This window comes from Staphylococcus simulans, assembly GCF_002902285.1.
Classification (GTDB): domain Bacteria; phylum Bacillota; class Bacilli; order Staphylococcales; family Staphylococcaceae; genus Staphylococcus; species Staphylococcus simulans.
Genome location: NZ_PPRU01000035.1, coordinates 1 through 84,647, shown reverse-complemented (window position 1 = coordinate 84,647; position 84,647 = coordinate 1). Strand labels below are relative to the sequence as shown.

Sequence of the window (84,647 nt, the reverse complement as noted above, 5' to 3'; positions counted from 1 at the left end):
CATATTTACCGTTCGCATCTGTAACTGTCGTTACTGTTGATCCGTCTGGTTTTGTCAATGTTACTGTTACGCCTTCGATACCCACTTCGTTCGAGTTTTGGATGCCGTCTTTGTTTGAATCTTCCCATACATAGTCACCTAAGTTGTATGTCGCTGGAACTGGTTCTGGTTCAACAACTGGTTTGAAGAAACCGCTGTCGATTGTGTAATCATCAGCATTATTGATGACAACTGTAGTTGTTGTACCGTTTGAATCAAGCGCTGTTAAATCGCCTTGATTTACAAGTGTTGCTTCATAACCTGCTGGCGTTGAGAAGTTAACTGTGTACTCACCGTTTTCTAGGCCAGTGAATTCATATTTACCGTCAGCGCCTGTTACTGTTGTTTCAGTCGTGCCGTCTGGTTTTGTTAACGTTACAGTTACGCCTTCGATTCCTACTTCGTTAGAGTTTTGGATGCCGTCTTTGTTGCTGTCTTCCCATACATAGTCACCTAAGTTGTATGTCGCAGCTACAGGTTTATAGAAACCAGAGTCGATTGTTAAGTTATCCGCACCATTAATTGTTACAGGTACAACTAAACCATTTGAGTCTACAGTGCTATCTGTTCCAGCATTTTGTGTAGTCGGAACATAGCCTTCTGGTGTACTAAATTCTACTGTATAATCTCCGTTATTTAAATCTGAGAATAAGTAGTTCCCATATCGGTCTGTTACTGCTGTATTGATAATGTTACCGTTAGCATCTTTAAGAGTAACTAACACGTTTGAAATTGGTGTTTCTCCACTATCTTGAATACCATTTTGGTTAGTATCTTCCCATACATAGTCACCTAGTCTATAAGTTTCAAGTGTTCCGTCTCCAGTACCTGAACTATTTTCAATTACAAAGCTGTTATCAAAGAAATAGCTTGCTGTGTAACCAGATTGATCTGTTGCATAGAGAGTCGCTCTAGTTGTTAAATTTGAACTATAAGTCGGATCGAATTGTGAATCCATAACTACTACATACGGATTATCAATCACACCGAAATTAATAATCATATCACCATTTGCATTTGTATAAATACTTCCGTTATTTTGGAAACTTTGTGCTAAGTCTTGGTAACCTGCAGCTTCAAAATCATAGCTATCAGGTAATTAACTTGGGTCTGGAACTTCATAAATATGGAAAGTTGTATAGTCAAAGCCAATTAGCGCATTACTGTTACCGTCTTTTGGAGCCATAACTAGAGCTGCACTGCTTAAGTTTAAATCAGTTGGGTTGACATAAACCACTTCAGTAAAATCGTTAGTTGTATTTGTCGCATCAACATTTGTAATCATTGAATCAACGTATGCCGGATAAACCCCATGTTCGTGTGAATCATATGCATATGTGATTTGTGTATTAAATGTTTCACCAGCTAAGTTATAAGTTAATGGGTATGTTCCATAATCTTTCGCTGTATTACGATCCGCAAACTGCGCTAAACTAAAGCTCCCTGATACATCTTCTTTATCATTAACCCAGTCAGTAAAGGTATAAGTTAAAGTTTTAGTAGTTGTGTCGTAAACACCGTTTGCAACTACATATCCTGATGGTGATAATAACTCAGTTGTGAATTGATTGTTAGTATTTGTATAATCTAGTTCCCCATCCATATTTGCATATGTTGGCATTTGTACAGTGAAATAGTCTCCACCTTGCACTGTTCCATTAACAGTATAATCTGCATTCAATCGGAAATTACCACTTTGGTTAGGGTCAATCTGTTCTGTTGAGATTGTAGGATTTGAAATAGTAACTAAATCATTTACATTCGTGCCTGTTGCTGCTGCTAATGTTGTGAATGTTGTTGGTGATGCTGACATTAAACTGAATGAACGTGACATTGGTGTTGTTTCAGCTGTCGTTTGAATTGTGTTTGCATCTTTATTATCAGAAGATTGTTGCAATAATTTGTATGTTGCTAGTTCAGGTGAATCAGCACTTGTAACACCAGCTTGTGCAGCTAAATCACTTGATTGTAAAGATGTATCTTGAGTAGTACCTGCATCTGTAGTTGTATTTGAATCAGCAGCTGCAATGACTTGTTGAGTCGGTTCAGTAGATGAGACAGTATTTTGTTCAGCACTTGGTTCAACTGTTGACTTATCAACCGTTTGGTCAGTAGAACCTTGAGTAGTTACAGGTTCTTCAGCTGTTTGAGCAGAAGTCGTATTTGAAGTGCTTGATGTATCTGCTGATTTTTCTTGTGTTGTACTGCTTGGTTCTTGTGCAGAAGTTGTAGGTGCATCTACTTTATCTGAAGTTGATGATTGTGATGATGTATCAGAAGTTGATTTTTCTTGTGTTGTAGAAGTTGTTGTATCAGCCGACTCTGGTGCTGATTGTGATGATGTATCTTTTGTTGTCGATGATGTATCTGTTGAAGATGCAGTTTGGGAAGAAGTGTCTTGTTGTGGAGCATCTGACGTAGTTGTTGTATTTGTATCATTATTAGTTGTTGTATTTTGTTCTGGTGTTACAGTTTCACCAGTTGTAGGTGCATCTGTAGTTTTTGTATCAGTTTGTGGTGCTGTTGGTTCAGCAGTTTTATCAACCAGTTGGTCAGTTGATTGATTAACTGTAGTTGATTGTGTTTCTTGAGTCTGTGCAGCATCTTGTGTTGGTGCAGCATCTTCTGTTGGTTGTGATGCTGGATCACTAGTCGAACTACCTGACGTTTGGTTGCCAGTAGAATCAGTTGTTCCTTCTGCAGCTCTTGCTTCGTTTCCAATTCCGAACAATAAAGTTGCTCCAACGATGATAGAAGCTGTTCCTACAGTGAAACGACGAATCGAATATTTATTTTGACGTCTTGCGTCAAAGCCTCGCGAATGTGAATTATTTCTCATTAAAGATATAACCCCTTTCCAATATTAAAAAATTTCCCATGTCCAATTGTTACATATATTGTTTACCACTTGCCTAAGTTTTCAAAAAACTAGTGTATGTAAATATTAGCATAGTTTCAAAAAACTTTGTATAACTATTTATTTATATTTCGTAAATTTTGTAGAACCACACATTTCAACAACAAAAACTTAACTGCATGAAATTTTTTGGTTGAATGTATAATTATGTTAATGAAAAATCATCTGTAAGTCGGTCAAATCTACACGATGCAATTGAACTCAATTTATTTCGTTTATATATATTACTACAATGATTTGAGTTACTTTACTCTATAGTTTTCTAATTAAACCTAAATATAAATCATTTGCGTCCTTAATAAAGCGTTTACATTTGTCACAATTTAGACACATTTAGATGATTTCTTTTGTATTTTTTGATTTAAATGTCCTAACTTTGACAATTTAAATATTGTAAAACATCCCTTTCACATAAAAATCTTCACTTGCATATCCTTCTGCACAAATGCAAACTTAAAATATTAATAAGTTTACATATTGAATTTCACTATAAAGGAGATCTCGATTATGCAAATTGCACAAGATATTTTAAACGGTAAATCACTCACTAAAGAAGAAGCCTATAATTTATATACAGATAAATCTATTGATACGATGACATTATTAGATGAGGCTTATGCTATTCGAAAACATTATTACGGAAAGAAAGTAAAACTGAATATGATTTTAAATGCGAAGAGTGGTATCTGTCCTGAAGATTGTGGGTACTGTGGTCAATCAAGGGATATGAAAAGAAAAGACCGTTATGCTTTGATTCCTGAAAATGACATTGTGGCTGGCGCAAATGCTGCTGCTGAACATCAAATAGGTACATACTGTATTGTGATGAGCGGTCGTGGTCCTAGTGATAAAGAAGTTGACCATATCACTTCATCAGTGAAACAAATCAAACAAACGCATCCTGAATTAAAAGTTTGTGCATGTTTAGGCATCGCAAATGATGATCAAGCACAACGTTTAAAAGATGCAGGTGTTGATCGTTACAACCATAACTTAAATACAAGTGAAAATTATCATGATACTGTAGTCACAACCCACTCCTATGAACAACGTGTGAATACTGTAGAAATTATGAAAGCACATCATATATCACCTTGCTCTGGCGTTATCTGCGGCATGGGTGAAACAGATCAAGATAGAATTGATATGGCCTTTGCCTTAAAAGAAATTGATGCAGACAGTATTCCTATTAATTTCTTACATCCTATTCAAGGCACAAAGTTCGGAGAGATGGACGAACTTACACCTATGAAATGTTTACGAATCATTGCTTTATTCCGTTTGGTTAATCCAACTAAAGAAATTAGAATTGCAGGCGGACGTGAAATCAACTTACAATCACTCCAACCTTTAGCATTACTAGCAGCTAACTCAATTTTTGTAGGTGATTACTTAATTACAGGTGGTCAGCCGAATGAAATGGATTATCGCATGATTCAAGACTTAGGTTTTGAAATTGATCACAGTAATTTACCTGAAGATACTGCCGAACAAATCACACAGAAATTAGAAGCATAATAGTAGAAACATAAAAAAATAGACCTGAGACTGTTATCGTTGTCTCAGGTCTTTCTTATTATGCAACTCTTTCAGCAGTATAAATACTACGTGTTTCCCACTCGCCAGTTTGTGGATTATAATCATCACATGTAATTAATGTTAATTGATCTTTTTTCTTTTTCTGTTCAGCTAACACACTAATTTCAGTAGGTTTTACGTCTTTAATCTTTGTGATTTTATATTTACGTGTTTCTTTGCCGACCTTAAAAGTGACTTTTGCACCTTTTTTTACTTTGTGTAAATTTGTAAATTGATAGTTGCCTGATGTATTTGTATGACCGGCAATCGCTATGTTTTGTTGATCTAATGATTCATCCTCTTCGGCTAAGCTGACACCTCTGTTTAATTGTTCAGGTGTTGCTTCACCAGGATAAACCGCTTCTTTAATATTCACACTTGGTATATCAATATACCCTACCAATTGTGATTTATCTTTAGGAACTTGCGGCACTTCTTTTTTCTCTTGTTTTTTTGAGGCTTGTTGTTTATCGTATTGTTCTATTTTCGCTTCATTTTCTTTACCAGCTATAAAGTGGTTGATTTGTGGTTTAAACACCATAAAGATGCCCGCTAAAATAAGTAAGACACCCACTAATGTAAATAACCGTGATTTCCATTTACCCATTGTAAACCTCCTAATTCAGTTCGACTCATGCTGTGAATTTCATTCATTATAACATGGTTTTCAATATTCATATAGAGCAATGCGCTCACTAGCAATCACAATAAAAATGTTATACAATTAATTAGATAACAAACTATTTTCAAGGAGAAAGACGATGTGGAATTTATTTAAAGGAATCGTTTTTATATTAGCACTTATCGGAACTTACAAAGTATGGCAAGAAGGCAATTATTTATCTAACTTCCTACATTTCTATGGTCAAATTTTTAATGGTACTTTCTTAAGTCAAATTCAACAATGGTCAGATAATCAACCTTTACTTCAAAACCTTGAATATTATACTGAACAACTTCCTTCACTAGATGAAATCAAAAATTTTCTACATTTAACATAAAATCATCATTTATAAAGCCTGTCACTTACTTTATAAATGATGATTTTATTTTATTGTTGCTTATGGTGTTTCAACTTCATAGATTCTTTATATGCTGCATCAGCACTTTGAAAATGCGGACTGCGAGGAATGACTTTATTTTCGACAGCTGTCTCATATGCGCCTAACTTTTGTGCTTCTGTTTTCTTCGGATCATTAAAGAATGCTTTTAATTGTTTTTCTGTTGTTATACCTTTGACTTTATATTTTTGTGTTGCTGCTGCCTTCGCATCATTCTGCATTTCAGCTTTAATCGTATACAAACCTGAACCCACTACTAACAAAAATAATAATGTACCGATGATTAAATTCTTCATCACTTCACCTCTAGGTATGAATTTCAAAAATATTATAAACCTAACCCTAGAACACACTCCACTTTAAACTTACTTGTTCACTAAATCTACTTATTTCATTTCTTTAAGATGCACCAAAAGTGAAAACTTTACCCTTTACATATAGTAATTGTACCTAGTATAATAAATATATCTTACATTACATGAAAAAGGATGATTATTAATGTCACAAGTTTTATATATCACTGCACACCCATTAGATGAAATGGTTTCTAACTCAATGGCAGTTGGAAAAGCTTTTATTGATACTTACAAAGCAGAACACCCTGAAGATGAAGTCGTTCACATCGACTTATTTAAAGATGAAGTACCTGAAATCGATGCTGAAGTATTTTCAGGTTGGGGTAAATTACAATCTGGCGAAACATTAACAGATTCAGAACAACAAAAAGTTAACCGTTTAACTGAACTTGTAGATCAATTCGTAGCGGCAGATAAATATGTTTTCGTTACACCAATGTGGAACTTATCATTCCCTCCTGCAGTTAAACGTTATTTCGACGCAGTCGCAGTTGCTGGTAAAACATTCAAATACACTGCTGAAGGTCCACAAGGCTTATTAACAGATAAAGCAGCATTGCATATCCAATCACGTGGCGGCTACTACAGCGAAGGTCCAGCAGCTGACTTTGAATTAGGCGACCGTTATATCCGTACTATCCTAGCATTCATGGGTGTACCTGATATTAGTTTAATCGCAATTGAAGGTCACAATGCAGAACCAGAAAATGCAGAAGAAATTAAACTAAATGCGATTCAACAAGCAGAACAATTCGCAAAACAATTTTAATCATATAAAAACGGGCAACCTTAATGGCTGCCCGTTTTTTATTATTTATCTTCGTTTTTCTTTTCTAATTTTTCTTTTTGCTTTTTCGCTTGCTCTTTAGTTTCGTCTACTACGCGTCCTTGGATTGAACCTTTTTTCTCTTCAGCCATAATATAGCCTCCTTTAGTTATGTTTTGTCTTATATCAACTAAACAAACGGTTGAATTTTATAACCGTACTTATTATATTACCCAAAAGAGAATTGAATCACACATATTTATGCTTTTTCATCTTCAAATTGCTCAAAATAATTTTCATCTAAGTGATTCAAATCTAGATGTTCAATCTGTAACGTTGTATGATGTAAGCCATACTTTGTTTTTAATAATTGCTCTAACTGGTTGATGATGCGATATGCATCCTGGCTATCTTTACTATCTAATACCACATGTGCAGATAATGAATACTGATCAGAAGTTACACTCCATAAATGGAATTCATGCACATCTAAAACATGTTCTGCTTTTTTCATATCATCCATGATTTGATCGACATCTAAACCTTCTGGCACAGATTCCATTAAAATCATCCACGCATTTTTCAAAATTTTATAACCACCATTTAATAAAACTGCTGAAATGACAATACTTAAAATCGGGTCAATCATTTGAATACCAGTCAATTTAATTAAAATCACTGCTAAGATGACACCCACTGAATTTAATAAGTCACCAAAGAAATGCCATAATGCACTTTGAATATTGATATTTTCTTCAGATTTTAAAGAATGATACAGTAACCACGTTAATACAATATTAACGATTAAACCAATTACCGCAATCACTAACATTAGTCCACTTTCAATTTCTCTCGGGAAAATCATACGCATAATAGCTTCATAAAAAATCCACAGTGAAATCACTACAAGTGCCAGTCCGTTCAAGAAAGCAGCGATAACTTCGAACCTTAAAAACCCATAAGTAAAACGGTCAGTCGGCTGCCTGCTTGATAAATAAATTGCGACCATTGATAACCCCAGTGCTAAAACGTCACTGAGCATGTGGAAGGAGTCTGATAAAAGTGCCAGTGAGTTCGACACAATACCTCCTATAAATTCAACAAATGTAAAGAATAACGTAATAATTAAAGATAACCACAGTGTTTTCTTAGAACTTTGTTGAATTTTGCGATGTTCCACATGATGAAAATAATAGGTTCTAGAATAATTTCTCGCCATTATTTTCTTCTCCCCCTTCTTGCCATTGTTTCTTTTCTATCCATTGACAATATATCCCGTAATTAACTTTATACTTCACACTAGTATATCAGTCTTTAATCGTGGTGTACGCCCCACAAAGCAGTTTCACATGTTTTAATAATACGTTTTAATACCGCAATACGCGCTGTTTTCTTATGATCAGCTGGCACAACATACCATGGTGCATTATGAGTATCGGTTTTTTGAATCATATCCGCACTGGCTTCTAAATATAAATCCCACTTTTCACGGTTGCGCCAATCCTCATCCGTAATCTTCCATTGTTTATCCGGATTTTCTTCTCTAGCTTTAAAACGTTCTAACTGAACATCTTTATCTAAGCTTAAGAAGAATTTTAACAGAATTGCTCCTTCATCTGTCCACATTTTTTCAAAGTCATTAATTTCATGATAAGCACGTTGCCATTCATCCGTTGTCGCAAAACCTTCTACACGTTCTACCAGTACACGGCCATACCAACTGCGGTCAAAAAGTTCAATATGTCCTGTTCGTGGCATATCTCGCGCAAAACGCCATAAGTATTGGTGTGCAAGTTCAACATCTGTAGGTGCACTAATCGCATTGACTTCATAACCCGTCGGATCAAGTTTCTCACGAATGCGTTTAATATTACCGCCTTTACCTGCCGCATCCATACCTTCAAACACTAAAATTAATGGAATTTTTCGTTCATATAACGCAAATTGAATTTCTAACATACGTGCTTGAAGTTTTTCTATTTGTGTTTTGTACTCTGATTTACTGACTTTTTCTAATGGATTATCGAAAACATCTGTTGTATACCCTTCAGTAAATAAACCATCACGTGTTTGAACACGTTCGTGATAAGCTTTAATCGCTTTTTTAAGGCGTTTGATAATGTGTTCATACATTAAAATAGTAGCCGCTTCTCCATCCGTATAATCAATAATCTTCCAATCTTTTTGAGTTGGATCTTGAAGAATTTCACGCATTTCTTCAAGATAAATATCATCCGGAATAACATTTTCATATTCTTGTGCTTTCCATCTTGTAAGAGGATTTTCTTTCGTTTGTCTAATATGTTCTTGGCGTTTTTGTTCATCAATTTCAATATAAAATTTAATGATTTCGTATTGGTCGTTTTCAAGCATCGTTTCAAAAGCATCAATTTGATCACGCAATACATGATAATCTTTGTACTGTAAATGCTTAATCCCATTTACTTTGTAATCAATATAGTGCGCATACCAGCTACGGAAATAAATATTAATATCTCCTTTGCCTGGTAATGTGTTCCAATACTTTTGTAAGAATTGGTAACGTAAATTTTCTGGTGTCGGTGATGCGGTCGCAATAAAGCTCGAGTATTTCGCATCCAAAGTTAATAATAATTCATTAGATAAACGTGTTTTCCCTGCCGCAGGTACACCCTCGAAAAGAATCATCACTGGAATTCCTAATTGATGTGTTGTTCTTGTTAACTCAGATGCTTCTAACTCTAGGTCTTTAATCTTAGTTGACATTATTCTCACCCCATTTTTAAACTTACTTATAAATTAACATTTTTTACGCTTGAAATGGACAAAGGAGTAAAATTCCACCAGAACAAAAGCTATGTAAAAAGCGACCTACTTTACCAGTAAGTCGCTATGATTCCAATTAGAAGTTGGCATCACTTAAAATTTTATCCATTGAAGCATCTACACTGCCTTCATACATTGGACCGAATTTCACTAAGTGTACTAATAATAAATAGAATTTATAGAATTCAATACGTTGATACGCACCTTCATCTAAAGGATAAGCTTTATCATAAGCTTCATAGAATTCTTCTGAGAAACCACCGAATGTCGTTGTCGCTCCTAAATCGAATTCACGATCGCCATACATTGGAGCTGGATCAAAGAGTGCAGGTTCACCATTTTCTAAGAACATATAGTTGCCGCCCCATAAATCACCATGTAATAGCGATGGTTTACTTTTGTGATTGTCTAATGCATTCACAATCACTTGACGTACATTATCAAATTTATTCAATTGATCGACGTTCCACAATCCTTTTTCAACGACCACTTCTCTTAAATGATCCAATCTGCGGTTCACAAAGATTTCTTTCCAAGAATCTGTCCATTCATTATTGAAAGAAATATCTCTGCCTTCATAAGGGTGGTCGTAACCAAAACGTTTGTCTGGATTATGGAAATCATGCAATTTTGCGACCAATTTACCCAGTTCTGCTTGGCTGCCTCGTGGTCCCTCTTCTAGCCAACTTAATACTAAATAAGCATCTCCATCAATTTCACCATTCGCAATCACACGCGGTGCAGTAACTTCCGCATACTCAAAATCTTTCAACCCTTCTGCTTCTGCCGCATAGAAGTCATAAGAAGTATTCGGTTGTACTAATAAGAAGAAAGTTTCATCATTTTCAGTATCAATACGATATGCATCATTCACGTCACCGCCTGCGACAGGTACAATATCTTTAATACCTGAAATCGGTAAATTTTGTTGCCATAACTTATCCATTATTTCTTCCCCCGTTCTAAAATGTCTCATACATAATATATACCACTTATCTTATAATTATAACTTGCTTTTATTAACCCTCTTCTTAGGAACATGACTTTTGTTTATTTCTTTTTACAATAGCGTGTTATTCAAAATAACAATCTTTTTTGCAGTTGCTTTTATGCTATACTAATGACAAATAATTGGAGGGTGAAATCCTAAATGAAAAAACTTCTACATCGTTGGTTTATTCAAGGTCTAAGTTATATGACCTTAGGCCTATTCGGTTCACTTATTATCGGTTTAATCTTACAAACTATCGGTAAACAAACTTTGTTTCCTGTTTTAAATTTACATTTTTTATCTGAAATCGGCACGGTAGCAATGGGCTTAACAGGTGCCGCAATCGGTGGTGCCATTGCCTATGGTTTAGGTGCACAACCTTTAGTTGTCTTTTCTTGTATCATTGTCGGTTCACTCGGCTATGACAAGTTTGGAGGCGGTGCAGTAGGTGCCTTCGTTGCCACTTTAATCGCCACTGAATTAAGTCGTTTTTATGCAGCTAAAACGAAAATTGACATTATTATCTCACCATTACTTACTTTAATTATTGGTGGTGCAGTGGCTAAATTTATTGGACCATTCTTAAATGACTTTATGGTGTCACTTGGTAAAATGATTATGCTTGCGACTGATCAACGTCCGCTTGTGATGGGCATCTTAGTCGCAGTGATTTTCGGTCTAGCTTTAACAGCACCGATTTCAAGTGCTGCTTTAGCTTTAATGCTAGATTTATCTGGTTTAGCCGCAGGTGCCGCAACAATCGGTTGTTGTGCACAAATGGTCGGTTTTGCGGTAACGAGCTATAAAGATAATGGCGTCGGCGGTATCATTTCAGTCGGTATCGGTACAAGTATGTTGCAAGTACCGAATATCTTAATGAACCCCGCAATACTTATTCCACCGACACTCGCAAGCGCAATTGTCGCTCCAATCATGACGACACTCTTCCCAATGACTAATAATGCGGCAGGTGCAGGGATGGGAACGAGCGGTTTTATTGGACAGATTATGACGATAAATACCATGGGTGCTTCACTTCACACTTGGATTTTAATCGGTGTTTTCCAAATTGCTTTACCTGCCATCGTCAGCTACTTGCTTTATAAAGTGTGTCGTAATGCAGGATGGATTAAAGATGGTGATCAGAAAATCCATATTGGTGACAAACGCACTTCAAATTCATAAACACAATTAAATATACATCATAAAAATAACGTTCTATCCTGATTACTTGGATAGAACGTTATTTTGTATTTACACTAACTTACTTATGAAATTCAGTTATTCTGTTTCAACACCTAATTCAGATAAATAGCTGCGTCCGAATTCAGGCATTGGTACATTAAAGTTATCTGCGATTGTCGCACCGATAGAACTGAACGTTGTATCACCGCTAAGTTCATGTGCTTTATCTTTTAATTTAGGACTATAGAACAATACTGGAATATATTCACGCGTATGGTCTGTACCAGGCGCAATCGGATCATTACCATGATCTGCAGTAATAATGACTAAATCATCTTCTTGCAGATTTTCAAAAAGTTCTGGTAGACGTTCATCAAATTCTTTGATTGCTTGCGCGTAACCATCTTTATCACGACGATGGCCATATAACGCATCGAAATCTACTAAGTTTAAGAAACTGAGTCCAGTAAAGTCATGTTTAACAACTTCAACAAGTTGATCCATACCATCCATATTATTTTTTGTACGTACCGCTTTCGTTACACCTTCACCATCATATATATCATTGATTTTACCAATTGCGATGACATCGTAACCATTATCCTTTAATTCATTCATGACAGTACGACCAAATGGTTTCAATGCATAATCATGGCGATTTGACGTACGTGTGAAATTACCTGGTTCGCCCACATAAGGACGTGCAATAATACGTCCAATTAAATATTTAGGATCTTTCGTTAATTCACGGACCTTCTCGCAGATATCATAAAGTTCTTCTAAAGGAATGATATCTTCGTGTGCCGCAATTTGAAGTACAGGGTCAGCTGAAGTATAGACAATCAAATCACCTGTCTTCATTTGATGTTCGCCCCACTCATCAATAATCTGCGTACCAGAAGCTGGTCGGTTCGCGACTATTTTACGTCCTGTCATATCTTCAATTTCTTTAACTAGTTCATCTGGGAAACCTTCAGGATAAACTTTAAATGGCTGCATGATGTTTAAGCCCATAATTTCCCAATGACCTGTCATTGTATCTTTACCAACAGAAGCTTCGCTGAGTTTTGTATAAAAGGCTTCAGGATGTTCGACTTCATTAACAACTGGTAATTGATCAATATTACCTAATCCTAAACGTTCTAAATTCGGTAATTTTTGTTTAAATCCTTCTAATGTATGTTTTAAAGTGTGGCTGCCTTCATCGTTGAATGCGGCCGCATCTGGCCCTTCTCCGATACCTACAGAGTCCATCACAATTAAATGTACACGTTTAAATGGAGTTGTCATACTCATTCGCTCCTATCTTTCTTTATTTCAAATTTATTCAGTAATCACCGTATGAATCAATGTCGGTGCTTCACCTGTTTGCGCAATCGTAATATTATCATAGATTTTAGCTTTGACATCATCAATGGATTCCGTATTACTGTAAACTGTCATCAGGCTTTCGCCCTCTTCAACTTTGTCTCCGACTTTTTTATGCAGAACTAAGCCGACAGCTAAATCTATTTCATCTTCTTTTGTTTGGCGTCCTGCACCTAGCATCATAGACGCAATACCCATTTCGTTCGCCACAATCTCAGTGACAACACCGCTTGATTTGGCTGGAATGTCAATTTGGTATTTGGCTTGAGGTAATAATTCAGGATGGTCTACTACTTCTGTATTACCCCCTTGATTGCCTATGAATGTGCGGAATTTATCTAAAGCTGCACCGCTATCAATAGCTTCTTGAAGTAACGTACGTGCTTCATCTAATGTTTCAGCTTTACCGCCGAGCAAGACCATTTGAGAACCAAGCGTCATTACAAGTTCAGTTAGATCTTCTGGTCCTTCACCACGTAATGTATCGATTGCTTCTTTTAATTCAAGCGCATTACCAATCGCATTGCCGAGTGGTTGACTCATATCAGAAATAATCGCCATAGTTTGTCTGCCGACATCATTACCGATTTTAACCATCGCATGTGCCAATGCTTTCGCATCATCTAACGTCTTCATGAATGCGCCGTTACCTGTCTTAACATCTAAAACAATCGCATCGGCACCCGCCGCAATCTTCTTACTCATAATAGAAGATGCGATTAATGGGATAGAATTTACTGTACCTGTCACATCACGCAATGCATAAATCTTCTTATCGGCCGGTGTTAAGTTACCTGATTGTCCAATTACTGCTAATTTATCTTCATTTACAAGACGAATGAACTCATCTTCTGAGATTTCTACATGGAAGCCATCAACCGCTTCTAATTTATCGATAGTACCGCCTGTGTGTCCTAATCCACGTCCGCTCATCTTAGCAACTGGTACACCCACTGCCGCAACGAGTGGCGCAAGTACTAATGTCGTCGTATCTCCTACGCCGCCTGTAGAGTGTTTATCAACTTTAATCCCTTCAATTTTGGATAAATCAATCATATCTCCTGAATGTACCATTGCCATGGTTAAAGCAGCACGCTCTTCATCATTCATATCTTGGAAATAAATTGCCATCGCAAGACTCGACATTTGATAATCTGGGATGTCACCATTCGTATAGTGTTCGACCATCCAATTAATTTCTTCAGTCGTTAATGCCTTGCCGTCCCTTTTCTTATCGATTAAATCCACCATTCTCATAATACTGTCACTCCTTCAAGTATTCTCTTTCATCTGTGCTTTGTGACACTTGCTTACTTATATTTTACCATGAGAATACATCAAAACGAGAATGAAATGAATAGAGAATGAGTCAAAATCAAAAACAATTATTTGCGCCAAGAATATAAATAACACAATTTCACAAGCTTGTGAAACATAGATTAAACTGCGTATTTCTAGGGAAAGTAGGTGTATAATAAAGTAAATTAGAAATTGGAAGTGTTTAGGGTATGGCAAAAGTGAAAATGCGAGCAATCATCAATAAAAAATATGGCAAACATGCCAAAGCAGAATTAAAAGAAATCAAACGACCTAAAATCAAAGACAATCAAGTGCTTATTAAAATACATGCGGCAAGTGTCAATCCGGTCGATTTTAAAATTGCGCAAGGCGGTAAAATGCGCCTCTTCTTTAATTATAAAACACCTTATATTATGGGACATGATTTTGCGGGGGAAATCGTGGAAGTCGGCAAGCATATTTCTGCATTCCAAGTCGGTGACAATGTCTATGGCTTAAAAGCAGGTGCTTTCGCAGAATATATTACGGCTACGCAAAACCAAATTGCGGCAATGCCAAATCACTTAAGTTATGAAGAAGCTGCTTCTATTCCTATGGCAGGTTTAACTTCTTACCAAGCTTTAAATGACGTCATGCATTTAACCAAAGATCAAAAAGTTTTAATCCAAGCAGGCTCTGGGGGCGTTGGTTCTTTTGCGATTCAATTTGCGAAAGTATTAGGCGCTTACGTTGCGACAACAACCAGCAGTAAAAATCGTGAGCTTGTCAAAGATCTCGGTGCTGATAACATCATCGACTACCGTCGTCAAAACTTTACTGATAGTTTAACCAACTATGATGGTGTTTTTGATACGTTAGGCGGCGAAAACTTATTTTCAGCATTTAAGATTTTAAAACCTTTAGGTAAAGTGGTTTCTATCAGCGGCATTCCTGATGCGCAAACCGCGAAAGATTTGAAACTCTCTTTATGGAAACGTTTCTTATTAAAATTTGCGGCCCGTAAAGTTCATCGTGCAGCACGCCAACATCACGCTTCATATCACTTTATCTTTACACGTGACAGTCGTTCACAACTCAACAAAATCAGACAATTGATTGAATCAGGTAAAATCAAACCTGTGTTAGACTTAACTTTTGATTTTGAAGAAACAGATAAAGCTTTAGAATACATTCAACAAGGCCACGCAACTGGCAAAGTGGTCATTCGTATTTCAAGATGATTTGAAATACAAAAGCAAACATAAAAACACCACATCACTTTTATCACAAACCTCAACCTTTGCGATAGAAATGATGTGGTGTTTCTTTATATACTTCAAATAATTATAGTTTATTGAATTGAAATTTCAGCGTCTTCTTCTGCGTCAGCACCATTATCAATATAAACATAAGTTCTGAGCGTCAACGCATCTGTATCTTTTTGGAATTCATAATTCTCTAGTGGAAATTCAAATGGTTTCTCCACTGTTTGTGCTGCTTCAACGACTTGTTCACTATGAATTTCATAGACTTGTAAAACATTTTCCATTTCATCAAAGTCACTGTGTTCTGTTTCATTTTCTTTGTGTTCGATTAAAGATAATTTAATTTTAGAGATTTGTTGATCCGCATCTCCGCCTTTTAATACGACTTTACCTTTAATCAATTCATTAGCATCAAACACATCTTTTTCTAAACGTGTTTCTACTGTTAATGCACCTACACCTAATGATGTTAAGATTTTTTCAAACATAGTATGCCCTCCTTGAAATGTTGTGAAGTTTTATCCTCTCGACTTATTTATCTCTTCCCTAACTTTAAGTCGTTTAATTCAAAAACTGATTCATTAGATTTGAACAACAACTTTATCTTAAAAAAGAATTTCATCTCATGTCAATCTAAGCATATTGAAAAACAGACACATAGAAAAATTCATTCTAAGCGTCTGTTTTTTTAGTTCTAATATTTATACACTAACTGGAGTGATACCTTTAAAGTTTACTAAATCGTATGCACGTACAACTTCTTCTGTTGTCGGTTCGATTACACCTTCAAGTGGATATTCAAGTTCTAATGCTTCGTACTTATGCACACCAAGTTGATGATAAGGTAAGATTTCAAAGCGTTCTACATTCTCAAGTGAGTTAATAAATTCACCGAGTTTAATTAAATCTTCTTCATCATCAGTATAACCTGGTACAAGGACATGGCGAATCCAAACAGGTTGTTTTCGTTCTGACAACATCTTCGCAAATTTAATAATATGTTCATTAGGTTTACCTGTTAATGCGATATGTTTTTCATTATCAATATGTTTTAAATCGAGCAAAATCAAGTCAGTATACTCAAGCAAATTATCTAAATGGGAAAGAAATGCTTTTGTTTCATTCACACAGCCTGCCGAAGTATCAATGCATGTGTGAATATCTGCTTTTTTAAGCTCTTTAAATAATGCTTCTACAAATGGCATTTGAAGCAAAGGTTCGCCACCGCTGATTGTGACACCTCCGCCAGAGACAGTAAAGTAAGGACGATATGGAAGAATCTCATCCACTAATTCGTCAACTGTCGCTTTACGGGATGCGTCAGTCAAACCCCAAGTGTCAGGGTTATGACAGTACAGGCATCTTAACAAACATCCTTGCGTAAATATAATATAGCGAAGGCCTGGGCCGTCAACTGTCCCTAAACTTTCTACTGAGTGAATTCTTCCTTCCATAATAATCGTCCTTTCTTTTTGTTTCATGATCCATATTACTCTTATTTTTTATACGGCATACTTTTTATTCATAATAGGCATCAAGCCGCAATAAATGCGGCTTTTACCTTAATTACATTCTTTCGTGGAATGTTCTTGAGATAACATCTAGTTGTTGTTCTCTTGTTAATTTAATGAAGTTAACTGCGTATCCAGATACACGGATTGTTAATTGTGGATACTCTTCAGGATGTTCCATTGCGTCTAATAATGTGTCTCTGTTAAATACGTTGATATTTAAGTGGTGACCATGTTGCATTGCATAACCATCTAATACAGAAACTAAGTTATGGTTTTGTTCCATATCTGTTTTACCTAATGATTTAGGCACGATACTGAATGTATTAGAGATACCATCTTTACAATATTCGTAAGGGATTTTCGCAACTGATGATAATGATGCTAATGCACCGTGTTCGTCACGTCCGTGCATTGGGTTAGCACCTGGTGCGAATGGTTCGCCTTCTTTACGTCCATCTGGTGTATTACCAGTTTTCTTACCATAAACAACGTTTGAAGTGATTGTTAAGACACTCATAGTATGTTCTGAATCACGGTAAGTTTTGTGTTTACGTAATTTTTTCATGAATGATTTTACTAATTCTACAGCGATATCGTCTACACGTTTATCGTTGTTACCATATTTAGGGAAGTCGCCAGTTGTTTCGAAATCTACTGCTAAGCCATCTTCGTTACGGATAGCGCGAACTTCACCGTATTTGATTGCTGATAATGAGTCTGCAGCTACTGATAAACCTGCGATACCTGTTGCCATTGTGCGCATAACATCTGTATCATGTAACGCCATTTCAATACGTTCGTAGCTGTATTTATCATGCATGTAATGGATGATGTTTAGAGAGTTGATATAAACGCCTGCTAACCATTCCATCATTTGATCGAATTTCGCATACACTTCATCGTAGTCTAAGATTTCTGAAGTTACTGGTACGAATTCTGGACCTACTTGTTTACCTGATTTTTCATCTTTACCGCCGTTGATAGCGTAAAGTAAAGTTTTCGCTAAGTTAGCACGTGCACCGAAGAATTGCATTTGTTTACCGATACGCATTGCAGATACACAACATGCGATACCATAGTCATCGCCATAGCTTTCACGCATTAAGTCATCGTTTTCGTATTGGATCGCACTTGATTTGATACTCATTTCAGCACAGAAAGTTTTGAAGTTTTCTGGTAAACGTTGTGACCATAAAACTGTTAAGTTTGGTTCTGGAGCTGGTCCTAAGTTATCTAATGTGTGTAAGAAACGGAATGAGTTTTTAGTAACCATGTGACGTCCGTCAATACCTACACCACCGATTGATTCAGTTACCCAAGTTGGGTCTCCTGAGAATAATTCGTTGTAGTCAGGTGTTCTTGCAAATTTTACAAGACGTAATTTCATAATGAAGTGATCCACAATTTCTTGTACTTCACGTTCAGTGATGTCACCATTTTGTAAGTCACGTTCTGCATAGATGTCTAAGAATGTAGAAGTACGTCCTAAACTCATTGCAGCACCGTTTTGTTCTTTGATTGCTGCTAAGTATGCAAAGTATAACCATTGAACTGCTTCTTTGAAGTTTGTAGCTGGTTTGCTGATGTCATAACCATACATTTCAGCCATTGCTTTTAATTCATGTAATGCACGGTGTTGTTCAGATAATTCTTCACGTAAACGGATTGTTGCTTCGTCCATTTCAGTAGACATGTTATTGAAGTCTTTTACTTTTTCTTCAATTAAGTAGTCCACACCATATAATGCTACACGACGATAGTCACCGATAATACGTCCACGTCCGTATGCATCTGGTAAGCCTGTGATGATACCTGCTTTACGACAAGCTAACATTTCTTTAGAGTAAGCATCGAATACACCTTGGTTATGTGTTTTACGAATGTCAGTAAAGATTTTTTCAGTTTCTTTATCTAATTCATAACCGTATGCTTCACAAGCTGCTTTCGCCATACGAATACCACCGAATGGTTGCATTGAACGTTTGAATGGTTTTTCAGTTTGAACACCTACAATTTGTTCAGTGTCTTTGTTTAAGTAGCCTGCATCATGTGAAACGATTGTTGATGCAACTTTAGTGTCCATATCCCACATGCCGCCACGATCGCGTTCTTCTTTAGATAATTCCATAACTTGTTTCCATAAATCACTTGTTGCACGTGTTGGTGATTCTAAGAATGATGAATCGCCATTGTACATTGTGTAGTTCAATTGAATAAAGTTTCTAACATCCACTTCTGAAGTCCATTTGCCAGTCTCAAATCCTGCCCATGCTGATTGTTTTCTTGATTTTGGTTCAATCATTGATATCCCTCCATGGATAATGTGTATTTTAGGTTTATTGTTTGTTCACCTTTTCACATAATATTATACCTTTACTTGTGAAATAAATCACTAAAATATGAAAACGTTTTAATAAACATGTGTCAAGGTTGTGACTCTGTTAGATTAAGTGTTACATTCAAAAATCACTGTATTATAACAGTAAATTTTTAATTGCAAATAAAAAACAATCCAGTAAAGCGTTATATGCATTACTGGATTGCTTCAATATTTATTCAATGATTACTGGTTAATTTAACGTTACTTGTATCCTTGATCTTTCAAATAAGATTGTAAGACAACAGCTTGATTATGTTTTTCATCTTTAGCGCCAAATAGAATAATCACATCTTTACGTGCATCTTTAACCATGCCTTCTAATGTTTTGAGTTCTTCATTTTGTTCATCATTGTTTTCAAGTTCTTTGATATATTTCTTTTTAAAGTCTTCGAACTTATCTGCATCATGGTTGAACCACTCTCTTAATTCTTTTGTCGGTCCGATATTTTTTAACCATTCATCCAAATTCGCATTTTCTTTTGAAATACCACGTGGCCAAACTCGATCCACTAATACACGTACACCATCGTCTTCTGCTTTGTCATCATAAATGCGTTTTACTTTGATTGCCATACAAGTATCCTTCCTTTCAAACAATAATCAGCACTTTATATTTATTATACCCTTGTCCTATATACACAAACGACGCTCATTTCTTATTTTAATAGGAAGAAACACAATATTCCATATTGTATACAATCATTCTGTGGTGGTACAGCGCTTACATAGTACAACAGTAAACTGTACAGTTTCACAATAACGTCACAACTCTAAAAAGTTATGCACCATTTATAGTGATTTTAATCACAACTCATGTTATTGTAGTATGTGAAATAGATAACAAAGTTGTTTCAAGCGATAATGTTGTTCAAGAGACCCCTGAGACACGAACAACAGATAGATGAGCGCTTTAAACAACGCTATCTATTTAATATTTTAATTTGGCGGCATTATTTTACGATAATGCGACGCTTTACAGTGAACGAGTACATCTCAGAACAACAACCTAGAAATGTCATTGGCAGGAACACCGTGGTAGGATTTCTGTCATGTTGCTGCATATTTCTTTAAAGATGTTCCCCGCATCCTAAAGAAACATGTATCAATTTTAGTATATTTCAGGAGGTGAGTTGCTCATATAAGCGAAAACGAAGACAGGATTACCCCATCCTAATTTCGATGCTGACATATTCGAATCATATTAAACTTTGATGTGTTTCCCCTGATACATCAAATTAACAACAAAATTTCAAAACAGCTGCATTTTAAAGTAAGTGGCTCCCCAACCATTTACTTAGTATACTCCCAACTTTCGTAAGCGGCTGTAAGGAATGATGTGCCCCGATAATATGAATCGAATGCACGAGCTTATCTCTAAAAATGAGTCGTAGGTATATTCAAAAGTTGAGCATTCATGAAACAGATAGATTGGATGACAGAGGATTCAACGTCTGCATGTCATACATGCTCAATCCACTCCTTAAAAATTGTAGGCAAAGTAAGTAATAAGAATGATAACCAATCATATTGATGAACTCTGATAGAAATATACTAAATGGTTAGTCTCAATACACTTTCCCCTGAGTGTATTGAACAATGAGTAAACTCCTTAAAAATTGATATTGTTATTACAAGTACTAGAAATGATTCCCCTTCATTTCTAAAATCACTGTAATGGAGAGAAGGTTTCCCCAGACCTTCTCTCTTTTTTTGTTTTTTAACCACTTGTCGTCCCCTTGATACCACATGTATCAAAACTATTCTCATAATCATCAAGCTCTGCTTTAATAGAATTAAAGAGAGGAGCGAGTGCTCATGAAAATCAATTCCTATTTTGATCCGACTTATCCTGAAGAATATGTTGATATTTACGCACACGAACATTCCAAAACAGTCGATGCGATTATACAAGCTGCACAACAAACATCAACCATTCAAACTTTAACAGGCAAAGAAAATGATAAAACATACCGCTTCCCCATAGAAGATTTCCTCTACATCCGTTCAGAACAGCGCAAACTCTTCGCCTATACAACCTCGCATCGTCTGCACATTCAACAGCGCTTTTATCAGCTAGAACAATCCTTGCCAAAGGATTTCATCAGAATCTCACAATCAGAAATCATTAACATGCATAATATTAAGCACTTAAGCTTAAGTAAAAACGGTATGATTCATATCGAAATGAAACATGGTGAAGCAACTTATTCCTCACGACGTTATTTAAAACAATTGAAAGCGAGGTTATTCCAATGAAACATATGATTAAACAATTATGTATCGGTTTTATGGTTGGCATAACGATAGGTATCACAATGTCTCTTATCTTCTCGTTTATTTTTGCGCAAGGTCAATACGAACCCTTATCACCCGTTTCAACAATGGGAATGTACTATCATACACATCTTTCTGAAGTGATGACCATGTTCGTATGTGTCATCATATGGGGATTAATTGGTGTACTCTTCACACTCGCTGAAATGATTTATTATAAAACAGATTGGAGCTTGCTTAAAACAACACTCGTCCATTTAGTACTCTGTTATGTTGGATTCTTACCGCTTGCGATGTTAGCTGGATGGTTCCCGCTCGATTTATTAAATATCTTGGTATTTACACTCATCTTCCTCTTCATCTACAGTATGATTTGGATCATCAACTATATTAAGAATAAACGCTTAGTCAATGAGATTAATCACAAACTCAAATAAAAAAAAAAGCTCCCGATAAAGGATTCACTGTATCAGTGCCTGCCTCATCGGGAGCTTAATTGATTTATGATTGTGTAGTTTCATTGTGCTCAAGCTCATCAAAGAAAGCTTGGGCTGCTTTATTCACTTCTTTAAAGTCAATCCCTTGTGCTTGTGCCGCAAAAACACAGCCACAATAACATTGACGATAAATATTATAGTCTCGACACATTTCTAAAGAACGTTCATAGCCTTTATTTTTTTTGAAATCACTCGGTAAATAATTAACATCATATAATTTTTGAACTTCTGATCCTATTTCATTAATCAACTGCGCATTTTTCTTTGGCGATAATGTTAATGCGCTGCCGAAATAATCATAACCATATTTGACAGCCGCTTCTGCCACCATATCCAAACGCATTTCAAAACATGCCGTACAACGTAAGCCGCCTTCTGGTTCATCTGTCACACCACGTTCTTTCGCCATCTTCATAAATTCATGCGGCTTGTAAGGGGCTTCGATATAGCGGACATTTGTCCCATTACGTTCATTGAAATCTTTAATAAATGCTTCTTGTACATACGCACGACGTTCATATTCTTTCTTTGGATGAATATTCGGGTTCGCAAAATAAATCGCCACATCCGCATACTGTGTCAAAAACTCTAACACATACGTACTACAAGGCGCACAACAACTGTGCAATAAGATTTTAGGACGTTCCTCTGAGCGCTCCCATTGCTGTATCATTTTCTTTAAGACTCTATCGTAATTGATTTTTTGATTTTTCATCTTGGCTACAATGCCGTCCATTTCAATCATGGATGTCTTCGCTCCTTCTTAGTTGAGAATTTATATGTACGTTTATTATAACGGAATTATCATAGATGTGCTATTACTCATGGTCTGATACGTTATTCTTCGGCATATTCAATGGAATCGTATAATGTGACGTGTCTTCCCAACCTTGGTGCTCAGTAAAGATTTCAAAGCCGCGTTTAAATGTTTCATCTATCGTATCTAATTCATCTAAATCACCGCGTTGTAACTCATAAACAAATTCTGTTAATTGTTTACTGAAATAAGCGCCTTCTGGTAATGTACCTTCATACGTAAAGTCAGCATCTACGAATGGATAAGGTAAGACGAAGAAAGTAGGTCCTTCAAAGTTATCATCACCGAACCAGAAACCAAATTCTACAAAACGTTCATCGAAACAACCATATTCAATCACTTGGCGTGGTTTGAATGTTTCATGCATTTCGTTATACACCACTAATGTTGATACATCGAATGTTCCCCAGAATAAACCAGGACCTTCTACACGTGCACGTAAAGGGTGCACAAAGCGTTCTAATGCACGATTCGCATACTGAAAGAGTTGGATAGCTTTCACTGCTTTATCATGGTCATAATGGTGATGTTTCGTATCTTCATCAAATGGTGTTTTATCTGCCAATTCTTGAGGTTCTGGATTAATGTCAACTTCAATATCAAACTCTTTAACTGTTCCTGTGATTTGTTTGTAGTAGTCTTGAACTGTTTTACCATCTTGTAGTGGGAAGGTTGTCATATCTTCATTCACACGCACTTCGATTTGATCGTCTAATACGTTCACGCTGATTGAGAAATATTTTTCACCAAAATACAACATCCCTGTCGTAAAGCCTTCAGGTGTAATATTTAAGACTACATGTTCCCATTGAGGTGCTTGATAAGCACACGCTAATTTATATTTACCTAGTATTTGCGCAATTAAATGTAATGTTTGATGCTCTTCTTTCCAATCTTGATACTTTAAGATTTCCATGGAAATACCTCCTCTTTTTCTTACCTCTACCCCTTTTTATCAGAGAAATGTAAAAGAAACCGCCGAAGCGGTTTCTAACTGTCATATCTATTCAACGACCATGTTATAGATTTACTTAACGATTAATACTGGCGTATTAGAACGTTTTGCGACTTTATGAGTCACATGGCCTAGTACGTGTTTAATTTCAATGCGAGAACGTTTGTTACTCATCACAACGATATCATAATGATTTTTCTCTAACTCATCTAAAATTTCAATTGTCGGACTACCTGTTGTAAAGACAATTTCACAGTTCATGCCTTTATCTTCAAGGATTTGTATAAATGGTTTCATGTCGACTTCTTTTTCTTTTGTCACTTCTTCAAAGTGTTTGTTTTGATAACGTACATAGTTTGCTAATTCAGTTTCAGAAATCACATGATACACAGTGATTTTGGCTTGATCATTTCCTCTTGTTAAAGCTTCTAATTGGTCTGGTACATTGTTGAACGCATTACCGAAATCATACGGTACTAAAATATTATTATACATACAACTTCACTTCTTTCTTGATAAAGTTTAGTATTAACCTATTCATTATTAATATACCCTAAGTTATTAATCTATAACGGAAACTTCCTATTTTGTGCATGAAAAAAACAGAAGATGCGAATAAACATCCTCTGTTATAAATTATGGCTTATAAATCTAAAGATTGGATATATGATTTGATTTCTTCTTTCATTTCATCATCTTTTAATGCATAAGCAATCGTCGTTTTAACGAAACCGATTTTCTCTCCAACATCAAAACGATGTCCTTCAAAATCATACGCAAACACTTCATCGTCATGATTCAAGCGTTCAATCGCATCTGTTAATTGAATTTCGCCGCCGCTGCCTTTATCTTGCGTAGATAAATAATCGAATATTTCAGGTGTTAAGACATAACGCCCCATAATCGCAAGGTTTGATGGTGCTGTCCCTGGCGCTGGTTTTTCGACGAATTTTTCCACTTCATACAAACGCCCATTTTGCTTCTCAGGTTTCACAATACCATAACGGTGTGTTTCCTTTTCTGGCACTGTTTGTACACCGATGACAGATTTGCCTGTTTCATCATAAACATCCATTAATTGTTTAATCGCTGGTGTATCAGATTCCACAATATCATCACCAAGTAAAACAGCGAATGGTTCATTACCGATGAATTGTCTTGCTGTCCAAATCGCATGGCCTAAACCTTTTTGTTCACGCTGACGGACATAAAATACGTTGGCTAAGTGTGTAGAGCGTTGCACTTTCTCTAATAAATCTGTTTTGCCTTTTTCTCTTAAGTTGTTTTCAAGTTCAACTTGATTATCAAAGTGATCTTCAATGGCACGTTTGTGTTTACCTGTCACAATAATAATGTCTTCAATTCCTGCGCGATAGGCTTCTTCAACGATATATTGAATCGTCGGCTTATCTAAAATCGGCAACATTTCTTTCGGCATCGCTTTTGTTGCTGGTAGGAAACGTGTTCCTAGGCCTGCTGCGGGAATTACTGCTTTTTTAATCTTAGTCATACAATATCTCCTTTTTCATCAGGTGGTCTGAAATTATCAAGATTATACCTTGACTTGTCTTTTAAACAGCCACATTTAAAACGTTCATCTCTTTATCTTCAAACTGTGATTTCATCACAAATTGTAACGTTTACATCACTGATAATATTAGGGTTTTATCGTGTAATAGTCAACTTTTAACAAAAGCACCTGATTTTCATCAGATGCTTAGTTGAGGTGTTATTTGATTAGACGAAAGGGAGGGATGTCAGTGTTCCCTTCATCATCTTTTTGTGGTTTATTGTTAATGTCATAGCGATGATTCGCAAGATCAATTAATTTTTGTTTATAGTCCTTACTATGAATAATCTCATCTAAAATACGTAGGACATCTTCATTTTTCATTTCTTCTACTTTACCGCGGTAGATTTTTCATAAACTTGTTCTGGATGGATTTCGTCTTCATCAAGCAACTCTTCATATAACTTTTCACCAGGTCTGAGACCTGTGAATTTGATTTCAATGTCTCCATCTCTATAACCGCTTAAGCGAATTAGGTTTTTCGCAAGATCTACGATTTTAACAGGTTCTCCCATATCTAATACGAAGACTTCACCGCCATCCGCAATCGCACCTGCTTGTAATACCAGACGTGCTGCTTCAGGGATTGTCATAAAGTAACGTGTGATTTCAGGGTGTGTCACTGTAATTGGACCGCCCGCTTCAATTTGTTTCTTGAATAATGGGATAACAGAACCACGTGAACCTAATACATTACCGAATCTTACTGCCACAAAGTTCGTATGACTGTTTTCTTCATTCATACTTTGTACAATCATTTCAGCGGCACGTTTAGACGCACCCATCACATTCGGCGGATTCACTGCTTTATCTGTAGAAATCATAACGAACTTAGATACTCTCGCTTCTCGCGCTGCTTCAGCCACATTTTTCGTTCCGATTACGTTATTTTTAATCGCTTCACTTGGGTTATATTCCATCATCGGCACATGTTTATGTGCAGCTGCATGGTAAACCACATATGGTTGGTAATGACTGACGATTTTAAATAAGCGTGAACGGTCTTGAATATCAGCGATAACCGGTACGATATCAATTTGATCGCCGTATTGTTTTTGAAGTTCTTGGTGAATTAAGTAAATACTGTTTTCACCATGTCCTAACAAAATAATACGTGCGGGTGCAAAACGACACACTTGTCGACAAATTTCAGAACCGATTGAACCGCCGGCACCTGTAACCATAATCGTTTGATGTGTTAATTCTTTTGAAATCATTTCCATGTCCAACTCTACAGGATCACGTCCAAGTAAATCTTCAACTTCCACTTTCTTTAATTGGCTGACTTCTAATTTACCTGACATAACTTCTTCAATGTTCGGCATTTTCAAAACAGTCGCTTGTGTGTTTTCACAAATACTATTAATTTCTCTTAAGCGCTGTTGTGTTAACGTTGGTATCGCAATAATGATATTTTTAATACGATATTTATTAACTAAATCTGGGATATCTTCAATAGTACCTTGAACTTTAACTCCTTCTGTAATCGTCAACTTTTGTTTCTTTGGATCATCATCCACGACTACAACAGGTTCCATGCCCATAGTCGGACGTTTCAACATTTGGTTAATCAACATTGAACCGCCTTCACCAGCGCCGATAACTAATGTATTCTTACGTTTAACGCCTTTACGTACCAGTGTTCTTCTAAATAAACGCCATGATAAACGAGAGCCCCCGATTAATAACACATGCATCATCCATGTGATGAAGTATAATCTCAAAAACGGACCTTCATGTGTAAAGAACGGTACGATTAAAACGGTCATGGCCATCGAACATGTGACCGCTTTAACTATGACAATCATTTCATTGACACTCGCATATTCCCAAGCCCGGTGGTATAAGTTGAATACACTGGCAAAGATGTGATGAGAAAACAGCAATACCAGTGATGATAAAATTAACAATGATAAAGAATAACCGCGGAAATACGGTTCAAGAATTAAATAACTCAAAAAGACAGAAAAAGCAACAATGATTGAATCAATAAACAATAGTAATATCAGTCGCTGCTGTCTTGCGGAAATTTTTGACACTTTATTTCACCTCAATTAATTGATCTCTGTTTACTCTCGGTGTAATGTTTATGTTATTTCTAAATGAAATGAAAAAAGTTGGGAAGCTTACCTGTCCCAACCCGCTGTTCCTCTCAGATTCTTGCTGCAAGACTTGCGCTTATCTTAGCGTTCAAAGTCATCTTGTGTTAAATCTTCTCGTTTTGTACGTCTACGTTGTTGTGTATATTGTGTCTGATGTGTATTTGATTTTGAAGAACTTTTTGATTGATTTAAGAACTCTCGGATTAAGATTAAAATAACTGCGATAATAAAGCCTGCGACCAACCCTATAAATGCATTTTTAGCAATGCTTGATGAAATTTCTTTCACATCATCTTTGGATTTAGAAAGAATTTCAATACCGCCATCTGGTGATATTGCATTGACCTCTTCTTTAAGTACTTCAGCAGCAGTATCTGCGATTTCCACCGCATCTTTCTCACTATTAGCCGTTGCGGTAAAGTTCAATACTTGAGAATTCGGTTGGTTGTTCACTTCTACCTTCTCAGTGATGGATTTCGCATCTTCATCTTTTCCAATCTCTTCTGCCACTTTGCCTAAGACACGTGGGCTTTTCGCAATATCTGTATATGTAGCCACAATTTGAGAATCAGCTTGGTATTTCTCAGCCATCGTCAAATCGCCTTTATCACTTTTTTCAATCAATACTTGTGAAGTTGCTTCATATTTCGGTTGCGCTATAAGTGCTGTTAACAGCACGCTTAAAATCAGACCTGCAATAGGAAAAATAATCAACCACTTTAAGTAACGCTTGATTATCCTCCATACATTTGAAAAATCAAAACTATTATTTTCTTCCATATTGCTTCGTTACCTCCGTAATGCGGAAATTGAATGATACATGTCAGAAACGTTAAAGTTATTTTAACTTACACAACAAATTCCGACCGTTTGATAACCATTATAAAGGAAAACAAAATAAATTAATTCACATTAATTGAATTGTTGCATAAGTTTTACATGTAATTAACATTCTTAAATCGCAATTAACGACAGAAACAACAAAGTATACAATAAACCTAAAGAAACGCAAAAATAGCTTCATACTTGCTTAACATTAAATGCATTAAACATTGAAGTCACAAAAACAACTAAGATATGCATAAGCGTGCATGATCAAGTGTTAAATTAATTTTAGGTTAATGGAATAAAAAAATGCATCATTTGAAAATAACGCATGTCTACATGCGTGGTCATGAAGTTTAAGCAACTGTCTATTCTTACATAAACAGCCTAGCTTTTTCGTTGCGAGTTGGAGATGTTCTAAGATGAGGAATAAATAATCGCACTAAAATTTGTGCCTAAAACAAAAAAATCATTTCTATCATTATTATGATGACAAAATGTTTGTTAACAAGATTGATTATAATATACAACAAACTTAAAAGGCAATAGGCTTGACAATCCATTTTCAAAATTTTGTAAAGGTTCATACACATACTCAGTTTGTTTGAAACAAACAAAAAATGTAACACTGTTCAAATAATGTTCGAAATAACTTTTAAACTTTATATTGTAGTCATCTTCTTTTTAGTGTAAAATATCAATGATAATAGTTATCAATTAGTAATAAACGAGAGAGGTGTCCCGTATGGTAGACGCAGCAAACGCCAAAAAAGGTTTAACTTATAAAATCATCAACATGAACTTCGATAATACAATGCTAGCACATCGCTTAAGCGCACTTGGTTTTACAGTCGGAAGCAAAATTAAAGTACGTCAGAAATTCTTTATGAAAGGTCCATGCACATTAGAAATGGACGGACAATGTATCGGCATCAGACATTGTGATGCATGTAAAATCACATTGGAGCAAGCGCATGTCTAATACCTATTGTATTGTCGGCAATCCGAATGTCGGCAAAACCACACTGTTCAATGCTCTGACAGGTTCATATGAATATGTCGGCAACTGGAGCGGTGTGACCGTTGAAAAGAAAGTCGGTATTTTATCAGATAAGCAAGGAGATCTGGTCGATTTACCTGGTATTTATGACTTATTACCGATTTCGAAAGATGAAACAGTCGTGACAGATTATTTACTGCACGATGAGTTTTCAAAAATCATCAACATTGTCGACGCAGTACAATTAAAACGTAATTTATTATTAACGACACAATTGATGGAATTCGGGGCGCCTTTATTACTTTGTTTAAATATGGGCGATGTCGCAGAGAAACGCGGCATCCAAATCAATCGTAATTTATTGATGCGTCGTTTGAAGTTGCCGATCTTGCCGATTGTGGCGAGAAGCGGCCAAGGTATCGATAGCATCTTAGAACTCTTGAAAGAAGAAACTTTATCTACATCACAACCATTGAAAATTCCATACGAGCATAAAGTTGAACACGCCTTATCTGAAATACAACATTATTTAAAACATCATTTAGAATTGCCTGAGAAACGCCATCGTTTTATCGCTGTTCAATATTTACTGGGCAATCCAGCCATTGAACACTATATCAGTGCACATCATCATGAAGATTTACGTCAAATCCGTAATCATCTTGCTGAACAATTAGATATTTCAATCGTGGATAGTATGCGTCGTTCACGTACTGAGTTTATCGACACACTTATTGAAGATGTCATTACGCATCAAGATAAGAAAAAACAATATTTGACTGACCGTATCGACAAAATTTTAACAAATAAGATTTTAGGTATCCCTATCTTTTTAGGTATCATGTGGCTGATTTTCCAAGCGACCTTCTCATGGATCGGTACCCCGCTGTCAGATAAATTAGATGAATTTATCGGCGGTACCTTTACAGATTGGGTCAACCAAGGAATGGATGCGATTGGACTCTTCCCATTCATGAAAGATTTGATTACAGATGGGATTATCGCAGGTGTCGGTGCTGTCTTAGTTTTCGTACCGCAAATCTTAATTCTATTCTTCTTTATTTCAGTATTAGAGGATTCAGGTTATATGGCACGTATTGCCTTGATTATGGATAAAGTCATGGAAGGCTTAGGTCTTAATGGTAAATCATTTATCCCAATGATTATCGGTTTTGGTTGTAATGTACCAGGTGTCATGGCAACGCGTTCTATTGAACAAGAGAAAGAGCGTTTAACGACGATTTTAATTACACCATTCATGTCATGTTCAGCGCGTTTACCTGTATACGCATTATTTGTAGGTGTTTTCTTCCAAACACACCAAGCACTCATCGTGTTAAGTTTATACGTGATTGGTATTGTCGTCGCATTAATTGTCAGCTTTGTGATGACAAAAACAATTTTGAAAAAGGAAAACTCAGTTTTTGTGATTGAATTACCACCTTATCGTTTACCATCAGCAAAAACACTTTGGCGTAGTACATGGGAAAAAGCAAAAGGCTTTGTGAAAAAAGCAGGTACATTTATCTTCGGTGGATCAGTCGTTATTTGGTTATTAAACTATGCAGGTCCAACTGGCTTTGGCGTTGATGTTGACCATAGTTTCTTACACTTAATCGGTGCAGCGATTGCGCCATTATTGATTCCATTAGGATTCAGTTCATGGCAAGTCGGTGCTACATTAATCCCTGGCTTCTTAGCTAAAGAAGTCGTTGTCAGCGCAATGGCGATTATTTACGCCGTAGACAGCCAAGGTTTAACAAATATGATTGCGAGTCATTTCACACCCGCATCAGCGTATGCGTTTATGTTATTTATCTTATTGTACATTCCATGTTTGTCCACTGTCGCAGCCATCAGAAAAGAAACAGTGTCTTGGAAATGGACGATTATCGCAACGCTTTATCCGATTGCGATTGCCTATCTCCTAGCATTTGTGTTCTACCAATCTAGCCAACTCTTTTTCTAGGAGGAATTATTTATGACACTACTCATTAATCTTGTCATCTTTTTATTGATATTTGGATATGCGGCCTTTACAATCGTCCGCTTCTTCAAAAAATCAAAACAAGGCAAATGCGCAGCTTGCGACATCAACAAAGGTTGTGGTCATTCAATGCCTAAAGAAATGAAAAAACATCAACAACATCACTCATCATAAATTTACTAACAGTAGACATACATCCTTTCATAGGGGTGTATGTCTTTTTTAGTCAACTACCTTTTATTATAAGATAGTTGACTAAGACTATAATCTATACTATCTTACATTATAAGTTAGTTAGTTTTTGCTGATGTAACGAGGTGACATATATGACAATTTCTAATCAAATTATGAAAGGTTTACTAGATGGTGCTATTTTAGCTTTAATCGCTCAAGGAGAAACTTATGGTTACGAAATCCTAGAAAAACTTAATGCACAACAATTTCCAGAAATCAGTGACGGCAGTATTTATCCTGTATTACTGCGTCTCAGTAAAAAAGGTTACATCCAAAGCGAAACGCGTAAATCAGATTCCGGTGGTCCTAAACGTAAATACTATACCATTACGCATGAAGGACAATCAGAGCTGAAACAATTCAAACAAAAGTGGCATGCGTTAAATCAAGGCATGAACAACCTATTAGGGAGTGACAAAGAATGTTAAATCAATCAGAAGAAACATTTTTACTGAAATTACGTATGACGTTGCTAGAGAGAGGTAAAGATGAAAACGTGGTAGAAGCAATTGAAGAAGAATTGCGCGATCATTTCCATGAAGCACACGCACATGGACATTCGACCAAAAGTATTACTGATCATTCTGTGGAGTCTTATATCAATCATATCTCACAAGAAGTCCCTCATGATCGTAAATGGGTACGTTTTTTAACTAAAACAATCACTATGGTGTTGTTACTTACTATTCTGCCCAGTTTCTTTTATGGTCAATTTAATTTGACTTTAGGCCTTATCATTCATTTAGCTATAGTGCTCTTAGTCGGCTTTTTAATTTGGAAGGTTATTAAAACAATAGTGATTAAATGGGGTTATGAAATCTTATCCAGAGACAAGACTCCTATTAAGCTTTATGTCGCTTGTTTCTTTTTAGGAATCATTGTCATGGGCCTTTTTGTCGCAAGTATATATTTCACATCACACTATCCTATTTATACGTTCATTACACTTTCAAGTCGTACAAGTTTAATTGTAGGTTGTGTGCTGATTGGCATCATTTTATGTATTACAGCACTGAAGAAAGAGTGGATGTTGATGATGGTCGCTTTAGTTATTACGTTGCCTAACCTCATCACATTTATGATATTTGGTAATAACGAAAGCCAACAAGCTGTCACGACTGAAGTGGTTATCTTATTAATTTTGCTGGTTGTCTTTAATGTGGTGAATTTTATGATGTTCAGAAAAACGGATAAAGAAGCTGATGAAAGATAGTAATCAAAATAAACCTAAAGGCCGACAACCTTTAGGTTTATTTTTTATGCATAGCTATATTCATAAATTTTCTTGAGTCGACCGACTTCTACCGCACAGACGTGTTGATGTGTTAAATCTACGAGTGATAAACGTTTACCGTGTCCTGCGCCTGTATCGATATCAATCGTATGGTCTGCGACGTGAATGCGATGTTGTTTAACCCCTAATCGTTTCGTCGGTACATGACCATGTACGACACATTTTCCTTTAATTTTTCGCGATAATTTTGCGGGCGGTTCAAACCCAGATACTTCTTTTAATTTTTGTTTGGATAAACACTTCTTAGGGTTAACTCCTGCATGAACAAATAAGTAATCCCCAATATGTGCCATACTGTCGAATTGTTTTAAGACAGCTTTCCATTTGCGTTTCTCTTTTTCTTTTGACTTCATCCAGCGTACATCATGATTGCCTAATAAAACAATCGCACCTTCACGATGTAACTGTTGTACCATTTTAAGGGTCCCATCAGAATCAGGTCCATGATTGACATAATCCCCTAACAAAACCAGCTGATCACGTTTAGGATTATAATCTACATAAGCAAGTAAGGTTGCGAGTGCTTCTTTATGTCCATGAATATCTGATGAGACGAGTAATCTGCCTTTCATGATGATGCATGCCTCCTTTATCGTGTTCTCTCTATTTTGTTTGCTTGTTTTTAGTATAGCGAAAAACTGCCGAATTGTTTTTTAAATTTTTGTAAAGTTAGAAAGAGGTTGGGTGAAGCGGTGGTGTATCATTCAAGTTGATATAATAAACCAGACGATCTGTCCATTCCCCGTTCTCAAAAATAAATTGTGTTCTGGTACATTCATACTCAAAACCGCACTTCTTCAATAAGGCGATGGAGGCATGATTACCTGGATGTACATGGGCTTCTAGTCGATGATATTTTAAACGCTTAGCGATTTTAAATATGGCAGTAAAAGCTTCATACGCATAACCTTGACGCCAAAATTGATTATGAATCGCATAACCGCATTCTGCCCATTGAAAATGTTGACGTGCTAACGTTACTAAATTGAAGTTGCCGAGATGTACACCATCAGCTTTGCGAAATACACCAAAGACATAAGTATCATCTGATTGAATAAGCGCTTGTTGTTGTGCAATCAAACGCTGAAACCACGCTTTAGAGTAATGAGATATCTCTAAACAACCTTCATCAAAAGGACTTTGAGGCATGGCTCGACCTGCATAGCCTTTTACCCATTGCTCATAATCTTCTGTATTCATTGGTTTGACTTCTAACCGTTCTGTTGTTTCTGTTAAGTATTCAAACTGCATCTCTTCCCTCCTCTCTTCTAATCTGGATTATTCACATTCTTACGCTTTTTCATTCAAAAATGTTATATTTAAATTGAAATTAACTAAATAATAATTCTAAAAGGAGGTCATCCTATGTCATTCAAGGAATATGTAGAAGATGTTGTAGAAACAATCAAACATATGCGCTTTGGTTCTAAAAACGGTATTATCATGATTGTTTCTGCCATTGTGTTAAGTGCGATCACAACACCAATTATCGGTCTTCCATTAGGCGCTTGGATTGGTTACTATTTAGAGAAAAACGGTAAATAATTTTGATAGACGCTATGTAAAGAAATCCCTCGAGGCACTTTATTAAAGTACTCAAGGGATTTTTATTTATTTTTGAAATGCTAACAAGTCACTTGTGAGATGACGTGTAGCTTGATAGGCTTGTTGGTAAATTTCAAAGTATGCTTCATACGTCTGATGACGTTTTAAATCAGGTTGGAACACTTTTGAATAATGAATAAAGGCTTCTGCACAATCTTTCAATGAATCATACCAGCCTAAGCTGTATGCTGCTAACATTGCTGCACCCATACTTGGTCCTTCTTCATGTTTCAACTTATAGATTTCAGTGTTGAAGACATCTGCTTGAAGTTGGAGCCAGAAATCACTCTTAGCACCGCCACCTGTTGAGACAATCTTAGTCACATTGCGTCCAATACTACGCAAGTATACTAATGAATCATATAAAGAATACGTAATACCCTCTACCACTGCACGTCCAAAATCACCACGTGTATGATTACCTGTAATACCAATAAAGCTGCCTCGAATTGACGCATCACCATGCGGTGTACGCTCTCCAACTAGATAAGGTGTAAAGATTAAACCGTGTGCACCAATTTGAGACGCTTCAGCATCTTTCATTAAAGTGGTGAAATCATCTTCAGGATAAAATTCACGTTTAAACCAACTCAAACTATAGCCTGCACTTAACGTCACACCCATTAAATAGTTAACATCCGGTACCGCATGATTCATCAAATGAATTTTATGACCATAGCCTTCTGATTCTCCGACAGGTTCGCAAATTAATAACACACCTGATGTACCGATACTACAAATCGCATCATCAGGATGAATCACGCCTGAGCCTAGCGCTGCACATGCATTGTCTGCCCCACCCGCAAAAACAGGTACAGGTTTATTAAGAGACAATTGTTGTTGTAACTCAGCTTTTAATACACCGACTTGTGCGTGTGATTCAACTAAGTCTGGATAAATATGGTCTGGAATATCAAACGAAGCACCTAACGCTTTATCCCATGCCTTAGTTTGTGGATTTAATAACATCGTTGCAGCCGCATCTGAATACTCTGTGTGCAATCCACCTGTTAACGCAAAGCGTAAAAAGTCTTTCGGCAACATAAACGTATCAATTTGTTTAAATAAATCCGGTTCATGTTGTTGTACCCATAAGAGTTTAGTCAGTGTAAATCCTTCGACCACAGGATTACCAAGAACTTGATCACCATACTTCGCTTTGATTTGTTCACATTGAGGAGTCGTACGTGTATCGTTCCATAAAATTGCACGTCTTAATGGTTGACCTGCCTGATCTACAATAACTAGTCCATGCATTTGACCTGAAAATGAAAGACCTTCAATCAAAACATCTGATAATACTGGTTGTGCTAATAAATGATGGAGCCCATTTACTGCAGCTGCCACCCATTCTTCTGGTGCTTGTTCTGAATAACCTGGATAGTCGTGATAAAGTTTGAGCGGTTCACTTTGTGTGCCGAGTACATTGCCTAAGCGATCGACCGCAATCAGTTTAATTGCGCTCGTTCCTAAATCGATGCCGATTACCGCTTCTGTTGTCATGTAAATCATCCTTTCCAAACGATTAAATACGAGTATTTTGATGAATCAAGTATTACTTTTTTATCTCATTAGTTATAGTATAGCGTTTTCATTTATATAAATATATATCCTTTATACTAAATTTATCTTTATTATGTATACATCGGTATGCTAGAAACCTCACATACCTTATTACTCAAAAAAGCACACGAGCAACGTTTGCTCGTGTGTCTTTGATTGATGTTATTAAGAATTCCATAAATCCGCTAAACCTTGGAATGATAAGAATCCTGTTACGATTGTTACGAGTACAGCAAGTACACCGAACATTAACATCCATGTTGGATGCTTGTAATCGCCGACAATTGACTTTTTCTTACTTGCGATTAAAATAACACCTAATGTAATCGGTAAGATTAAACCGTTCAACGCACCTGCGATGATTAATAATTTAACTGGTTTACCGATTAATAAGAATGTAATCGTTGAAACAACGATGAACACAATCACAATGATATTACTGCGTTTCATCAATGATTTGCTTAACGTTTTCAAGAATGTTGCACTTGTGTACGCTGAGCCGATTACTGATGATAAGGCAGCTGCGAATAATACGATACCGAAGATATTCTTACCAATTGGTCCAAGTGCGTGTTCGAATACTGATGCTGGCGGGTTTTCAGGGTTTAATGTCACACCTGTAACAACCACACCTAATACAGCTAAGAATAATAAACCACGCATGACACCTGTTGTTAAGATACCAGCAATCGCTGAATGGTTAACAAACGGAAGATAGTCTTTCCCTTTGATTCCTGAATCCAAGATTCTGTGTGCACCTGCGAATGTGATATAACCACCTACAGTACCACCAATTAATGTGATAATCGGTAATACTAAAGCACCTGGATGTTCAGGCATAACCATTTTCTCTGCAGCTTCTAAGTATGGTGGATTTGATTTCACCATTACATACGCTGTAATACCAATCATCATTACCCCTAAGATCATCGTTACGAAGTCCATCACTTTTTGACCGCTCTTACTAATGAATACGCCAATTGCTAAAATGGCTGTAATTGCGGCACCCCATTTTACATCAATACCGAAAATCGCATTTAAACCTAAACCGGCTCCTGCGACGTTACCGATATTGAAGGCCAGACCACCGATCGCAACTAAAATGGAAATGAAGGTCCCTAACCCTTTAACCATTTTGTTCGCGATTTCTTGTCCACGTAAGCCTGTCACAACCAAGATACGCCAAATATTGATTTGCGCTCCGATATCAATAATGATAGATAATAAGATCGCAAACGCGAAACTTGCGGCGAATTGTTGTGTGAAAACCGCTGTTTGTGTTAAGAACGCTGGACCGATGGCTGATGTCGCCATTAAGAAGACTGACCCTAATAACAGTCTCTTATGTTCCTTAGTGAACTGGAACTCCGGTTTGTTTTGTTTGTTTTCTCCCATAGATTAACCCCCTAATTTCGTAATCGAAATACCTTCTTTCGTTAGTCTTTCTCGTATTTTCGATACGAATTCCAATGCATGCGCGCCATCGCCATGCACACAAATTGTATCTGCTTTAAGCTCAATTTCTTTTCCTGTTTTCGCAATGACTTTGTTTTCTTTAACCATCTTCACAACCTGTTCAATCGCTTCATCCGTATCCGTTAACACAGCGTCAGCTTCTTTACGGCTTACTAGTTGACCGTTTTCTTCATAACGTCTGTCTGCGAATACTTCATTTGCGGCTTTCAAACCGACTGCTTCGGCTTCTGATACTAATAATGTATTAGATAAGCCCACTAAAATTAGTGATGGGTCCACGTCATATACTGCTTGTGCAATTGCGTGTGCAATATCTTTGTCACGCGCACCCATGTTATATAAGGCACCATGAGGTTTAACATGATTGATTTTGACATCGTGAATACGGCAAAACGCTGATAAAGCACCAATTTGGTATGCAACCAAGGTATAAATCTCATCAGGTGATAAATCCATATTACGGCGTCCGAAACCTTGAATATCATGGAAGCCTGGGTGTGCACCGATGCCCACACCGTTTTCTTTCGCAAGTTTCACAGTTTCATACATTACATTTTCATCACCTGCGTGGAATCCGCAGGCAATGTTTGCGGAGGTAATCAAAGGAATAATTTGATGATCTCCACCGAATGAATAATTACCGAATGCTTCGCCTAAATCACAATTCAAATCTATTTTCATGTTAAAGCAGCCCCCTTAGTAATTTGATGACGGTCTAAGAATTTAATATCGACATCTTTAGCATCACCATCAGCGTATGCTGGATATGATAATACCGCATACAAGAAATCAGCCGTTGTTGAGAAACCGTCAATGACCATTTCATCAAGTGTTGCTTTTAATTTCTCAATCGCATGCGTACGGTTTGCACCTTTGACAATCACTTTTGCGACAAGTGAATCATAGTAAGGTGACACAACATAACCTGGATACAATAATGAATCGACACGTACATTGAAACCTTGTGGTAAATGTAATGCTTTGACTTTACCTGGTGAAGGTTGGAATTTACGTTCTGGATTTTCTGCGTTGATACGTGCTTCAATCACGTGGCCAGTGAAGTGAATATCATCTTGGCTGAATGGCAGTTCTCCATGTTTCATTAAGTAAAGTTGTGCTTGTAATAAGTCTCTGTCAGCACGCATTTCTGTGACAGTATGTTCTACTTGGATACGTGCGTTCATTTCGATGAAGTAATATGCATCATCAGTTACTAAGAACTCGATTGTACCCGCACTACGGTAATTAGATGCTTGCGCAACTTTAACAGCGTCTTCACAAATCTTTTGACGCTTTTCTTCTGATAGTGCTGCACATGGTGATTCTTCGATTAATTTTTGGTTTTTACGTTGTACTGAACAGTCACGTTCACCTAAGTGTACATAATTTTCTTTACCGTCACCGATAACTTGTACTTCTACGTGTTTCGCAACTGGAATAAATGCTTCAACGTAAATACGATCATCATCGAAGTATTTTTTACCTTCACTTTGTGCTTCTTTAAAAGCTTTCTCTAAATGTTCTGGTTCTTTAACGATACGGATACCTTTACCGCCACCGCCGCTTGCGGCTTTTAATACGACTGGATAACCGATATCTTTAGCAATTTCTTTAATTTCATCAACAGAATGTACCGCACCGATAGAACCTGGGATAATCGGCACATCTGCAGATTCAACTGTTTGACGTGCAGTGATTTTATCACCCATCATTTCCATCGTACGTTTTGTCGGTCCAATAAAGTAGATATCATTTTCTTCTACTTTTTGCGCAAAGTTAGGGCTTTCTGATAAGAAACCATAACCTGGATGGATTGCATTGGCACCTGTAATTTCTGCTGCTGCAATAATACGATTAATATTTAAATAGCTATCAAGCGGATTCGCTTCGCCAATACAAATGGCTTGGTCTGCTAAACTGACATGCAGACTCTTTTCGTCTCCTTTCGCATATACGGCTACTGTTTCAACGCCCACTTCACGGCAGGCACGAATAATACGTACAGCGATTTCTCCTCTATTCGCAATTAAACAACGATACATGATAATTTCTCACCCCTTTACTTAACTTCAATCAGTGCTTGGTCATATTCTACATTTGTGCCATGATCAACTAAGATATCTGTAACTTCGCCTTCTACTTCACTAGTTACTTCATTCATGACTTTCATTGCTTCGATATAACCGATAACATCGCCTTTTTTAATTTTGTCTCCGACTTTCACAATCGGTTCAGTTAATTCTTTTGTATCTTGCAAGAAGAATGTGCCGACCATTGGCGCATTCACTGTTTCACCAGATGCTTGGTTATCAGCTTGTGGTTCTTGAGCCGCTTCTGGTGCTGGATTAGATGTTGCTTGATTTTGAATTTGTGTTGCTGGTTGTGTTTGTTGCGGTGATGAAAAATCTAATTCAATTTCATGTGCCTCATCTTTATATTTGAACTTGTTCACCTTGTTCTCTTTAACTAAGTTAATTAAATCTTTGATTTCTTCTAATTTCATTTCTATTCATCCCCCTCTAGTAATTCGCTAATACGTTTTGATGTTGTTCTCATTTCCCTCATGTCAAACAACGGTTCTTTTTCTATTGCTTCTAATGAAGCTTCAAAACCTTTATTATAATCATCTAAATGTTGAATGGCTTCTTCCACAGTTACCCACTCAAAGTTTACTTTTTGACCGGGTTGTTTTTGTGCTAAGACACTTAAGTCTGACTGGCAGACTGTCGCAATCTTAGTGTAACCGCCGACTGTTTGTTTATCATTCATCAATACAATCGGGTTACCGTCATTCGGTACTTGTACACTGCCGAGTGCAACAGGTTCAGAAATAATATCTGCACTGTCAGTCGGCGGAATAGAAGCACCCTTCAAACGAAAGCCCATACGATCCGATTGTTCAGAAATCTCAAAAGGTTCTGACACTAACCCTTCATGGCTAGCATCAGGGAAGCTGTCATATTGCGGGCCTTCCACAACTCTGATCGCATCTGTCCCTTCATGGATTAAATCTAAATTGCTCGTATAACCGACATGACGACGGTAATCATTATTATAATGAACCGGAATCATATCATCTTTTCTTAATGCACGGCCATGGAAACCGCCCATTTTAGTACGTGTATGCGTCGCATAACTTCCTGCAACTTCAGGTACGTCAATCGGATGACCGAAGTGTAAATAACCTCTTGCGCCTTTAATTGCGGCGTTTAATGCGAGTACATCACCTTTATATACTTGTACAACCGTTTGGTGGGAAATCGGCTCACCATTCAATGTTGCTTTAAATTCTGCGCCTGTAATAACTACAGTATTATCTTCTAAGAATTGTAATGTCGGTCCGATAATAGTTGCTTCGATTGCTGGACCTTCATTACCGATTAATTGTGTACCTAAACGGTAACTATATCTATCTAATGCACCTGCACTAGAGAAACCTTCTTTTTGGTAACCATAACGTCCGATATCTTGAATTGTTGAGAATAGTCCTGGTTTAATAATTCTAATGCTCATCTTGAACAGTCACCCATCTTTCTATATCAAAATCAGGTTCGTTTTTCTGTGCGATAATCTCATCATACGTATCTTGTGAGATTTGATAGAATTCAATACGATCTCCCGCTTCATAAAGTGTCATTGGTTCACGGTCCAAGTCGAACACATCTAAAGGTGTACGTCCGATGATTTGCCAACCGCCTGGCAAATCTTGCGGATACAAACCAGTTTGGTTTTTCGCAATGCCGACAGAGCCAGCATCAATACGTACTCTTGGTTCATCCCTTCTTGGTGTATACAGACGCTCATCTAATCCACCAAGATATGGGAAACCAGGCATAAATCCTAGCATATAAATTAAATAAGTTGGTTCTGTATGTAATTGAATCACATCTTCAACTGTTAAATCATTAAGCTTAGCGACTTCTTCAATATCAGGTCCGTATTTTCCTCCATAAATGACTGGAATACGTACCACTTTGGAGCTTTCTGACGTCTCAATATCACTTACATCGAGCGTATCAAGCTTCAAGTCTTCGATTAATGCTTTCGCATGAATCTTATGATCATCGAAGTGAATCATCACTGCACGATAAGACGGTACAATCTCTTTAATCGCTTCATGATCTTGGCGTTCCAAATAAAACACAAGTTGTTGGACTTTCTTGAATGTCTCAGGTGCAATCTGTGGTTCAAAGCGAACTAAGATAGCTTGTTCACTGATAATTTGGTAATCCATTGTTTTGCCTCCCCTTTGTGTTAGGTAATACTGAACATCTATCCAGACGTTCTTTCCTTTGTTTAAGAATGTGACTGCACAAACTGAAACTTAGCTTCAGCTCGGGCAGTCTTTATATGTTTAACACTGTTATCTCTTCAGTTGTTAAGATACTTTTGAAAATTGTAACCGTTTTAAAAACGGCCAACAAATTTAATTATAACATTTATGCCCCATCCGTATCGATTAACTTGGGTATTAAAATCACAACTCAAATTCTATAAGAAATTTTAATAATATGAAATCATGCCTTTTATCGCCATTTTCATAAGTTTTCTGACAATTTAGATGAAAACCTTTTCATGTGTATTGTTTTAATATAATACATTTGTTGCCTAAGTAAAAGACTTTTTTTGCTATAATTTTACACTTCGAATTGTGTTTAATTTAATATCCAATGGTACAACAGGGTTTAGACGATATTATAATCTTATTAAATTTCTGATTTTATTTGTCAGAAATACGATTATCCTAGGAATCTAAAGATTTCTTTATCATAAAGTTTAAAGATTTTGATGAAAATAAAGTGCGCTATATAAGCAACCGTAAATGGAACGACAAAGAATGCGGTGATAATCAAGACTAATTTCAACCAAACTTCATCAACATGCATAAATCTAAAGGCATTAATCGGTCCGACCATACCGATAATACCGAAACCTGCAGACTCTTTTGTTCCGCCAATACCGATGAAACTTGCCACAAAACCTGAAATGGCTGCGGTAACTGTAATCGGTACTAACATCACAGGATATTTAACCATATTTGGAAGCATCATCTTAACACCGCCTAGTAAAATTGTGGCAGGAACACCGAGACGGTTTACAGTGATTGTCCCAAAGACTAATGTTGCTTCTGCTGCTGTAATACCGATTGATGCTGCACCAGCTGCTAGACCGCTGATACCGATAGCCATAGATGTTGCTACTGTGGAAATCGGTGAAATGATGATCATACTATAAGCAATCGCAATCAGCATACACATTAACACTGGCTGCATCTCTGTAAAGGTATTAATGATATGTCCAATACCTGTAGTGACTAATTTTACGTATGGCAAAGTATGTAATGTAATAAAACCCGTAATAACTGCTACAAAGGTAGGTAAAATGATTAAATTCAAGCTTCCGAAGCGTTCACCTATGAATAAAATTAAAAGTGAGGCGATTGAAGCTGCTAACATCGTATTGATCAAGTCACCAATACCTGTGATTACCCATGCACCATTTTTAAATTGCGCTGCCCCGCTTCCGATAAATGAAGCTGCCGCAACAACCGCAATGCCAAGCGGTGTGAATTTAAAGCGATGTGCGACTAACGCGCCGACCAACATCGGCACCGTAAATTGAATGGCTGTTGCTACTTGTAATAGAACACCTGCTGATTTAGAGTACGGTGATAATGCTTTTAAAATTTCCCCTAATACCGCATGCGGTACGAGTCCTGCGATAATTGCGAATGCGACCCCGTTTAATACGTTATAAAAAAATGTACCCACCGACACCTTGGTACCTGGTCTTGTCATAGTTCCTCCCATATATTCTCCTCCATTTTCTGTGTTGTTAATTATGTTTGTAATATTCTGATAATTCTAATATTTAAAATACTTAAAGTCAATATCTGCTCGAATTTAATAATGGTTTTAAGAACATATAATAGTAAGAAACCACTAAAATGGTAGAATGAATTATCTTATAACCCTTTCTAAATAAGCTATCTTTTGTATCACAATAAAAAAGAGACAGAAACCACACATATGATTACTGTCTCATTAATGTATTAATCGATAAATTTAAAGATTTCTTCATCATAAATTTTAAATATTTTACTATAAACAAAGTGCGCGATAAACGCAGTAATAAATGGAACGATAAAGAATGCGACTGCACAAAGTATCGCTTTAATCCAGAAGTCCCCGTAATCTAAAAATCTGAACGCATTGATCGGTCCAACTAAACCGATGATACCGAAACCAGCTGATTCTTTCGTTCCTCCAATACCGATTAAACTTGCCACAAAGCCGGTTACTGCCGCAGTCGTAGTAATAGGTAGGAAAATAATCGGATGACGTACTAAGTTCGGCAACATCATTTTAACGCCACCTAAAAAGATTGTCATCGGTACACCTAAACGATTAACGCGCAATGTTCCGATTGTTAATACTGCTTCTACTGCCGCTATACCGATAGAAGCTGAACCTGCAGCTAATCCTTCAATACCGATTGCCATGGATAATGCGGCGGTTGAAATTGGCGAAATAACAATTGATGCATAAACTAATGAAATCAAAATACACATCGGAATCGGTTGTAATTCAGTAAAGCTATTAACCATATTACCGATGGCGGTTGTGACGAGTTTGACATAAGGTAGTGTATGCAATGCGATGAAACCTGTACTTACTGCCACAAATGTTGGTAATATAATCAAGTTCAAGCTGCCAAAACGTTCACCAATAAACAAAATCATAAGTGAAGCGATTGCAGCTGCGAACATAGTGTTGATTAAGTCACCAATACCTGTGATAACCCATGCATTATGTTTAAAGACGACAGCACCACTACCGATAAAGGAAGCTGCTGAAACTACCGCGATACCTAAAGGGGTAAATTTAAAACGATACGCAACTAACGCACCGATTAAACAAGGCACCGCAAATTGAATAGCAGTCGTAATGTGTAGTAATTGTGTAAAGGCTGGATTAAATGGGACAAGCGCTTTTAAGATTTCTCCTAAAATCGCATTCGGGATTAAACCTGCTACGATACCAATCGCAACCCCATTTAATAAGTTAAAAAGAAAATATTTGGGACCTATCTTAGTCCCTGGATGTGTGGGTGAAGTATGATCCATCGCTGTGTGTTCCATAAAAAGACTCCTCTCGTGATGCAAAAGACCTGATGTTTTCGTAATTTTCAGAATTATTGTATGCCTATCATTAAAGTATGTCAATGACAGAAAATAGAAAAAAGCAGCCGAAGCTGCTTAAAAATTACAGAGTACTGAACTATTCACTTTTACGTTTTCTACTAGTCATAACAGTTACCATACCTATTAATGAAATACACAAGCCAAAGATTACTAATACAAGATTTATTTCAGCTTCACCAGCTGCTGGTAATTCTTGTGATTGAGATGCATCAATTGATCTTGCTTCTGAAATTAATGCAGCAACTTTTTCATTATATTCAGTCGTAGACATTTTACCTGTATCTTTCAGATGTGTTAATTGAACTAACTTAGTTTGGTAAGGTTCATCTAATTTGATATTTTCAAATCCGATATTTGCCCATCCGTCACCGTCTGGATCCAATTCATCAGAAACTACTTCACCCGTAACTGCTTTAGCTGCTTGCGCTTCTGCACCTTTCACAATGTCTTCAATTCCAGTAAAAATTAATGCTACCGCAACTAACGTTGTTAAAAAGATACCGATTTTTCTCATTATAGGCCTCCTAAGTTTATCTAGTTTACTCATCTTTAACGTAACCAAACTTTCCTTCTTTAAAAACCCTATTTACAGTAACTAAACAAACTTTGCGGAATGTTCGTAAATGAAATAGAGGTGGCTCATTTTTTTCACTGTCTCATCGAACAATGCTAAAATTTGTTAACAAAGAAACTGACATGGATGCACTTATCCCCTCACTACTACGAATAGCGAGGGGATTTTTAAATATGTTTATAAACTTCTATTTATCGTTTTATTCATAATTACTATATTATTAATGTGCTTGTACTTTTCCTTTTTCTTTTAGCATCAATGCTGCTACTAAACCAACCACAAGTAATAGCGCTGCTAAATAGAACCCAATGGCCATTGAACCTGTAAGATCGGTTAAGAAGCCTGTAATGTATGGGGCTAAGATTGAAGCGGTCATTCCGATGAAGTTATAAACACTGAATGATGTACCTAATGCACTTTTAGGCGCATTATCCGCAACAACAGCAATTAAAACTGGGTTTGTACTGATTTTACCAACAATTCCATAGCCGATTAATGCAATATATAGAATGACTAAGTTATCGAAAAATACGATAGATGCTGTAAAAATAAACGCTAACGGTAACATAATCATTAATACTGGTTTTCTTCTTCCTAACTTATCTGATAACCAACTAAAGAATAAAGAGCCTGGAATAGCTGCCCAAGGTACGAGTGATGCAACAAAAGCTACCTGTGCACCATTGATACCTCTTTCTGATTCTAAGTAATACGGTAACCAAGTAATAATCATAAAGAATCCATAAATGGAACAGAAGATAATAATATAAGCTAGAATTAGATTTCGATTTTTAAATAAACTAGACATTTTAAATGGCGCTATATTTTCGTCTTGCTGCACTTGTTTACGTGGGCGTTCTTTAATAATACGATACATTAAAAACGCGATGATAAGTATCGGTACTGCCATAATATAAAATGGTATTCTCCAGCTCATTCCCATCTCAGAAACTGAAATACTCGAGATAAAATAACCGATTGATGTTCCAAAAGCCATACCACTAATAATTAAAGCACTGCCTAAAGTGATATTTTTTTCTGGTATAGCTTCTGACGAAAGTGCATATTGTGGACCATAGAACATACCTTGTGCTAAACCTACAATCACCCATGCGATAACAAATAAGAAATAGCTAGGCATCAAACCTGTAATAACCATAAAGATACCAAAAACTAAAAAACTAGGTACTAATATTTTCTTTCGACCTATTTTATCCCCCATGATACCTGAAGGAATTTGTGTAACGGTATAACCAATAAAGAACAAACTCATTATTAATCCTAATTGAGCATTATCTAAGGTAAATTCAGCTTTAATATTACCCATAATCGGATTTAATATTGTGCGTGCTGCATAAATAACTAACCAACCTAATGTAAAGACTGCAACAAGTTTTATCCAATATCGATTACTAACTTGATTTGCTTTGTTGTTATTCATAATGATCGCTCCTTTAAAATTACTTTCAATTTAAGCTTACCGAACATAAAAAAGGCGAACATTGGCAAAAATTCCAATTTTCACACGACCTTTTGACTACTTTAAACAATTTTAATTTTTATGAATAACAATGCTACTTAATTCTCATTCTTTTTATTAAAAACCAATAATTTTCACACTTCCGTCATACAATTTTCAAAATATGACAAACATTTGTCCTTTCATCTATTTAAAAATCTGTAATAATATAATGTAGCTTTTATATAAAGCGAAATCATTATATTTTATATAGATAAATAGGTAAATTATGAAACCCAACACATTTAATCCTATGCAGCGATTACACTTTTACGCTGCGGTCTTTATTACGCCTTTATTAATTACTTTGACTTTGTCAGGTATTGCTTATCTTTTCTTCCCTGAAGTTGAAAATCAATTGTATAAGCACGAATTCTATGGTCAAAGCGAACATACAAAACAACAATCTATGACCGATGCGATTAAACAAATCGAAAAAGAACATCCTGGTTACACTATCAATAAAGTCAGTGTGATGGAGTCACCTTACAATAACCGCATCACAATTGGTGATATGGAAGGTAATTCTTACTATATTTTTCTAGACAATCATAACCAAATTGTCGATCAACAAAATGCGAAATACACCTATTCCAATATGGTCAGAAGTATACATAGTTCCCTTTCGACCGAAAATACTGCGATTAACTACTTAGTTGAATTAACCGCATGTTGGACTGTTTTTATGATATTATCTGGTATTTATATGTTAGTACGTAAAAAGTTATTAAAATCTAACAACAAAGTACTCAAATTCCAAAAATGGCATGCGATTGTCGGATTAATAATCGCTATTCCGATGTTAATCTTAGTCTTTACAGGCTTACCTTGGTCTGGCTTCATGGGTGCTAAAATCAATCAGATTTCTACTGCGTACCCACAATTAGGACAAACTCAACTCGTCGCAAATCCACCTAAATCAGAAGCCAATGAAATTCCATGGGCTTTAAGACAAAAAGCAGCACCACAATCAGAAGGTGGCGGGCATCACGGTGGTATGGCGATGCCGATGACAAACATTCCCGGTCAATTATCTTTGGATAAAGTGATTCACAACGCTGAAAAGCAAGGTTTAACACGTCCTTTTGCGATTGTTTATCCAACCAGTCCTGATGGTTCCTTTACGCTATCTAAAGCCAGCAATAGTGGTGTAACCGGCTTTGATGTCGCACCTGAAAAAGAAACCACACGTTATATGGATCAATATACTGGTAAACAATTAGGCAAAGTGGATTATCAAGATTACGGTATCCTAGCGAAATGGTTAACTTGGGGTATTCCGCTTCACGAAGGCCACCTCTTCGGTATGGCTAACAAAATCATTAACTTACTCGTATGTATCGCCTTTTTAGGCGGAATCATCTTTGGTTTCATGTCTTGGTTTAGACGCTTAAAACACATGAAACAAGCTGAAATGCTACCAAGACGTGTGAAAAAGCCGATGTCTATTTCACTTATAATCACTTTGATTATCTTAGGAGTTTTAATGCCTTTATTCGGCTTCTCACTCATTATCGTTTTTATTATAGAAACACTCTTATACTTCAAAGATAAGCGAAATAAACAATTGAATTAATCAACAGAAACAAACAGCGCAACCCTGGGAGGCTGCGCTGTTTTTATATAGTAGGCTTTGTTTATATACTTACATATTGGATTTTGGGAGTAATTATTATTTAATATTTTAATGTTCAGTGAGTTTCAATCATTGGCTTACTTTGTTTTATAGTAGAAATCTGGAATATTTGCCCAACGCTCTTTGAAGTAGAACGCTACAGATTTTGGTTTACGATCTCTTGTGAAGATACCTTTACGGTTACCTTGGACACGAATATGGCCTGTACTTGTTTCGAAGTCAGCGAAGTTCCAAGTTTGTTCCCCGATAAACTGTGGATATTGGTCTACGATTTCATGGTTAGCTTCGTAATATTTCACTTGGTATTCTTCTGTGAACATAATGTCATCGATTGCGTGTAATCCAGCTACAGTATCTGCACCGTATTCTGTAAACATAATTGGCTTATTCGGTTGTACTTTAGACCAGCCATCCATTTCTTTCTTCAATGATGCTTTCGCTGCTCTTAAATCGCCTTGGTCTACATACCAACCATAATATCTGTTCAAGCAAAGTACATCGACTAAATCTTGAACTTGACAGTTATCAGGTTGTGAGAACATGATTGTTACGATTGTCATTGGACGATCTTGTGGGTCTAGGTCTCTTGCCAGTTGTACAAGCGGTTCGAAGTATTCTTTCGCACCTTTAGCATCTGATTCTGGTTCGTTAGCGATAGACCACATTACAACACATGCATGGTTTTTATCACGTGCGATTAATTCACGAATCACTTGTTCATGCGCTTCTTTTGTTTTAATGTCTTTCCATGTATCAATAGGATTATTTGATTTACCTAAATGTACTAAGAAGTTCAAGTGAACCCCTACTGCAGTAGTTTCATCAATTACTACAATACCTTGTTCATCCGCAAGACGCATCATTTCTTCTGAATAAGGATAGTGCGCTGTTCTGAATGAGTTCGCATTGATCCACTTCATTAAGTTCAAGTCCATAACATTTGCGTTTTCATTATAGCCTCTACCATTGATAGGTGTATCTTCGTGTTTACCGAATCCTTTGAAGTAGAATGGTTTGTTGTTGATTAAGAATTGACCATCTTTCACTTCAACAGAGCGGATACCTACACGTTCTGTATACGTATCAACTACTTCACCATTGTCAAATAACGTTACTTTTAAGTTATATAAATATGCGTTTAACGGTTCCCATAGACGTGGGTTTTCTACTTTGATGTCACCTTGTGCACCTGTTGCTGAACCTACGATTGTACCTTCTTCATCTAATAATTCAACACGTATCTCTTCCACATCACCGACAACCTCAGTTTCATAACGAACTGTCGCATTGTCACCTTCAACCTTAGGTACCACTGTAATATCTTCTACATATTTATGTGGTGTTGTGTAGATTTTAACCGGACGGTGTAAGCCAGAATAGTTAAAGAAGTCGAAGTTTGGTGTGTTCTTTCTGATTAAGTTGCCATCTTCATCTGTAAACTCTTCATAGTTACCTACAGGTAGTGTTGAGTGATCTAAAATGTTGTTTACTGACACAGTTAAACGGTGGCTGCCTGCGCCAACTTTATCTGTAATATCTACTTCAAATGGTAAGAAACCACCTTTATGAGATACAACTTCTTCACCATCAATATATACAACCGCTTCATGTGTAGCTGATCCGAAACGTAAAACTAAACGCTCGTCACGTAATGCTTTTGGTACGATAAAGTCTCTTTCGTAAAAGACAGTACCCACATGGTTACGAATCTCACTAATCGCACCTTGCTCGTTATATGAACCTGGGACACTCATCACTAAATCAGTATCTAATGGTTGTGTCGCATCTAACTTTTCATTCGCATGTTCTAATCGGAATTTCCAAGTGCCATTTAAATCAATAATATTTCTTGTTTCTGTTGTAATTGGATATAACATATCATTCTCTCCTTCATTTATTATACGCCTGAATATGCATTGAACCCGCCATCAACTGGTAATACTACGCCGTCCACAAAGCTTGATGAACGGTAATCGACTAAGAAGAATAATGCACCGATTAATTCTTCTGGTTTACCAAAACGATGTAAAGGTGTCGCATTCAAGATTTTTTCTGCACGTGCTGAATAACTGCCATCTTCTTTAATTAATAACTTTTCATTTTGAGATGTCACTAAGAACCCTGGCGCAATCGCATTAACACGTACGCCTGTATCAGCAAGGTAAACACTTAACCATTGCGTGAAGTTGCTGACAGCTGCTTTTGCTCCACTGTATGCTGGAATCTTAGTTAATGGTGTAAATGCGTTCATTGATGAAATGTTGATGATTGTTGCTTCTTTGTTATCAATCATGTCTTGCGCAAAGACTTGTGATGGAATGAACGTACCTAAGAAGTTCAAGTCGAACACAAAACCAACACTTGCTTCATCCAATTCAAAGAATGTCTGCATTTGATCTTTATTATCTTTATCAAAATGTTCATCATCCGTCGTACCTTTAGGATGGTTACCGCCTGCACCGTTAATTAACACATCCACTTTGCCAAATGCTTCATGGATTTTTGTTTTTGCTTGTTCCATCTGTGCTTTATCTGTAACGCTTGCTGAAATGAAAAGTGCTTTACCGCCCGCTTCTTCAATCTCACGTACAACTTGTGCACCTGTCTCATCATTCAACCCAATAATCGCAATATTAGCACCGACTTGAGCTAATGATTTCGACATCGCTGAACCGATGACACCATTACCACCAGTCACTACTACTGTTTTATTGTTTAAATCAATTTCGTATGGAATCATATGCTCACTCCTTACCTTTGCTTACTGCTTCATAAAGTCCGATTAAATATGTCGCACCTAGTGCTCTGTCATATAAACCGTAACCTGGTTTACCTGTTTCGCCCCAGATCATACGACCATGGTCTGGACGTACCGGCCCTTCATAACCGAAATCATGCATGGCTTTAACAATTTCATACATATCTAATGAACCTTTTTCTGATGGGTGTGCAGATTCTTCAAATGAGTGTGTACCTGTATGTTTGATATTACGCGCATGCACGAAGTGTACGCGGTCTTTTTTACCAAAGTAACGTAACATTTCAGGGAAATCATTGTTTTTATCACAGCCTAATGAACCTGAACACATTGTTAAACCGTTTGATTTTGAATCATATAGATTAATGAAGCGTTCTAAGTTTTCTTTATTTGTGATGATTCGTGGTAAGCCGAAAATATTCCATGGTGGATCATCCGGATGAATCGCCATTAAAATATCTTCCTCTTCAGCTACAGGGATAATTTTATTAATAAAGTAAGACAAGTTTTCCCATAGCTTTTCTTCATCAACAGATTCATAAGCTTTAAATAAATCTGCTAAATCATCTTTCGTATAACTTGAATCCCAACCAGGTAATGCAAGTTCCCCGCTTAATGGATCCATCTTTTTGATATGGTCTTCGTTATAGATTAAAGCAGTTGAACCATCGTCTAAACGATATTCTAAGTCTGAACGCGTCCAATCAAACACTGGCATAAAATTATAGCACACAACTTTAATTCCTGCTTTTCTTAAATTACGTAATGTTTGTTGGTAGTTTTCAATATACTTGTCACGTGTAGGACGTCCTAACTTAATATCTTCATGTACTGGTACACTTTCAATCACAGATAACTCTAAACCAGCATCTTCTATCTCTTTCTTTAGTGCTTCGATTTTATCTAATGGCCAAACTTCACCAACAGGTACATCATAAATTGCGCTGACAATTCCTTCCATACCAGGAATTTGACGAATGTACTCTAAACTAATTGGATCTTCTTTACCATACCAACGAAATGTCATCTTCATTGATTATTCTCCTCCTTAATTAATCCAAAGTAATGATAAGCATTGTTGTAACAAATGCCTTTAATTAATTTTTCTAATAATGCGGGTTCATCTGGAATTTCACCATTTTCAACCATCTCTCCGATATATGTGCATAGAATACGACGGAAGTATTCATGTCGTGCGTATGAGATAAAGCTTCTTGAGTCTGTCAACATACCTACAAAGTGCATCAACATACCTTGATCAGCTAGTGATGACATTTGTCTCAACATGCCGCGTTTTGTATCGTTGAACCACCAGCCAGCACCGTGTTGGATTTTACTCGCAATACCTGGCTCTGTTTGGAAGTTCGCAATTGTTGAACCTACAACGTCGTTATAATTTGGGTTCAAGTTGTAAAGAATCGTTTTTGGTAAGTGATCTTCACGTTCCATCATATCTAGTAAATGGTTCAAGTTATACGCTAAGTTCGTTTGATCGTTAATTGAATCAAAACCTGTGTCTGGACCTAGCTTTTCAAATGCTCTCGTATTGTTATTTCTGATCGCACCGAAGTGAATTTGCATTGTCCATCCTTTGTCAGCGTATGCTTTGCTTAACTCATTTAAGACGAATGTGATAAATTGTGCTTTTTCAAAATCAGAAACCGTTTCTTTGCTTAATGCTTTTCTGAAGATGTCCGTGATTTCTTCTGATGTGAAATCTTCATAATCAATTCGTTCCAAACCATGGTCAGCTAATCTGCCGCCTTTGCTGTGGAAGTAATCGATACGTTGTTTCAAACTGTCAATGAAGCTTTCAACACTTTGAATCGGTTGAGTAATCTCAGCTAGTTTTTCAACAAAATCTAAGAAATCTTGTGAACCGATTTTAAATGCTGCATCAGGTCTAAATGCTGGTAAAACCGCTGTTTTGAAATCAGATTGGGCTTTAATTTCATCATGATAATGTAAATCATCTGTTGGATTATCTGTCGTACAAATCAAATTAACTTTTGATTCTTTAATTAAAGATTGCGTTGTCACATGATTGTCTTTCAGATATTGATTCACACGCTCATAAATTTCTTCTGCGTTATCTTCAGTTAATAAATCATAGACACCGAAGTACATCGCAAGTTCTAATTGTGACCAGTGATACACTGGGTTGCCGACTGCGTTTTGAAGTGCTTGTGCCCATTTGACAAACTTTTCTTTTTTGTCCGCATCTCCAGTGATGTAACGTTCTTCGATACCTTGAGCACGCATGACTCTCCATTTATAATGATCGCCGCTCAACCATAAATCTGTAATGTTATCAAAGTGATGATCCTCACTGATTTGTTTAGGGTCTAAATGACAATGATAGTCATAGATCGGCATATCTTTTGCGTAATCTTTATAAAGTTGTACTGCTTTATCATTATTTAACATAAAAGTTTCGTTGATAAATGCCATAGTTAAACGCTCCTTTTAAATTTCTTCTCTTAACGCTAATTCTTGTACAATTTGTTTATGTCGTTTATCTGTTAATTTATAGAATATTCCGAAGACAAGTACCGCAATTAAACAGATCACTGCAGGTACTAAGAAATATAGAAGTGCTAAGCCTTGTAATGTGCCAGCTGATTGCGCAACGTTTGGTTGATAACCGATGATTGTTAACGCTACACCTGGGATAAAGCCTGCTAATGCTTGTGATACTTTACGTGTAAAGCTGTAACTTGAATAAATAATACCTTCTGTACGCACACCTGATTTCCACTGACCATACTCAACAACGTCTGCGATAAATGCCCATGTTACTGTATTTGGAATAACTAAGAAGAACATACTCAATGTACCGACGATTAAGAATGTCACCACGTTGTGACCGAAGAAGGCATAGTTTAGAACTTCACATACGATAAAGCCGACAACCCCGATAATGGCAGTGGTTTTTTTACCAAACTTCTTACTTAAGATTGTTGTTAAATAGAGTGCTGGAATCAAAGCAACAAAGTTCAATATGCTGACTATTCCAACTAAATTCACTTCACCCAGTACATATTGGAAATAATACAGTTGTGCTGCTTGTTTTAAAAACAAGGCTGTGATTGTTAATAGTGTATAGAAAGCAAGGACTGCGAATGGTCCATTTTTCAATAAGTTTTTAAATGCGATTCTACTTTGTCCTTTTGTATCAGGTTGTTCTACTGTAAAACGTTCTTTAACACCTTTGTAACAGATGATGTGGAAAATCACACCGATTGCCGCAAGTACACCCACAACAATTGGGAATCCAATGGCTTGATTAGGGAATTGGCTTACCATAGGTAAAACAACGATTCCAGTAATAATTACAGCAAGTTGTGAACCCATGTTTCTATATACTGAAAGTTGTGTACGATCTTCTGCATTAACTGTCATAGATGCAGAAACTGAACCATACGGAATGTTTACAATCGAATAGGCCATACTGAATATCATGTAAGTGGCGAATGCCCATATCACTTTTCCGGTATAGTCAAAATTCGGGGTGATAAAGGTCATTACAGTCATAATGGCTAAAGGTACTGTACCGAATAAAATAAAGGGTCTGAATTTGCCTCGCGGCCCAACATTTTTACGTGAATCTACATATGATCCCACACCTGTATCTACAAAGGCATCAAAAATCTTTGAAACTAAGAATACTAATCCCGCGTATGCTGCAGAAATCCCTAAAATATCTGTGTAAAATTTAAGTAAGTAAATTTGACCTAAGTCAAACATCATTCCGTTACCTAAGTCACCAAATCCATAAGCAATTTTCTCTTTGAGCGGCAATTTCGGCTTTTCTATCGCTTTAAATGTTTCAACTTTTTCCTCTTGTCGTTTTGTCATCGTTTCCATAGCATGACCTCTTTTCTAGCGTTTAATATCCGCTGAATCTGTAATTTGGAAAATTGTTTCAACATCCGCTGTATGATAATCACCATGGATGGCGTGCTTATACAACATATTGTTAATCGCAAATTGAACTGTCGTTCTCAAATCCCAATTTTCCATTAATCCATAAATAATCCCTGTGCTGAATGCGTCACCAGTACCGACGCGGTCTAAAATATCTGAATCAAATTGTGCTGTCTGTTCTAAATGGTTTCTATGTGAGATAAAGCCTTGTAAGCAGTTTCTTGAGTTCGTAAAATTTTTTCTTTGTGTAAAAGCAATGTATTCAATGTCATAGCGTTCGTGTATTTCTGCTAAGAATGGTTTTAAAGTTTCAATTGAAGCTAATCTATCTAAGCCGTCTTTTTTATCTGTGCCATCTTCATCAGGCAATGACAACGGTTCATAACCAAAGATTAAATCAACATAAGGTAACAACTCAGACATCGCCTCACGTGCTGTTTCAAAAGACCATAATGCTGCGCGGAAGTTTAAATCACAACTTACAAATAAGCCTTGTGATTTTGCGGCTTTTGCGGCTTGTAACGTAACCTTAAACAACTGTTCATTCAATGCAGGTGTAATACCTGTAAAGTGGAACCACTGTTGATTTTTAAAAGCTGCTTCAAAATCAATTGACGTTGTATCCAACTGTGAAAATACTGAATTCGCACGATCATACACTACTTTAGAAGGTCGATAAGCAAATCCTTTTTCTAAGTAATACACACCTAATCTGCCATCAGCTTGTACGATATGATCTGTCCCGACACCGTACTTTCTTAAAGTTCTTAATACAGCTTGCCCAAGCTCATTTTGAGGTAATCCCGTTATCACTTGTGTTGATACGCCGAATCCAGCTAACCCGACAGCTACATTCGTTTCTGCACCGCCATAGACCGCATCAAACGATGTGGTTTCTGTAATCGTTTGATGGTTTGGAGGTGTTAAACGCATCATGATTTCACCTAGTGTGATAAAATTCATGACTTATCACCTCGAATACGTTCGAAGCGTTCTACAAATTTCTTCGTGTTCTGATAAATGATGTTATCACTGCCGTCTTTCGCACCTTTTGTTAATCCGCCGCCAATACCGATTGCAAATGCACCTTTTTTATACCATTCGTCCATATTATCAATGGATACACCACCTGAAGGCATCATTTCGACATTTGGAATAGGTCCGTGAACTGCATTGATAAAATCTGAACCAAGCACATCACCTGGAAAGACTTTGACTAAATCTACACCTGATTTCAATGCATCTGTAATTTCTGTGACCGACCCGCAACCAGGAAGATACGGAATTGAATACAAGTTACATAACTGTGCAATGTCTCCATCAAAATTTGGACTGACGATATATTTAGCGCCGTTTAAGATTGCGATACGCGCAGTATGCGCATCGAGTACAGTGCCAGCACCAATCACAACTGTGTCATCAGCATGTTGTTGTAAATGTTGAATCACATGTTCTGCACCTGGTGTTGTAAATGTTACTTCAATATTTTTGATTCCGCCCTCTATAATTTGATCAATCATATTTTGTGCATCTTCTTGTGATTTGCCTCTAACAACTGCGACCAGGTAATTGTTATGCAACTGTTCCAATATTGTATATTTATGCATTGTTTAATCCTCCCTTAAAAATACTTTTTTTAACTAGCTAGCTCACCACTAAAGTAAAAGTTTTTTTAAGAATGGTCAATTTTCCATCAGATTTCAGACCTCTTTTTATGCAAAAAATGCAAATAAAAAAACGCCTTTATCAATCAAGTTAAACCCTTGATATAAAAGCGTTTCTTTGTAATATTTATCTACACGAACAATGAATTTTCGGCGAAAAATGATATGAAATTTTACGTTACTATTTTACTTTTTACTCTTGGAATATCCGCTGTTTTTATCATTTTTTTTACGTTTTTATACAAATTTTTACCTTATTTGCGTTTTTTTCGAGATTTCTGACAAATTGATACTATGAAAAATTGTTTATGTTTATGAATTTAGATACAATAATGGTGTAGCGATTGTAAACGGTTTCATCATTTTGTATGTTTTTTCATTTTTCGATACTTTAATGGAGACATGTGATATACTTCTTTAAATCTTTGAGTAAAATAACTTTGATTTTTAAACCCGACATAAACTGCAATGTCAGAGACAGACATATTGGTTCGCACTAACAAGTCCCGCCCAACTTTAATGCGAGCTTTAATGATGTATTGTGATAAGGTAATGCCTAATTCCTCGCTAAAGATTCTAGATAAATAAGAAGGAGATAAATCAACCATCTCTGCTAAATATTGAAGCGTGAGTGGATGATCTAAATGTAAATCGATATACTGCAGAATTTTATTAACTTTTGGTGTATGTTCGTACTGTTTCACTTTTTGAGCAATATCGGTGTATTCCATAGTTAACGCATGCATCACATCACTGAGTTCCTGCAAATTAACTACTTCATCTATTTCAGCAGCATATTTTTTAGAAATCTGATCGACTAGCAACAAGTTTGCGCCTGCTTTTTCGATTGCTTTACGTCCGAATGTATTTAAAATATAAGCTTTATATTTTGCGTTTAAAGCGTAATCATTTGAACGTTTCATACCAGCCACACTGCTCATTAATTTTATCAGACAATTAAATACTGTTTCTTTATCACCATTTTCCATCGCAGTGATTAATTGATTCTCAACTTTATATCTTTCTTCTAATTCATTCAATGTGAATTCATATTGTTCTTGTGTCGCTGTATAACCTAGTTCTGTTGTATGCATCTTTAATGTAAATGGAATGACTTCATAGTTCACATCTCGATTTTTAATAAAACGTACGGCTAATCGTGTCATTTTCAATGCGTCTCTACGATTACAAACCGGAATGCTCAATAAATATTGTTTCAAAATAGCCATCTTTGATATTTTAATGCCCGCTTCTTGCAGCATTTCATGACTCTGTTTTTCAGTCGGTCGTTCATTTAAGAAAGGACCGATCATAATAAATTGTTTTTGTTTACGATACTTGAAGAAATAATAATGGACATTAAACGCATTGGTATAAAAGTAAATGTGCTGACTGCTCATCTCATTAATGTAAGTCTTTAAAGACTTACGTAATTGTTTACTTTCGTAATTCATAAACGGCGTTTTAATTTCATTTACAATTTGATTAATATGACGATTATCAAACACTTTTAATTCTAGCCCTAATAAGTACATTGCATGTGTTTTCAACATTTCAATTGTCTTATCATCCATATAAACACCTACTGACTTTATTTATAATGACGCCAAAAAGACGTAATGTCTGCTTTATCCTCTAAGTTGAATTGAATCATATCCTTTAATAAGTCATAGTCTATATCTTGCGTCCATTTAATACGGAATAAGTTTTCAGTATACGTATAGCCATTTGCGTCAAAACGGTCTATAAACGGCTTCATTCCTGCAGCTTCAGGATTTATAGAGAAATGTGCCTTTGCACGACTGAATCCGATAATATAGGTACCATGATGTGTATACATAGGTTGATTCCACTTAATGGCTTTTTCTAACTCAGGAAACGTTTCATCTACCCAGTTAAAAACAGTTGTTAAAATTTCCTTTTGTTTTGGATCCTCGATTTTATTTAAATACTCATTAAAATTTTCCATTGATTTCTCCCTTTATTTCGACTTACTTCCATTATATGAGACCATTCTCAAAAGGGCTATGAATGTATCTCTAAATTTCCATTAAAAAAGCATGACAGCGTAAGTCTATTTACTGTCATGCTTAAAGTAACTATGCTAATTCATCTTCTACTTCACCGTGTGAAGAAAGCAATCCAAATACATAGAATAAGACACCCATCGCAACGAGTGAAATAATTCCAGAAATCCATCCACCAGTCACATCGTGTAGTAAACCAATTAAGAATGGTCCGATTGCGGCGATGAAGTAACCGATGGATTGACCGAAGCCAGATAATGCGATACTGCCATCACTTGTACGTGCACGGATTGAGAAGAATGTCATACATAAACTAAATCCAGAACCCATACCAAAGCCGGCTAAAATCATACCGATAATTAATAGCGTAAATGATTGTGAGAAGAACAGTGCGAATCCGATAATAAAGAATGCGGAAACGATAGTCACTAATAGTTTTTGGTTCTTCATACGTGACGCTAAAATAGGGAAAATAAACGTCATCGGTACTTGTGCGAATTGGTTCAGCATCAATAAGTAGCCTGCTGTTGAAGCATCTACACCTCTATCTACTAAGATAGACGGTACCCATGCGACAACTGTATAGAAAATCATAGATTGGAAGCCCATCATGAATGCGACTGTCCATGCGAGTTTAGAACGACTGATTTTAAATAACTTTTTCTCTTCTTTAGCTGCTTGTTCAAGCATGGCTTTCTCTTGTTTCGTACCTGAAAGCATTTGCGGAACCCATAATATAATCGCAATAATCGCAAATACTAACCAGAAACCTAACGATAGACGATATGTACCCGCTTCAGATAACGGATAACTTAAGCCGCCGCCTAAACCTGCAGTGAAGTTCATTGTACCACTGTATAAGCCTGTCATTAGACCGATTTGAAGCGGGAATTTCCATTTTACATAACTTGGCAGCACGACGTTACCAAAGGCAATACCAATACCTAGCAACACTGTACCAAGGATGAAAATCGGGAATCCGCCAGAGACACGTACGATTAAAGCAATAATGACTAAAATCGTAGATAAGAACACCGTCTTAGACATCGTCAGACGAGAGGATACTTTAGATACAAACGGTGATACAATACCAAAAATCAACAGCGGGATCGTCGTTAAAATACCTGCCACACTGTTATTGATTGATAACGCATCTTTAATTTGATCAATAACCGGACCAACTGCTGTTAACGGTGCACGTAATGTTGATGCGACAAAGACCATCGCAAGAACAATCAACCACGAATCGCGCAATCTATGTTTTTGGAAGCGCTCATCCTGTACCATATGCTCACCCTTTCTTCATTTATTTAAGTTTATTTGAAAATAAAGAGAGAGGTAGGACAGAACCTAATCTCCCCACCTCATTGAATTAACTTTATTCTATGTCTTTCGTTTCATCAATGCAAGTACAGGTATAGAAGATTAACATACCTTACTATGCATCACGTCACTTATTTATTTAAAGTGATACGTGTACCTGCTTTACCTTCTAAAGCATCGACAGCGTCTGCTAATGAACAGATAATCGCTTCTTTACCTGTTTTCGCGAATTCAATCGCAGCTTGGATTTTCGGTAACATACTGCCTGCTGGGAATTGACCTTCCGCAACATATTGTTCCGCTTCCTCAACTGAGATGTTTTCTAATTTCGCTTCATTTTCTTTACCGTAGTTGATATAAACATTCGGTACGTCAGTTAACATAATGAACGTATCAGCGTTCACTTGTTCAGCTAATTTCAAGCCTGAACGGTCTTTATCAATAACCGCTTCTAAGCCATGAATTTTGCCGTCATCGTCACGATATACAGGAATACCGCCACCGCCAGATGAAATGACAACTGTGTCTGTCATTAAGCGTTTAATCGCGTCTACACCGTTGATCACCATTGGTTCTGGTGAAGGTACAACACGACGATAGCCACGGCCAGCATCTTCAATCATAGTGAAACCTTGTTCTTTTTCCATGCGTTTTGCTTCTTCTTCTGAGAAGAACACACCGATTGGTTTCGTTGGATTATCGAAAGCTGGATCATCTTTGCTGACTTCAACCATTGTTAAAAATGACACAACATTTGAATCGATACCGCGTTGGTATAAATCGTTTTTCAGTGCACTTTCCATCATATAACCGATGAAACCTTGAGATTCAGCGTTACATACATCAATCGGCATTGGAGAAACTTGGTCTTTAGCCGCTTCGTTTTGAACGATGATGTTACCTACTTGCGGTCCGTTACCGTGTGTCACAACAATTTTGTGCCCACTTTCTTTAATGTCGGCCATTTTGCTTGCCGCATTTTTTACGTTGTTATATTGATTTTCAAACGTTGTTTCTTGGCCAGGTTGTAAAATTGCGTTACCGCCAAGTGCTAAAACAACATATTTACCCATTCTTCTTTCACTCCTTCAATAAAGCTATAGACATACCATAAAGTGTGTCTTTACCTGATGATGAGCCTACTTGGAGAAGTTTTTCTAACGTCGACTTAGAGGCGTCTTCCATCAAATCAGTTAATTTAGAACTAAAAATACGTTTAACGGCATACTTTAAAAAGGTTTGGCTGACCAATGTCGTTAAAGGTTCATCCACCAGCTGTTCAATTTCTGTTAAATGCTGCGGCTGAATAAACGGTCTAATAAAGTGAACAAACAACATCCCGACTAACATATCATCGCCTGATGGCGTCAAACCTTGTCCTCGACCTATTAAATAGCGTAATTCAGTCTTCGCATCTCCATGTGGGTTTGACAATGCATCATAAATCGATTGCATTTTAGCAGGATTAAAGTCACCGTCAGCATATTCACAAAAATCAAATGCTTGGATACTCTCCTTTAATTGATTCAAATGAATGGCTTCAAAATTTTGACTCGCTTTAAATACATTCACATTGATATTTAGTTGTAGATTGCGATCAAACGCTAAAGCACGTGGATGTGCTTTTAACGTTTGACCCACCTGAATCGATTGTAGTAATCGATCTCTAGTGTATGCATCAACTACAACGCCAAATGGGAACATCCCATTTTCAGTGGTACCGATAAAGATGAGATTGTCATCTTTATCCACCACATTAAAACCTTTATTAAAGCAACTGTGTACTTTAAGTTCTGTTGTATGATTCAAGATTCTGCTTGCACTTGCGCCAATGGCTTGTGCTGTGAGAATCATCCATTAAATCCTAATTTTTCAGCATAAGCTGTGATTGCTTTTTCGAAGCATTCGATTGGTGGATGCACTGTACCTGCACCAATTTGACCGAAGCCGGCAATTTTGTGTGCAATACCTGTGTTGATCACTGGTGTAATACCTTTTTCAACTACTAAGCGTGCATCGATACCTAAGCAAGCACCTTTAAAGTCCCAAGTCGGGATAGAGAAGTTAGGGTTCTCACCAATACAAATTTCAGTCATTTCGTCTGAAGTTGCTAAGGCATCTGCAAAGCCGCCGCTACCTACGAAACGTGTAACTGCAGGTGCTGCGATCATTGCCATACCGCCGACACCGATTGTTTCAGTGATTGCTGAGTCACCGATATCAGGGTTAGCATCGTCTGATGAATAACCTGTGAAATATAAACCTTGTGGTGTATTTACAGGTGCTGTGAACCATTCGTCACCCATACCAGCGATACGGATACCGAAGTTTTCACCGTTACGGCACATTGCTGTAACGATTGTACCGTGTTGAATTTCACGAGCTGCGTCCATCATTGCTTTACCTGTTGCCATGGCAACGTTTAAGAAGAATTGGTCAGTGTCTGCTAAGAACTGAATAACTTCTGTACGTTTTTCTGGTTCAACATCTTCTAATTCAGAGATGATTGGCGCAACTTCTTTTAAGAATGCAAGTGAAGCTGCAATGTTACGTTGGTGGAATTCGTCTCCCATTGCGATTGCTTTCGCAATTAAAACGTTAACGTTTAAGCCGTCTTCCATTTGACGAACAGCTTTACCTAATACTGGACCTAATACGTCTTTCATCCAGTGTAGACGGTTAACAACTGTTTCATTGTAAGCACCGAAACGTAATACTGCGCCGATACCTTCGTTCATTTGGCAATAAGCTTCGTTGCCGCTTTCTCTGTTTTCAACAACCAATACAGGCATGTTCATTGAAGTGATACCGCCCATTGGTCCTACTGCATTCACGTGATGACAAGGAATGAATTCGATTTTATCGTTTTCTAATAATTCACGTGCTGCATCTTCATCATTTGCCCATTCTTCGAATAAGATCGCACCGATACATGCACCTTTCATTGGATCAGTCATGTTTTCATATTTAATCGGTGGACCCGCATGTAGTAAAACATGCTCTTTCAATTCAGGAATTTTATCTTTCGCAGGTACCACGTCAACTAGGAATGGTGCTGCTGCGATCATTTTATCTATGACAGCTTGGTTTGCTTCATCAATTGTTTGGTAACCCATTATACAGACTCTCCTTCATAGTTGTTTAAGAATTGTAATACTTTCATTAGTTTTTCGTCTCCGCCAGCAACTGGTCTCCAGTTGAATTGCACAACGTCTGCGCCGCTTTCATCAATTGCAGTCGCAAAGCTTTTTAGTCCAACGTTGATAACGCTTGGAGTTGTGTTGATTAATTGAAGAATCTTATCGTCTACAGATAAGTCAACTGAAGTTGCGTCGAATGACTCTTCTTTCAATTCTGGTTGTTCAGCTTTATGACCTGTTAATTCGATTGCTGAACGTACCATTTGATCGTTTGTTTCGCAGATTTGTGCACCTGCTTCTTCTAATGTTTTGATTTGTTGTTCATAGTTTTGTGGATCGTGTTCTGTACCAACAACAGTTGCTAATACAGCAATGTCACGACCATTCGCTTTTGCTTCGCTGATGATATCTTCGATAGCTGGTGCTAATTGACCTGCCATATCATCATGGCTGCCGTAACCGATTACGTTATCTAACATGATTACTGCAGTATTTTCATCATTTGCAGCTTCTTGTAATTTTTCGATACGTTTACCTGGGTCGATCATTGGGTGAGGACGACCTTGTGTATACATGTCATCACCTAAGTCAATGATTTCATGGTTGCCAGCTTTGTAAGTGAAACCTTCTGTAGTTTCATCTTTTAAGCCGTCGAACGCATCTTTTACAAGCATTGCTGCTTCACTTGCTAATGTACCACCTGAGTAGTAACCTTTGATGCCGTCTTGGCCATCTTTCAATGTTGCTTTGATTTCTTTTGTTGCTGGTTTGAATTCAGGTTTTTCACCATTAGAAAGTTGAACTGATACGCGTGCAGCTTCTTCTAACGTATATGCATGGTAAATGTTTGCTTCAGTGTATTCTGGTTTGTGACCTAAGAATAATGTCACAACTGGTTTGTCGATATTACGAAGCAAGTTCAATACTTTTTCTTCTACTTCTTTAGCTGGTGGTTTTGAAACAACTGTAATGACTTTAACAGCTGGATCTTGTGCTAACGCTTTGATACTGTCCATCATTGTGATTGCGCCGACTTCTGTTGATAAGTCACGGCCGCCTGTACCGATTGCGTTAGTTACACCTTTACCTTCACGGTCAACAATTGTAGTGACCTCTTGGATACCAGTACCTGAAGCACCTACGATACCAATGTCACCTTTGTTAACGATGTTAGTGAAAGCTAATGGTAATGAATGGATAATACCTGTACCACAGTCAGGACCCATTACAAGTAAACCTTTGTCATGTGCCATTTCTTTCAAACGTACTTCATCATCTTTAGGTACGTTGTCACTGAACATGAATACATGCAAGTTGTTTCTTAATGCAGTTTCAGCTTCCATAGCCGCATATTGACCAGGCACTGAAATTAACGCAAGGTTAGGATTAGTAGCTTTATCTAACGCTTGGTTCCAGTTAGAAACTTCTTGTGTTGATTCAGCCTTATCGTCTTCCGCTTTACCTTTTAATTCATCTTCAACTTGTTGATTCACTTCATCAACCATTGATTCATCATCTGTATCGATCATGATAACAATGTCATTTGGTTTTGCTTCATCTAGTTCAGGTGAATCGAAGCCTGAAGCTCTGAAGATGTCTTTGTTTGCGGGTGTACCCATCATAATTGATACTTTATTAACGCCGTCCATTGCTGATAATTTGTTTGATAACAACATCAATACAATAGAGTCTTGATACGTATTCTCTTTAATGATTGTATATAACATAATAGTCCTCCATTATTATTCTGCAAATCTATTTTTACCGTGATAACGGTCGTAATGTACATCATCTGACTTCAAGTAGTCATAGATGTCATCTACAATTTCAATACCATCTTTGTCATAGCGTTCACTACGTAAACGTCCACGTTCACCTGGGTAGTAAACTTCGCCATAACCTTTCGCAGCTGGTTGTGCTTTCAACTCATCAATCATTGTTGAAAGTTGTTGTTTGAACTGTTTAGGGTCAGTGAAGTAAGCCGGTTTAATTACAACGTGTAATTGGCCTAAATCTCTGCCTTTTGTTAAATCTTTGTACATAGATGACACGTGGCCGCCAAATGGTAAACCAAGCAAGCTACCTGATAAAATGTCTACCATCATCATCAAGCCGTAACCTTTAGGTCCTGCAACAGGTACTAAAGCGTGTACTGCTCTTGAATCTGTAGTAGGTTCACCGTTTTCATCTACTGCCCATGTATCTGGGATAGATTGGCCTTTTGAACGTGCATCTAACACTTTGCCCCATGCTTGTACAGTTGTTGCCATATCAAATGTGATCACACGATCATCATTTGTCGGCGCACTGAAAGCGATCGGGTTCGTACCGAAATATGGTTCAGTGCCGCCGAATGGTACAACCATTGGGTCAGATTGACACATACTGATGCCGACCATATCTTGGTCTGCTGCCATTTCAACGAAATAGCCTAACGCACCACTGTGGCTGATGTTTTTCACACCCACAACTGCGATACCATTTTCTTTCGCCATTTCAATCGCTTTGTCCATAGCTTGTTTTGCTGCTTGGTGTCCTGGGCCATTGTCGCCGTGGAACACTGCAGAAGATGGACCTGTTTTTTCAAACTCGTAATTCGGATGAGCATTAATACCACCCTTGGCAATACGCTCTGCGTAATATTCATCACGTACTGCACCATGAGAATGAATCCCGCGATGGTCTGCGAATGTTAAAACATCTGAGACGTCAGCAGCTGCATCTTCTTGCAAACCTGCTTTCATCAATTTATTTTTCATTAACTCATAAAGTTCTTTTTTTGTAACACGCATCACTAAAACCCTCCTGACTTTTTTGAAGATTCTTGCAATTTATTAGTCTGCAAAACTAAATAAAGAGCGGTGCCGGTGCAATGACCAGCACCGCTCATTCAATTGAATTAGTAAACTTGTTCTGACTTCATGTAATCATAGATAGATTGTGGAATTGGAATACCTGTTTCGTCGTATTTTGCTTCCACATCTTCTTGAATTTCACCTGGATAGTAGACTTGGTCAAAGCCTTTCGCAGGATCGATGTCATGAAGTTCTTGAACCATTTGTTCCATTTGTGATAAGAATTGTTCCTCGTCACCGAAGTAACTTGGATTAATTACTAAATGGAATTGGCCCAGACGACGGTACGCACTGTAATCTTCATACATTGAAGACACATGCTGACCAAATGGTAAGCCAAGCAAGCTGCCTGATAGAATATCTACCATCATCATCAAGCCGTAACCTTTCGGTCCAGCTGCAGGCAACAATGCGCTGACTTTATAAGGGTCTGTCGTCGGTTCACCTTTATCATCCACTGCCCAAGTATCTGGAATTGAATGATATTTTGAACGTGCGTCTAAGATTTTACCCCACGCTTGCACAGTTGTAGCCATATCAAAGACAATAGGCTTGCCGTCTTTACGAGGTGCACCAAATGCAATCGGGTTCGTACCGAAGTAAGGTTTTGTTCCTCCGAACGGTACAACCATCGGATCTGATTGGCAGACACTTAATGACACTAAACCATGTTTACCAGCCATTTGTGTGTAGTAACCAATCGCACCGCTGTGTCCCATTTCTTTGACACCTACTGCAGCAATACCGTTTTCTTTCGCCATTTGAATCGCTTCTTCCATCGCATGGTAAGCTGCGTAATGACCCACTGTATTATCTGCGTGATAAATACCTGTAGATTTGCCTGTTTTTTCAAATTTAATTTCTGGTTCTAAGTTGAATCCGCCTTTTGCTGTACGTTCTGCATAGTAGCGCAAGCGCACGGCACCATGTGAATGGATACCACGTGCGTCTGCGAATACCATCAGCTCAGCGACTTTGTCTGCATACTTGTCAGGCATGCCTGCAAGCATAAGCTTTTCTTTAAATAATTGGCGTAACTCATCATAGCCAACATAAACTAAATTCTCTTCACTCATGATTTAGAAACCCTCTCTTATAGTTCGATGTCACGGTTAGCATCTTTAGAGTAGATATATGCGAATGGTTCTTCTAAGCCGATAGCATAAGTTGCTTGTGGAGCATAAGCGCCCATGAAGATATAGTCACCTTTGTCTACTGGTAACCATTCGTTGTCTAGGTTGTACATACCGCGACCGCTTAATACGTAAGCACCGTGTTCTTGTACGTGTGTTTCAACATAACCATGTGAAGCACCTGGTTCGAATGATAAGATGTGAATATTCATGTCATATGCGATATCTTTTGGTAATAAGTCTTGAACTAATACTTCTTTCATACCTTCATATGGTTCTGCTTTAAGGTCATTAACATTGCCTGTCACAACTTCTGGTTTGTGACCTTCAAGTGGTTGGTAACGTTTTTTGTATAAGAATACGCGGCTGTCTTCGTTATTGTTGTTGTTTTCGAATTTCATCACTTGATCAGCTGGTACGTATAAGTAACCGCCTTGTGATAATTCGTATTTTTCATCGCCAGCATACGCATTGATGTTTCCGTATACAACATAGATGAATGTTTGGATACCGTCTCCGCCGAAGCCTTGAGTGTTGCCGCCTTGGTCTTTCAATGTAACTAGGTAGTCAACGAAATGTGCACCTAAACGTGGTGAACCTAAAATAGTAACGTCGCAATCTTCGAATCCTGGTACTACGTTATTTACTAAACCGTCTGGAACGATAACTGCGTAATTGTCTTTTTTAATAACTGCTCTTGTTTCTAATAAACCTTCTCTATAACCTTGATTGTGATTTAAGTAACCCATTATTAAAAACTCCTTTACATTAATTATTCTTTGTAAGCTAATTCATATAAAACGTCTTTTAATACTTCGATTCCTTTTACTAAGTCTTCGATGTTTGTTTCTTCTTCAACGTTATGACTGATGCCGTTGATAGATGGCGTGAACAACATTGCTGTCGGAACAAATTTCGCAAAGATTTGCGAATCGTGTCCGGCACCTGATGCCATGACTTTATATTGTTCTTTACCCACTATTTGGTCAGCTGATTTTTCGATTCTATCTACTAAACCTTTGTCCATTAATACTGGGGCTTCGTCCATCCATAAATCAATATCGTACTCTAAGCCTTCTGACTCAGATACTGATTTGATTGTTTCTGTGATTTCGTCAGCGAATTGATTCAATGCGTCTTGGTCAATATGACGTGTATCAATACTGAAGACAATTTCACCTGGAACTACGTTAACTGTGTTCGGTACAGGATCAACACGGCCGAAAGTCAGTACTAACGGATCGCCGATTTCTCTAGCGCGTTGTGTTAATTTAGAAGCAATCTCACTAAATCCTACAACTGCGTCTTTTCTTAAGCCCATCGGTGTTGTACCTGCGTGGTTCGCTTCACCTTTTAATGTAACTGTGTAACGTTTTTGACCGACAATTCCATTCACTACACCAATTGCTTTGTTTTCAGTTTCAAGCACTTTCCCCTGCTCGATATGCACTTCAACAAAGGCTTTGATGTCATCGTGGTTTTGGTCTTGTTTTCTGTAGTCAAAGCCAGAGTCTCTCATCGCATCTTCAAAACGCACACCTTCTGCGTCTGCAATCTCTTCAACTTCTGATTTGTCTACAAGATTGAAGTAGTTTTTACTGCCCCAGAATGCGAATGGGAAACGGCTGCCTTCTTCTTCAGCTAAGGCAAGGACTTCTAGAGAACGAAGCGGTTGGCCGTGTTCTTCTTTAAGTGCCTTCATTGCTGTCACAGCAGCTAAGATTCCGTATTGACCGTCTAAATGACCGCCTTCAACGACTGTGTCAATATGTGAACCTGAAACAATTTTTTCATCTGGATATTTACTGCCTTCTAAACGACCTGTTAAGTTGCCGATGTCGTCGAAAGTTGCGTCAAATCCAGCTGATTCTAATGTTTCTTTTAAAGCATGCACGGCTTGCTGCCATTCATCTGAATAAAGCAAGCGTGTAATTCCTCCGCCAATCAAACCGCCATATGCGGTAAACTGCTTATCTAAAGCTTCAAAAGAGGAACGGATGTTCATATTCAACAACTCCTTTTCATCTCATCATCTATTATAAATGTTTACTTTTGTTACTACATCCACAATTCCGACAATTAACATCCTCGTATTTATTCATTTTGTACAAATACGATAGATATAAGATTTGCGATAATTATTTTGGGTAAATATGAACAATTTAAAGCAATCTAACATAACCAAAGGAGGTTCTTTTGTTGTCAGAAACAAAACACATCACAACCCAAGACCAATTTCAATTAACGCAACTCATTACACCCGCTCAAAATGAACCTAAAGGTATCATTCTTTACTTTCATGGTGGCGGCTTAATTTTCGGTCAACCTGATGATTTACCACAGGCCTACGTTGATTTGTTAACTGAAGATTTTACAATGATTTCAGCAGATTATCGTTTAGCACCTGAAAGCAATATCGATACAATTATGAATGATGCATTAACACAATTCGATGATGTCAAAGCTAATCATCCTGACTTGCCGATTTTCTTATTCGGTCGTTCAGCAGGATCATTCTTATCTTTAATCATTGCTTCTAAACGCGACGTCCAAGGTATTCTTGATTTCTATGGTTATAGCCGTTTCCACGTACCGCAATTCTTACGTGCGAATCCACAATACAAAGCCATGTCTCAACAAATCACACCAGAACTGTTAAATAATATGATTCAAACAGAACCTTTAACACAAGGTGATTTACAGACACGTTATCTCATTTACCTTTATGCACGCGGACAAAACGAATGGCTGAAGTTACTAGGCATTCAACAATCTACAGATGCTGCCTTTAACATTGCGCCTAAAACACTTAAAGCATTTCCACCTACATTTATTGTGCATGGTAAACAAGATCCAGATGTGCCTTTCGGTGAAGCTCAACATTTAGACCGTAATATTCCAGAAACTAAATTCATCGCTTTCGATAACAAAGATCACGATTTTGATCGCGAAGTGAATGACTTTAATTTAGATATCTACCAACAAGCTAAAACATTCTTATTAAATCTTGTTTAAATGTGACAAAAGACCTCCGAACTGAAATGGTTCGGAGGCCTTTTTTATATTAATGCTGTGATACAGCATGCATACTTATTTGAATTTAACCAAGACTTAGATAAATTCACCACGGAAGTCATTAGAAACACCGTCTTCAAGACTGTAAGTTTCTTCACCGCGTAAAATTGTTTTCGCAACTTGTGCGTTGATTGTACGACCTACATATGGGCTTAGTTTATTGCGGTATTCTAAATCTTCAGCTTGTAATGTGTATGAAGATTCTGGTTTGATGAAGACGAAGTCTGCATCTTTACCAACTGCAATACTACCTTTGTTGTCTAAGCCGAAACGTTTTGCAGGTTCAGTCGCAATAATTTCAGCAAAACGTTTAAGTGATAATTCACGTTTTTGAACACCTTCGTCGAATAAGATATCCACGTTGTTTTGGATACCTGCGATACCGCCCCAAGCTTCAAATGCGTTGTCAGTATCTTTTAAGTCAGGTGTACTTGGTGAGTGGTCAGATGTTACGAAGTTGATGTCACCATTGATAACACGTTCCCACATACCTGGTAAACGTGATTCTTCACGGATTGGTGGTGAACATTTTACAACTGGGCCAATGTCATCTAATTCTTCTTTGTAGAAGTATAGATAGTGTGTACAAGTTTCACATGTTACGTCTACACCTTCTTGTTGTGCTTTAATAACTTCATCCACGCCTTCTTCACATGCAACGTGTACGATGTGTAAACGGCAGCCAGTTTCTTTTGCGAATAAGATCAATTTGCGAATAGGTTCAACTTCTGTGAATACAGGTCTTGAATCTACGTAAGCTGCCAATGATTTTTCGCCGTTTTTATAAGCGATTTCGCCTAAACGGTCTGTAATATCAGCGTTTTCTGCGTGTACAGATAAGATTTTACCTGTTTTCGCAATTTGTTTCATACCTTCGTAAAGTGAATAGTCATCTACGTTTTCGAAGTCGCCATCGATTGAACGGTCACCACAAGTAGCTAAGAACGCTTTGTAAGCCACAACGCCTTCTTCGTCTAATTCTTGGATACCACCATCTAAGTTATAAGGCACTAAACCGCCATAACTTGCAACGTCAGCTGATAATTTACCTTTACCTGCATCAAATTTTTCTTGGATTGATGCTCTATCAGTTGTTGCTGGTACTTGGTTTAAAGGCATTTCAATGATTGTAGTAACGCCGCCTTTTGCAGCACCTTTCAATCCTGTTTCGTAGCCTTCCCACTCGTCACGGTAGCCGCCGCCTGGTTCTGTAATATGCACGTGTGCATCTACCATACCTGGCGCAACGACTTGTCCTTTTGCATCGATAACTTTTTCTGCGTCACCTAAGTCATGACCAATTGCTGCGATTTTTCCGTCTTTAACAGCTACTTCTACTTCTTGTTCGCCTTCGTCTAAAATGACACGACCATTTTTAATCAATAAATCATATTTCATTAGCTTTCTCTCCTTTATCCTTTCTAAATTTCTTTTCTAACACATATAAAATGATGTAAGAAATGCCTGCGATGAAAAATCCGATAAACCATGAGAAGTCAGAAATGACTTGGAATTTCGGAATGAAACCTAATAGTGAAACAACAACACCAAGAATTGTAGCCACATAAGCAGAGAAGTTAAATCTTAATCCGCCATGATTTGGATTATTTGTATCAAAATACAATTTCTCGATGTCGACTTTACATCTGTTGATTAAGTAGAAATGTACGATTAATACACCTGCAACCGGTCCTAAAATTGCACCGATCATATTTAAGAAAACGAAAATACTATCTTCATTTTCCATTAATTTCCAAGGCATAATCAGAACACTCACAACAGAAGCTAAAATTACACCACGACGATAGTTAATCAACTTCGGCATCAATACACTTAATTGATATGCTGCTGGAATGATATTACTTGTCGCGTTCGTTGAAATTGTAGTCATCAATAATACACCTGTGGCGATTAAAATCGTCCAGATATTATCCCAGTTATTGATAATTGTTAAGATATTCCATTCTTGGTGACCTAAGAAGATAGAACCACCGATAATGATGAACACACTACTGAATGCGAATAATAAGTGTGCAACAACAATACCTGAAACTTGTCCTACAATTTGTGCACGTGTTGAAACTGCTTTTTGTGTAAAGTCAGAAACACTTGCTCCAGGTCCAGCCCAAACACCCATCATTGAGTTGAAAATTAGGATGAATGATAAAATAGCTGGATAAATAATACCACTTGATTTTGTTGTGATTTCATAATGCATGATGTTGTCCCAGCCGCCGGCAACCATGAAGCCCCAGATTGCCATACCGCCGAATACAATGTAAATTAACGGGTTTAAAACTGCAGTGAATTTATTTAGTGTCTCACCGCCGCCGATACCAATCGCAAAGTTAATAGCCCAGAATACTAAAAATGCGATTAAACCAGGTATCGTGATGCCTAAAATTGTCGTTCCATTACCAAAATGCTCGAACCCCGGGAAGATCTTAATAAGCAAAATGAGTAATGCCTGTGAGCCTGCGAAGGTTTGTAATCCGAACCAACCAATACCCGCAATTACACCACGTAACACACCAGGAAGTTTTGCCCCGATGTCACCATACGTTTGACGTAACTGCATGGCAAATGGAATGCCGTATTTAGAACCAGCATAACCGTTAACCGCAAGTAATGTCGCAATAATAAATGAACTGAAGATCAATGCGAAAATTACTTGTAACGGCGAAAGCCCTAGTAGCAAAAATCCGCCTACGGCAGTATAGTTAGGAATGTTATGGACAGCACCCATCCAAAGGGTGAAGAAGTTGAATGTTGATATATTTCTTTGGCTGTCTGTTTTAGGCATAACATCCTTGTTATAGCCTCTGCGTTCGAAGAAAGCCGCATCATGAATGCCGCTTTGCGCTTGCCCCTGTTTCGTCATTTCTATATCTCCTTTGAGTTGGAATAAATATGACTATACGTATAATCTTTACTTAAAATTTTACAGTTACTGGAAACGTTTTTCTTTGTGCAGTTTGACAGTAATTTTTTATAAAATTATCGATTTCGAACAAATTATGTCATTTCATGTTAAAATTTATTTCAGAAACAAAGTTATAAGGAAGGTGATTAAATGCCGACGTTGCAGAATATACTCGCTGCACCCAGTTTTGCTGGATTAAAACTCATTAATAATCAAGGAGATTTACATAGAGAAGTTCGCCACTTAGACATCACAGAAAATATTGATATTAAAGATTACACGGCTAAAGAGTCATTTATACTCACGACGGGGTTATTATTTCGGGATAATCAAGCAGGCTTGAAACAAATGATTAAAGAATTAAATGATATTGATACCGCGGGGTTAGGTATTAAAACGTCTCGTTATTTAAAACATATCAATCAAGAAGTGATTGATTACGCAAACGAATTAGAATTTCCATTGATAGAAATCTCTGAAGAGTGGAATTTAGGGGAAATCACAAGACAAATTTCAACTTATATCTCAGATGAACAAACAGCTAAATTAAACTACGCTTTGAATATTCAAGAAGAACTGAACGATATGCTGATTAAGGGTTTCGGTGTCGAAACAATGATAGAAAGAATGAGCCGTATTTTAGGCGTACCCGTTCTGTTATTCAACCCATTCTATATGGTTGATTCTCAAAGCTGGCATTACCAACAGAATAATTTGTTGAAACAACAACATATCCGTTACTTTTTAGAATACTTACGTTCAGAAAACGCTAATACAATTACTCGCAATCAAACGAAGTTCACTAATGACGTGGCGATTTTCAAAGTACAAGCCTATGCTTATTTCCCATATTATTTAATGGTGTCAGATATCAATAAGCTGTCTTATCCTTTCAGTTTATTAACGATTGAACAAATTGTCTCAACATTGAGCTTTGCGATATATAAAAATAAAAAGATTGAAGAAGCTGAACACTCAGATATCAATCGTTTCTTTGAATCCCTGATTACGAATCGTTCTGATCAATCTTTATCTGTTCATAATCATCCGATTTTATTTGAACAATACGGTATTTACCCTTCCGATTATTATCAAGTCATTATCTGTGCCATTGACCCGATGGATAATTTAGAAAACAGTCAATACGTTGAAGAGCGTTATCAATTCGTTTACACATGGCTCATACACAAACTCACAGATTTAGATTCACGTATCAGTGTTTACAGTATGCCAAGTAATCGCAGATTTGCGATTTTATTACAATCTAAACATGAGTATTATTTAAATTACTTAAAACATATTCAACAAGAATACCATGAGTTCTTCGACAGCAGTATTTCATTCGGGATTGGTAATAGAGTCACAGAATTCTCTCAATTATCAACGTCCTTTATGGAAGCGAACGAAGCTTATGAAAGCGGCTTAGATAAAGCACGTAAAGCATTCATGAACTTCTATCAATCAAAGAGTATGAAAGAACTCTTACAGCTGTTGCCACCAAGTAAATTGAAACCTTTCATTCAACATACTTTAGGTGACCTAGCCTATCCTAAAACGAAAAAGGATGAAGAGTTAAAAGATACGCTTAAAATGTACATGGATTATCAATGTGATATTACCAAAACTGCGAAGAAAATGTTCATTCACCGTAACACTGTAAAATATCGAATTAAAAATTGTGAAGAAATATTAGGTTGCACGGTTGAAGATCCGTTCAACTCACTAAATATCCGTCTCGCATTATATGCATCAGAAGAAATACTCTTCGATCAATAATAACGTTATAACTATCTATCAATCATTAATCAAACAGGGGGAGCTCCATGAATTTAGATACTGTCATGTCTCATTTAGACACTTTTAATAACTATGGTTTTAATACAGAAACAGGCGGCACAAACCGCATTGCCTTTCGTCACGCTGAACGCTTAGCCGCATTGAAATTCTCAATGTTGTGCCAAGAAGCGGGATTAGATGTCCGCTTCGACTACTTCGGCAACGTCATCGCAAGAAGAGAAGGTAAAAAACCTAACTTACCGCCCGTTATGATCGGATCACATATCGATACCGTAAAAGATGGCGGACGTTACGACGGCTTACTTGGTGTTGTAGCTGCATTACAACTCATGCTGCATTTAAACGAACACCAAATTGAAACAGATCACCCAATTGAAATCGTCGCATTTACAGCAGAAGAATCTGCACGTTTCAACACTGCGACACTCGGCAGTAAATACATTACAGGCAACTTGTCTCAAGACGATATGAAAGAAATTAAAGATAATGAAGGCAAAACGCTATTCCAATTGGTCGACACTTTAAAACAAAGCTTACCTTCAGAACAAGATTTCTATCATCAAGGAGATTTAAAGGCCTTCTTAGAACTGCATATCGAACAAGGACCTATCTTACAAAACAAACACAAAGACATTGGGATTGTGACACATATCGCAGCACCTCACCGTTTTAAAGTTAAATTAACAGGTGAAACAAGTCATTCCGGATCAACACCTATGCCAATGCGTTATGACGCTTTAACTGCCGCATCAGAAATCATCTTACAAGTTGAAGCCATCGCACAACATTACCATAAAGCAGGTGTCGTTGCGACAGTCGGTCATTTAGATGCCTTCCCTAATATAATGAATGCTATCCCTGGCGATGTAACATTATTGATTGATATTCGAGGTAAAGAATTAGAATCACGTGAACAAGTTGCGACTGAGGTACAACAAGCCATTTCAGAGATTACAAAACGTCGTAATATACAAGCTGAGGTTAAAGACTTAGGACAAGATATGCCTGTAGGTCTGAATGCAGAAATTGCCCAAATTACTAAACAAGTGTGCGAACAACATGACTACAGTTACCGTTTCATGTTCAGCGGTGCCGGTCATGATTCCATGAACATGGCATTAATCTGCCCTACCAGCATGTTATTCATTCCATGTAAAGACGGTATCAGCCACTCACCTAAAGAGTCTGTTGAACCAGAAGAAATTGAAAAAGGTATTCAAACACTTATCGATACAGTAATTGAAGTGGCAAAAGCAGACGTCAAACTACAATAAAAACAACAACGAACCGAATATCAAACACTTAAAACAAACCCGAGAGAAAAATTCATGTTTCCTCTCGGGTTTTATGTATAATAAAATAATAAATAGCAAACAACTTTCCATCTCCATCAGAAGTCAGTCATAATTACATAACTATAAGAGGAGCACACAACATCTATGAATATTGGAAAACAACTCGTCCGCTTAAGTCAATTACACGGTTATAGTTACAAAGCTTTAGCTAAACACTTAAATATAAGTGAATACCAATTAAGACAATGCGAGAATAAGCATGCACCTTTTGATTTCAATCTCACTTTAACTTTAAGTCAATTTTTCAAAGTAAGAACCAGTTATCTAACAGCCGAACATACAGTCTTTTCTAGAACCAATACAGTACAACGCGGACATGTTTCTATAAGCAACTACAACTTTCATACACACACCCAACAATTTTACCAATCCATATATCTAGCGAACTTTGTAGAATTCCAATCAAGATTCGTCAAATCACCTTTTAAACAGGTTTTAGACGTCACGGCTGAAATAGAGCTGCTTTACGATCAAGCTAATAGCCAAATCGATTTTATTAAAAACGCTGCTGAAAAAGCACGCACATTACTTATAAAAGAACCGTCGAACCTAAGGTTGCTATTCATGTTAGAAAAAGCAGGTTTATGTATATGCGAGTCAACTATCAATAACGAAGCGAAACCTTTCAGTTTTTGGTCTGAAAAAGGTATGCCTTATATTGTTCTAAACCACAACAATGATTTTGCGGTAAAAAGCGTGTTTGATGTTGCGCATGAATTAGGTCATTTACTGTTACACAAGCATATTCAATTTGATTTACTCACTTATGAAGAATTTCAAGATATAGAACGTGAAGTAAATATCTTCGCCGCTTCATTCCTATTGCCTGAACAAGCATTTAAGGAAGATATGAAGAAGGTATCTAACTTGTCTAATCCAGATGATTACACACCATTAAAACAGAAGTGGTATGTATCTATCAAAGCCATGGGTAAGCGTGCTTATGAGTTAGGATTACTCACATTTGAAGAATATATTACTTTTTGTCATGCGATCCATGAAAAGAATTATGAAGCGGTTGAACCTTTAGATGATACACTGGCACGCAGACATCCAATTAAAATAACCGCTCATTTAGAATACATGTTTGTAAGAAAACTCATTACACCGCAAAAATTGTTAGACATCTTAAAAGTAGAACCTGAATTTTTAACACAGTTAGCCAATATCAATCAAAGCTTATTTGATAAATTCACTAAAAAAGAACCTAAAGAAATTTTAAAATACGATTTTATAGACACTTCTGATAACCGTTAAAAACCATTGAATATTTTTCATACAAAATAACCAGTACGAGTTCTTCGCACTGGTTATTTTGTATTTACACATTTATAATTTCGAAACCATTTTATCCCTATTAAATGACTTCACAAGTAATAAGAATATAATGATGTCTAAGATAATTAAGACGAAACCTGCGATTAAGATGATTTGATAACCTAACAGCATAATACCTGAAGCTTGAGAAATGATTAAACCGATAATCGGTACAACTAAGAATAACGCAACACTTTGAGCTGACTTCATACTCTTTGCCTTATTCGCAACCATCATCACGAGACATATCGAAAGAAAAGTCATTGATGGTATAATTAACAGAATTAAAGAGAGCCATGCTCCATTAGGAAAAATTAATTGATGGAATTGTTTCCAACCAAATAAATTCACTGTTATACCATAGAGCACAATGGCGACATATGTGATGACGATGGAAGGTATAAAAGATGCGATAACTTTTCCTAACAACATTTCTTTATCTGATAATGGTGTATACAACAATCCCTCTAACGTTTTGTGTTCTTTTTCTCCCACAAAGCTATAACTCGCAGAAGCATTAGAAATAATGACAGGCATCAAAAGAAAGAGTGGCATTAAGAAATACATCAATACTATATAAATTAAAATATGTTCAGGTGATGCATGAACAGGTAAATTAAGTGTATTTAACTGGTGAATCGATTTTTCAAATTCACTCGGCAAATTAACTAAATCAACTTTCGTACTAAAAATAATCAAGATATTCGGCAGTATGACGCTGAAAAAGACAGCGATGAAAAGCATAGGATATAACGTCGACTTATCATACATCATTTCTAACAATTCTTTTTTAACCAATGCTTTGATACGATGTGTATTCATCTTATAAACCACCTACTTTTTTCTCATAGAGTTCTTGTAACGCATGTTGATATTGTGTAACTTCATAAACCTTTATATTTTCTTTTACTAAAATAGTAATAACTTCAGAAATGTCCTTATATGCATCCACTTTCACAATCAATTGATCATCTCTAACCTCATAGAAAGAAACTAAATCAATAGATGCTTGACTTAAAAGACGTTCTGCTTCTTGAACATCTGACACTTTTAAATGAAATTCATGTCCTGGCCATTCTGTTTGTATCAATTGTGATACAGTCCCTTGCGCAATAAATGTTCCTTTTTTGATAATGAAAATATTATCCGCAATTTTTTCTAAACCATGAAGTTGGTGCGTACACATTAAAATGGTAGTTCCTTGCTTTTTAGCCATCTGTTTAAGTAATTCAATAAAGCGTTCTGAAGCAATAGGATCCAACCCTGAAGTTGGTTCATCTAATATTAATAATTTAGGGTTTGTCATCATCGCTCGAATTAACAATACCTTTTGTTTCATTCCTTTACTTAAAGCACCTGCTTTGGCTTGCATATGTGCTTCAATATCAAATACTTTTAATAAATAAATACTGTTTTGATTAAAATCAGTTGTATCTAAACCATACAACTGCGCCCAAAACTTTAAATTTTGAGCAACAGTTAAATTTTCATATAAAGCCCCATCATTTTGGACAGCCATAGCTTGTCGTACTTCATTGAAGTGCGGTTGGTCTAAAGTTTGATTAAATAAGGTGACCGCACCTTTATCCGGTTTCAACAAACCGGTCATCAATTTTATGGTTGTTGTTTTACCGGAACCATTCGGACCAAGTATCGCATGAATTTTTCCTGTTTCTAACTCAAACGAAATATCCTTTATAACTTCCACATCTCCAAAACTTTTAGATAAATGTTCAACTTTCGCAATCATGATGATCTTCCTCTCTTCAAATCAACTTATTGTTATCCGCTACCTCAATACAATAATGTGTTTCACCGCAATTTGGACATGTGAGTTTGCGCGTTTTGAAAGTATGATTAGCGAAAATCATGTGACTTAATTTAGGTTTGAAGACTGTTTGGCAATTTGGACAAACGTAACTGACATTTTGGTAGTAATACGCTGTTAACCCTGCCGCAACAAGCACTCTGAACGGAATGGCTTTCGCCCAAATTTTCCAATCTTTTTTAGTTAGTGCACGTACTAAAGCACTAACTTGATAACTACCAACAGCAATACCAGTTATTAACATATTACGACGAATCTGACTCATTTGGTCCATACGTGATGATAATTGTTCAAAATGATGCGCATTATCTAGTAAACCTGTGCTGTCATCTCCTACAAGCTCATCTAGCTTTTGAAGACGTTCTAATTTTTGTTTCGTTTGAGTTAAAGCTTTTTCTAATTCAACTTCTTTCTTTTTCAACAAAACTTTTAATGTCGCTGTATCTTCTGATTCATTTAATATATGATGAATCTCTTGAAGCGAAACGCCCATGCTTTTTAATAAAACAATACTTTCTAATTGTGTTTTATCTGCTTCACTATATACTCTGCGATTATGTTCAACACGACTTGGTTTTAGCAATCCTTTTTGGTCATAATATTGGACTGTTCTGACAGATACTTCACAAGCTTTGGCTAATTCACCTGTTGAATATTCCATTTAAACTTCCTCCTTGCCTCTTTAATTTCTCTACACTCTTAGCTTACGCTATAACGTTGCGTTACTAGCAAGCACTTTATTATTAAATTAGTGTAAAGTCAGACTGCCGTATGTCTTATAAACATTGTCATGACAGCGTTTTGTCCCTTTACATAATTTTAATAGTTTAACATGTCTTTTGTCTTTCAACTTTTAAAGTATAATGCTACACTTTAGACGTATACATATTAAAATAGATATAAGACATTAATTTTCTAACAAGGAAGGTACCTATTATGAAAGTATTGATTACAGGGGGCGCTGGTTTTATCGGTTCGCACATCGCAGAGAAATTTAACAACGAAGGTGGAGAAGTGTTTGTCGTAGATAACCTCTCTACAGGTAAACGAGACAATATTCCTTTTATAGATGAAAATCATTTTTATCAAAATGACGTGAAAGACTTTGAATTACTCGAAGAACTTGTGAAAGTGCATCAATTCGATTACGTCTTTCATTTAGCCGCAATGGTCAGTGTCGTAGAAACTGTGGGCAAACCAGTTGAATCTAATGGGGATAACATTGATTCAACGATTCATTTATTAGAAGCAAATCGCCAACATAACCCGAATTTGAAAAAATTCTTATTTGCTTCATCTGCCGCAATTTATGGTGATTTGCCAGATTTACCAAAATCAACAGATTCCAAAATTAATCCTTTATCACCTTATGCAGTACAAAAATTCGCAAGTGAACAGTATACAAAGATTTATCATTCACTCTATAACTTGCCGACTGTTTCTTTACGTTTCTTCAACGTTTATGGTCCAAGACAAAATCCAGAGTCAGACTACTCAGGGGTATTATCAATTTTAAATCAAAAATTCTTAAACAAAGCTGACTTTACTTTCTTTGGTGACGGCAAACAAACACGTGACTTTATTTACATCAAAGATTTACTTCAAGCAATTTGGATTGTATTAGAAAAAGAAGAAACAAACGGAAAGATTTATAATGCGGGTACTGGAGATGAAACAGATTTACTAACTGTTTTCAAAGCCTTTTCTGACTACTTCGGATATGAGGTTCATTATTCATTTGAAGATGAACGTGCAGGTGACATTAAATATTCTCGTTCAGATGTGACACCGTTAAAAGAATTAGGTTATCAACCTGAATATCCTGTATCTAAAGGTATTGCGGAGTATCTAGAATATAATAAAAATTAACTTTAAAATAAAAAATTCCCAAGCGGCAATCGTTCGCTTGGGAATTTTAGCATTTCAATTCATTAGGGTACTTATAAGAAATCAACTTCTATTCTGTATATTACTATGACTTTCTTATTTTAAATATGTACAAATTAAACAAAATTATTAACCCTTATGCACATATTTGTACATCATTGTTTACCGTATTGCTTAATCAATTGATTCATTAATTCTGTCGCAGTTTCATCTTCAGTCGGTTTAAATAACTCGTCTGGTCTCAAGTTAGGATCTTTGTCATTATGGTCTTTTGGCGCGAACCCTGAAGACAATGTTACTTGTTGACTCGGTTTAAATTGGCATTCGTAAACTTTACCGTCATCTGCGAATAAATATTTTGTGACGGGTTGATTTAAATCTGCCACATTACGATAACCTTCTATATTAGATAACTCTTTCGCTTTCTCATCAAATCCTGTTACACCTTGATTAGAGTGATAAAATACCACACCTACTAAATTATGACGTTCAAAAGCTTTAGGACCTGGTTCATTTTGATTACTGACTTGCAGCTCACCTTTAGGTGTCATCGCATACCAGTCTCCTGTTGAAATTTCCCCTGCCCCAAAATAACGATTAGAAGCTGCTAAACCTTGTTGATTAGCACGTTTGTCTGCCCACTTCATCACTTCTTCTTTTAATTTTGCTTGTTCTTGACTAGATAATTTCTCTTTGTTTATTTTAATGTCTTTAGAACTTGAGGCTGGTTGATTTTGTTGTGTATGTGCTTCAGCGTTACTTGTCTTTTTCTCTTGTTGATCGCTGCATCCTGTTAATAATAAGCTCAAGCTTGCGACTGCCGCAGTATATGTTAAAAATTTCTTCATTTTGTTGCCTCCTATGTATAAAGGTATAGGACTCGTATGATTTACGAGTCCCTACCTGAGTCAAATGACTTAATTAAAGCTATCAACAGTTATTATTTTTTGTCAGTTTTTGAAATACCGAATTGGTCGATTAACTTAACTGTTCTTTGTTCGCCTTTACTGATGTCACCATTTAATTGATAGATTTTCACAATCAATTTGTCGCCTTTCACTTCATAAACTGAGAAGTTTTGAGCTGATGAGTCACGGTTATTTTCGTGGCTATCGTTAAACGCATCTGTTTTTTGAGGTTGTTCGCCTACTGCGAATAAGTTGTTGTATTCTTGACGTTGTGCTTCAGTTAACCAGCTCAATTTCGGACGAATTTTCTTGATATGTTCTAATGGTTTGCTGTAGATATCATCATAAGCTTTTGTACCACCTGTGTTTGGCAACACGTAAACTGAACCTTTTGGATTATCGTAGTATGTGACACCATCTTCACCTTTAACTTGTTTTGCATCTTCAATTTTAGCGTTTACGAAGCTATTTTTTGTTGAAGTATGTTGTAACATTTTAGTTCTAGCGAGTACGTGGTCATGTCCTTGTAATACTAAATCCACATCTAAATCATCGATTTCTTTCGTTAATTCTTCACGTAATTTCTTAATGTCTTCATCTTCTAAAGCATGATAAGACTTAGAGTACATTGGTTTATGCAAGTTTAAGATAACCCATTTTGAGCCGTTTTCACGTGCTTTTTTGATATCTTGTTTAATCCATTCCATTTGTTTTTTACCAATGGCTTTACCTTCTGGATTGTCTTCACCTTTTTTGTTGTCATTTGTATTTGCGACAACCATGTGTGCACCGTTGTAGTCAAATGAGTAGTATGAACCACCGTTGACTGCGTTATTCGCCTTAGGTACGTTCACGTGACGGTTGAAACGATCTAATAACTTTTTATTCTTCTCATCGAATGCATATTCATCATGGTTACCTGCTGCTGCCGCAACTGGTAAAGACATGAATGATGGACGAGATTGGTCATAAATGTCATTCCACTCATCTTCAACTTGTGAGTTCTCTACAAAGTCACCTGTATGCAATGCGAAGTTTGGATTACCTGCTGTTTTAATTGCTTCAGCAATTGTGTTTGCACCGAATTTCGCTTCGTTACGTACGTGTTCGTTCCAGTAAGCATTTTGTGTATCCGTATATTGTACGAATTTGAATGGATCCCCTGCGTTACCAGATGTTCTGAATGTACCGACTTGGCTTTGTTTGCCTTTTTTACTACCAACTTTGTAGTAGTATGTTGTATTTGGTTTTAAGCCTGTTGCTTGTGCTTTATAGTTATATTCTTTCACATTCATTAAAGATGCTTTACCATGTTGGTCACCGCTTGTCCATTCTGGACCGCCTGCACCTTTATCTGTGTAATAACCTTTAATTTTTGGTTTACCATTTTCATCTTTGACTGGCTCACCATTATCATCTTTCTCCACATCAGCGAAAATGAAGTGGCCTGAATGATCTCTTTCTATGTATTGAGAGTCCACTTGTTCTGCTTTAGCTGTGAATGTTTTCGCGTCTTTCATATTCTTTGAAGTTGAGACCCAAACTTGTGGTGCTTCAGCTTTATCTGTTGTAAACCAGTTGAAGCCCATTTCTGTTTTAGTATCACCATTAAAGTTTGTCATAATACGGTTCGGACTGTTTTTCTTTTTAACAGGTGCTACTTTTGGTTTCTTATTTAATAATTTAATACCTTGTTGTTGTTGATGTGCTTGTTGCGCTTGCGGTGCTGCTTGTGGCGCTGGTTGGCCGCTGGCATCTGCTTGTGCTACCCCTGTTGATAATAAGAGCATTAAACTTGCCATACTTCCTGCTACAATCTTAGTCATCTTGATATTCTTCAATGCGCTACCTCCAAAATAGGTTGAAATTTAAAGGAAGTCCCAAAATTAAAAGACACCGTGATATCTGTCTTCAATAGACCTTTACTTCCTCTCAACACAAATTGTAGCAAGCAATCTTTAAGCTATTATTAAGTTGGTGTTTGGTTTGTAAATTCTATTTAAACAAAAGTATAAACAATAACTAAAACAACTATACATGGGTATACTATATGTGATTTTTATAATGAAACACATTATTATACGCCGTTATATAT

At 36.8% G+C, this 84,647-nt stretch carries 74 protein-coding genes and 4 pseudogenes; 19 read left to right on the top strand and 59 right to left on the bottom strand.

The genetic code is table 11. The features are described from left to right. The 4 genes and pseudogenes from CD112_RS13990 to CD112_RS13980 form a co-directional block, all read right to left on the bottom strand. Nucleotides 1-841, bottom strand: a pseudogene (locus CD112_RS13990) (SdrD B-like domain-containing protein); the annotation flags it as partial. A gap of 132 nt (nt 842-973) precedes the next feature. Next, nucleotides 974-1,078 (bottom strand): annotated as a pseudogene (locus CD112_RS13985) (hypothetical protein); the annotation flags it as partial. 60 nt (nt 1,079-1,138) lie between these two features. Next, nucleotides 1,139-2,587: an Ig-like domain-containing protein gene (locus CD112_RS08580; protein ID WP_373364860.1), complete on the bottom strand. Its 1,449-nt coding sequence runs from the start codon at nt 2,585-2,587 to the stop codon at nt 1,139-1,141. Between the two features lie 140 nt (nt 2,588-2,727). After that, a pseudogene (locus CD112_RS13980) lies at nt 2,728-2,878 on the bottom strand (YSIRK-type signal peptide-containing protein); the annotation flags it as partial. Nucleotides 2,879-3,463: 585 nt separating this feature from the next. Here CD112_RS13980 and bioB point away from each other — a divergent pair. After that, a complete protein-coding gene (gene bioB, locus CD112_RS08575) occupies nt 3,464-4,474 on the top strand; it encodes a biotin synthase BioB (RefSeq protein WP_103364161.1) in 1,011 nt (336 codons plus the stop codon). Between the two features lie 58 nt (nt 4,475-4,532). Here the strand turns inward: bioB and srtA are convergent, their stop codons facing one another. Next, nucleotides 4,533-5,141: a class A sortase SrtA gene (srtA, locus tag CD112_RS08570; RefSeq protein WP_002479841.1), complete on the bottom strand. Its 609-nt coding sequence runs from the start codon at nt 5,139-5,141 to the stop codon at nt 4,533-4,535. A gap of 154 nt (nt 5,142-5,295) precedes the next feature. Here srtA and CD112_RS08565 point away from each other — a divergent pair, with 154 nt between their 5' ends. Next, nucleotides 5,296-5,535 (top strand): hypothetical protein, encoded by a 240-nt coding sequence (locus CD112_RS08565; protein WP_002479842.1) that lies wholly within the window; start codon nt 5,296-5,298, stop codon nt 5,533-5,535. Between the two features lie 50 nt (nt 5,536-5,585). On the opposite strand, the gene CD112_RS08560 is transcribed toward CD112_RS08565, so the two are convergent. Next, complete coding sequence (locus tag CD112_RS08560; RefSeq protein ID WP_002479843.1) at nt 5,586-5,891, bottom strand: hypothetical protein; 306 nt, start codon at nt 5,889-5,891, stop codon at nt 5,586-5,588. Between the two features lie 202 nt (nt 5,892-6,093). Between CD112_RS08560 and CD112_RS08555 the strand changes: the two genes are divergently transcribed. Beyond that, nucleotides 6,094-6,720, top strand: a complete 627-nt coding sequence (locus CD112_RS08555) for an FMN-dependent NADH-azoreductase (RefSeq protein WP_002479844.1) — start codon at nt 6,094-6,096, stop codon at nt 6,718-6,720. A 256-nt stretch (nt 6,721-6,976) separates the two neighbouring features. On the opposite strand, the gene CD112_RS08550 is transcribed toward CD112_RS08555, so the two are convergent. From CD112_RS08550 to CD112_RS08540, 3 genes are all read right to left on the bottom strand, one after another. Continuing rightward, nucleotides 6,977-7,936, bottom strand: coding sequence for a cation diffusion facilitator family transporter (locus tag CD112_RS08550; RefSeq protein ID WP_002479846.1), 960 nt, complete (start codon nt 7,934-7,936; stop codon nt 6,977-6,979). Nucleotides 7,937-8,031: 95 nt separating this feature from the next. Next, nucleotides 8,032-9,462 carry a phosphate--AMP phosphotransferase gene (locus CD112_RS08545; protein WP_103364160.1) on the bottom strand — a complete coding sequence of 477 codons (1,431 nt, stop codon included), beginning with the start codon at nt 9,460-9,462 and terminating at the stop codon, nt 8,032-8,034. A 136-nt stretch (nt 9,463-9,598) separates the two neighbouring features. Further along, nucleotides 9,599-10,468 carry a fructosamine kinase family protein gene (locus CD112_RS08540; RefSeq protein ID WP_002479848.1) on the bottom strand — a complete coding sequence of 290 codons (870 nt, stop codon included), beginning with the start codon at nt 10,466-10,468 and terminating at the stop codon, nt 9,599-9,601. Between the two features lie 204 nt (nt 10,469-10,672). On the opposite strand from CD112_RS08540, the gene CD112_RS08535 reads away from it, so the two are divergent. After that, nucleotides 10,673-11,698, top strand: coding sequence for a PTS sugar transporter subunit IIC (locus tag CD112_RS08535; RefSeq protein ID WP_057510020.1), 1,026 nt, complete (start codon nt 10,673-10,675; stop codon nt 11,696-11,698). A gap of 96 nt (nt 11,699-11,794) precedes the next feature. Here CD112_RS08535 and deoB read toward each other — a convergent pair whose 3' ends face one another. After that, nucleotides 11,795-12,988, bottom strand: coding sequence for a phosphopentomutase (gene deoB / locus CD112_RS08530; protein ID WP_103364159.1), 1,194 nt, complete (start codon nt 12,986-12,988; stop codon nt 11,795-11,797). A gap of 33 nt (nt 12,989-13,021) precedes the next feature. Further along, nucleotides 13,022-14,323, bottom strand: coding sequence for a pyrimidine-nucleoside phosphorylase (locus tag CD112_RS08525; RefSeq protein WP_103364158.1), 1,302 nt, complete (start codon nt 14,321-14,323; stop codon nt 13,022-13,024). A gap of 266 nt (nt 14,324-14,589) precedes the next feature. Here CD112_RS08525 and CD112_RS08520 point away from each other — a divergent pair, with 266 nt between their 5' ends. After that, complete coding sequence (locus CD112_RS08520) at nt 14,590-15,585, top strand: NADP-dependent oxidoreductase (RefSeq protein ID WP_031262648.1); 996 nt, start codon at nt 14,590-14,592, stop codon at nt 15,583-15,585. Between the two features lie 110 nt (nt 15,586-15,695). Here the strand turns inward: CD112_RS08520 and CD112_RS08515 are convergent, their stop codons facing one another. The 4 genes from CD112_RS08515 to CD112_RS08500 form a co-directional block, all read right to left on the bottom strand. Beyond that, nucleotides 15,696-16,097, bottom strand: coding sequence for a sporulation protein (locus tag CD112_RS08515; RefSeq protein ID WP_002479853.1), 402 nt, complete (start codon nt 16,095-16,097; stop codon nt 15,696-15,698). Between the two features lie 213 nt (nt 16,098-16,310). After that, nucleotides 16,311-17,066: a pyruvate formate-lyase-activating protein gene (gene pflA / locus CD112_RS08510; RefSeq protein WP_057510118.1), complete on the bottom strand. Its 756-nt coding sequence runs from the start codon at nt 17,064-17,066 to the stop codon at nt 16,311-16,313. Nucleotides 17,067-17,175: 109 nt separating this feature from the next. Next, nucleotides 17,176-19,425 (bottom strand): formate C-acetyltransferase, encoded by a 2,250-nt coding sequence (gene pflB, locus CD112_RS08505; RefSeq protein WP_002479855.1) that lies wholly within the window; start codon nt 19,423-19,425, stop codon nt 17,176-17,178. Nucleotides 19,426-19,704: 279 nt separating this feature from the next. After that, nucleotides 19,705-20,076 (bottom strand): DUF488 domain-containing protein, encoded by a 372-nt coding sequence (locus tag CD112_RS08500; protein WP_002479856.1) that lies wholly within the window; start codon nt 20,074-20,076, stop codon nt 19,705-19,707. A 1,242-nt stretch (nt 20,077-21,318) separates the two neighbouring features. Here CD112_RS08500 and CD112_RS08495 point away from each other — a divergent pair. Continuing rightward, nucleotides 21,319-21,759 carry a LytTR family DNA-binding domain-containing protein gene (locus CD112_RS08495; RefSeq protein WP_002479857.1) on the top strand — a complete coding sequence of 147 codons (441 nt, stop codon included), beginning with the start codon at nt 21,319-21,321 and terminating at the stop codon, nt 21,757-21,759. Further along, on the top strand, nt 21,756-22,214 hold the full coding sequence (locus CD112_RS08490; protein ID WP_057510022.1) for a DUF3021 domain-containing protein: 459 nt from the start codon (nt 21,756-21,758) through the stop codon (nt 22,212-22,214). The genes CD112_RS08495 and CD112_RS08490 overlap by 4 nt, the downstream gene beginning before the upstream one ends. 64 nt (nt 22,215-22,278) lie before the next feature. On the opposite strand, the gene CD112_RS08485 is transcribed toward CD112_RS08490, so the two are convergent. The 6 genes and pseudogenes from CD112_RS08485 to CD112_RS08460 all read right to left on the bottom strand — a co-directional run bounded on the left by CD112_RS08485 (nt 22,279) and on the right by CD112_RS08460 (nt 28,498). Then, nucleotides 22,279-23,019, bottom strand: a complete 741-nt coding sequence (locus CD112_RS08485) for an epoxyqueuosine reductase QueH (RefSeq protein WP_002479859.1) — start codon at nt 23,017-23,019, stop codon at nt 22,279-22,281. Between the two features lie 73 nt (nt 23,020-23,092). Then, nucleotides 23,093-24,007, bottom strand: a complete 915-nt coding sequence (locus tag CD112_RS08480) for a DUF5996 family protein (protein ID WP_002479860.1) — start codon at nt 24,005-24,007, stop codon at nt 23,093-23,095. A gap of 111 nt (nt 24,008-24,118) precedes the next feature. Further along, on the bottom strand, nt 24,119-24,541 hold the full coding sequence (locus CD112_RS08475) for a universal stress protein (RefSeq protein WP_103364157.1): 423 nt from the start codon (nt 24,539-24,541) through the stop codon (nt 24,119-24,121). Between the two features lie 148 nt (nt 24,542-24,689). Further along, nucleotides 24,690-25,556, bottom strand: coding sequence for a UTP--glucose-1-phosphate uridylyltransferase GalU (gene galU, locus CD112_RS08470; RefSeq protein WP_002479862.1), 867 nt, complete (start codon nt 25,554-25,556; stop codon nt 24,690-24,692). A 219-nt stretch (nt 25,557-25,775) separates the two neighbouring features. Next, a pseudogene (locus tag CD112_RS08465) lies at nt 25,776-27,655 on the bottom strand (polysaccharide biosynthesis protein). 144 nt (nt 27,656-27,799) lie between these two features. Next, nucleotides 27,800-28,498: a YveK family protein gene (locus tag CD112_RS08460; RefSeq protein ID WP_103364156.1), complete on the bottom strand. Its 699-nt coding sequence runs from the start codon at nt 28,496-28,498 to the stop codon at nt 27,800-27,802. A gap of 790 nt (nt 28,499-29,288) precedes the next feature. Between CD112_RS08460 and CD112_RS08455 the strand changes: the two genes are divergently transcribed. The 5 genes from CD112_RS08455 to CD112_RS08435 all read left to right on the top strand — a co-directional run bounded on the left by CD112_RS08455 (nt 29,289) and on the right by CD112_RS08435 (nt 32,977). Next, entirely contained in the window at nt 29,289-29,525 is a 237-nt protein-coding gene (locus CD112_RS08455; RefSeq protein WP_002479865.1) for a FeoA family protein, read from the top strand. Next, a complete protein-coding gene (gene feoB, locus CD112_RS08450; protein WP_103364155.1) occupies nt 29,518-31,512 on the top strand; it encodes a ferrous iron transport protein B in 1,995 nt (664 codons plus the stop codon). The genes CD112_RS08455 and feoB overlap by 8 nt, the downstream gene beginning before the upstream one ends. Before the next feature lie 12 nt (nt 31,513-31,524). Continuing rightward, nucleotides 31,525-31,704, top strand: a complete 180-nt coding sequence (locus tag CD112_RS08445) for a FeoB-associated Cys-rich membrane protein (protein ID WP_002479867.1) — start codon at nt 31,525-31,527, stop codon at nt 31,702-31,704. A 152-nt stretch (nt 31,705-31,856) separates the two neighbouring features. After that, nucleotides 31,857-32,192, top strand: coding sequence for a PadR family transcriptional regulator (locus CD112_RS08440; protein WP_023015505.1), 336 nt, complete (start codon nt 31,857-31,859; stop codon nt 32,190-32,192). Next, nucleotides 32,186-32,977, top strand: a complete 792-nt coding sequence (locus CD112_RS08435; RefSeq protein WP_060803565.1) for a hypothetical protein — start codon at nt 32,186-32,188, stop codon at nt 32,975-32,977. The genes CD112_RS08440 and CD112_RS08435 overlap by 7 nt, the downstream gene beginning before the upstream one ends. Before the next feature lie 44 nt (nt 32,978-33,021). On the opposite strand, the gene CD112_RS08430 is transcribed toward CD112_RS08435, so the two are convergent. After that, nucleotides 33,022-33,630 (bottom strand): metallophosphoesterase, encoded by a 609-nt coding sequence (locus tag CD112_RS08430; protein WP_002479869.1) that lies wholly within the window; start codon nt 33,628-33,630, stop codon nt 33,022-33,024. Between the two features lie 97 nt (nt 33,631-33,727). Then, nucleotides 33,728-34,309 carry a GNAT family N-acetyltransferase gene (locus tag CD112_RS08425; protein ID WP_060803564.1) on the bottom strand — a complete coding sequence of 194 codons (582 nt, stop codon included), beginning with the start codon at nt 34,307-34,309 and terminating at the stop codon, nt 33,728-33,730. A gap of 114 nt (nt 34,310-34,423) precedes the next feature. Between CD112_RS08425 and CD112_RS08420 the strand changes: the two genes are divergently transcribed. Beyond that, nucleotides 34,424-34,603 carry a VraH family peptide resistance protein gene (locus tag CD112_RS08420; protein WP_002479871.1) on the top strand — a complete coding sequence of 60 codons (180 nt, stop codon included), beginning with the start codon at nt 34,424-34,426 and terminating at the stop codon, nt 34,601-34,603. Nucleotides 34,604-34,669: 66 nt separating this feature from the next. On the opposite strand, the gene xylB is transcribed toward CD112_RS08420, so the two are convergent. The 11 genes from xylB to CD112_RS08365 all read right to left on the bottom strand — a co-directional run bounded on the left by xylB (nt 34,670) and on the right by CD112_RS08365 (nt 46,921). Beyond that, complete coding sequence (xylB, locus tag CD112_RS08415) at nt 34,670-36,166, bottom strand: xylulokinase (RefSeq protein WP_103364154.1); 1,497 nt, start codon at nt 36,164-36,166, stop codon at nt 34,670-34,672. Nucleotides 36,167-36,391: 225 nt separating this feature from the next. Next, on the bottom strand, nt 36,392-37,621 hold the full coding sequence (locus CD112_RS08410) for an NRAMP family divalent metal transporter (protein WP_002479873.1): 1,230 nt from the start codon (nt 37,619-37,621) through the stop codon (nt 36,392-36,394). Between the two features lie 3 nt (nt 37,622-37,624). Next, nucleotides 37,625-38,383 carry a 5-oxoprolinase subunit PxpA gene (gene pxpA / locus CD112_RS08405; protein WP_057510028.1) on the bottom strand — a complete coding sequence of 253 codons (759 nt, stop codon included), beginning with the start codon at nt 38,381-38,383 and terminating at the stop codon, nt 37,625-37,627. Next, nucleotides 38,380-39,744, bottom strand: a complete 1,365-nt coding sequence (locus CD112_RS08400; protein ID WP_002479875.1) for an acetyl-CoA carboxylase biotin carboxylase subunit — start codon at nt 39,742-39,744, stop codon at nt 38,380-38,382. Before CD112_RS08400 ends, pxpA begins: the two co-directional genes overlap by 4 nt. 17 nt (nt 39,745-39,761) lie before the next feature. Beyond that, nucleotides 39,762-40,205, bottom strand: a complete 444-nt coding sequence (locus CD112_RS08395; protein WP_002479876.1) for an acetyl-CoA carboxylase biotin carboxyl carrier protein — start codon at nt 40,203-40,205, stop codon at nt 39,762-39,764. A 2-nt stretch (nt 40,206-40,207) separates the two neighbouring features. Further along, nucleotides 40,208-41,215 carry a 5-oxoprolinase subunit C family protein gene (locus CD112_RS08390; protein WP_103364153.1) on the bottom strand — a complete coding sequence of 336 codons (1,008 nt, stop codon included), beginning with the start codon at nt 41,213-41,215 and terminating at the stop codon, nt 40,208-40,210. Further along, nucleotides 41,205-41,936, bottom strand: a complete 732-nt coding sequence (gene pxpB, locus CD112_RS08385; RefSeq protein WP_103364152.1) for a 5-oxoprolinase subunit PxpB — start codon at nt 41,934-41,936, stop codon at nt 41,205-41,207. Before pxpB ends, CD112_RS08390 begins: the two co-directional genes overlap by 11 nt. 505 nt (nt 41,937-42,441) lie before the next feature. Further along, nucleotides 42,442-43,512: a PTS sugar transporter subunit IIC gene (locus tag CD112_RS08380; protein ID WP_002479879.1), complete on the bottom strand. Its 1,071-nt coding sequence runs from the start codon at nt 43,510-43,512 to the stop codon at nt 42,442-42,444. A 242-nt stretch (nt 43,513-43,754) separates the two neighbouring features. Next, nucleotides 43,755-44,843, bottom strand: coding sequence for a PTS sugar transporter subunit IIC (locus tag CD112_RS08375; protein WP_103364151.1), 1,089 nt, complete (start codon nt 44,841-44,843; stop codon nt 43,755-43,757). Between the two features lie 139 nt (nt 44,844-44,982). Further along, the gene (locus CD112_RS08370; RefSeq protein ID WP_023015514.1) at nt 44,983-45,420 is read right to left on the bottom strand and encodes an LPXTG cell wall anchor domain-containing protein; all 438 of its coding nucleotides are present in this window, start codon (nt 45,418-45,420) and stop codon (nt 44,983-44,985) included. A 280-nt stretch (nt 45,421-45,700) separates the two neighbouring features. Beyond that, nucleotides 45,701-46,921 (bottom strand): MFS transporter, encoded by a 1,221-nt coding sequence (locus tag CD112_RS08365; RefSeq protein WP_103364150.1) that lies wholly within the window; start codon nt 46,919-46,921, stop codon nt 45,701-45,703. Nucleotides 46,922-47,228: 307 nt separating this feature from the next. Between CD112_RS08365 and CD112_RS08360 the strand changes: the two genes are divergently transcribed. Next, on the top strand, nt 47,229-48,575 hold the full coding sequence (locus CD112_RS08360) for a PepSY-associated TM helix domain-containing protein (RefSeq protein WP_103364149.1): 1,347 nt from the start codon (nt 47,229-47,231) through the stop codon (nt 48,573-48,575). A 137-nt stretch (nt 48,576-48,712) separates the two neighbouring features. Here the strand turns inward: CD112_RS08360 and uidA are convergent, their stop codons facing one another. The 18 genes from uidA to allC all read right to left on the bottom strand — a co-directional run bounded on the left by uidA (nt 48,713) and on the right by allC (nt 69,467). Beyond that, complete coding sequence (gene uidA, locus CD112_RS08355) at nt 48,713-50,512, bottom strand: beta-glucuronidase (RefSeq protein ID WP_103364148.1); 1,800 nt, start codon at nt 50,510-50,512, stop codon at nt 48,713-48,715. Nucleotides 50,513-50,532: 20 nt separating this feature from the next. Further along, nucleotides 50,533-51,375: an SDR family oxidoreductase gene (locus CD112_RS08350; RefSeq protein WP_002479885.1), complete on the bottom strand. Its 843-nt coding sequence runs from the start codon at nt 51,373-51,375 to the stop codon at nt 50,533-50,535. Between the two features lie 4 nt (nt 51,376-51,379). After that, nucleotides 51,380-52,426 (bottom strand): mannonate dehydratase, encoded by a 1,047-nt coding sequence (uxuA, locus tag CD112_RS08345; protein WP_103364147.1) that lies wholly within the window; start codon nt 52,424-52,426, stop codon nt 51,380-51,382. Beyond that, nucleotides 52,423-53,844: a glucuronate isomerase gene (uxaC, locus tag CD112_RS08340; protein ID WP_103364146.1), complete on the bottom strand. Its 1,422-nt coding sequence runs from the start codon at nt 53,842-53,844 to the stop codon at nt 52,423-52,425. Before uxaC ends, uxuA begins: the two co-directional genes overlap by 4 nt. Before the next feature lie 15 nt (nt 53,845-53,859). Beyond that, nucleotides 53,860-55,260 carry an MFS transporter gene (locus CD112_RS08335; RefSeq protein ID WP_103364145.1) on the bottom strand — a complete coding sequence of 467 codons (1,401 nt, stop codon included), beginning with the start codon at nt 55,258-55,260 and terminating at the stop codon, nt 53,860-53,862. 15 nt (nt 55,261-55,275) lie between these two features. Next, nucleotides 55,276-56,283 carry a sugar kinase gene (locus tag CD112_RS08330; RefSeq protein WP_103364144.1) on the bottom strand — a complete coding sequence of 336 codons (1,008 nt, stop codon included), beginning with the start codon at nt 56,281-56,283 and terminating at the stop codon, nt 55,276-55,278. Beyond that, nucleotides 56,280-56,927, bottom strand: coding sequence for a bifunctional 2-keto-4-hydroxyglutarate aldolase/2-keto-3-deoxy-6-phosphogluconate aldolase (locus CD112_RS08325; RefSeq protein WP_023015519.1), 648 nt, complete (start codon nt 56,925-56,927; stop codon nt 56,280-56,282). Before CD112_RS08325 ends, CD112_RS08330 begins: the two co-directional genes overlap by 4 nt. Nucleotides 56,928-57,343: 416 nt before the next feature. Continuing rightward, nucleotides 57,344-58,558, bottom strand: a complete 1,215-nt coding sequence (locus CD112_RS08320) for a helix-turn-helix domain-containing protein (protein WP_103364143.1) — start codon at nt 58,556-58,558, stop codon at nt 57,344-57,346. 17 nt (nt 58,559-58,575) lie between these two features. After that, entirely contained in the window at nt 58,576-58,953 is a 378-nt protein-coding gene (locus CD112_RS08315) for an iron chaperone (protein WP_002479892.1), read from the bottom strand. Between the two features lie 130 nt (nt 58,954-59,083). Continuing rightward, on the bottom strand, nt 59,084-60,298 hold the full coding sequence (locus tag CD112_RS08310) for a CynX/NimT family MFS transporter (RefSeq protein ID WP_002479893.1): 1,215 nt from the start codon (nt 60,296-60,298) through the stop codon (nt 59,084-59,086). A 167-nt stretch (nt 60,299-60,465) separates the two neighbouring features. Then, complete coding sequence (gene arcC / locus CD112_RS08305; RefSeq protein WP_103364142.1) at nt 60,466-61,407, bottom strand: carbamate kinase; 942 nt, start codon at nt 61,405-61,407, stop codon at nt 60,466-60,468. A 7-nt stretch (nt 61,408-61,414) separates the two neighbouring features. Then, nucleotides 61,415-62,188: an oxamate carbamoyltransferase subunit AllH family protein gene (locus tag CD112_RS08300; RefSeq protein WP_023015523.1), complete on the bottom strand. Its 774-nt coding sequence runs from the start codon at nt 62,186-62,188 to the stop codon at nt 61,415-61,417. Next, nucleotides 62,185-63,450 carry a YlbE family protein gene (locus CD112_RS08295; RefSeq protein WP_002479896.1) on the bottom strand — a complete coding sequence of 422 codons (1,266 nt, stop codon included), beginning with the start codon at nt 63,448-63,450 and terminating at the stop codon, nt 62,185-62,187. The genes CD112_RS08300 and CD112_RS08295 overlap by 4 nt, the downstream gene beginning before the upstream one ends. Further along, on the bottom strand, nt 63,450-65,201 hold the full coding sequence (locus CD112_RS08290) for an acyl-CoA synthetase FdrA (protein WP_002479897.1): 1,752 nt from the start codon (nt 65,199-65,201) through the stop codon (nt 63,450-63,452). The genes CD112_RS08295 and CD112_RS08290 overlap by 1 nt, the downstream gene beginning before the upstream one ends. A 15-nt stretch (nt 65,202-65,216) precedes the next feature. After that, nucleotides 65,217-66,266 (bottom strand): ureidoglycolate dehydrogenase, encoded by a 1,050-nt coding sequence (allD, locus tag CD112_RS08285; RefSeq protein ID WP_103364141.1) that lies wholly within the window; start codon nt 66,264-66,266, stop codon nt 65,217-65,219. Nucleotides 66,267-66,373: 107 nt separating this feature from the next. After that, on the bottom strand, nt 66,374-67,405 hold the full coding sequence (allD, locus tag CD112_RS08280) for an ureidoglycolate dehydrogenase (RefSeq protein WP_002479899.1): 1,032 nt from the start codon (nt 67,403-67,405) through the stop codon (nt 66,374-66,376). Between the two features lie 17 nt (nt 67,406-67,422). Next, nucleotides 67,423-68,211, bottom strand: coding sequence for a (S)-ureidoglycine aminohydrolase (allE, locus tag CD112_RS08275; RefSeq protein WP_103364140.1), 789 nt, complete (start codon nt 68,209-68,211; stop codon nt 67,423-67,425). Between the two features lie 23 nt (nt 68,212-68,234). Then, a complete protein-coding gene (allC, locus tag CD112_RS08270) occupies nt 68,235-69,467 on the bottom strand; it encodes an allantoate deiminase (RefSeq protein ID WP_002479901.1) in 1,233 nt (410 codons plus the stop codon). 194 nt (nt 69,468-69,661) lie between these two features. On the opposite strand from allC, the gene CD112_RS08265 reads away from it, so the two are divergent. Continuing rightward, nucleotides 69,662-70,477, top strand: coding sequence for an alpha/beta hydrolase (locus CD112_RS08265; protein ID WP_231911528.1), 816 nt, complete (start codon nt 69,662-69,664; stop codon nt 70,475-70,477). Nucleotides 70,478-70,573: 96 nt separating this feature from the next. Here CD112_RS08265 and allB read toward each other — a convergent pair whose 3' ends face one another. Further along, complete coding sequence (gene allB, locus CD112_RS08260) at nt 70,574-71,935, bottom strand: allantoinase AllB (RefSeq protein ID WP_103364138.1); 1,362 nt, start codon at nt 71,933-71,935, stop codon at nt 70,574-70,576. Then, the gene (gene allW, locus CD112_RS08255) at nt 71,925-73,418 is read right to left on the bottom strand and encodes an allantoin permease (RefSeq protein WP_103364137.1); all 1,494 of its coding nucleotides are present in this window, start codon (nt 73,416-73,418) and stop codon (nt 71,925-71,927) included. Before allW ends, allB begins: the two co-directional genes overlap by 11 nt. A gap of 192 nt (nt 73,419-73,610) precedes the next feature. Here allW and CD112_RS08250 point away from each other — a divergent pair, with 192 nt between their 5' ends. The 3 genes from CD112_RS08250 to CD112_RS08240 all read left to right on the top strand — a co-directional run bounded on the left by CD112_RS08250 (nt 73,611) and on the right by CD112_RS08240 (nt 77,869). Then, the gene (locus tag CD112_RS08250) at nt 73,611-75,236 is read left to right on the top strand and encodes a PucR family transcriptional regulator (RefSeq protein WP_023015526.1); all 1,626 of its coding nucleotides are present in this window, start codon (nt 73,611-73,613) and stop codon (nt 75,234-75,236) included. Between the two features lie 47 nt (nt 75,237-75,283). After that, complete coding sequence (locus CD112_RS08245; protein WP_061055221.1) at nt 75,284-76,531, top strand: Zn-dependent hydrolase; 1,248 nt, start codon at nt 75,284-75,286, stop codon at nt 76,529-76,531. A 165-nt stretch (nt 76,532-76,696) separates the two neighbouring features. Further along, nucleotides 76,697-77,869 carry an ImmA/IrrE family metallo-endopeptidase gene (locus CD112_RS08240; RefSeq protein WP_103364136.1) on the top strand — a complete coding sequence of 391 codons (1,173 nt, stop codon included), beginning with the start codon at nt 76,697-76,699 and terminating at the stop codon, nt 77,867-77,869. Between the two features lie 72 nt (nt 77,870-77,941). Here CD112_RS08240 and CD112_RS08235 read toward each other — a convergent pair whose 3' ends face one another. Genes CD112_RS08235 through CD112_RS08225 form a run of 3 tightly spaced genes read right to left on the bottom strand, consistent with a single transcriptional unit; the run spans nt 77,942 to nt 80,418 of the window. Then, entirely contained in the window at nt 77,942-78,751 is an 810-nt protein-coding gene (locus tag CD112_RS08235) for an ABC transporter permease subunit (RefSeq protein ID WP_103364135.1), read from the bottom strand. A gap of 1 nt (nt 78,752) precedes the next feature. Continuing rightward, nucleotides 78,753-79,679 (bottom strand): ABC transporter ATP-binding protein, encoded by a 927-nt coding sequence (locus tag CD112_RS08230; protein WP_103364134.1) that lies wholly within the window; start codon nt 79,677-79,679, stop codon nt 78,753-78,755. A gap of 16 nt (nt 79,680-79,695) precedes the next feature. Further along, nucleotides 79,696-80,418, bottom strand: coding sequence for a MerR family transcriptional regulator (locus CD112_RS08225; protein WP_061055217.1), 723 nt, complete (start codon nt 80,416-80,418; stop codon nt 79,696-79,698). Nucleotides 80,419-80,693: 275 nt separating this feature from the next. Between CD112_RS08225 and CD112_RS08220 the strand changes: the two genes are divergently transcribed. After that, entirely contained in the window at nt 80,694-81,626 is a 933-nt protein-coding gene (locus tag CD112_RS08220; protein WP_103364133.1) for an NAD-dependent epimerase/dehydratase family protein, read from the top strand. A 173-nt stretch (nt 81,627-81,799) separates the two neighbouring features. Here CD112_RS08220 and CD112_RS08215 read toward each other — a convergent pair whose 3' ends face one another. Then, a complete protein-coding gene (locus CD112_RS08215; protein WP_103364132.1) occupies nt 81,800-82,492 on the bottom strand; it encodes a hypothetical protein in 693 nt (230 codons plus the stop codon). Between the two features lie 92 nt (nt 82,493-82,584). Then, nucleotides 82,585-84,354 carry a purple acid phosphatase family protein gene (locus tag CD112_RS08210; RefSeq protein ID WP_373364859.1) on the bottom strand — a complete coding sequence of 590 codons (1,770 nt, stop codon included), beginning with the start codon at nt 84,352-84,354 and terminating at the stop codon, nt 82,585-82,587. Nucleotides 84,355-84,647: the final 293 nt, after the last annotated feature.

What these genes read in the sequence shown, in the direction of transcription:
- CD112_RS08460 (WP_103364156.1), bottom strand. Translation starts at nt 28,498, where the DNA reads ATGGAAGAAAATAATAGTTTTGATTTTTCAAATGTATGGAGGATAATC.
- allE (WP_103364140.1), bottom strand. Translation starts at nt 68,211, where the DNA reads ATGGGTTACTTAAATCACAATCAAGGTTATAGAGAAGGTTTATTAGAA.
- CD112_RS08220 (WP_103364133.1), top strand. Translation starts at nt 80,694, where the DNA reads ATGAAAGTATTGATTACAGGGGGCGCTGGTTTTATCGGTTCGCACATC.
- CD112_RS08250 (WP_023015526.1), top strand. Translation starts at nt 73,611, where the DNA reads ATGCCGACGTTGCAGAATATACTCGCTGCACCCAGTTTTGCTGGATTA.
- uxuA (WP_103364147.1), bottom strand. Translation starts at nt 52,426, where the DNA reads ATGAAGATGACATTTCGTTGGTATGGTAAAGAAGATCCAATTAGTTTA.
- allC (WP_002479901.1), bottom strand. Translation starts at nt 69,467, where the DNA reads ATGAACATCCGTTCCTCTTTTGAAGCTTTAGATAAGCAGTTTACCGCA.
- bioB (WP_103364161.1), top strand. Translation starts at nt 3,464, where the DNA reads ATGCAAATTGCACAAGATATTTTAAACGGTAAATCACTCACTAAAGAA.
- deoB (WP_103364159.1), bottom strand. Translation starts at nt 12,988, where the DNA reads ATGACAACTCCATTTAAACGTGTACATTTAATTGTGATGGACTCTGTA.
- allB (WP_103364138.1), bottom strand. Translation starts at nt 71,935, where the DNA reads ATGAAATATGATTTATTGATTAAAAATGGTCGTGTCATTTTAGACGAA.
- CD112_RS08535 (WP_057510020.1), top strand. Translation starts at nt 10,673, where the DNA reads ATGAAAAAACTTCTACATCGTTGGTTTATTCAAGGTCTAAGTTATATG.
- CD112_RS08240 (WP_103364136.1), top strand. Translation starts at nt 76,697, where the DNA reads ATGAATATTGGAAAACAACTCGTCCGCTTAAGTCAATTACACGGTTAT.
- CD112_RS08230 (WP_103364134.1), bottom strand. Translation starts at nt 79,679, where the DNA reads ATGATTGCGAAAGTTGAACATTTATCTAAAAGTTTTGGAGATGTGGAA.
- CD112_RS08475 (WP_103364157.1), bottom strand. Translation starts at nt 24,541, where the DNA reads ATGTATAATAATATTTTAGTACCGTATGATTTCGGTAATGCGTTCAAC.
- pxpB (WP_103364152.1), bottom strand. Translation starts at nt 41,936, where the DNA reads ATGGATTACCAAATTATCAGTGAACAAGCTATCTTAGTTCGCTTTGAA.
- CD112_RS08300 (WP_023015523.1), bottom strand. Translation starts at nt 62,188, where the DNA reads ATGATTCTCACAGCACAAGCCATTGGCGCAAGTGCAAGCAGAATCTTG.
- uxaC (WP_103364146.1), bottom strand. Translation starts at nt 53,844, where the DNA reads ATGGCATTTATCAACGAAACTTTTATGTTAAATAATGATAAAGCAGTA.
- CD112_RS08500 (WP_002479856.1), bottom strand. Translation starts at nt 20,076, where the DNA reads ATGGCAATCAAAGTAAAACGCATTTATGATGACAAAGCAGAAGACGAT.
- pflB (WP_002479855.1), bottom strand. Translation starts at nt 19,425, where the DNA reads ATGATTGAACCAAAATCAAGAAAACAATCAGCATGGGCAGGATTTGAG.
- feoB (WP_103364155.1), top strand. Translation starts at nt 29,518, where the DNA reads ATGTCTAATACCTATTGTATTGTCGGCAATCCGAATGTCGGCAAAACC.
- CD112_RS08225 (WP_061055217.1), bottom strand. Translation starts at nt 80,418, where the DNA reads ATGGAATATTCAACAGGTGAATTAGCCAAAGCTTGTGAAGTATCTGTC.
- CD112_RS08295 (WP_002479896.1), bottom strand. Translation starts at nt 63,450, where the DNA reads ATGGGTTACCAAACAATTGATGAAGCAAACCAAGCTGTCATAGATAAA.
- CD112_RS08410 (WP_002479873.1), bottom strand. Translation starts at nt 37,621, where the DNA reads ATGGGAGAAAACAAACAAAACAAACCGGAGTTCCAGTTCACTAAGGAA.
- CD112_RS08210 (WP_373364859.1), bottom strand. Translation starts at nt 84,354, where the DNA reads ATGGCAAGTTTAATGCTCTTATTATCAACAGGGGTAGCACAAGCAGAT.
- CD112_RS08555 (WP_002479844.1), top strand. Translation starts at nt 6,094, where the DNA reads ATGTCACAAGTTTTATATATCACTGCACACCCATTAGATGAAATGGTT.
- CD112_RS08485 (WP_002479859.1), bottom strand. Translation starts at nt 23,019, where the DNA reads ATGATTGAAATGGACGGCATTGTAGCCAAGATGAAAAATCAAAAAATC.
- CD112_RS08245 (WP_061055221.1), top strand. Translation starts at nt 75,284, where the DNA reads ATGAATTTAGATACTGTCATGTCTCATTTAGACACTTTTAATAACTAT.
- CD112_RS08360 (WP_103364149.1), top strand. Translation starts at nt 47,229, where the DNA reads ATGAAACCCAACACATTTAATCCTATGCAGCGATTACACTTTTACGCT.
- uidA (WP_103364148.1), bottom strand. Translation starts at nt 50,512, where the DNA reads ATGTTATATCCAATTACAACAGAAACAAGAAATATTATTGATTTAAAT.
- CD112_RS08430 (WP_002479869.1), bottom strand. Translation starts at nt 33,630, where the DNA reads ATGAAAGGCAGATTACTCGTCTCATCAGATATTCATGGACATAAAGAA.
- CD112_RS08235 (WP_103364135.1), bottom strand. Translation starts at nt 78,751, where the DNA reads ATGAATACACATCGTATCAAAGCATTGGTTAAAAAAGAATTGTTAGAA.
- arcC (WP_103364142.1), bottom strand. Translation starts at nt 61,407, where the DNA reads ATGGGTAAATATGTTGTTTTAGCACTTGGCGGTAACGCAATTTTACAA.
- CD112_RS08315 (WP_002479892.1), bottom strand. Translation starts at nt 58,953, where the DNA reads ATGGAAAATTTTAATGAGTATTTAAATAAAATCGAGGATCCAAAACAA.
- CD112_RS08480 (WP_002479860.1), bottom strand. Translation starts at nt 24,007, where the DNA reads ATGGAAATCTTAAAGTATCAAGATTGGAAAGAAGAGCATCAAACATTA.
- CD112_RS08375 (WP_103364151.1), bottom strand. Translation starts at nt 44,843, where the DNA reads ATGGAACACACAGCGATGGATCATACTTCACCCACACATCCAGGGACT.
- galU (WP_002479862.1), bottom strand. Translation starts at nt 25,556, where the DNA reads ATGACTAAGATTAAAAAAGCAGTAATTCCCGCAGCAGGCCTAGGAACA.
- CD112_RS08540 (WP_002479848.1), bottom strand. Translation starts at nt 10,468, where the DNA reads ATGGATAAGTTATGGCAACAAAATTTACCGATTTCAGGTATTAAAGAT.
- pxpA (WP_057510028.1), bottom strand. Translation starts at nt 38,383, where the DNA reads ATGAAAATAGATTTGAATTGTGATTTAGGCGAAGCATTCGGTAATTAT.
- CD112_RS08390 (WP_103364153.1), bottom strand. Translation starts at nt 41,215, where the DNA reads ATGAGCATTAGAATTATTAAACCAGGACTATTCTCAACAATTCAAGAT.
- CD112_RS08550 (WP_002479846.1), bottom strand. Translation starts at nt 7,936, where the DNA reads ATGGCGAGAAATTATTCTAGAACCTATTATTTTCATCATGTGGAACAT.
- CD112_RS08395 (WP_002479876.1), bottom strand. Translation starts at nt 40,205, where the DNA reads ATGAAATTAGAAGAAATCAAAGATTTAATTAACTTAGTTAAAGAGAAC.
- CD112_RS08320 (WP_103364143.1), bottom strand. Translation starts at nt 58,558, where the DNA reads ATGGATGATAAGACAATTGAAATGTTGAAAACACATGCAATGTACTTA.
- CD112_RS08455 (WP_002479865.1), top strand. Translation starts at nt 29,289, where the DNA reads ATGGTAGACGCAGCAAACGCCAAAAAAGGTTTAACTTATAAAATCATC.
- allD (WP_103364141.1), bottom strand. Translation starts at nt 66,266, where the DNA reads ATGCGTGTTACAAAAAAAGAACTTTATGAGTTAATGAAAAATAAATTG.
- CD112_RS08560 (WP_002479843.1), bottom strand. Translation starts at nt 5,891, where the DNA reads ATGAAGAATTTAATCATCGGTACATTATTATTTTTGTTAGTAGTGGGT.
- CD112_RS08335 (WP_103364145.1), bottom strand. Translation starts at nt 55,260, where the DNA reads ATGGAAACGATGACAAAACGACAAGAGGAAAAAGTTGAAACATTTAAA.
- srtA (WP_002479841.1), bottom strand. Translation starts at nt 5,141, where the DNA reads ATGGGTAAATGGAAATCACGGTTATTTACATTAGTGGGTGTCTTACTT.
- CD112_RS08515 (WP_002479853.1), bottom strand. Translation starts at nt 16,097, where the DNA reads ATGTTTGAAAAAATCTTAACATCATTAGGTGTAGGTGCATTAACAGTA.
- allW (WP_103364137.1), bottom strand. Translation starts at nt 73,418, where the DNA reads ATGACGAAACAGGGGCAAGCGCAAAGCGGCATTCATGATGCGGCTTTC.
- CD112_RS08545 (WP_103364160.1), bottom strand. Translation starts at nt 9,462, where the DNA reads ATGTCAACTAAGATTAAAGACCTAGAGTTAGAAGCATCTGAGTTAACA.
- CD112_RS08520 (WP_031262648.1), top strand. Translation starts at nt 14,590, where the DNA reads ATGCGAGCAATCATCAATAAAAAATATGGCAAACATGCCAAAGCAGAA.
- CD112_RS08440 (WP_023015505.1), top strand. Translation starts at nt 31,857, where the DNA reads ATGACAATTTCTAATCAAATTATGAAAGGTTTACTAGATGGTGCTATT.
- CD112_RS08490 (WP_057510022.1), top strand. Translation starts at nt 21,756, where the DNA reads ATGAAACATATGATTAAACAATTATGTATCGGTTTTATGGTTGGCATA.
- CD112_RS08420 (WP_002479871.1), top strand. Translation starts at nt 34,424, where the DNA reads ATGTCATTCAAGGAATATGTAGAAGATGTTGTAGAAACAATCAAACAT.
- CD112_RS08380 (WP_002479879.1), bottom strand. Translation starts at nt 43,512, where the DNA reads ATGGGAGGAACTATGACAAGACCAGGTACCAAGGTGTCGGTGGGTACA.
- CD112_RS08350 (WP_002479885.1), bottom strand. Translation starts at nt 51,375, where the DNA reads ATGATTCCATACGAAATTGATTTAAACAATAAAACAGTAGTAGTGACT.
- CD112_RS08330 (WP_103364144.1), bottom strand. Translation starts at nt 56,283, where the DNA reads ATGAATTTTATCACACTAGGTGAAATCATGATGCGTTTAACACCTCCA.
- CD112_RS08365 (WP_103364150.1), bottom strand. Translation starts at nt 46,921, where the DNA reads ATGAATAACAACAAAGCAAATCAAGTTAGTAATCGATATTGGATAAAA.
- CD112_RS08325 (WP_023015519.1), bottom strand. Translation starts at nt 56,927, where the DNA reads ATGCATAAATATACAATATTGGAACAGTTGCATAACAATTACCTGGTC.
- CD112_RS08435 (WP_060803565.1), top strand. Translation starts at nt 32,186, where the DNA reads ATGTTAAATCAATCAGAAGAAACATTTTTACTGAAATTACGTATGACG.
- CD112_RS08425 (WP_060803564.1), bottom strand. Translation starts at nt 34,309, where the DNA reads ATGCAGTTTGAATACTTAACAGAAACAACAGAACGGTTAGAAGTCAAA.
- xylB (WP_103364154.1), bottom strand. Translation starts at nt 36,166, where the DNA reads ATGACAACAGAAGCGGTAATCGGCATCGATTTAGGAACGAGCGCAATT.
- allD (WP_002479899.1), bottom strand. Translation starts at nt 67,405, where the DNA reads ATGAGTGAAGAGAATTTAGTTTATGTTGGCTATGATGAGTTACGCCAA.
- CD112_RS08310 (WP_002479893.1), bottom strand. Translation starts at nt 60,298, where the DNA reads ATGGTACAGGATGAGCGCTTCCAAAAACATAGATTGCGCGATTCGTGG.
- CD112_RS08445 (WP_002479867.1), top strand. Translation starts at nt 31,525, where the DNA reads ATGACACTACTCATTAATCTTGTCATCTTTTTATTGATATTTGGATAT.
- CD112_RS08290 (WP_002479897.1), bottom strand. Translation starts at nt 65,201, where the DNA reads ATGTTATATACAATCATTAAAGAGAATACGTATCAAGACTCTATTGTA.
- CD112_RS08370 (WP_023015514.1), bottom strand. Translation starts at nt 45,420, where the DNA reads ATGAGAAAAATCGGTATCTTTTTAACAACGTTAGTTGCGGTAGCATTA.
- CD112_RS08400 (WP_002479875.1), bottom strand. Translation starts at nt 39,744, where the DNA reads ATGTATCGTTGTTTAATTGCGAATAGAGGAGAAATCGCTGTACGTATT.
- CD112_RS08495 (WP_002479857.1), top strand. Translation starts at nt 21,319, where the DNA reads ATGAAAATCAATTCCTATTTTGATCCGACTTATCCTGAAGAATATGTT.
- CD112_RS08215 (WP_103364132.1), bottom strand. Translation starts at nt 82,492, where the DNA reads ATGAAGAAATTTTTAACATATACTGCGGCAGTCGCAAGCTTGAGCTTA.
- CD112_RS08565 (WP_002479842.1), top strand. Translation starts at nt 5,296, where the DNA reads ATGTGGAATTTATTTAAAGGAATCGTTTTTATATTAGCACTTATCGGA.
- CD112_RS08525 (WP_103364158.1), bottom strand. Translation starts at nt 14,323, where the DNA reads ATGAGAATGGTGGATTTAATCGATAAGAAAAGGGACGGCAAGGCATTA.